Below are 115,343 nucleotides of genomic sequence, written 5' to 3' on the forward strand. Positions count from 1 at the left end.
TGTCGGCCGAAGCGGGCTGAGCCGCGGAAAAGTTGCTCACGATCCCGCGAAATCCGTGCTCACGATCGTCTGAAATCTCTGCTCACGATCCCCTGAAATCCGTGCTCACGATCCCGCGAAACATGCAAACTGCGAGTAGTCCCGATAGTGCCGCTCATGCCGGCGCCGCCGGAGTGATCGTCAGAGAGAAGGCGCGGTTTGGGTCGAAATCGGCGGTGCCCTTGGTTTGAGGGAACGGCACAGCTTCAGGTCCCACCACCGGAACGTAGCCCGTGCCGAGTGCGACCGTGACTTGTGCGGGCCGCGTCACCTGCACGAACCGTGAGCGCATGGCCTCAGGTGCGTTGAACACAAAGCTCTCAATGCGCAGAGCTCTTGCGATGCGCTCGGTGACAAAAGCTCCCAGGCTGGCTCCCGTCACCTTCTCGATGACAGCCCCGAGCACATCAGCGGCCAGCGAGTATTCCCACCCTGTACCAGGCTGATAGCCAAGCGGAACAGAGGAGAGACGCTGCATCGCTTCGGCCGTGGTTACCTCGCCCTGGCCCGTCGGTCACGCGCGCTTCGCGGCATGCATTAACGAGCCGCGGATTATTAATGAAGTTATAGGAGAATCCGGTCGTATGGGTCAGCAGTTCGCGAATTGTCGGCGGCCTGCAGGCCCCTCAGTGCCGTCAGCACCGCGCACCTGCAACTTGGCGAACTCGGGCAGGAGACGACTGACCGGATAGTCCAAGCCGATCCTAGGACTGCGCGGGCGCCGAGCGGGTCTATTCCCGAGCGCAGTTCATGGCTTCACCGCCCAACTCCCCCGGGAAAAGCCGGACAGAACTCGCTCTCAAGCCGCTTGCGTTGCTGCGGGTTGGTGAGTTTGGCAGTTGGTCGGACAAACCCGGGCGCAGGCGCCGCAACCGATACAAGCGCCTTGATCATTCATCACCATAATCTTTTTCTCGATCTCATCGTCTTCGTCGTCGTCGAGATCGACAAGATCGCCCTCCTCGTTGACGCCCTTCAACGCCATGACGTCGCGACCGCAGATCTTGAAACAGCGGCCACAGCCGATGCACTTCTTGGCATCAATTGAGATCAGGTACTCCGGTGTCCAGTTGCGGCCGTCGCGCGTTGCAAATGACATGATCGGGTTCCCTTTAGGCTCTTTCCAACGCCTTGAGGTCCTCGCGCTTGCGCTCGAGTTCGGCAAAGGCATCGTGCGCCTTCTGCGCCACCGCCATGATTGAGGTCCAGTTAACGGGCAATTCCTCCGACAGATCGTGCAGATCCATCTTTGCCTGCGTCGCCTTGGCCGAGAGCTTTTTTATTTCTGCTTTTACGATTTCAAGATCGCTCATGAGCTGCCCTCAATAGTTCGCCACGTCGGGAAATTTCCGGATCATCTTGATGCCGCCTTCGATGTATTTGTCACCTTCGGCAGCGAGTTTTGCGAGATTGTCGAAGCCAAAGCGATGTACATCGCGCAGCTGTTTATTTACCACGATCAGACGACCGCCGATCAACACCATGCGGCCAAAGCCTTCATGGTGCATCTTCAGCATGGGCTGGATCATTACTCCCGTCGCTTTCTCGATCGAGAGCGCGACCGCATTGAAAAACAGCTCCAGCCGCCAAACCACATCCGGATCGGGATCGCCAACGATCGGCAGCGCGCGCCGCTTTTCCCTGTCCAGAATATAGGGTTCGATCAGATCGAGATCGCTCTTGCCGTCCCAGCCGCCATGAATGTCCTGGGCACGCCAAATCTTGACCAGTTCGTTCACAAATGGAGCATCGAGCGTGCTTCCAGCTTGCACGATATCTGCAGCCTCAGTCATGGCTGTCCTCTTCCTCGAAATCGAGCGTACGCTGCTGGTCTTTTGCCAGTGCCTTGCGCAGCCAGGGCGGCGGCGTACCTTTGAGCACGCGCTCGAGCTTCTCAACGAGCGCCAGGATGCTCTCGGGCTGCCCTACCTTGATGGGATGTATATTGTTGGCCACCACGCGCGCGGCACCGGAGCCGCCGATAGCAGCGACGTAGAGGATGGCGCAATCCTTGATCGCCTCGATCTTGGGCGCAAGCTTGTCCTCGTTGCCGTCCTCCTTGAGATCGCCATCGAACTGGACCGCCTTCAGGAATACATGCCCGCGCGGCCCAACATCATAGATGGCGATGTTCTTGGCCCAGCCAAAATGCGCATCGACGCGCCTCAAGTCCTGGGTAGCAAATGCGACCTTCATGCAATCGACCTCTCTGCTGGGTCGATCAAGCTGAGGCCGAGCGGCCTAAAGGGCGGACTCGAGGTCCGCCAGCTGTCGGGCGTCGGCTGATGATTTTCCTCGCGATCGGCGATCACGAGATTGGCGATATTGAAGATCAGATCGCGCGTGCCGCGATAGCCGACCTTTAGCTGGTGTCCCGCGCCGATGCGATCGAACATCGGAAAGCCCGCGCGATAAAATGGAATCTTCAGCCGCGCCGCCGCTTGGCGGCCATGCGAATGCGTAATCAGCAGATCGCTCCCCCTCGTCCTAGCAAGCTCTTCCAGATCCTCGAGATCGCCGATGAGCACCTCCCTGGTCTCGATTCGCTCCAGCACCGGAGACTGCGTGGTCGTCACGGCCGCGGTGACCTGCGCACCCATCTCGTGCAGCATGCTGGACAGGTCGAACAAGAGGTCTGGCTCGGCACCGATCGCAAGCTTGCGCCCGCCAATATGGAAATGCGCGTCCAGCATCGCGTCTGCCAGCTGCCCGCGCTGGCGGCGATATTTTGCTGGCACAGGGCGGCCGCTGATCTCGCTCACGAAAGTAATGAATTCATCGTTGGGGGTGAGGCCGCAGAGCCGCTCGAACAGGCGAAACGGCACCCCGGTTTTGGCCTGCATGGCTTCTGCCGCCCGCCGCATCTGCGCACCAATGGCAATCGTCCAGCTGGACCGGCCCATGCTCGCGACTTCGTCAACCCCGATGCCGCCAATGCTCGTCGGCGCAAACACGTCCGGGATATGCCCGTCCAGCGATCCCGCAAGGTCAGGCAGGAAGAATGGCTTCAGACCGAAATCCTCCAGGATGGTTCTCAGTTCGTCGAGGTCACCTGGCGTCAGATGACATCCCGGGAGAACATTCACCCGCGCGGGATCGCGCTCTGCCTTGGCCGGCGGCGCCTCCGTCAGCAGCTCGACGAGGCGTGCCACCGTCTTTTCCCAGCCGTCCTGGAAGGCATCCTTGAAATCAGGCGTCGAGACAAAGATCAAAGGAAAATTGGCGAGCTGCGGATGCTGCTCGCGGATCAGCTTGATATAGGCCTCGACATCATCGCCGTTGGTTTCGGTCACCCCGGTCGAGCAGATCCCGATGATCTCCGGCTTGGCGCGATTATAGATGTTGAGGATAGCCTGCTCGACATTTTCATAACCGCCGAGCACGGTGGTCACCTCGCTCATCGCAGTCGTCTGCAGCGGCACCGCCTCCTTGAAATGCCGCACGAACAGCGTGAGCCCAAAGGATGTGCAACCCTGCGAGCCGTGCAAGAGCGGCATCGCCCCACGCAGGCCCATGAAGGCGAATGCGCCGCCAATCGGCTGACTGACCTTGAGCGGATTGACCGCGCACGCCTTCTTCGGCGTGGTAACAATGGCCATGACTTGTCCTATTCCGCGGCCCGCAGCATGGCAGGCGGCGAGGAAACCGGGATGGTGGCTAGGACGTCTTCGATGCGCCTCTTACAGCAGCCACCGAACGCGTCGGTGTGCTGGCGGACTGCCTCGACGCTGGTCAGGCCATGCGAGCGGATCGCATCCTCGAGAGTGCCGAGATCGACTTCCTTACAGAAGCAAACCTTTTTCGCGCGCCGCATCGTCTGCGGATCGGCGGCGATCTCGGCAGCCTGCCCCCCCATCTGCGTGATCGTCTCGGTCTGCCGGCCCTTGACCATCTTGTCCCACGGCACCGGCCGACGCAGCTGCTCCCAAATCGGGTTGAACAGCGCCTTGTCAATCTCCTCGACCAGCTTCACTATACCGACATAACCCATGTAGGCGTGGCAGCGCTCCTGGTTGACGTCGAGCCAGGGCATCGCTGCCTTAAGCGCAACAAATTGCGATTTGCCGCCCGAGAGCATGATGTCCGCTTTCGCGTTGGTCAGCATTTTGTATATCTCGCGCGGCGTCATGTCCTCAATCATATGGGCATCCTGCCCCATCAGCTCCTTGATGCGCTCCTTGTCCTGTTGGGTAGATTTCTTGACGCTGGTGCCGACCAGCTCGAGCCCCGCCTCCTGCAGCGCCGCGACCACGGACCATGACTTGACGCCGCCGGTGATCAGTAACGCCCTCTTCCCGGCAAGGCGCGGCTTGTACGGCTCGATCGCGGCCCAGGCCCGGGCCTCCTCCCGCGCGATCACCGTCTCGGTGCGCCCGATCAGTTCGGAAGGCGCGCCGCGTTCGACCAACAGCCGCGCGATCTCGCGTAGCGAACGGCTGGAATCCTGGATGCCGTAGAACGATCCCTCGAAGAACGGGATGCCGTACCGCTCCTCCATCTTGCGCGCAACATTGATCATCGCCTTCGAACACACCATCATGGCAGCGCGCGCCCGGTGCGAAGAGGCAACTTCGCGATATTTGCCATCGCCGGAGATACAGGAGAGGATGCGGATGCCGAGCTCCTCAAGCAGCGGCTTGATCTGCCAGAGTTCGCCGGAAAGATTGTATTCGCCGATCAGGTTGACGTCGTAGGGTGTGGTGTGGTCCGGCTCTTGCGTGCCGATGACATGCTCGAGCAAGGCCTCCCCGGCTAGCTTGTTGCCGAGATTCTTGGAGCCAACGAAGCCCGGAGAATTGACGGGAATGATCGGTTTGCGCAGCTTTTGCGAAGCCGCCTTGCAGACGGCATTGATGTCGTCGCCGATCATGGCGGGGACGCAGGTCTGATAAACGAATATGGCAGGCGGGTCGTACTTGTTGATGATCTCCTTGATTGCTTTGTAGAGACGCTGCTCGCCCCCAAATACGATATCGGTTTCGCTCATGTCAGTGGTGAAGCCGGTGCGCCAGATGCTGGCATCGGAGGATGCCGCACCGCGGTTGTCCCAGGAGTTCCCCTCACAGGCGATCGGACCGTGCACCAGATGGGCGACATCGGTAAAAGGCTGCAGCGCGATCTTTGCACCGTCGAAGGCGCAGCCGCCCGCGGCGCCGCCCGGCTGTAGCTGCTTGTTGCAGCCCTTCTTGCGCTCGGCAAGCGACTTACTGGCGTTCTTGGCGCAGCCCGGCTCATTAAAGATCTCTTGGATCCTGGCCGATAGCGAACTCATCCGTCTCTCCTCTGAACAGAGCTTGTGCGCAAGGATCAGCCCGTCTGCGACCATCGCCGATATGAGCGGCGATGGCCCGCATGGCGTCGTCATTAGCGAATGATGTCGAAGCTATAGTCGGTCTTGCCGAGAACGTTGGTTTTCTTATCGATCTCATCGAAGATCTTATCGAGGATCTTCACGAGCACGTTCATGCCGCCATGATAGCCCCACACCGGAGAGCGGTGATGGTGATGCCGATCAAAGATCGGAAAACCGATGCGGATCAGCGGCGTGCCGGTGTCCCGCTCAAGATACTTGCCATACGTGTTGCCAATCAGGAAGTCGACCGGCTCGGTGAACAAGAGCGATCGCATATGCCAGAGGTCTCGCCCCGGATAGGCATGGCAGTTCTGTCCAAACGGCGAACTCGCAAATAGCGTCTGCATTTTTGCCTCCCAATCCTTGTTGCCGTTCGTCGACAGCACATGGATCGGCTCAGCACCAAGCTCGAGCAGGAAGGCAGCCAACCCGTAGCAGAGGTCTGGATCGCCATAGATTGCGAATTTCTTGCCATGGACGTGCGCACTGGAGTCAGCCATCGCGTCCACCAAGCGACCGCGCTCTCGCGCCAGTTCCTCGGGGATATCCTTGCCAGTGATGCGCGACAGCGCCATGAGGAACTCATCGGTCGCGGAGACGCCGACCGGATAGTTGAAAGCTACGATCTCATGGCCATGATCTGCAATGAACGGCAGCGTCTTCTCCGTACACCACTGTTGCATGGAGATCGTTGCCTTGGCGTGAACTGCCTTCGCGGCATCTTCCAGCGTGGTGCCGCCGTCATACATCCGGAACTCGCCGTCGGTTGGTGTATCAAATACATCGGAATTGTCGGCAAGAACGGTGTACTGGATTCCCATCAACTCAAAGATGCGCTTGATCTCGCGGATATTGCCGACGGTGTAGCCATCAAAGCCGCCGATAAAGTTGATCTTCTCGTTGGGGACCCGCTCAAGCTTCGGCGTTGTTCCGGCCTTGCCGTCCCAGAAATGCTCCAGGATGCCCTTGAGCGCATTATCATAGCCGGTGACGTGGCTGCCTACGAAGGCGGGCGTGTGCGCGAACGGCACATCGAAATCCGCTGGAACCGAGCCTTTTTCCTTGGACGTTTTGATGAAGGCGTTAAGGTCGTCTCCGATCACCTCCGCCATGCAGGTAGTGGAGACCGCGATCATCTTGGGCTTGTAGATGTTGTAGCTGTTGGCGAGCCCATCGATCATGTTGTTCAGCCCGCCGAATACGGCAGCGTCCTCCGTCATCGACGAGGAGACGCAGGAGCTTGGTTCCTTGAAGTGCCGCGACAGATGGCTGCGGTAGTAGGCCACGCAGCCTTGAGAGCCGTGCACGAAGGGCAGCGTGCCCTCGAAGCCAACGGAGGCGAACACCGCGCCGAGCGGCTGACAGGCCTTGGCTGGGTTTATCGTCAGTGCTTCCCGCGCAAAATTTTTCTCGCGATATTCCGGCGTCTTCGCCCATTCCGTGATGCGTTCGACCTCCGCCGGATCGCGGGGATTCTCGAACATATTCTTCTTATTGGCCAGCATCTGCTGGTATTCCGATCCGCGGAACAGCTCGAAGTGATCGAGCACGTGTTCTGCACTCTGCGCCATAGGTGAGATCCTTTCAAAAATCGTCATCAATATCAGCTCCTGCCCTCAGGCAGAGAGCGGGTCACTTGCGTTATTCGGCAGCTAACAGTTTCGTCTTTTGGATATCCTTCCAGGGCGCCTTGGTCTTCTTCCAGATCGGCGAGTTGATCGCCATGTCCATGTCGCGCGCGAAGATCGCAAATCCATCATAGCCATGATACGGACCCGAATAGTCCCAGGAGTGCATCTGGCGGAACGGCACGCCCATCTTCTGGAAGACATATTTCTCCTTGATCCCCGAGCCGACCAGGTCAGGCTGGACCTTCTCGACGAAACGTTCGAACTCGTAGCCGGTGACGTCGTCGTAGATCAACGTGCCATCCTTGACGTAGTGCTGGGCAGTGCGCTGATAGTCGTCATTGTGGCCGAACTCATAGCCGGTGCCGACGACCTCCATGCCGAGATCTTCATAGGCGCCGATCACGTGGCGCGGACGCAGTCCGCCAACGAACAGCATCACGCTCTTGCCTTCCAGGCGTGGGCGATACTTTGCGACCACCGCGTCGACCAGCGGCTGATATTTTGCAATCACCCGCTCGGCACCCTCCTTGATCTTGTCGTCGAAAAAGCCGGCGATCTTGCGCAGCGACTCGACGATCTTGGAGGGCCCGAAGAAGTTGTATTCGCACCATGGAATCCCAAACTTCTCCTCCATGTGGCGTGAGATGTAGTTCATCGAGCGGTAGCAATGCAGCACATTAAGCTTCGCCTTCGGAGTTGCCTCGAGCTCGGCCAGAGAACCGTCGCCGGACCACTGCGCGATTACGCGCAGGCCCATTTCTTCCAGCAGGATTCGGGATGACCAGGCGTCGCCGCCGATATTGTAGTCGCCGATGATCGCGACATCGTAGGGGGTCGGCTCAAACGCCGCCTTGCCCTCGGGCGAGACCTTGTCGAACACCCAGTCGCGCACCGCGTCGTTGGCAATATGGTGGCCGAGCGACTGCGACACGCCCCGAAAGCCCTCGCAGCGGACCGGCACGATAGTCTTGCCGCCATATTCCTTCGACTTCGCCCTGGAGACCGCCTCGATGTCGTCACCGATCAGGCCGATCGGGCATTCCGACTGGATGGTGATGCCGTTGTTGAGCGGGAACAGCTCCTGAATCTCGTCAATGATTTTGACGAGCTTCTTGTCGCCGCCGAACACGATATCCTTTTCCTGGAAATCGGAGGTGAATTGCAAGGTCACGAAACTATCGATTCCTGTGGTACCAACGTAATAGTTACGCCGCGAGCCCCACGAGTACTGTCCACAGCCGACCGGGCCGTGGCTAATATGTATCATGTCCTTGATCGGGCCCCAGACCACACCCTTGGAACCCGCGTAGGCGCAACCGCGGATCGTCATCACGCCAGGGATCGATTTGAGATTGGATTTGACTCCGCAGTCCGACTTGCCGGCCTCGTGAACATTGAGGTGCTTGGCGCGCCGTTTCGCCGTCTTCTCCGGATAGACCTTCAGCACCTCCTCAATCAGCTCTTTGTTGCGGGCTTTGATTTCCGCGATGCTCTGGGTCGTGGCGAGACTCATGCTGATATCCTTCAGAAGGTTTCCTGTTGCGTTGACGGCTCTCGACCAAGAGTTTGCAACGACCATGCCAGCCGCGGCGTGAACACAAAAATCCACGTAGTTGGAAGTAGATAGCCACACTCGGGCGGCTGACCGGACTGTTGTTGCAAATCCGACATCGAACGTATCCGCAGATCTGCTCGTTTGATCCTGTTCGAAACAAAACAAGCCGCTGGCACGCATGGATTTGCACCCGCGCATTTTCCACACAAACCCGCGAGAATATTGCGGTGCTTGCCGGGATCTGCTGCCAGAAGCGATCTAACGAAGCGACCCAGCTACAAGGCTGCGCAGCCAATCTGGCTCACGCATCATCGCGAAGCCTGACCGGTGCACACCTCGCCCGCGATGTGCCTTGCGCGTGGCCTCGCCGCCATCCTGATTGCAATGCTATTGGGTCGACCAGCCAGGGAGATCGTCGCGGCCGACGCACGGGGGCTTGTTCGAGCGCCTGAGCATCTCAAGCCACTGCGCCCGAATGATTTTCAGTTCCATGGTCTTCGTGTGTAGCCGAGGCCGAAGCTGCCTCAGCTGATACGCGTTGACGCAGCTAAACCTGTTCCTCGACTCTGCCGAAAGACCCACCCTGTGCTCGAGAGGTACCGTCTCGTGAGCGCGAATGATGACGAAGGCGGCGTGCGCCATGAACACTCAAGCGGGTATAGTCGAGATCATGAAGAGAGCGCCAGCTCTGCCGCACATCGCCGCGTCGCCCGGGATAGAGCAGCGGTTCGCCGGTATGCTGTCGCATGCGTCGTCTTAATCAGCGTCAAGGAGCGGACGCACTCGCCCGCGGAGACGTCCTGCGATAAAAGGTGCTCGCATAGCAGCGACAATTCGCGTATACACGACCCGCCTCACGGTCCCGGGCCCGCTCCTGCCCTCATGAGAACAGCTTGTGCGCCTTGACAAGGGCACCCGCCAGCGCATCGATCTCTTCATAGGTGTTGTAGAGGGCGAACGAAGCGCGGCACGTTGCTGGCAGGCCGAACCGCTCGAGCAGCGGCATCGCGCAATGGGTCCCGGCGCGCACCGCCACGCCTGCACGATCGATGACGGTGGCAAAATCGTGCGCATGCGCGACTTTCATATCGAAAGAGATGATTGCGCCCTTCTCAGCCGCCGTTCCGATAATGCGTAAGGAATTGATGCCGCGCAGCTTCTCCTGCGCATAAGCAAGCAGTGCGCTCTCGTGCTTGTGGATCTGTGGCTTGCCTATTGAATTGATATAGTCCACGGCCGCGCCCAGACCGATCGCCTCGACGAACGGGGGAGTGCCGGCCTCGAACCGGTGTGGTGGATCACCATATGTGACACCGTCGCGCGAGACCGCGCGGATCATCTCGCCGCCACCGGTGAACGGCGGCATCGACGCCAGATGCGCGTATTTGCCGTAAAGCACGCCGATACCGGTCGGCCCATAAAGTTTGTGGCCGGTCATCACGTAAAAATCACAATCAATGTCGCGGACATCAACATCCAGATGGACGCAGCCTTGCGAGCCGTCGACCAACACCTCGATGCCGCGTGCATGCGCGATCCTTACGATCTCCTTCACCGGCAGTACGGTGCCGAGCGCGTTGGACATCTGTGTGATCGCAACCATTTTGGTGCCCTCGGTCAGAAGCCGCTCGAACTCATCGAGGAGAAAATTGCCCTCGTCGTCCACTGGTGCCCATTTGATGACGACGCCCTGGCGTTCCCTTAGAAAATGCCAGGGCACGATGTTGGCGTGGTGCTCCATGATCGAGAGAACAATTTCATCCCCAGGTGAGATGCGCTCGCGGCCGAATGTCTGGGCGACCAGATTGATCGCCTCGGTAGCGCTACGAGTGAAGACAATCTCTTCGGTGCGGCGCGCGTTGAGGAACTGCGCCACTTTGGTGCGGGCGTCCTCATAGGCCTTGGTCGCGGCGTTAGCCAGATAGTGCAGACCGCGATGCACGTTGGCATATTCGGACGTGTAAGCCTGCATCATACGATCGAGCACCGCGTTTGGCTTCTGCGCCGAGGCGGCATTATCGAGATAGACCAGCGGCTTGCCATAGACCTGCACCGCCAGCGCTGGAAAGTCCTCGCGCACCCGCGCGACATCGTAAGCGCCGTTCGCGACCGCCGGATGCGTGCTCATCCCCTCGCCCCCAGCCAGCGCTCGGCCTGTAATATCGCGAATTCTCGTAACGTCCGGTCGGCGATTTCCTCGATAGCTTCGCCGAGGAACGCCTGGATCAAGAGCGCCTGTGCCTCCTTCTCGGAAAGGCCGCGTGCGCGTAGATAGAACAGCAGAGCCTCATCCAGTGCGCCGGATGCCGCGCCATGGCCGCAGGTGACATCGTCGGCACAGATGTCCAGCTCCGGCTTATTGTCGGCTTCAGCCTCGTCGGACAGCAAAAGCGCACGCGTCATCATCCTGCCGTCCGTCTTCTGTGCATCAGGACGCACGATGATGCGGCCTTGGAATACCGAGTGGCCGCGGTCGTCGACGGCCGCGCGGAAATTCGCCCGGCTCGTGCAATGCGGCACAACATGGTCGACGATCAAGGTCGTGTCACCATGCTGTTTGTCCCTCACCAGGTTGATGCCGTTCGCGGAGAGCTCGGAGCCCTCGCCAGCCAATGTGATGAATGCCTGGTATCGGCTCACGGCGCCACCACAGTTCATGCTGAACAATTTGAGTTTCGCGCTCGCCTCGAGCACGAAAAATCCGGAGGAAATGTTGGTGGCGTCCGCCCCGCCCACCATGACGTGCAGATGGTCAAGATTGGCCGCCTCGCCAACCGAGACGATCACCGCATCATTGGCCTGATGGTTGCGGGCGCCTTCGACCGCTACAAAACTTTCAACCACGGCCGCCTGCACGCCCTTGCCAAGCCTCAGATGCGAGCGAGTGAAGCTTGATGCCGACGAGGTGGTTGCGACATGGACGATTTGAATCGGTCGGCACAATTCAGTTCCGTCGGTGACCGTGATGACCACGCCGTCGGTCACCATCGCGGCATTGAGCGAGATCACTGCGTCTGTCGTCGTGGTCAGCAGCAGGTCGCCTCGCCCCTCGTTAGCTGGATCGTCCAGAACTTCGCGCAGTGTGCGTACGTTGACGCTCTGGCCCAGCTCGGCGATGTCGGAGAGATTGGGCGAGAATACGCCATCGACGAGCACTAGCTTCGCTGCGCCCTCGACCGCTCTCTTCTCGACGGCAGCTTGCGCGACTGCAGCCCTTGCCCGCGCGAGCGCAGCCGCATCCGGTTGCGGCGCGAGCGGTAGAACGTGGTGCATTAGCACGCGCAGGTCGGTGTATTTCCATTCCTCGATCCGCCGGTGCGGTAGGCCGGCGCGCTTGTAAGCCTCGAATGCCCTCGCGCGGATATCGGCAACGGAGCCTGCGCCAGGTAGCCGTCCGTTGGCCTTGACGAACACATTGCTTACCGCACGTCCGGAATCGGTTTTTGATAGAACCAGGTTCATCGAAACTCGTTGCGCCTCTAGGCCGCGTGCTCAAACTGCGCGTAGCCGGAGCCCTCGAGCTCCAGCGCCAGCTCCTTGCCGCCAGTCTTCACCACCGAGCCCTTGGCCATCACATGCACGAAATCCGGCACGATGTAGTTGAGCAGCCGCTGGTAGTGGGTGATCACGACCATGGCGCGCTCGGGCGAGCGCAACGCATTGACGCCGTCGGCCGCGATCCTCAGCGCGTCGATGTCGAGGCCGGAGTCCATTTCGTCGAGGATGCAGAGGCTCGGCTCGAACAGCGCCATCTGCAGGATCTCGTTGCGCTTCTTCTCGCCGCCGGAAAAGCCGACATTGACGCCGCGCTTGAGCATGTCCTGCGGAATGTTGAGCGACTTGGAGACCTCGCGGACCTTCTTCAGGAAGTCCGGCGTCGAATATTCGCTCTCGCCCCGCGCCTTACGCTGCGCGTTCAGCGCGGTGCGCAGGAAGTTCATGGTGGCGACGCCGGGGATTTCGACCGGATACTGAAATGCCAGGAACACGCCCTTGGCGGCGCGCTCGTCCGGCGCCATCTCCAAGAGGTCTTCGCCGCGGAACAGGATCTGTCCGCCCGTGACCTCATAGCCGGGCTTGCCGGCGATGACGTGCGAGAGCGTCGATTTGCCGGAGCCGTTCGGCCCCATGATCGCGTGGACCTCGCCGGGATTAACAGTCAGCGACAGCCCGTGGAGGATTTCGCGATCCTCGACACGGACCTGCAGGTCTTTCACTTCAAGCAGTGCCATTACAGTTTTCCTAGATGTCATCCCGAGGCGCCAGTACGGCAGGCCCGCCAGGGATGAGGATTATCCAACCGAACCTTCGAGCGAGATCGAGATCAGCTTCTGCGCCTCGACCGCGAACTCCATCGGCAGCTGCTGCAGCACGTCCTTGACGAAGCCGTTGACCACCAGGCCGACCGCTTCCTCCTGGCTCAGCCCGCGCTGCACGCAGTAGAACAGCACGTCCTCGGAGATTTTCGAGGTCGTCGCCTCGTGCTCGAACGTCGCCGACGAGTTCTTCGCCTCGACATAGGGCACGGTGTGCGCGCCGCATTTGTCGCCGATCAAAAGCGAGTCGCAGGCGGTGTAGTTGCGCGCGCCGGTGGCCTTGCGGTGCGCGGTGACGAGGCCGCGATAGGTGTTTTGCGACTTGCCGGCGGCGATGCCCTTGGAGATGATCCGGCTCGAGGTGTTCTTGCCGAGATGGATCATCTTGGTGCCGCTATCGACCTGCTGGTAACCGTTCGAGATCGCGATCGAGTAGAACTCGCCGCGCGAATGATCGCCGCGCAGGATGCAGCTCGGATATTTCCAGGTGATCGCGGAGCCGGTCTCGACCTGGGTCCAGGAGATCTTCGAATTGGCGCCGCGGCATTCGCCGCGCTTGGTGACGAAGTTGTAGATGCCGCCCTTGCCTTCCGAGTTGCCAGGATACCAGTTCTGCACCGTCGAATATTTGATCTCGGCATCATCGAGCGCGACCAGCTCGACCACGGCAGCGTGCAATTGATTCTCGTCGCGCTGCGGCGCGGTGCAACCTTCGAGGTAGCTCACATACGAGCCCTTGTCGGCGATGATCAGCGTGCGCTCGAACTGGCCGGTGTTGCGCTCGTTGATGCGGAAATAGGTCGACAATTCCATCGGACAGCGCACGCCCGGCGGCACGTAGACGAACGAGCCGTCGGAGAACACCGCCGAGTTCAGGGTGGCGAAGAAGTTGTCTGACGTCGGCACCACGCTGCCGAGATACTTGCGCACCAGCTCGGGATGCTCACGGATCGCTTCCGAGATCGGCATGAAGATCACGCCGGCCTTCTTCAATTCCTTCTGGAAGGTGGTCGCAACCGACACCGAATCGAAGACGGCGTCGACCGCGATCCTGCGCTGCTCCGACGGCTCTCCGCCCGGAGGCGGCTCGACGCCCTCGAGGATCGCGACTTCGCGCAAGGGAATGCCGAGCTTCTCGTAGGTCTTGAGAATCTCCGGATCGATCTCGTCGATCGACGACAGCGTCTTCTTCGGCTTCGGCGCCGCGTAATAGTAGAGGTCCTGGTAGTCGATCTTAGGGTAGTTGACGCGCGCCCAGGTCGGCTCGGTCATGGTCAGCCAGCGGCGATACGCCTCCAGGCGCCATTCCAGCATCCAGGCTGGCTCGCTCTTTTTCTCTGAGATGAAGCGGACGATATCTTCCGAAAGCCCTTTGGGGGCCTTTTCGGATTCGATGAGCGTCTCGAACCCATATCGATATTGGTCGACGTCGATCCGTCGGACACGGTCGACCGTCTCCTGTACAGCTACCATTGGCCACTCCGCCGCTCGCGCAAGGACGGCTCCGGCAACGCCCAACGACCGCCGCAGCGCGCCCCCTTCTCTGCATGGGCGATCGCGCAAGTTACATGCAGCTCGGGCCCAGCGAGGCCGCCATTCAGAAACACCGACACCTTGCTGCGCGAGGAGGACCCGTTCATTGGTCGCTCCTTTATGCCTGCACGCACGTGTCCGGCACCGGGCAGATAACGGCGCATTGCGGCGTGTCGCAATGGCCCTCGCAATGGGTGCACTTCTTCGGATCAATTACATACATGTCGTTTTTATAGCTGATTGCCGCATTGGGGCATTCGGACACACATGCGCCGCAGACGGTGCACTGGGAGGCGATTATCTTATAAGCCATCAACTCCGACTCCTTGGCAGGCGATGCGCGACGGCTTTCCTTCAAGGCTCGTGCCAAACGTCGCGCCTTGATTTATCTCAGCTATTTTTCATCTCGCGCCTGTCCTAGGCCGGACAGCGTGTCGCGATCGCGACACTCGCGCTCACAGCCGCTTGACCTGGCGGCACTTCAACGCCGAGCCGGTTTGGCGCGGCTCGCCGAACGGGCGAGCCGCCTTCCTTCACCCGGCCCAACTTTCCCATGACCATGATGACGCGGCCACGGTGGTCCTCTTCTGCTCCCAAGGGCTCCGTCGCTCATCCGGACTCGGCCGCAACTTGTACATCGAGCTAGCCTGTGCGGTGACCCGCTCGGCCGGGTCGCAACGGCGGAGCTTCGGCGACAGCTGAACGATCGGCAGCTGCCGTAGGGGCGTCTCGTCCGATCCGCATCTCCGCCGTATCGCCTAAAGACGCTGGGGAACGGCAGCCGGCAAGGTCGGCCGGCCCTGAGCGATCGCAGGTTTCTGGGCGAGCGTCGCGGTCCGCCGCTCGCGATTGTCAAGCTCGCGCCGTTGCGGCGGTAAGTCATCCGCACGTCCATCGCAAGCTATCGAAGCTCAATTCACGGCCGGCACCGCCATTGAAATTCTCCCAAGAGTTCGGCCTTGAGCAGACGGGATGCCCCTGCGCCTCTCGCGTATGGGTCGCAGCGGGATGGGCACGACCGTTAATGCGACAGTCGAGATCTGCGCGAAACTCGGTTTCGCGCCACCACCTCTGGGGATTGCGGTTGCTGCGTCAATGGCAGTACGGCGACTGATAGTCTCGCCGACGCGCGGAACTCCTGCTCCTGTAGGACCAGAGGAACGCTCTGCAGGGATGACGAAGATCTCACCGATCGTCGAGCAGCAACGTTGCCTTATCGGCCAGCTCGAACGATTGGCTGCGCGAGTTCAGCGCTCCGGTGAAGAGCTCTTCACAGGGCGGATAATTCCAGTCCCAGCACCGTCTCAGGCAGCGCTGCGCAGGTCTCCTCATAACACGTCCCTCGCCGCGCGGCGACAGCTCGTGTGCGCTTTGGCGACTAGCTCTTGCACATCTCGGAACCACCACGCACCAATACGATCGCGTCGGACTGTTGCCGATTATGCCTTTGAGCTGCACCTTCTTGCGGTCGCGGGTGGGTTCAGCTGACAGCCACTTGTGGCCAATAGCTCTCCACGATCAATGGCTCAGCGGTCGCGCACAACCAGGCGGCGCAGCTTCATGGTTTCGCGCATCAGATTGGCTATCATAGGTACAGGGCGACAATCGGAACTGATGGCCGAAATGGCGCGCGGTCGTCCAGTACCCCATCAATACTTGGCGTGCCGCCAAGCTCTACATCATTGCCATTCGAGCAATGATGGACGGCACGCGTGGATCTTTGGAAGTGCCGAGGAGGCCAGCTCCACCAACGCGGATAGCGCCCGATTTTACGCAATGTCGCGTTCGCAACAGATTGGCGGATTTGACACGGGCCTACGGTTGCTCTCGGACGGAAAGCGCGTGCTGCACACTTCAGCCCGTTCCGGCGGCAATCTATGGGATCGTCGGTCTGGCTATTGGCCCGGCTCTTGCTCCAGCTGATTGCAACCGTGGAGCGGGAAGTACTTTGTCGATAGGGGCACCACAACGACACTTCGATTGGTAGTTCGAATGTCTTCACGAATGGATCACCGAAAAGAACTTTTTTCCATCATTCTCGGCACCAACGAGATAGCGTCCGCCATAGCTGTGCAGCTTGCACGCGGCGGCAACTGCGCGGTGCTCTCGTATGATCCCGATCCGCCTGTGATCCGGCGCAAGATGGCGTTTCATGACGCGCTGTTTGCCGGCAGCGCGCAGATAGAAGATGTCGTCGGTGAACGCGTCGATGATGTCATGCAGGTGCTTAAAGCGGTTCGCGGCAACTGCAGCAGGCGAGGACAGGTCCTTGTCTCCTGGCTGGGTCTTCTCGACCTGCTGCCGATCTGTCAGATCGATGTGCTGATCGATGCGCGTCTGCAGAAGCGCCGGATCACGCCCGATCTACGCCGGCTGGCTCCGTGGACAATAGGTTTAGGTCCAGGCTTTTCCGCAACCTCGAACTGCCATGTCGCAGTCGAAACCCGGCCAGCCAGGATAGGCCTCGTCGAGGGGGACGGGTGGACCGATGCTGCTGACGGCATTGCGAGCCGACTTGGTGATCTCGGCGCGGAACGCTTTGTTTACTCAAGCTTCGCCGGCCATTGGCGAACGCCGGTCGAAATCGGCACGCCCGTCTACAAAGACCTCGTACTCGGCCATCTCTCGGGCTTGCCAGTGTTGGCCTCGCGGGACGGTGTGCTGCGCGGCATCGTGCGTAACGGAAGCGATGTTCATGCCGGCGTCAAGCTCTTGGAGATCGATCCGCGCGGCCGGTTGGCACAATGGACTGGCATCGACAGCCGCGGCAGCGCAATCGCTACGGCCACACTGGCTGCGATCCGCCGAGGTACGGCGGAACTTGTCGGACCGGACAAGTCGCACAGGAAGAATTGTCACCATGCACACGCTGCCCAGCGTGACGGCTCGTAAGCTGGATCTTTGATCCGAAACACGGTCGGCGAGGAACGAGCATCGACCTAGGACCTGCGTCGCCCCCGTTTCTGTACTCAACTATGGCGGAAAGCAGCGGGAGACGTTTGAATTCCTCGATCGTCGTCCTGATCATATCATTCGCCACAACCGAGCAGAATTCGAGCGAATGTTATCGGCCAGCTGGTCGCAGTACCTGGCGAGTGGCACTACGTTGCGCCCATCGAGCCGTAGCGATGCCTTCCAACTGTCACATGACCTTATCATATTTCTTCTATTCGTTGGGGGAGGCCCCCAACCCGACTGCCACACTCACTGGACGGAAGGGCCATCGGTGCCGGGTTCCATTTTTTCGGAAACACTGGCCGGGTAAGTGGGAGCCGGCACGAACAGATTCTATTTTGTGGAGTAGCATCATGATGCCTGCAAAATCCTCGCAAAATAAAGTGCGTGCTGAGCTGAGAGGTGTTTTGGAGAATGCTGTCCGGATGGTGCCCGAAGGGAGGCGGTCCTCTTCGTTGAAGGCATGCCTTGCCGAGAAGGTCTTGACTCTGGCCGCAGGGGGTGAATCGGATCCAGCTATCTTGGCAGGTGTCGCGGTGCGGACAGTGCAGGAATCATGTCGCAGCTGCTACGGATGTGAAGGGTGGTGGTGACCGACGTGCGACATCTTGCGTATCGCCCGGGCGCTTCAACTGCTACGCTCGCAGGGCATCATCCATCGAAAGCTTGATCCCGGTCGATCGTCGGTTGGTCGCGGCGATGGACCCACACCCGCACCGCCGTATAGGTGCAGAGCGTATAACGCATAGAAAGAGGATGCCTCGCGCAGACGCTCCTCCTCCCTCGCCGTGCCCACCTGGTGGAGCTCTCCCAACAACCGGCGCCTTTGAGGGATGCATGGTTTTGTCAGCTTGCTGAAAGCTGAATCTCCTACATGAGCCCAGAGGTTCGCATCACTCGCGTCTCAAACTTGCGGGCTTCTTTGCTGCTTGCGCCAGATCTGAGCTGGACTGTGTAGATCTGCAGAAGATTTCGAATGGAAGAGCGGTATGGACGGCTCGGACTTCGATCCTCGCCAAATGAACCCATCACTTTCAAAATTGGCCCCACGCGAGCGAAGCTGAGGTATGAAACGATGTCGTCTGGCGCCATGTGGTCAGGTCGCGTCAACGGGGATTCGCCCGCACTCGAACGCGCAGACCCGGATTGAGCCGTTCGTAGTCGATTTCACCGTTGAGCTGTTGGGTGAGGAGCTGGACGATCCGCGAACCCAAACCGCCGGGATCGGCTGTTGCAGAAAGGCCGGTGCCAGTGTCGGTGACCAACAACTCAACTCCCTCTCCGCGCGAGAACGCAACAACGATGGGCCCGGCGCGTCGCCGGGAAATGCATATTTCAGCGAGTTTGTGACGAGTTCGTTCGCGATGATGCCTATGGCGAGCGCGTGATCATTGCGAAGGTACACGTCCTCGTCCTCACATATCACCTGGAAGGCGACCGGCCCGGATGGAGCCAGGGACTGGAAGACCTTCTCGACCACGTCGGTCAGAAAAAAGCGCATGTTGACCGAGCGCGAGTCCTGCTTGAGGGAGAGATGATCGTAAACCTCCGCCATGACCTGCAGCCTGCGTGCGGTTGCCTCTAGAGCGTGTTGTTTTTTAGCGGAATCGGGATTCCCAATTGGAGGAATTTCTGATTCAAACTCCATGCTGGGGCTGGGGGCCAGCATGGATGACGCGACCCTATTCGGAAGACATCCGCGAACTGGCGCTTAAGCGCGCTGATGCAGGCGAGACCGTTCGCTCGATTGCAGCGGCGCTTCAGATCAGTCCATCCTGTGTGACGAAGTGGAAGAACCTGAGGCGAGAGACCGGAGGCCTTTCGCCCGGCAAGATCGGTGGTCACAAGAAGCCGGTCCTGTCCGGCGCCAACGCCGACTGGCTGCGCAAGCGCCTTCGCTCGGGACCGTTCACCTTGCGGAAGCTGACGCGGGAACTGGCTGAGCGTGGCATCAAGACAGACGTGCGGGCGGTGTGGGCTTTTGTTCATGCTGAGGGGCTGAGCTTCAAAAAAAACCATCCATCCGGCCGAACAGGATCGCCCCGATATCGCTGGTAAACGGGCGCGCTGGAAGGCCCATCAAGGCAAGATTGACGCCTCGCGCCTGGTCTTCATCGATGAGACCTGGATCAAAACCAACATGGCGCCGCTACGCGGCTGGGGCCCGCGCGGACAACGGCTCCAGGCATCAGCGCCTTTCGGCCATTGGAAGACCATGACCTTCATCGCCGCGCTGCGCCACGATCGGATCAACGCACCCTGCATCATCGACGGCCCTATCAATGGCCAACTCTTCACCCTCTATGTCGAGAAGATATTGGCGCCCACCCTGGCAAAGGGCGAGGTCGTCATTCTCGACAATCTCGGCAGTCACAAAGGCAAGCTCGCCCGCAACGCCATCCGCGCTAGGGGCGCGCATATGCTCTTCCTGCCGCCCTACAGCCCCGCCCTCAATCCGATCGAACAGGTCTTCGCCAAACTCAAACACCTGACGCGCGCCGCGGAGCCCCGCGATGTCGAGGCAACCTGGCGAAAGGTCGGAGAACTCCTCGATCTCTTCTCACCCGAGGAGTGCGCCAACCATCTCAAAAACTCAGGATATGTTGCCGTATAAAAACATCACGCTCTAGCGCCGCCGCAACGTCCGGCCCACCATGCCTTGCCTCGAGCCGGATCATCCCGCCGAGGATCGTAAGGTTGTTCTTCGTCCGGTGCGCCGTCTCCTGCAGCAGCAAGGTCTTGGTTTTGTCCGCCAGCATCACGCGGCTGAGCTCGGCGCGCTGGAATTCGGCGATCGTGGCGGTCCCCGCAGCCGTGATCGCGAAAAGAACATTCGCGGCGAGGTAATTGAGGGCGAACCCGCCCCCGTAGCTAAGGTACGCGCCCACGCTGACGGCGATGAAGGCCGCGAATATTCCCGAACCGCGATCGAAGATGAGGCCAGAGAGAAACACGCCGGGCAGCAGCAGGAAGTATCCTGGCACTCCGGTCTGCATTTGGAGCGCCATCTGCAGCACGGCGCACACCACCATGATGCACGCGGAGATGCAGTACCGGACCAAGCTTGGAAGCCGGTGTTCCAGCAACAGCGAGTACAGGCTGTTCATAGAATTGAAACCGCCCGCAGTGATAGCCGTTCCTGCCGTTCATACGGCAATTCGGGCCCCAGGAGAAGTGGTGGCCCCGCTGAAACAGGCTAATGACGCCGCGAAATCAGATGCGTGAGGGACTTATCGGGACGGCCTGCCCGCGTCGGGTCACCCCAGGAGCTCGCCTCGGGTGCTGTTGACAAGTGCTCGCACGTGCACGCAGTGACACCACGCCACGTCGTCAGCCTCCGAATACTCCGCTCGAGCAGCGTCCAGCCCATGCTGTACGTTCGTGGGGGCGCGCGGGCACCGGACTCGAATCTGGCGCTACAACCCCAAGCATCCACCCACCCGCGGCTTGCCGAACGGCCGTCTGTAGCTTTGTGCCGCCTCTTCCCGGACGGGATCACTTCGCAGGTGATCAAGAGCCGGCCTGTTACACCTCGCACCCGCCCGAAGGCGCCGGACTAATTGCCTTCAGAAAAACTCTTGTATCCGTTCAGCCGGTCCGGCTCACTGGAACCTCTTGGGTGGAGGCCAGCGAATGCAGAGACCAACCGACTTGCTCTTAAACGCGATTCGTTGCTTCAGAGACGGCATAGAGAACGCTGGCTAGTTCAGCACTGTCACGAATTTTCGTACCCTGACCTGCTCGGAGACACAAGACGAAATCCCGGCGCACGCGGTCAGCGGGCCCGGGGTTTGCGCCGGCATCCTGGGTCTGGAGTGGGATCAGATGCCAGGCGCACCGTAGGTTCACCGCGAATGGTACGCGAGCGGCGCGGCGCAACATCAACAACTACTGTTGAGACGCGATGAGGCGTGCGCGGCCCAGCATGCCTTCTCGTGACTAACATCAGAGATGATCCGACTGTATAGCTCGGAAGCCGCTCAGATTACTCGCGTTCCGGCCAAAATCCCGCTCGCTGCACCAGACTTTTCCTCCTTCATCGGATGCCGGCGCACCGAACGATTGCGCAAATCGGAATTTCGCCGGAGCGCGTCTCCCCTTCATGCAGGCGCCGAGCCGTCTCTTGTACTCCGATGCAGCGATAAACCACAACCCTGCCGATCCAAGAGGCCGCGAACGCGTTTGCGCGCCGGACCACATGCAAACAAACCCCGACCACGATTCGCCCGTCGGCGGCATCAGGAGCCGCCGACCTCCGACAAGGCGATCAATCCAGTGCCTGGACGGATGGGTTGCGCCCGCGAACACGGTGACAACGTCATGCTCGCCATCTCGATGGCTCGGCGGTCGAGCGAGACAACATTGAGATGGGGTTTGGCACGCAGGTTCTCTCGGCTTGGCATGCCAGTATGGAATCGATCACAACCGCCGTCACGCAACCCGCGGATCGATGATCTCAGCCAGTACCGCCGTTAATATCCGCTCCCTAACCGACTTGAAGCACGCGTTCAGCACGCGCGATGTTGAGGGGCTCAAATTTTGCACGGCCAGAAGCTCAGCTGGCCATTTTTGAGATTCTGGGCCGCATCCATCGTCACCGGAACGCTGTCATAGAGTTGTGGGGTCTGCGTCTGGGGTGAGGAACGCCAAGCGTTGGTGTACGTCCGAGATGACGCGCCTCGGCTCTCCCGGACGAATTGCTCACGCGGTACAGAAGCAAACGTGGATCAGGTGCAGATTACGCGAGATCGGCGCCTTCTCTCGCAGGTATTCGGCATACCCACCGGCGAGCGGCTGCAACGTCTCATTCGTCGGGCTCTCCTCTCGTGACGCTGACGATGCACACCGAGCTCGCCTGCGCGGACAAACATGAAGAATTTTCGTAAGGCGTCCTCATCTGCCCAGATGAGGCGAACAATGGTTGTGATCGAACGGCCATCCGCCTGGATCCGGGCGAAGCGGCCGGTCGTACCACCCGCAGATGTGGTAACCGCGATTATGGCCGAGAGCTTACGTGTGCCCGAGCTCGACTACGACATGATGCGACAGCGGATACCGCGTACGCTTTAAACTAGAGCTCGAGCAAGTGATGATACGCTGGGATCAAGCTTGGATCTGGCCGCCTCTTGGAAGCGCTGAACGAGGAGATGTTGAGACGTTCGACGAGCAAATGATGGCAGATATTCCCTTGGACGGCGGAACGGTCATCGACATCGCTCACGAGCTCGGGGACCTCGTCAGCGCGATGCGTGCGCACATGGCCGGAAAATCTTGAGCACGTATTTCGGTCAGGGCCTGAACCAGGGTTTGGCGAACCTGGAGCAGGATCGCAGGCCAGTTCGGGTAAATATAACGCCGACAGGCCCGTCGTACGTCAGTCGGTAGGACGTTGGCCCCCCTTCCAGATCTATTCTTTTGTGGAGTCATGTGTGACGTGTGCAGTGGAGCCGAAGAGTAGGCACGTCATCAACGTTGAGTACTCGGCTCCAAGACCAGAGGCGCTCCCCCGACAGACATGGGTCCTTCTGATTTAGGAGAGCGCCCCACTCTCTTAACTGGCTTCGTGCCGGGATGTGGCGAGGAAGGAGCGGTTGGCAGAGCAGCCGTCGGAACAGGAGGTGTCGCAGGGGCATTTTGTGCCGCTTCAATTCTTGAGGTCAGCACTGCAATTTGATCCGAGATTCGCTTCAAGTCGGCCTGCTGCACGTCCAGCCCGCGGCTCAGCTCCATGAGCTCGGTGCTTGTTTTCTGCAGTTCCGACTGCATATCCGAAAGCGTCGCCCTATCCTCGGCTGATAAACCTAGTGTCTGAGCAGCTTCGTTCGGGGCCGGTACTTCGAGAACCATGCCGAGAGTGGTCCAGAGATAGGCACCTGCACCGCACAGGCCGATGACCAGTACCGCCAAACCAAAAAGCAAGGGAGCACGTCTTGACGATCTGTGTAGCACAGATGGCAACTCAGAAATGGCCGCTTGTTCAACTGCATTCATAATTCCTCGCCCCCCACTCCGCTCACCCTCCATCATGGCTTTCCTCGTTGAGGGCAAAACAGACGATCGTCAAGGCCTGCCCAGAACCGAGACGTCAACACCTTCTTGCCAGCGATGTTGTCCCCATCGTTTCCTCAGCTAGCACCGTGAGGTGATCCGAGTGCCTCCGAAGCATGTGATTGATGTTTCTGATCCGCCTTTTAGGTCGTTTGTTTTCTCCGATCGGCAAGACAATTCCACTCGCTCACTTCTATTTGCATCCCATATGCATCGTTAAGGAATGCGCAGCAGACGAGTGTCCGCATGCCTACAACCAACAGCTCAGAACTGGACGGTTTGTACGAAATTGGTGCACCAACAACACAGTTTCCGGTCGAGGCCGTTACAGCCTTGTCGCGCAGAGCACTTCGTGATGAGTTGATCGCTTGTACGGTCTAACTTTCTCACACCCATACCGCGAGCCAACAAGTTCCCCTCCACAACTCTGCAATACAATTGGTGATCACCAAGGCCGCGGAGCGATAATCTTGCTGAAGTTCTGCATTGTCATCGCCGCCGCTCAGCCGAGCTTCGCAGATGGCTGAAAGCATTTGTCGAGCAACCTCGCCGCGACAAAGCACAAAAAGATTCGGGCTCGAAGTAGAATTTTATTGAGGGCTCTCCAACGCCCCTGGAATTCCAGGCTTATCAATGGGCATGTCTCTGCAACTAGAGCTGACGTGGCGGGATTATCGAACATAACGCTCTTACAAAGGAGCTTTCTGCTGGCACCAAAGCAGACACGAATATCCGCTCACTCCAGCTCCTGATTGCCTTCTGCGCCTGGCCATTTCGGAGACGGCAGCAGCTTACCCGCTCGACTTGAGCGCCGTTCCATTTTGAGCAACGCGCTTCGCGGAAGCCTGACCAGCGGAACGAGGCAAAGGTACGAAACTCGACAAGCCTCCACCCAGCTGTCGAAGCGGGAGCCTCAGCTACTTGATCGTACCAGATGACCTGCCACTGCGCATTGCCTCCAGATGGAGTTAGAGTCCGGCCCGGAGAAGGACGGACAGATGAAGCGATCAAGGTTCACGGAAGAACAGATTATCTTGATATTGAAGGAGCATGAGGCTGGGGCGAAGACGGCGTACCTGGCTCGCAGGCATGGGATCTCTGAAGCGAACGATCTACAATTGGAAAGCAAAATTCGGCGGCATGGACGTTTCCGAGGCGAAGCGGCTGAGAGCCTTGGAAGAGGAGAACGCGAAGCTGAAGAAGCTCCTGGCCGAGCAGATGCTCGATGCGGCCGCGCTTCGCGAGTTGCTTTTCCCGCCGCCAAGCGCGCTGCGGTCGCGCATCTGCAGGCCGTCATGAGCCTGTCGGAACGGCGGGCCTGCTCGATCGTGGGCGCGGACCGGACGACGATCCGTTATCGCTCCAGCCGCCCTCCGGACACGGTTCTGCGTGGCCGGTTGCGCGATCTTGCCAACGAGCGGCGGCGGTTCGGCTACCGCCGGCTGTTCGTCCTGCTGCGGCGGGAGGGCGAGCCATCGGGCATCAACCGGATCTACCGGCTTTATCGCGAGGAAGGGCTCGCCGTCCGCAAGCGGCGGGCCCGCCGCAAGGCCGTGGGGACGCGGGCTCCGATCCTGGTCGAGGCCAAGCCCGACGCGCGCTGGTCGCTGGACTTCGTTCATGATCAGTTTGCCACGGACGGCGCTTCCGGATCCTCAACATCGTCGACGACGTCACCAAGGAATGCCTGGGCGCCATTCCGGATACCTCGATCTCAGGACGGCGCGTGGCCCGCGAACTGACGGCAATGGTCGGGCGAGGCGGCAAGCCAGAAATGATCATGTCCGATCATGGCACCGAGTTCACCTGCAACGCCATGCTGGCCTGGAGCAAGGACACCGTCATCGATTGGCACTTTATCGCGCCGGGAAAGCCGATGCAGAACGGCTTCATCGAGAGTTCTTAACGGCCGGATGCGCGATGAACTGCTCAACGAGCCGCTGTTCTGCGATCTGGATCATGCCCGCGCCAAGATCGCCAACTGGGTCGCCGACTACAATATCCGGCGGCCTCGCTCGTCGCTCAAATACCTGACCCCCGCGGCCTATGCCGCCCACCTCGCCGCAACGGACGATCGGCTACGCAACCCCGACCAGCTCCGCCGATCGTCCGTTGCTCCACCCGCGCCACTTGGCGTACAAAAACCCGAGACTCTAACCGCGGCTGGATGAAAATTCAGCGGCAGGTCAATAGTGGCCGAAACCACGAAGAGCAGTTGCATACGTCTGTTTCCCGGGAGTGCTGGGAAGTCTTTGATGAGGGCTGCGTCGTCGGGATAAAGATTAAGGACAGCGCGGCCCACAATCGGCGCCGCTCCGTTCGCCGACTGGGAGGCCTTGAGATGAGCCAGTGCCGCCCGGGCGTATGGGGTACCACCCTTATCCAAAAACTCCTCGACATCATTGTCCAACGATTGTCGTAAAGCCGAGCAGCAATGCCCGGCTTCTTCTTTTCGAAGAGCCAACGATCCAAGGTGAGAAGTTGACCTACCCGTGCCTTGGCGGTGAGCTCGGCAGCCCCACGCTTGATGAGGGTCTTCTCAAGCCCCAAAATGAGGGGCGCATCCTCGGAATAGACGGGCGGTTGCTGCGACCTATCAAGACCCCGGTTGATTGAGCCGGCTGCAGCGCCGAGGGTCGCAACATCGCCCCACCGCCTCCGCCATGCGATGCCGGGATGTATTCGTGCCCGCTCCCCTGCAGGATGGGCTGCGCCTCCCATGGGCGATGCGCCAAGTTGTGAGGCGCGCTCCTCGTAGTGACCGCAGCCGAGCCGGGACGTGCCGGAACAGTTGGTGCCTCGGCGGCATTTCTTTGCCTGACTCGTCAGCTTCTCGAAAGCCGTCCCATCCAAAGATAGAACCTGAATCACCTATGCTTGGTAGGAAAAGAATGATTATCGATCCACCGAATACCGCAGAAGACCCCATTCTCGCTTACGATCTCCTGCGGCAGCAACAGCAGGCGCAGGAACAGCAGGGCGACCTGAGCGCACAAACCAGCTCACCAGGATTCGCGTCCGCGGATCAACCGAATTTTGAGCAGCAGCTATGCGAGTTGCGGCCAATCCATCAAACATCAGATTCAGCTGCCGCTTTGACACATTCCGAGATTGGCTCCTCCTCGGCTCTGACCGCCGGCAATGAGAGCGCGCGCGCTATCCACGAAAGCGAGCGGTGCCCAGCCGCATCCTTTGTCAGGGGACGCGCCGAACTTGCCGCATCGCTGGCCGGAGCGAACCTTGGGGCGCTCAGGAACGAGATCAAGCTGGCTGAGCAGCGAACAACGCAGTGGCCAAGAACGACCGGATCTGCCGCTGGCAGTATTGATACAGACCGCATTTTCAACGACACGGTGGCATCATCGTATCTGCCGCTACACCGTTTTCAGAACGAGGACATCGATTGCGAGCCGCTCCTAGACAACGAGGTGAGTGCCATCGCGCACGTGCGTTCCTTAGCGGATTTGCGCGCTCACGCTAGCCCGCATGTTTCTAAGGCTGCTATCTGCTCGGACGACGAAAGGGAGGACGAAATTGATATGGCGCGCCTCGCTGCATGGCATACCAAAGGCGTTACAGAGAGTGCTTTTGTGTCACTGTGCGAGGAACCCTCGCGACTGCTTTATTCAAATGACCACACCGAGCATGGCGCGAAGGCAATTGCAGGGAACGCTAAGAAGTTACACACCTACACGGTACCGAGTATCACCGCTTGGCCGATCAAAAAAATCAACGGTATTTTAGAGCGCGGGCGTGCTCCTGGAGATGAGCAATTGCGAGTTTGGTTGAGGGGAATACCGACCGAGGAGACCGAGGTCTTGTTTCTGGGCGGCAACCTAGCCGACTATCGGACAGCCAGCGTAGATAATCCGAACACGGCTGACGCAGTGCAAGATAGTCCGCCCGTCAAGAAAGCAAGGGTCAGCTCCGATGCGCCCGAGATGATACGGCATCATCGGGGCCAAACTTGATCGCACCTTGATGCGTCATTCAGGCGTTCGCGTCACGGCTCATTAATCCAAATCCGCATTTCGCCTTCGCCGCGGTTAGGAATGAATGTCAGCCGCTGCGGTTGCAGCTGTCCCGCTACCTTGTCGTACTGATAAAGGGCCCCTTCTTCAGAACGCGTGTGTTGCACACCGGACCCCATCAGCCTGCAGCAAATCTTGGCGCTAAAGAGACCAGTGCCTTCGATAAGCGAAAATCGGCTTTCTGCAGGAAACCAAACGTTGTGTAACTCGCTCCCGCTGTCGGCTTCTTCCAGACAATAAATCAAAGGGCCACGCTGGACAGCCACCTTGCCCGCCAAATTGCGAAGTCGCGGATGACCGTATACGCGGCGTACTTGGATCGGCAGCGATAGTTTGACGCGATCTCCCTGCCACCACGTACGGTGAATGTGCAAATAGCCCTTGCGCGACTCGCAATGACAGGTTCGCCGTTCAGGGTCGCCTCCGGCGCGCTGCACCATTCCGGCAGGCGCAAGGCGAGCGTGTGGGCGATTGGCTGTGCAGATTCCACGGCAATTTCCACCTCGCCAAGGATAGTTGCCGCTCATGAGCAACCGCGGCTTATACCTGCCCACCAATAATGCTGCGCTATTGCCAATGTAGAGACTGATATAGAGCGCGTCGGAGCATGACGTATAGATGTAATGACAATTGATGCGAAAAGGCGTGCGATGTTCGGCGGGCAGCACGCGCAGGCAAACCAGCGTTGCCGCACCGGCCTGACATGATTGTAGATGCCATTGGACCGCTGCGTTTTGGGATGAACTTCGAGCGGGTTAACATAGAAATAGTGACGCCCATCGAAGGCAATACCGCCCAGAATCGTATTATAGAGCGCGCGCTCCATCACGTCGGCATAGCGACTTTCCAGCTCCATCTCCAGCATTCGGCGCGCGAACATCATCAGCCCAATCGACGCGCAACTTTCCGCGTACGCGGTATGCTTTGCCATAGCCGCAGGCAAGCCTGGCGTTGCTGCTCGTTCTGACGCAGGCGCGCCAGATGAGCGACCGCAGTCATGAGGTATACAAAACGCACCGCATGCCCGGTTGCAGTCCGCTGTCCCGAAATTGGTAGGTGCGCCTGGCTGTAGGATTTATTTTCGCTATCCAGGGCGTGCCAGATGATTTGATGTGGCAGGATTGCCGGCGTTTCTCGTATTCAACGTCATAGAAGTGCGGCACTGTGCCGCGTTGCTCCACGAAATAATTGGCTAGCGTCAGATATCGCTGCTCCTGCGTACTTCGTAGAGGCGCGTCAATGCAAGTTCAATTTCTGGATGGCCATCATACCGTGTAGCTGATCGCGCCCTGGCGCCGAAAACTGTGCCGAGGTGGTCAGCAAGTCTGCAAACGACCTCCAGCAGCCGTCGTTTTCCAGTAACCAGAAAGAAGGCGATGCCAGCTTCAATCAAGTGGCCGGCACAGTAAAGCTCATAGCATTCAGCTAGATTGCTCCAGCGCTCCTGAGGCGCCTTTAGCATGAAATTGGTATTGAGATAGCCGTCGCCGGATTGGGCGGCCGCAATCTGTTCAATCAGCTCGTCGGCGGCTTTCTCCAGGTCCGGATTGCGTATCTGGCAGAGCGACCAAGCAAACACTTCTAGCCATTTGCGACATCACTGTCCTGAAAAACCGTGCCGCAGAATTCCCCCTTCGCACGTCCGGCGGCAATACGGAAGTTTTCTACCGCGTGGCTCGGTATCGCTTCGGGATTGCGGTCGTTTAGGGTATCCCACTGATAGGGAATCGCTACTTCCCTCACCAATTGCTGGCATTTCCCAATCAGCGGATCCTGTAGGTCATGAAGATTGATTTCGGCCACGTCCCACTGCTTCATCTCGTCGCGTGGAGGCGAACGGGCGCCTAGCTCAGGCAAGGCCAGCTCGCCATGATCGCGTTGTTGAGGTTTGGGCTTCGAAATTGGCTGCTGCGCAATCGTATTCTCCACGCGAATATTGAAGCGCTAGAAATGGAACGGCTGCCCCCTATGCCGCTCGACGGCGTAAGGCTCAGAAAGGGCTGGTCAAACCGAGCTTCTTTCCAATCTCCTACCGCTGAAATGTCATGCGACGATCACGCTGGAATTTGTGGGATCACAAGCGCCAGGCCCGCCTAAGCCTCGCCGTCAAGCCAGTCGATCTTGCTCTTCAGGAATCGAAAGCCCAGCACCTCGAAGGCGGCCCGCTCCCTGTTGTCCCGCCCGTAACCATGTCCGCCCGCCGCCGGCTCGTAGAAATAGGCCTCGTAGCCCATCGTCTGGAGCTTCGCGACCATCTTGCGCGCGTGTCCGGGATGAACACGATCGTCCCGCCGGGTCGTGGCGATCAGGATCGGCGGGTATTTTTGGCCAGGCTTGGCGGCATGGTACGCGGAATAGGTCTTGAGCCACTCCCAGTGCTCGAGCTTATCCGGGTCCCCATATTCTGCAATCCAGCTTGCCCCCGCCAGAAGCTTGGTGTAGCGGCGCATGTCGATCAGCGGGATCGTGCAGTAGCGCGCCGAAGCGTTCCGGATAGCGCGTCAGCATGTTGGTGATGAGGATGCCGCCGTTCGATCCGCCCTGGGCCGCGATCCGCTTCGGCTCCGTCACGCCACGACGCACGAGATCGGCGGCAACGGCAGCGAAGTCGTCGTGCGAGAATTTCTTCCCCCCGAGCCGGCCGGCATCGTGCCAGCGCGTACCGAACTCGCCGCCGCCGCGTAGATTCGCCTGGACCGTGGTGCCGCCGCGCTCGAGCCAAAGCTTGCCAAGCGCTGAATTGTAGGACGGTCTCACCGAGATTCCAAAGCCGCCGTAGCCGCTCATATGGACCGGCGCATCGCCCGTCTCGTCGGCCGGGCCGGTCTGTACATAAGGGATGCGCTCGCCATCAATCGAAATGGCCTCGTGTTGAGTGACCACCAGCCCACCCGCGGTGAAGATCTTCGGCGCTTGCTTGAGCACGGTCGGACTGCCGACGTTATTCTGGATCAGCATAAGCGAAGCTGGCGTGAGCGGATCCTGGCTATCGACGAGCAGGTCGCCGTTGCTTTCGGATGGATCGCCATCAAGAGGCCAGACGTGGACGACCCCTATGTCGGGAAGCCCGCGCAGTTGCGCACGGCTCCACCCTTTATCGGATGGCGAGCAGATCTCGAAGAACGGCCGCAGTTCGTTGAGAATGGAAAGCACAAGCTTGTCGGCACTCCAAAAGAGCCCCTGCAGCGCGCAACGTGGGCCCGGTTCGAAAAGAACCTCGAACTGACGGTTGCCTTGAAGGAAAGCGGCCAAAGAGATAACGAGCACCGTATCCGCGGCATAGGTCTGCCCCGCCACGGACCAAGATTCGCGCGGTCTGATGGCAAGCCAGTCGCGATGGAGGAGGATCCGGATGTTGCTTGGCAGATTGATCTTCGTCGTAGCACCGGATTTATCGCCGAGCCAGTTGGCAAAATTGAAGGCGTCCACCTGATCGACGAACCACATCCGTGGCGGCACGACGGTATGGTCGACATTGCAGCCGGCTCCGACATGATCGGCTACGATCTCAAAGATCACTGGCGCTTGATCCGCCTGCGTACCGCGCCGCCATAGCCTCACTGTACGCGCATAGCCGGAGGTCGTCGCCATGCCCTGCCCATGAGAGCTCGAGAGCACCAGCGTATCGGGATCGAGCCATTCAACCGCGCTCTTGGCTTCTGGCAAGACGAAGCCGTCGCGGACGAAGGTCTTCGCGTCGGTATCGAACTCACGCAACATGACGGCATCACTGCCGCCGCGCGATAGGCTCAAAATCGTCCGTCTATGATTCCCGGCCAGTGAGACCATGGCCTTCAGAAGCCAGTCTTCGCCTTCGCTGACGGCGAGTTGATCGATGTCGAGCAGAACTTCCCATGACGGCGTCGGCGTGCGAAATTCTTCCAGAGTGGTTCGTCGCAAGAGGCCGCGTGGATTGTTGGCGTCTTTCCACAGATTGTAGAGATGGCCGCCGCTCCGGCTGATGTAGGGGATATTGTCCGGTCGATCATAAATCGAGGTCAGCACGTCGCGATCCCGCTCGAATGCCGCGCCGCCAAACACCTGCAGCGTCTTGCCATTCTGCCGCTCGACAAATTTCAGCGCCCGCGCGCTTTCGATCTGTTCCAACCACAGGTAGGGATCATCGTCTGGAGCGGAAAGCGTCGGCTTTGCTGCCCGGGACTTTGTCGCTTTTGCTTTGAGCACCCTTCACTCCACCGCCGCCATTGAGGCACCCGATACGGCATCGCATCTAAGACGCTTTTATACGTTGCATCGCAGTTCCCTGCTGTGGCCGCCGTTGATGGGGATTCCCATGTATCGGTCAATTGCATCAATTGCTGAAGTTGGTAGTTGACCCGCGCGCGCTCTGGCGATCTGGGCCGCGACCCAGACCCCTCAAGCCTCCGACCCCAAGCCTCCGGCGACAATTTCATCTTCGATGCGAGCTCGTCTATCCCGTTGCCTAGCGGAACAATTTACGCGGCGACCTGGGCGACAACAACAACATCGATGCTAGCGCTGCTGCCAAGGGTCAACCTGGACCGACTTCCGACGCCAAATGCTGGTCAGCTCCGGGCTAATCGGGTCGGGGCGCAATCATCAAATCCAACAATGCAGAAGCGGACCGCAGTATGCATGTCACGTGTCATGGCGGTGTTGAATGGAAATCTACTTGGCTGCGGCACCGACGTTCAGCTTTCGACCAATACGGAACCACAAAGGCCTGCTGTCGGCTCTCCCTGGTGAGACCAGCTCACGGGCGGGTGCCGGTTTCAAATAACGCAACTACAAGAACTTGCCGTATCCGCAGCAGCGTGGAGCCCATGCGGTCGCTGCGGACGGGCAAGTTTAGCAGTCGGATGCGCAGGGCTCGACATGTCGTGCTATCGGTGGAGGGTTCTCTGTAATGTACGCTCCGCCTTTTCTAAACAAAGTGGGTCACTGCTACGGCTTCGTCTTTACGGGAAGAAACTGTCTGACAACTCGGCCGAATGATCAGACCGCTGTTGTGGTCACTAAGACAGGATGGAGCAACTTTGCACTGGATGCCGCCTTGGCTGAAGAGAATCTCGCGCATCGCGACAGTTCAGCGAGTTCGGGAACCTATACCGCGCATCTTATACCCGGGATCTATGCCAGCGTAGGACTGACATACATCAGCGAGCCGACGAGCATACACACGTCCAATCGTGCATGCTCTGAATTTTCTCCTGTTTACGCTGGTATTTTTAAGGCTCAAGTCGCTAGTCTGTGTACCTATGCCTTGTACTCAAATTTCTGTAGCGATCGGGGCGAAGTGTGAGGCAAGCTATGAGATATCGGGCGTCGGATCATGCGCTACGGACTGACAAAGTTCGAATGGAGTGTCAGCGAACCACTTGTTTCTAATGCCGTGGAGGCCGCAAGCCTCTCGAGAACCGCCGTATTCTCAACGGCATCTTTGGCTGTTGCACACCGGCGGTCCTTGGCGCGACTTGCCTGAGCGATAGGGGCGTACGCAACGGCTACAGTCGCGTCAAACCGTGGCGCAAGGCCGATATCGGCCGATGGATGCCGTTTTCAACGGTTCACGATGGCAAGGTGCACATGATCGACGGTTCGATTGTACGCGTCGATCAGCAAGCCTCCGGAGCCAAAGAACAGTGGAGATCGTTGTATGGGCCGCGTCGCCACCAATATTCACGCGCCGGTGACGCGAAGGCGCCCGGTCCGTCTCCCGATCGCCCTGTGAGATCGACGACACCACCGAAGCCCTGCTCGATGGTCTTAAGCGGCGCGCCGTTGTCATTGCCGACAAGGCTACGATGCGGAGCTCGTTCGTAGCCACGTGAGCTCTAGACGCCATTCCCAATATGGCCAACCGCCCAACTGGATCCCGCCTGGAAGCAGTTCCTCTTTCGGCAGCGCAACTAAGTCGAACGCTCTTCAATGTTCTGAACCAATTCCACCGACTTGCAAGCCGATATGACAAGCTCGGCGCTACCTTCTTTCATCCTCGCCGTCGGGCGAATCTGGCTGCGATCATTGAGACCACGCGCCGGGGGAACGATCCCGGCGGGGCAACGCGAAAGGGCTCGCTGGTGCCCGAGCAGCAAATTAGATTTTGGACGATCGGCAACATTCGGCACGTTCCTAGTTCCTAGCGGTCTCCCACCTTGTCAATCGAAGTGCCGGCCTAGCCGGGCCCTGCCGGTCCTGCGCGCACTGGGATATGGGTTCTAAAACGGCTTTGACGGGCCGCCTCGATCCGCCAGCTTCTCAACGAAAGCTATTCTTTCGGCGTCATAAAGGCTCGAAAGCGCAGAAGCCGTTAGGCGTGAACAACTGAGATCGGTCGCTCAACTATATTGAAATATTCTTTCTTCGCACAACCTATAGGCGTTAAAAATCAATCCGAGTGGAATTAAACCCGGTTAAAAACGATAGTATAGTTTCTCCAGATCCTTCTCATAGGATATAATTGCGTGTAATCTGTAGTAACAAGGTCGGACGTTCAGTCGCCCAGTTTGTTTTTGGTGGCCATTGCCTGGCGCTGGTCACGCTAACTTCCTGGTATTTTCACGTCGCGACGGCGTTCGCCTATTTGGTAGTGGTCTCGGCGTCTTCGCTATGGGCAGCCTCATCGCATCTGCCATGCTATCTATCTCGTCCATTGCTGCTTTGGCCTACTTCTTTACACCCCCTGTCTATCTTGCGTTCGATGCTCCGCACTATCTTCCGGTGGTTGCGATCCTCCTTGTCGCCTCGCTTGCCGCAGTTTACCTGATCGAAAAGGTCCGCCTGGCTAGGGAGGCTACGCTTGACGCCGCAGCCAAGCTCCGCCGCAGCGAGGCTGACTTGGAACACCGGGAGAAACGATGGCGCGAGATCTTCGAGCATAACCCGGTCATGTACTTCATGGTCGATGCGGCCGGAACAGTCCTGAACGTGAACTCGTTGGGTGCAACACAGCTCGGCTATTCGCCCTCGGAGCTTATCGGACATTCCGTACTGAAGGTCTTTCTGGAAGAAGATCGTGCGCTTGTTGGCCAATGCCTCCGCCTGTGCACTGAAATTGTCGGCCAATCGCACACTTGGGAAATCCAGAAGATCAGGAAAGATGGCTCGGTGCTGTGGGTGCGCGAAAACGCCAAAGCCACGCGGTGGGCGGACGACCAGCTCATTGTTCTCGTCGCCTGCGAAGATATCACCGACCGAAAGCGAACGGAAACCGCCCTACGGCGAAGCGAAGCCCATTTGGCTCAGGCGCAGGAATTGAGTCGAACTGGCAGCTTCGGTTGGAGCGTCGCTACTGGCGAGGTCATTTGGTCAAAGGAGACCTTTCGTATCTTCGAATACGATCCGGCGACCAAACCGACCCCGCGACTCGTGCTTGACCGAACCCATCCAGAGGATCGGGCCGCCGTGCAACAGACCATCGATCGGGCGTTGCGAGAAGAAGTGGATTTCGAGCACGAATACCGCCTGCTGCTGCCGGATGGCTCGGTGAAGCACCTCCACGCCGTGGCACGAGCCACTAGAACCGCTTCTGGCGATACCGAGTTTGTCGGGGCAGTGACGGACATTACAGCTGCAAAGCAGGCAGAACAGCAGCTTCGCCGTAGCGAAGCCTATCTGGCCGAAGCCCAGCGTCTCAGTCACACGGGCAGCTGGTCCTGGGACGTCCACCGGGTCGAATTTGTGTATCGCTCCGCCGAAGTCGATCGTCTGTTTGGCTTCGATCCAGAAGAGGCTGTGTCGATAGAGACCATCCGGTCGCGTATCCATCCAGATGACTTGCCGCGGCTTCAGGAAGTGCCGTGCCGGGTTATCGAAGAGAAGGGAGGCCACTTCGAATATGATTTCCGTATCCTTCTTCCAGAAGGCGCGATAAGGCGCATACATTCCGTTGCGCACGCCGTGGTCAGCAGCGATGGCAACTTTACCGAGCTCATCGGAACGCATATGGATGTCACCGAGCAATACGCAGCTAGGGAACGGCTCGAAAAGGCTCTTGCTGACTTGCGCGAAAGTGAGCAGCGCTTTCGCGACTACGCTGAAACGGCCTCCGACTGGCTCTGGGAGACCGGGCCGGACCACCGGGTCACGCGCTTTTCGGAGCACACCAGCACAGCAGGCATTCTGGCCACGGGGGTCGTCGGGCTGCTTCGCTGCGAAATTGCGGGCGACGTCGACGCGGAACCTGAGAAGTGGCGGCAGCATCAGGCGACACTCGAGGCGCGGCTTCCATTTCGCGATTTCATCTATCGCACCGTGACCCGGACCGGATCTTCAATTTACGTCCGGACCAGTGGCAAGCCATTCTTCGACGCTGACGGCAATTTCCTCGGCTATCGTGGCGTCAGCACTGACATCACCCCAACCATCCGCGCAGATCAGGCTGAACGAGAACTGCGGAAGGCACAGGCGGAGCTCGCGCACGTGACGCGAGTGACGACGCTGGGCGAGATGACAACGTCCATTGCCCACGAGATAAATCAGCCGCTGGCCGCCATCGTCGCCAATGGCGAAGCCTGTCTGGGTTGGCTTGATCGGGACACTCCTGATCTTTCCGAGGCACGCTGTTCAGTGGAGTGGATAATCGAGGACGCCATCCGGGCAAGCGAGGTGATACGGCGCATTCGCGCCCTAGCCAAGAAAAGCGACATCGAGATGGTGCCGCTCAATATCAATGACATCGTCCACGAGGTTATCGCGCTTGTGACACGCGAGCTGGTCAGCCAACGGGTGTCGCTGCGAACCGAGTTGGCGCCGGCCCTCCCCATGATCCTGGGTGACCGGGTCCAACTGCAACAGGTCATAATCAATCTGGTGATGAACGGGATTGAGGCCATGCAACCAGTCAGAGACCGGCCGCGGGAACTGGTGATCCGGTCATCCCAGGACGAAATGGGAGGCGTGCACCTCGCTGTGACTGATTGCGGCGTCGGGATCACCGGTGACGACGCCGACCGGGTGTTCAACCCGTTTTTCACCACCAAATCAACCGGCCTTGGAATGGGCCTTTCGATTTGCCGCTCAATCCTGGAGGCACATGGAGGGAGTCTATCGATTGCGCGCAACCAGGAACCCGGCGCGACGTTTCAGTTCGTCCTGCCGGTGCATAAGGAGGTCGTATCATGACCGGGCGCTCTCAGTCATCTCGCCGAGGCCCGCAGGCGGAGAAGCCGGCCGGAAGTGCGCTCGTCTTCGTGATCGACGACGACGTCTCGATGCGTCGTTCGCTCGCCAATCTTTTTCGATCGGTCGGTTTGGACGTTATTGCGTTCGGATCGGCGCAGGAAATGCTGCAAGCCAGCCTTCCGGATGTAGCCAGCTGCCTGGTCCTTGACGTCAGGCTGCCGGGATTGAGCGGCCTCGAGCTGCAGACTGAGCTCGCCAAGTTGAACCTTCGCATTCCGATCATTTTCATCACCGGTCATGGCGACATTCCCATGACCGTCAAGGCCATGAAGGGCGGAGCGGTCGATTTTCTCACCAAGCCGTTTCGCGATCAGGAGCTGCTTGACGCTGTGGTCGCCGCCACCGAACGGGATCGCAAAAGGCGGGAGGTTGAGAAGGCGGTTGCCAGCCTGCAGTCCTCGTTTGAGACCTTAAGCCCACGCGAACAGGCCGTGATGAAACTGGTCACTGCTGGCCTGATGAACAAACAAATAGCCGCGGAGCTCGGGCTGGCCGAAATTACCATCAAGATCTACCGCGGACAGGTAATGAAGAAAATGGGCGCACGGTCGCTGGCCGATCTAATCAGAATGGCTGAGCCCCTGGGAATTCGTCCCAACCGGCCGGAACAAGCCTAAGTATGACTATGCAAATTCATCTCTTAAGACCACCCTTGACCCAGCCGACTATGCTTCGGCAATCGCCTTTGCTGCGTTAGGAGGGGTCGTTTTGTTCACGCCTTCGCTCATTTCTGTGGTCGATGACGACGGCTCCGTCCGTGCTGCCATAAATAACCTTTTGAAATCCCGCGGCTACATCGTCCATACATTTGCATCCGCCGAGGAGTTCTTGCGCTCGCCACACCTGAATGATACTTCGTGTGTGATTGCGGACGTGCAGATGTCGGCTATGAGCGGCTTGGACCTGCTGACACATATGCGGGCCGAAGGTTGCGATGCACCATTCATTTTCATAACTGCCTTTCCCGATGATCGCGTTCGCGCCCGAGCGCTGAGCGCGGGAGCGATTTGCTTCCTGGCCAAGCCATTCGCAGGACAGCACTTGATCAGGTGCCTACATACCGCACTGGATAAGCCTCGCGGCGGAGCAAACGCGTAAGACGATGCGCGCAAATCTGCTCAGTTCGGTGCTGATCTATGGGCCGAACCGCGCGCTTCGCAACACCACAACATCGATCAACCTCGGCCTCGCTCGCAATACCCTGACCTCAGTCTCAACTGGTCGTGGGCCACCCCAGAGGCGGCCTATATCGCAGGCATTGCTAATAGCAGCGATGGTCTAGGCACGCGCTCCTGTTCGCGGTGAACGTTTGACTCTGTGAAGGCGCGCTTCATCATGGTGCTTGGCCCGGATTGCTGACTATAACCATTCAACTGGGCCGGCTGATGGAGTGCGTGTAGCATTCGCCTGGAATAGTCACATCAAGGCGAGATCGGATGTCTTGTGCGTTTACGCGGGTCCGTCGTGAGTTGAGCCAGATTGTCGGTAGGCAGCGCCTGCCCCACCGCGGCAATGGGAGCTCTGCTCCGCTTTATCGTAACACCGCTCCAGCAGCACCACGCCTACGCGTTTTTCAAATTCCGCTACCTGCCGTAATGCTGCATCTCGTACTGGGCCGCGCGGTAGCCGCCTTGCGGACACTAGGATGCTGATTAGCAGTCCGAGCAGCTCCTCAACAGTAGCCGTGTCATTCGCCTGTTGAAGCCCGTCATTCATGCGAGCAATCTCCTCCATTGCTTTCAACCTTCCGGAACGGGCGATCGCAATGCCCCAATCCCACCAGGGTAGATCATCGAATAGATCTCGTGTGCTGTCCCGGAAACTTGTTGACAACGTGGCGCGAGTTTGAGAACGCAATCCCCAGTAGCCGTCCACACGAACGAGCGTGACTTTGCAGAGTGGATGCCGCTAAAGCGGCCGATCTTTTGATGAGAGGTGGTGGAATCGGACACTCCCCGCCTGATTGCCCGCCGACCGATGAGCAAGGTGACGCGTTCGACCCGGTAGCACGATGAGGCCGAAGTTACCCTGAAGTGAATGTGCCGAGGCAGTGGGCGTCGGCTGGCTCACGTTCACGGTCCAGCGTCAGCGCCGCAGAAAGCGAGGTGCGACCGTGTTATGGTCGTGAGCTGCGCTGCGTTCGTCGCTGGAAATCGTCAGCATCGCCTCAGGCCGCTCGGTGCGCATCGGGTAGTCCTTCGATCAGGATAGCCAAACCTCCTGCAATAATCATGCTACGAACTTGCGAGACAGAAACCTAGCACCTCGTGGGTTACGGTTCGCTTCGTCGATTGACCCGCGACAAACGTCGACCGCAATGTTCCTGTGAGTCGGTTTCGATTATTCGCAGATGGCTGCAAACCATGCACCGGCGGTATTATCGACCAGAAACCCGTTGGCTCGATCTGGACCGTCGCACGCGTTCGGCGGCGCAGCCGAATGCCCATGTCCCCCTTGGTATTTTGTTGCCGGTCTTGCCGCGATTGGCGGCAGCTCGGTCATGACGCGAGCCCAATGCTGCGGCCGCCAAGCCCAATTGAGCGTACGCCGCATACTTGCTCACGGGGGAACAGGCCACCCAATCAGAAACATCGCTGCGGAGGATGAGCCGTCGAAGTATCGCCGGGACCAGCTTGGGCATGACAGCTGGCACCTATTCGAGTTCTGTGCGCGATGGCCCGGGAACTCGGTGATGTGCCTTGCTTCACGAGAGAAAGCACGCGCAGCGGCCGGGGATGCGTTTCGATCGACGCTGCCGGTGTCACACTTCCGACCTCTTTGTCTTGAACCCGACGTGCCTGATGATGAAATCGGAAACTCATGTGTTGATCGCCGTCTCGCGTGCTGGAGCCGAGCGGACACATGACGATGTGCGACCTGAGCCGTGGTCCCGACCTAGACGTAGGCTCTGCTTCTTGGCGCCAGGCTGCGGCTTGCCCGAGGCCGTCCAGACGACTTATCGACCAATCCGGTCAAGGCCGCTCGGATTTTCCCCGCTCGTTGAGCGCTCCTGCCGGTCGGTAACCATTCCAGGCTCAATTTCCGCGACTGGCACGGTGCTTGCTGGAGGATCACTCGTCGAGCGCTAGGTCTGCCTATGAAGCCCGGTCACGCCACCTTCGCTCTGCCGCGAGTTTGCCTTGCGAGAAGAGCGCACCAACGGTGCGGATTTCGATAATTCCCAATCTAGCGTTCACCAGTTCTTGGGGCAGCTGAATAGCTTCGTCCGGCAAAGACGGCAAAGTTGGAGAGTATGGCCATGAGTGAGGCGGCTTTGATCGACGTCATTCCGAGTGCCCACGTGATCAAACGCGCAGCGCGCATCGGCGCCGAAGTCAAAAATCTCAAGCTTTCGGGCGACTTGCCGGGCCGGACGATCGCTGCAATCAACCGCTTGCTGCTCGAGCACAAGGTGATCTTTTTCCGTGACCAAGATCATCTCGACGATGCCGAGCAGGAGCGGTTTGCTGTCCGTTTCGGGAAACTGGTGCCACATCCGATGCTCGGTGTTAGCAAAGAAACGACATCGCTTCTGGAGCTTGACTCCGCGCGCGGCGGTGGCCGGGCCGATGTGTGGCACGCCGATGGGACCTTCGCCGATGCCTATCCCAAGATTTTGGTGCTGCGAGCCGTTGTGATCCCGCCATTTGGTGGCGATACGATATGGTCGAACACGGCGGCCGCTTATCTCGACCTGCCGCCACCGCTGCAACGGATTGCTGACGAGCTCTGGGCCGTTCACAGCAACGTCTTCGACTACGCCGGAATGGCCCGTGTCCGCGAGGTCGACAAGAAGCATTTTAACGAGGTCTTCACTAAAACGATCTTCGAGACTGAGCATCCTGTGGTACGTGTCCACCCCGAGACCAGGGAGCGGACGCTAGTGCTTGGCGCTTTGATGCAGCGTTTCATTGGCATCCCCAAATATGACGGCCAAAAGCTGTTTGATATATTCCAGTCTCATGTCACCGCGCCTGAGAACACCGTGCGCTGGAATTGGAGGAAGGGCGATATCGCGATCTGGGACAACCGCGCCACGCACCACTATGCAGTCAATGATTATGGCGACCAGCACCGCGTCGTTCGTCGCGCGACCGTCGATGGCGACGTGCCCGTCAGCGTTGATGGCCGGCGCAGTGTGACGCGCGTCAAAGCCACTAAGCAGCCGCCTATGAAGATCACCTAGCGCGTTGGTAAATTAATAGATCGGGCGGTTGCCGACTATGGTTTCATACGCGCGCTCGTTGCTTGTGGTAGTTCAGTCAGACGGCCCGCGCGGGTCTGACGAGGATCTGGTTTCCGCGAGCCGTATCTGACGATTCACTGGCTCAGTTAGCGATCGCGCTTGCCCCACCAAACGGGAGATTCGCTATGCAGCACGGCTGAGCCACTTGCCCTGTGGAGAGGACCTCCCGTCTTAGAGAGCCTAATCAGCGTGACTCCCGACCTTTACACCTTTACAAGCCGATTGGCTCTGTTCTGGGGGGCGGACCGGAGAGCAAGTGCGCAATCAAGCAAACGAATGCAAGCAGGAGCAGTACTTACGCCGTGCTGTGGCCCGTTCTGCCACGGCGACATTGACAGGCCGAAAGTCAGCGGCCAAAGGCCTGATATTACGCTAACATGCTCAGGCGCGATCGCTGACCGCGTCGTTTCCGATTGTGCAAGGCGTGCCGAGAGCGGCCACAACCATCCACGCGAAATGTCGTCGATTCCGGCCAACTGCCCACATAGAAGCTCTGTTCGAACTTACGACCTCCATTGTGATGGTCTTCCACCTAGGCTCCGGCGCGTCGTGCTCGCGGTTTGCCGGCTTCGCGATGAAGTGTCCGGCATCATACAGCGGGGCTGCTCCTCCAGCTGGGTGCTAGCGGTTGCTCGCTACGATATCTCTCTGCCCACTCTTGCGTGCAGATACCCACCCGCGATTAAAGCGTGATGGCATTAGGTTCGATAACCTGAATTTTCGAGATAGTTCGCGCATTCTTCAGAGGTGAATGCTGGCAAGGCTTCACCGATGGCGGTGCAGACGGTATCGACAGTTCGGGCGGCCGCCTTTCGGAGCAGATGTTTGAGCTTGGCAAAGACCTGTTCGATCGGTTCAGGTCGGGCGAGTATTTCGGCAGGAAGAACAGTTTGGCGCCGGCAGAGCAAATGAGCTGGCGCACGACCTTGCCCTTGTGGCTGCCGAGATTGTCCATGACCACGATATCGCCGGGGCGAAGGGTGGGCAGGAGAACTTTCTCGACATAGGTCCGAAAGCTCGCGCCATCGATCGGTCCTTCGATGAACAATGGCGCATCGATCCGGTCATGGCGCAAGGCCGCCAGGAAGGTCATGGTCTTCCAGCGGCCATGTGGAACCTTGGCGGGGAGTCTGCGCCCGCGCGGCGCCCATCCCCGCAGGGGAGCCATGTCGGTCCTGGTCCAGGTCTCGTCGATGAAGACCAGCCGTTCAGCTTCGACGCGATCTTGATACTTTGTCAACTGGGCTCGCCGCCGTGCCACGTCGGGACGATCGCGTTCGCCAGCCACCACGCTTTTTTTTTGAAGCTGAGCTTCTCGGCGTGCACGAAGTCCCACACCGAGTGGTAGTCGACCTTCAGGCCGCGCCCGGCAAGCTCGGCAACGAGCCCACGTATGGTGAAATCGCCGTCCTTGATCCGTTGCGACAGCCAGACCGCGTGGTCTCCCGAAACCGCTTTCGGCTTGTGACCGCCCATCTGGCCCGGAGCAACGCTGCCGGTCTCATCGACCCGCTGCATCCAACCGATTGCCGTGCTGATCGCAACCCCAAACTGCTTGGCCGCCTGATTGCGGGACATCCCGCCCTCGATCGCGGCCACCACGCGCTTGCGAAGATCCAGAGAGTAAGGCTTGCCCATCCATGCTGGCCTCCTGCCCAGCCAGCATGGTGAATCAGAAACTCACTGATTTGGGAATCCCAAATCGATTCAACTTAACCCCATCCCGCTTTAGGTACTCCATCAGTATGTTCTATTTGACACGTCCGCGCGCTCAACTCGATGTCGTAAGTACTTTCGATGCAGTGGCCCCACTCGGACTCTAGGTAACATTCACCTCGCGTCAGGAGCACAGCGGACACCAAAAGCAGCTTGATCCGCAGTGCATCCGCCTATGAGTGCACGCTTTGGCCTTGAGGGCTTAGAAGAATATCGACGTAGACACCAACAAATTCAGCGCATGTCCCGTTTCGCGCGTGTGTGTAATGCTCGTCGGGTTGTTGATATATGCCAGTCCTACGCTTGCATATATCCCGGGTGCCAGATGCGCGGTATAGGTTCCCAGGATCGCTGTGCTGTCGCGATGGACGAGATTCCCTTCAGCCAATGCAGCATCCACTGCATAGTTGCTCCAGACGGTGTTAGTGGCGACAATAGCAATCTGATCAGTTGGTCGGCTGTCAAACAGCCCCTTCGCATAAAGACGAAGTTCGTAATATTGACTGACTCTGTTTAGGTCAGGCGGGGCGTACATGACAGAGAACCCGCCATAGATACCACGATACGCCGAGCCCTTGAGAGCAGACTGCCAGAGTTGCCTGTCTGCAGCGACGTAGTAGGTGCTGTTCGCATTAACTCTGGGTTGCTGCGGGTACTGCAAGTTCTTGTAGCTGCTGTTATTGAAACCGGCGCCCGCCCGCAACCAGGTCTCGGGTACGCCCGGAGCAGCTTTGTTTTTGTAGCCGATTTCATCAACCAAAAGAATGCCGGCGTTGGCCGTTCTCCAGTTTAGGCCGGTTGGATTTTCAGTTATCTCCGCCTGTTGACCGTCTGGACTGAGTGAGCGCTGGATTGAGACCTTATTGTATAGGCGATCATCAAAATTGAACTTCACGTTCATAGCAGGCGTGGGCGCGGCATTGTTGCTCATGCCTGCTTGATACAAGATATTTGACGAGGGAGCCAAAACGCTTGCTCCTGCACTCCCTCCGACCAATGTGCCTCCGAACTCATTTACATTTCTGAGATAACCCATCTTGAGTTCGAGTGTACTGTCGAAAAACGTCTGGTAGTAGGCAATTGTGTTGAGTCCGAATCTATCTGGCCCCCCGGGTTTCCATGTCCAATATTGCTGCTGTGCTCCTACGATGATCTGACCATCGGGAATGCCAAAACGGCTGAGATCGTAGGTCACAATCATGAAATTTACGGTGCTGAATGTAGGATTTTGGCCCATATATCGTTGATTGGCGATGCTGGTTCTCGCTGCATTTGGGAATTGATTGTCTACAAGGCTGTTTACTGTCCCGCCAACATAACCGATCCCCACGTCTGCCAGCGCGGATCTAGTGCCGCCTTGATCCTGATCTATCGTATCCGCGGGACCAGGTATATTGAGCCACATACCTTTTTCGCGGAGCTTCTCGAACTTTGCGGATGGGTCGATCTCATTTTGAGTTCTGGTCTTAACGAGTTCATCCGCACTGTAGCGCTTTGTGGTAGACAAACTGGCACTTTGTGCTAGCGCCGAGCCATCGACGAGAAGCGTTGCTGGTTTGAGGCGGCGTCTCCGGAATTTCCTGGCTAGATCAGAGTCCCTTTGAAGCCTTGTTTTAGCAACCTCATCCGGAATTTCGTTTCTTGGATTAGGCACGTTAGCAGTTTGTGTGAACGCCGGACTACCGACGAGACTCGCTGCTAGGGAGAGTGCGATAGGAACTCCTCTTTGCTTCGTAGTTGATCGAAAGTTGAAAACCGGTGCCGCAGCCGAGTATATCTGAATTGATGCAGCCACGACAAAGCAACCATACATAACGAACTCCGCTCCTATTGCTAACCTTGAATGGGGTTGCGCTCCGGCCTCATTGACCCAGAGCTCAGCCGCAGCTTTTTGTGTTTAAAGGCGGCCGAGCAAGATGGCCCTAGTCAGAAGGAAGGGTAGGCTCCCACGCCAGCCAGGACGCGTCACTCCACGGAGCTTGGTTGGCATCGTGGTAGCGAGAGACGGACGACCGATAGGCGCGAAGCCCAAAGAGACCTTTGAAGCCTCCGCGCTCGCCGATCGCGCCAGAAAGTGCATTCATGGGTTTTCATACGAAAGGCGAGATCGCGGTTGGACCAGATTTGATAGCGGTAGGCGATGCATTAGCACCTCCATAACGCGATGGTAGCGCTGGCAAATCCATGTAACGCCCCGAAAGTTCTGTGCGTCAAGTTCAGCAAAATTGATCATGGGGTCCGGCCAAGCCATCCCCTCGGAGCCGCCGTCGCTCGCTCGCCCCAGGCGCAGCGCTGGCGAGCGACGGCGGCGGAGAGGGGTGGCCCATCCCCTTGGTGGGCCTGAGCATCGTCAGGCCGCCCGGCGTAGTGTCTCCTTCTTGTGCTCCTTCAAGAGATCCATGTTCAGATAGCGATGGTCCTCGAGCCAGGCCTCGTGGCGCTCGACGGTCAGCGCCCGCACCAGCCTGAGGCAGCTCTCGGCATTGGGGAAGATTCGCACCACGTAGGTGCGCCGCCGGATCTCCTCGTTGAGGCGCTCCAGCATGTTGGTCGACTTCATGTGCTTGCGGTGCACCAGCGGCAGACGGAAGTAGGCGAGCGTCTCCTCGATGTTGTCCTCCACCCAACCGGTGAGCTTGGGGTATTTGCCGCCCCATTTGGCAAGCCATGCCGCCAGATCGCGCCGCACCTCGCCAAGATCGCGTCGGTCGTACATCCAGCGGAGCTCGAGCAGGCAATCGTCGTCGACCTTGCGCGGCACATAATCGAGCGCATTGCGCAGGAAGTGCACATAACAGCGCTGCCAGAACACGCCGGCGAGGACTTCGGCGATCGCCTTCTTCAAGCCGGGATGATCGTCGGAGACGACAAACTCAACGCCATGCAGGCCGCGCGCCTTCAACGCTTCCAAAAACTCCTTCCAGCTCGACCGGCTCTCCCGGTTGGCAAGCTCGACCGCGAGCACCTGACGCCGGCCTTCCCAGTCGACGCCGATCGCGATCAGCACCGCCTGGCTCGCAATGATGCCGTCCTCGCGCACCCGCTCATAGCGCGCATCCAGGATCAGATAGGGGAATGGTTCCTTGAGCTTGCGCTCGCAAAACGCCTTCAGCGACGCATCCAGCCGTTTGTTGATGGCGCTGATCGCCGAGGCCGAGAACGCATGCCCCACAAGTTCTTCGGTGACTTGCTTGACCTTCCGCGTCGAGACGCCTTGCACGTACATCTCGGCCAAGGCCGCTACCAGCGCCTTCTCCGAGCGCTGGTAGCGCTCGAACAGCTCGGTCGAGAACCGCCCCTGACGGTCCTGCGGCACCTTCAGCTCGATCTTGCCGACCCGGGTGATCAGCGAGCGGGGATAGTAGCCGGAGCGATAGCCAAGCCGTCCCTCGCTGCGCTCGCCTTTCTCCGCACCCAGCGTCTCCGTCATCTCGGCTTCGAGAATTTCCTGCACCGCACCCTGGATCAGCGGCTTCAGGAACTCCTTGTCCGACCTCAACAACTCTTTGACTGCAGAGACGTCCGTCCTAATCTTCGTCACGGTCATGGCGGGTCCAAGCTCCTCTATGAGCGGTGATCTTCGCAATCACCGGACTTACCATGACCGCTCCAGCCTCTCAGGCTTTTGCAGAACCTTCCGCACACTACCGCCCCGAATTGCTTAACGTTCGACCCGTGCGATATTCATTGGCCACCGATTGCCATGTGTGCTCATCACGACCAACTGCTAAGGTTGGTGGTTGACTGGGCGCAGGCGCAGGCCGTCCCCTGTGGATACGCGGATTGTTCACTATCCCGCGCAGCGCGAGACTGTCCCGCCATCAAAACGAACTCTGGCGAAGCTGGCATCGTTCGGTGGAAATCGGGCGTCCGTCACTCGTGAGCGCTGCAGCCACTCAGCCTTGTGTAACCGCCCACCCTCTCGGCGGAAGCGCACGCGCGGAGCGGTGACGCTTTTGGATCCGCTGTGCTAATAGGGTAAGCGGTCTAGATAAGCGTCGAATGCGGCAGCAACAGCGCGCGTGACGAACCGGTGCTCCTGCCTCACCCGGATCAAACCCTTCTTGATTTCCACTATCCCGTCGTTGGCGAGCATCGCCAAGCGTTCAGCTGAATGGAGGAAAGGCATCCCGCTAAACCCGTGGGCGGCAGAGATTGCCGGCACGTCGGCCTCCAAATCGCACATCAGCCGCTCGATAATTGCGGCTCGCACGCGGTCTTCATCGGTGAGACGGTAACCTTTCGACGTCGCCAGGCGACCAGCTCTGATATCTCGGCTATAGGAGCCCGTTGCGACTTCGTTCTGGACGTAACCCTCGCCGAGACGGCCGATGGCCGACGGTCCGAAGCCGATCAGAGTTTTGCAGGTATCGGCGGAGTAACCCAGCGAGTTACGCCGCAGACGGCCGGTTTTCTGCGCCAGCGCGAGCTCGTCGTCTGGCAAGGCGAAATGGTCGAGCCCGATTGGACTGTAGCCAGCAGCGACCAGCGTATCGGCCACGGCCGCCGCCTGTTCGGCACGGACCACGTTGTCCGGCAGCGCCGCCTCATCGATTAGGCGCTGACGTTTCATGTAGGAAGGAACGTGCGCGTAGCCAAAAACCGCCAGCCGGTCCGGGCGCATGGCCACCGCTGCCGTCGCGCTTTCGACGCAGGACCGCACCGTCTGATGAGGAAGACCGAAGATGAGGTCGAGGTTGATGCGGCTTATTCCGTGCTCGCGTAGATTTTCCACGGCAGCGGTCGTCTGCGACTCACTCTGGAACCTGTTGATCGCTTTTTGAACATTAGGATCGAAGCTCTGCACGCCGAGGCTGGCGCGGTTCACGCCCGCTGCTCCTAAGAATTCGGCCATCTCGACCGTGAACGTGCGGGGATCAATCTCAACGGCGAGCGTAGCCGGTTTCCTAAACGCGAAGCGGCGACGCAGGAGTTCCATCAGTGCCAGGAACTCCGCTGGCTCGATCACGGTCGGCGTTCCGCCGCCGAAGTGCACGTCGCTTACGGGCAATCCTTGCGGCACTCGGTCCGCGACCAAACGAATCTCCTCACGCAACACCGACAAATAGTTGAGGATCGGCACATGCCGGCGAGTGATAGTCGTAGGGAAGCCGCAGTACCAGCAGACCGACCGGCAGAACGGAATGTGGAAATACAGCGATACGGATTCCTCAGCCGGCAGGCACCTCAGCCATTTCTCACAATCGGTGGGGCCAATCGCCATGGAGAACTCCGGTACAGTTGGATAGATGGTGTACCAAGGCAGGCGCGCATCGCAGTACTTTTGCAGGATTGAGGTCTGCAACGGTAATTGTCCCATGCTTATACCAGAAGCAGCCTAACGGCTGCGCTCTCCTGTGTCTTTGTGCTATGTCAATCGCTGCACTTCACGCGCGAAATCTGCGTCCCGTCGATGTTGATGTGAGCGAGGAGATGGTCACTCCCTGACATTGATTTTGATATTTCCCAGGGGGGAAGAATTTATCACATGAGTGATGTTGAAGCGCGAGTGATGTCAACGATTGAGCTGCGCCTCGTTCCGCTCGAGCGCGGTCCTGAACAAAACAGCAAAACTGCGCTTCTGCTTAACAGATCCTTGGCAATTGTTCGCCCGACAGCCAATCGACAACTCGCCGTCCGCCAACGCTGGTCGACATCTGCACAAACTGATGATCGTCGGTTACGGCCTCGCCGATATCAGCCGCATCGCACCCGAGTGGATGCGCCTTCATGGCTGCAAGCACGGCACCGGCCATGTCCGAGGCCACGATGGCAACGAGCTTGCCCTCGTTGGCGACATGGAGAGGATCAAGCCCAAGGAGTTCGCAGGCGGCCGCAACCGCCGACTTCACCGGGATGGCGTCTTCCTGCAGATGGAACCCGAGGCCGGATTGATGCGCTATCTCATTGAGCATCGCGGCAAGGCCGCCGCGCGTGGGGTCACGCATCACCCGGATGCCGCTGCCGCCGGCCCCAACCATAACAGCCACGAGATCATGCAGCGCTGCGGAATCCGAAACGAGCTCTGTCTCGAAAGCGAGATTTTGGCGCCTCGACATGATCGCCACACCATGGTCACCTAGACTTCCGGAGACCAGCACGCGGTCGCCGACTCTCACCTTCTCAGCGGAGAGATCGAGCCCGTCGGTCAAAACGCCGACCCCGGTCGTCGAGATGAACAGCCCATCCGCCTTGCCACGCTCGACGACTTTGGTGTCCCCCGTGATGATGTAAACGCCGGCTTCGCGCGCCGCTTCTCCCATGGAATCCGCGATCATCTTCAGATCCATCAAGCGGAAGCCCTCCTCTATGATGAAACCCGCCGACAGATACAGCGGGCGCGCGCCGGCCATTGCCACATCGTTGATAGTGCCGTGCACCGCGAGCGATCCGATATTGCCGCCGGGAAAGAACAGCGGCGACACCACATAGCCGTCGGTCGTCATCACCATCCTGCCCACGGCTTCAAAGGCCGCCTGATCGTTGCCGCGGGCGAGCCATTGATTGCCGAAGGCTTCGTGAAACAGGCCGGAAATCAGGTGTGCCATGGCGCGCCCCCCGGAGCCGTGGGACAGATCGACACACCCGTTCTTGATGTCGAGCTTGCGCTGATGGGCATTCGCTCTCATAGCGCCCGCCTCAATTGATAATCGCGAAGTCGGCCATACGTCCAATGCGCGGCACAGGCGCCTTCCGATGACACCATGCAGGATCCTATAGGGGTTTCCGGCGCGCAGACGGTTCCGAACAGCTTGCAGTCGACTGGCCTCTTCACGCCACGCAGGATGGCCCCGCACTCGCACGCCGGATTGTCGGCAACACGCACTTCATGCATCGCGAAACGCAGCTCGGCGTCGAATTGAGCGTAAGCCTGCTTTAGCTTCAATCCGCTGTAGGGTACGCGACCGAGTCCGCGCCACTCGAACTGCTCACGCAGCTCGAATATATTCGATATCTCTTGCTTGGCGCGCCGATTGCCTTCGCGCGTCACGGCACGGCTGTATTGGTTTTCCACCTTATGTTGGCCTTCGTTCACCTGCCGCACCAGCATAAGGATCGCCTGCATCACATCGAGCGGTTCAAATCCCGCGATCACGATCGGCCTGCCGAATTCTTTGGCGACGAACTCGTAAGGCTCCGTGCCAATGATGGTACTGACATGTGCAGGCCCGACGAAGCCTTCGATTTCGACGCGTCCGATATTGCGATTATCGCGCCCCAATAGAATGCTGTGCATCGCCGCGGGAGTCAGCACGTGATTGCAAAACACGCTGAAGTTCTTCAGCCGCTTCTTCTCGGCGAGGCGGATCATCACCGCCGTCGGTGGCGTCGTGGTCTCAAATCCAATGGCAAAAAACACCACCTCCCGACTTGGCGTCTCTTCGGCGATCCGGCTCGCATCAAGCGCCGAGTAGACCATCCGAATGTCGGCCCCGAGCGCCTTGGCGCGAAGCAGGCATTGTCCTTGTGAGCCGGGCACCCGCATCAGGTCGCCGTAGACACAGAGAGTGACGTCCCGCCGCTCAGCGAGCCTGATAGCCATGTCGATCCGGCTGGCGGGGAGAACACAGACCGGGCAACCCGGCCCGTGGATCATGCGGACGCTGAAAGGCAGTATATCCTCGAGACCATAGCGGGCGATTGCATGCGTGTGTCCGCCGCAGAATTCCATGAACCGATAGGCCATTTGCTGGTCGGCTTCGGCGCTAATCGCACGCGCGAGCCCACGTGCGATGGTCTTGTCGCGAAATTCGTCGGCATATTTCATGACTGGAGCTCCTGCCCCGCGTTGCTTAGCTGCTGCAGAAGCTCCACCGTGCGCTTGGCTTCCTCCGGGTCGATTCTGGCCAGGGCGTAGCCAACATGGACAAGGACGTAGTCCCCTACCGCGAGATCGTCGACCAGCACGATCGATATCTCCTTGCTGACGCCCTCGACCGAGACGATGGCCATGTCATCGGGCAGAATTTTCGCGACCTCAGCTGGCACCGAGAGACACATATCAGGCCGGTCCTTCTAGGGCTGACGGAGCTTCAGCAATGTGCAGAGCGGCGATCCAGGCTTGTCCGAGGCTCAAGCCACCGTCATTGGGCGGAGCCTGCCGTGGCAGCAGCGGCGTGAGGCCGGCTGCAATGCAGCCGCGCTGGATTTCGTCGGCGAGCACCGCATTCAGGAAGCAGCCGCCGCTCAGAACGACGCTGCCAACGCCGGTTGTCCGCGCCGCGCGCGCGACCCAGTCAACGCAGGCAGCTGCAAACGTTCCATGAAACAGCCCGGCTCCCTCCGTTGCGCCGATGTTGTCTGCAATCAAACGCGCAAACAGCGGACGAAAGGACAGCACGCCGCTATCGATCATCCATCCCGCTTTGAGCACCGCAGTCCGCCGCACACGCGCCTCGAGCTTCATCGCCGCTTCGCCCTCATAGCTCTGCAAAGTCGCGACCCCCAACAACGCCGCCGCGGCGTCGAATAGCCGGCCGGCGCTGGTCGTGGTCGCCCCGCCGGCCTGATTGAGCAATAGCGACAGACGCTCGGCATGCGGCTGTGCTGCAAAACGCCGCCTGATTTCGTTTCCCCGCCCCAGCAACTGAAATATTGCGCTCGCCATCCGCCAGGGCTCACGGGCTGCACGATCTCCGCCAGGCATTGGCACGGGCGCGAGATGCCCCATGCGTCGAAAGCTGGCGCCTTCACACAACAATAGCTCCCCGCCCCAGTTGCCGCCGTCGGACCCATAGCCATAGCCGTCAAGCACAAGACCAAGCGTCGGGCCAGCAAGCCCATGCTCCGCGATGACGGCGGCAGCGTGCGCGTGGTGATGCTGGACAGCGACTAGCGCGCGGCCGCTTGCCTCCGCAAAGCGGGTGGCAGCCATGTCGGGATGCAGGTCATGGGCGATGACGACAGGATCGACGTCGAGGATCGACATGAGGTGCCAGATTGTCTCGTCGAAGAAGCGGATGCCCTCGGCCGTATCGAGATCGCCGATGTGCTGAGACACGAAAGCCTCACTGCCGCGCGTGACCGTGACGGTCGATTTCAGCGCGCCGCCAACGGCGAGCACGGGCGGCACAGATCTCGCCAACCGGATCGGTTCAGGGACATAGCCGCGGGCGCGACGAATGAATTGACGCTGCCCCGCCACTACCGCCAGCACGGAATCATCGGCGCGCGTCAGGATATCGCGATCATGGCTCACAATGAGATCGGCGATGTCCCCGAGCCGCCGCAGCGCCTCGGCATTGTCGATCGGGAGGGGTTCGCCGCCCGGATTGGCACTGGTGCTGACAATGACCGCACCTTCCCTCCCAAGCCATGCACCCGCGGAACAGAGCCTGTGGAAGATGAGGTGATGGAGCGGGGCCATTGGCAGCATGACTCCCACGCGCGACAGGCCAGGCGCTACGGCGGGCGCTAGATTGTTGCGCGAACGCAAGAGAACGATCGGCCGAGCGACGGATTCGAGCAGTGCGAGCTCGTCAACACTCGCCTCCGCAATCTCGCTGACCTGCTCTGCTAGACGAATCATGACCGCGAACGGCTTCTGGTCGCGCTGCTTGTTCCTGCGCAATCGCTGCACGGCGTGTTGGTTGCGAGCGTCGCAAAGCAACTGGTAGCCGCCAACTCCTTTTATGCCGACGATTTGGCCGCTGGCGATTGCCGCGGCAATGTCGTTGACACCATGACTGAGCCGAGGACCACATGCCGGGCACGCAATCGCTTCAGCGTGAAACCTCCGGCTCGCCGGATCGGCATATTCGCTCGCGCAGGCCGCACACATTGCAAACTCCCTCATTGCGGTGTTGCGGCGATCGTAGGGAAGCCGTTCGGCGACAGTGTAGCGTGGGCCGCAATGGGAGCAGTTGATGAAGGGATAAAGGTAATAGCGGCTGTTCGGGTCGAACAACTCGTCGAGACATTGCTGGCATGTCGTGGTATCGGCGGCGATCCGCGTCGACACCCTTCCACTTTCGCTGGCGCGGATCGAAAAGTCTTTCGCCCCAAGCGCGCCGATTTCCTGAACGGACATGTGCTCGATGCGCGCCAGCGGAGGACTTTCGAGCGGCAAAGCGGTCATAAACTCGGACGTCCGGTCGCCCTCGATCTCGATTATTACGCCATCGGGATCGTTCGCGACGAACCCGGTCAACCCGTAGCGCGTAGCGAGACCATAAACATACGGACGAAAGCCGACGCCCTGCACGGCGCCACCGACGCGCACGCGCAGCCGCGTTCGATCGCGGATTATGGCATCGCCGCTCGCGCTCATCGCATCGCGTCCTCGACTGAATGCCTGTGATGCGCTCCCTGCTCCCGGATCCAAGCGTAGAGCGCGGCAAAGCCATCGCCTGTACGCGCCGAAATGGTCAGCACCTCGATCTTCGGATTTATGCGTCTCGCATACTCGATGGTCTTGGCCAAATCGAACTCGAGAATCGGCGCCAGATCAATCTTGTTGATCAGCATCAGCGACGATGCGGCGAACATATCCGGATATTTGAGCGGCTTGTCTTCACCCTCGGCGGTCGAAAACACCACGATCTTACACGCCTCGCCAAGATCGAACCCCGCGGGACAGACCAGATTCCCGACATTCTCGATGAAGAGAATACCCCCGCTGAGCGGCGGCAAGCGGTGAAAGGCCTGGGCGACCATCGCCGCATCGAGATGGCAGGCCTTCCCCGTATTGATCTGGATTGCGGGCGCGCCGGTCGCGCGAATGCGATAGGCATCGTTCGACGTCTGCTGGTCGCCCTCGATGACCCCAACCGGCCGCCTCCGCCTGAGCTCGGACACAGCGCGGACGAGCAGCGAGGTTTTGCCGGCGCCTGGACCGGAAACAAGATTAAACACGAGTAGGTCATCGGCCAGAAAGCGGGCGCGGTTTTCGGACGCGATTCTGTTGTTTTTGTAGAGGATGTCGCGCTCGATCTGAATGAGCCGCTCGTTGCTCATGCCCGCCACCTTCAAGCCGGCCGAATCGGCCCCGCAATCCACAAGCGCCCCTCCGCCATGAGCATGCGCGTTATTGTCTGTAACATGATAATGGCCGTCATGACGGAGGTGAGCATGATGCACATCCTTGCCACTATGCACATGATCATGCTGGTGACCGTACTGATCATACGGAGGATCATGCTGATGGTCATCGGCTTGCGCACCTTGCCTGTGGACGTGTTCGATCGACGCCGTTCCTCCGCTGCAGCCACATAAGGTACACATCAGTCGACCTCCAGCTCTTTCACTCGCATCTCTTCGCCCGCTCTCACCTGCAGCTGATAGCTGCCGCAGCAGGGGCACGCCCAATAGCGCTGGGCAATCTCAACGCTCCTTGAACAGGCCATGCACCAGGCAGCGCCAGGCAATTCGACGATCTCGAGAGCCGCGCCATCGGCGATGGTCCCCGCGACAACGGCCGGAAAGCAGAACTTCATCGCTTCGGGAGCGACATGGCTCAACGCTCCGATCTCCACAAACACGGTCCTTACCTTGGAAAATGATCGCCAGCGCGCCTCCTCCTCGACGATCTCGATGATGGCCTCACAAAGCGCAATTTCATGCATCGCCAACGTCGCGAAAATTGAGTGTGAAACCGACGCAAGGCTCGAACGACGCGATCATCGCCCGAACCGCTCCCCGTCCCTGTTGTCTCGCCGTCAGTACCGCGCCCTCAAGGCTGCGGACAACCGGTCCGCGCGCATGGAAATTCCACTCAGTCGGGGCGAGAAGTTCGAAGCGCGACATCTGGCCCTGGCGATCAAGCTCGACCGCGTGGTAAAGACGTCCCCTGGCGCATTCGACTGCGGCCGCACCACGGCCCCGCCCGAGCCTGTAGCTTTCGACAATCCCATTCTCAGCTGGTTCAACATAAGCACTGGCCTGGAGCCAAGCGCACTCTCGGGCGATTTCCGCGATCCTCGCCTTCAGCCGCTCGGCCGGGCCCCATCGGACTGGCGAGAGCTGATCACGCATCATTTGACGCGCCCACGCACCTGTCTCGGGAATACGGCCCTCCAGGTCAGGGCGATGGCAAAATTCTGCGCCATCCGCGAGCAGCCGTTCAATGACGTCGCAGTCGTCGGCGACGGACAGAAACGAGTGCTGCATCTGCACTAGGTTCAACGTGTTGTCTTCCTCGAGAGCCGCGATGCGACGCGCGAGTGGGCTAGCGAGCGTCGGCGCGCCGTCTTCGTCGGATATGCCAAGCGCTGCCAGCGCGCCCGCAACCCGTGCTGTTGCCCCGCGTCGAACCTGGCCGGCGCTGGGCTCTGTGCTGCCAAAAAGCATCGATACCCCATCCATCAGGGCACGGATCGCTGCGGCACTGGTGGTATCGAGCGCGAAGTGGCCGACAAGCAGGCTCCGCAGCAATTCCGCAAGCCGCTCTGCAACGATCAAGGCGATACGATGCTGCCGTGTCGCAATGCTGATCTCCTCGCCGCGGGCTGCCTCGCTCGCAGACAGGAATGCCACCTGGTGCGCGGCGGCACACAACGAGAAGATTCGAGGTAGCATGTTGAGCAATGACGCGGGCGGCCTGCCGGCGAACAGCCGCGACAATGGCGGCCGCGCCCGCGGCAGAATTTCGATCGCGGCAATTACGTTGCCAGCAAGCCGTACGGTAACATCGATCTGATTGCGTGCAGCGAGGCTCATGCGCGAAGCTCGGTCAGTACACCCAGCAGAAAATGCCGGCGGTCGATCGAACTGAGGTGTGGCGCATCGCGGTCATGTGATGCCGCGCGGTTGGGCGGAGACATCAGCGCCGCGAGCGCTAGTTCGGCGGTCGCGCGAGCGGACACCATATCCTCGAACTCAAGCATGGGCGAGAACAGTGAGTAGCTTCTCGAAGCGCATCATTCGAAGTAGGCTTTGATGATTTCTTGAAGGCGTTCGGCGGAATCCCACAAATCCTCCTCGGCAGCGAGCGCAACGGTCGGCACGCCCCCGACCTCCAGCGTATCCAGAATGATCGTGTCCATGACATTGAAGAACTGCACGGACCAGACGTTCCGGATGCCTGTTGCAAGCACTCGGCAGGTCCCATAACCGCGTGAGATGAGCTGGATCGGCCCGTTGCCGACGCTTTGCTGCAGAAATGCCAGGTCGACCGGGCTCATCGGCAGCAGGGTGAAATTAATGATCTGCGAGCGCATACCCGGTCGCCAGGTCAGCGCCCGCTCGCGGATTTCCGCGAGCACTGGCAGCACGTTCATTGCGCCGTCTGGGGCCGCGCCGATTAGGAGATCGCTCAACGTGAGGTCGTTAGCGGCGCGCCGCACGATCTGCGGGATCGCGCCCACCTCGACATATTCGTGTACGGCGTCCGTCTCGATACGCACACGCCAGATTCCCGCAAGTGCCGATTCCTGGATTTGCGCCACAGAGCCACACGGCGACGCAACGACGCCGACGATCTCGCCTTCCCCAAGCACGTCCGCGATCAGCTTACGCTCGAGATCGGTGAGATTGCCGAGCCTAAACAGCCGCGTCGGCACCTCGCGCCGCTGGCCGGCAGCGGCAGCGGCGACGGAGGACAACAGCGCGATGGCCTTCGGACAGTTCCTTACGAGCTCAACGCCATTGAGCGAAGCGGGTTTTGCGACCGCACCTGCGGCCGTCAGCGAGCTATGGACGAGACTTTCCTCGATCATCGGAAAAACGCTCACCGGCTGCTCAGCGCTGTCGGGCGCCCCCACCCAAAAACCTGTTTCGTGATACGACGTTCCATTGTGTGCTAGGGGGCTGACGCTTTGAGGACGGACGTGCCATTGGTTCGCGAGCGGCCAATGAGCTTCGACATGCGATCGACATCGATCTGCTGATCTCGGCATTCAAGCCAAGCGTCTCGCGCTGGCGGGAAGGGTCGGCGCCTCGGCTGGACGCTCACGCCGAACCGCCGGTCCAGCTCGCCTTCAGCGTCGCGCACGATCACCGCTCCGACCAGGCGCCCGTGAAGTGTTTCGATCAGTTCAGGAAGCAAGATTGGGCTGCCGATCGCCTGGGGGCAAGGTGCGGAACTGCCGTCCGACAACAGCACCACGACGAGCCTCCCTTGGGCATCGGCCGCAGCCAAACCGATAGCGGCGTTTGCGGTCCCTAGCTCAGACGGACGCAGCCGCGTCAGATCACGTTTCTCTGGCTGGAACTCCATCAGCCGCCTCTCTGATTGTCGATGGTTCTGCTGGACGAGATATTAGCAAGGCATGTGCCAATCGTTGTCCTTCGCATCGCGTTCGCGCTCGGATCAGCAGTGCAACGCCAATTGACTTATTACGCGCAACGCTTTTCGGCAGGAAATTTGGTTTGCGTGGACGCATGGGCAATGGCAATACCCGCAAGCAGCATCAGGCTAACGCAGATGGTCGGGCAGTTGCGGCTCGGGACCGATCAAGTCCGCAAAGAAGCGGCCGCAATCGTGATCATTGAGGGCCGCATTAACGCCGTCGAGCGCGTCCGCGATCAGCCGCGCTTCGTCATCATCCAAGAGGCGCACCGCGGTATCGATATGGACAAGAACTTTGGCGCCGACCGGCGGCTCGGACAGCAGCATCACTGAGACGCGCCGCTGTTCATTGCCATACTCGCAAAGAGCCGACATGCCGTCGGTCTCAACAATGGTCATTGGCAAGCCAAGGCACATGGTAATCCGCGAGCCGCTAAATTGGTCGCCCCCTCGCCTCATAGTTCGCATGATCTATATCATTCGCGAGCAGGCGCTCCCGCTCCGGCAGCGGCACGGTCCGCTGTTTTGCCGGAGAACCCCAGTGCGCCAGCAATTTGCAAGCAAGTTCGATCGCAGGTGCAATCTGAGTACGCACCGGAGCGGTCAGCGGCCCGCCCCAATCCTCCAGATCAAGCGGCTGACAGCCGATCAGAGCCAGCTCTCGCGGGCAGCGGCCAAGCAGGTCGGCCGCACTTAGGACCTCCTGGAAACCGGTCTGATGCAGGCTCATCTTTTTGGCGCCGGTGAATTTCGGCACCTCGTCATCTCGCACGAGCTTCAAATGCCCGGGCGCGAGTCCATAATCGATGGCATCGAACACGATCAGGCAATCGGCCTCCTCGAGAAAATTCACAAGGTAGAGCCCCTGCGTGCCGCCGTCGAGGATTGTGACGTTATTAGGCACGGCATAATGGTGATGGAACTGCTCCACTGCTCGCACGCCGAACCCCTCATCGGCCCAGAGGATATTGCCGATGCCGAGCACCAGGATTCGCTTCGTGTTCTCCGGAGTTAGGATCTGCATCGCCCATCAGTCGCGGAACTCGCGCTGGCCCGAAATCATGGAGGAGATGATGCTCTGGCGGGACACGATGTCTTCGCGAACGGCCGTATAGATGTGGACGAGCGCGAACGTCACGATGACCCACAGACCGAGATGATGCCAGGTGTGGACGTCCTGGCTGTTCGGCCAAATCGAAAACGCCCAGCCGAACAGCTCGTATTGCCAGCTGTCGTTTCCGGCTCCCTGCGCGTACAGTGCAACGCCGGTGACGATCATAGACGAAATCGTCAGCGTAAACATGAAGAACATCGTGAGCTGGGCTAGCGGATTATGTCCGACGCGTTCCTTAGGCTTGGCCGCAATGAGAGCGTACCAGCGGATCTCATGCCATATCCCGCCCCAATAGCTCTTCCGCCAGAGCGGCACGTAGAAAATCTGCTTGGCGGCCGGGTTGCCTATGAACGCCCAATACATGCGCAAGAGAAAGCCGAGCGTGAGCACATACCCTGCGGAGAAATGCGCAAAGCGGATATAGCCGAACAGGAAATTGTCGCTCGCCTGTCCCGGCATGGTCGGTATTCCTGTGCCGATGAAATAACCGGTGAGAGCCAAAACCAGGATAGCGGCAGCATTGATCCAATGCCACAGCCGCACTGGAGCCTCATAGACGTAGACGACGTCACGCTCGACACTGCGGCCGGTGCTTACCGCGTTGGGGGCTACAGCGGCGGCTAGCGCTCGCGGTGATTTGTCTTGCAACGCCACCTCCCTACCGGACCTTGACCGTTGCCAGTTCCTGGCCATCCGGTCCCATCACGTGGGTCGCGCAGGCAAGGCATGGATCAAAGGAATGGATCGTGCGCAGGATTTCAAGCGGCTTCTCCGGATCAGCCATCGGCGTATCCATCAGCGAGGCCTCAAATGCACCGATGTTGCCGTTGGGATCACGCGGGGAGCCATTCCACGTCGTTGGCACGACGCACTGGTAGTTGTCGATCTTGGCCTCCTTGATCTTGATCCAGTGCGCGAGCGCACCACGCGGCGCCTCGGTGAAACCGTAGCCTTTGGCTTGCTTCGGCCAGCTCTCCGGCTTCCATCTATCGACGTTGGCGGTAGCGGTATCACCCGCCTTGATTTGCGCCATAAGCTTATGCTGGAAATAGCGCATCTGGTGCGCGGCCCACTGGCATTCGAGCGCGCGCGCCGCGGTGCGGCCTAGCGTTGAGAAGAGCGCAGCAAAGGGAAGGTCGACTGTCTTCAGCAGCTGGTCCGCCGGCTCCTTGAACTCCGCTTTGCCTTGTGCGTAACCTACGATGCATCGCGCCAGCGGCCCCACCTCTACGGCGTTGCCGCGCCAGCGCGGCGTCTTGATCCAGGAGTATTTTCCGCCTTCGTCGAGTTCCTTGATGTTGGTCCTTGTGCCTTTGACCTTGGGCCCGAGCTGGAAGTTCGGCTCGGTCACACCATCCCAGGGATGCAGTCCCCTGGTTTCGTCGGGATATTTGTACCAGGAATGGCCGACGAACTCCTGGATCTGTTCGGGATCGCCGTGATCGATCGGCAGCACTTCCCTGAGATTGCCATTGAGGATCACGCCGTGTGGCAGCTTCAGGCTTTTTGCGGAATAGTCATTGGCGTTCTCGGGAATGTCGCCATAGGACATCACGCTCTTGCCCGACAAACCGCCCCCATAGAGCCAGTCCTTGTAGAACGAACTAATCGCGACAACGTCGGGTAGATAAACCTGCTCGACGAATTCGATCGAGCGGTCGATGATCGAGGACACTAGGTTGAGCCGCTCCATGTTCACGGCGCCCACCGCACCGGTGCCGTCGACGTTGATGGCACAGGCCACGCCACCAACCAGCCAGTTCGGATGCGGGTTCTTGCCGCCATAGACGGCGTGAATCTTAACGACGTCCTTCTGGAAGTCGAGCGCTTCCAGATAATGCGCCACGGCCATCAAGTTCGCTTCCGGAGGAAGCTTGTAGGCTGGATGCCCCCAATAGCCATTCCTGAACGGGCCGAGCTGCCCTGATTCCATGAACTTGGTGAGCCTGATCTGCAGATGCTTGAAATAGCCTGGAGATGACAGTGGCCACGACGAGATCGACTGCGCCAACGCAGAGGTCGCCTTGGGATCGGCGTTGAGGGCGGAAATCATGTCCACCCAATCCAGCGCGTGCAGATGATAGAAGTGCACAATATGATCGTGCACCTGCAGGCAGAGCTGCATGATATTGCGGATCGAATTGGCATTATCCGGAATGGTGATGCCCAGCGCGTTCTCCACCGCGCGGACCGAGGTGAGCGCATGGGTGCCGGTGCAGACGCCGCAAATCCGCCCGGTGAACGCCCAAGCATCACGAGGATCGCGTCCACGCAGGATCGTCTCGATGCCGCGCCACATAGTCCCGGACGAGACCGCGTTGCGGATCACATTGTTGGAATCGAGATTGACCTCAACGCGGAGGTGGCCCTCGACCCGGGTCAGGGGATCGACGACAATGCGTTTGCCTGAATCATCGAGCTTGAATCCATTGGGTGTCTGGGTGCCCATCATTGGTCTCCCCTGAATGCGGTTATTCTTCTTGAGCTGGACGAACTGGTTTACGGCTCAGCCGCTTTGCGGCCGTGAGCGCCGCATGCGCGGCAATGGCTAGGCCGACTGCGCCAGCAGCGGCCATACCGACCTGATCAGCGTTCTTCTCGACCCCGAACTGTTTGATAGCCGAGAGTCGATCGTAAACTGAGCACTTGTCCCAGAACCCGTCTTCGGAACAGCCCAAGCAGCCGTGCCCGGATTGGATCGGGAAGGAGACGCCGCCGTTCCACCGAACGGCCGAACAGGCATTATAGGTGGTCGGCCCCTTGCAGCCCATCTTGTAGAGGCAATAGCCCTTGCGCGCGGACTCGTCATCCCACTCCTCGACAAACTGGCCGGCGTCGAAGTGAGGACGCCGATAGCACTTGTCGTGGATACGCTGGGAATAGAACATCTTCGGACGCCCTTGGCGGTCGAGCTCGGGAAGCTTTCCGAACGTAGTGATGAAGGTCAGCAGGGCCGTCATGACCTCGGCGATGGGCGGGCAGCCGGGCACCTTAATGATCGTTTTGTTTGTGATCACCTTGTCTATCGGCGTCGCGCGAGTCGGGTTCGGCTTAGCAGCCTGCACGCATCCCCACGACGCACAAGTGCCCCAAGCGATGATCGCCATGGCATCTTCCGCCATCGCCGTGAGCTTTTCGACGAACGGCTTGCCACCAACAATGCAGAACATGCCGCCTTCGTTCACCGGCGGATTGCCCTCAACGGCAAGCACATACTGGCCTTTGTACTTGGTGCGCGTCTCCTCGAGAATGGCTTCGGCCTGATGTCCTGCCGCCGCCATGATTGGATCGTCATAATCCAGCGAGATCATCGACAGCACTACGTCCTTGACGAGCGGATGGGCCGAGCGGATGAAGCTTTCAGAGCAGCAGGTGCATTCGAGCCCATGCATCCAGATCACGGGAACACGCGGTTTGGTCTCCAGTGCGTTCGCAATATCGCTTGCAGCGAGCGGACTGAGCCCTAGGCTCATTGCTGTCAAACTGCAGAACTTGTGGAAACTGCGACGCGTGATGCCCTGGCGTCTGATCACGCCGTAAAACGTTTCCATTGTCCCACCCACCGGCCCTTCCATACAGTCTGTTCTCGGCTACGACGAGTTGCTGACGTTCGGATAGCAAGAAGCACGCCAACACCAGAGCTGGGACACATGAAAGGTACCAAGGGCGTCTGCAGACGCCGAGCGCTTGAAGAGGGAGGAGACACGATGAAGTGGAACGAATTCAATCAGAAGCGGCAAGTAAGCTTTTCGCTGCAGCTCGGTGACTATGCGATCAGTAAGCCGCACACATCACGCAGCGCAGAACGAACATATGATGCGCTGGCAGCCGCAACGTCTGCATCACCACGTCGCTGCTCCATAATCTCAAAGGCTAACCCTGACCTCGTTTGGGCATCGCTAGGTCTTTACTCGTGGGTCTCGTTCGGCCCTTCCGCGGAGCTGCGCTTCTCCTTTCCCCTCGGAGCCAGACTGATTTCTCCAGGCTCAGAATCTCGTTGATTGTGTGAGCTGGCTCATCCCCGCCGGCAGCCGCTTGTCGTAGACGATCACTTCATATCCGCGCAACATCCCTTAGTTGCGGCGAACGTATCCAACGGCCTCATCAAAGTCTTTGAGACCGCACTTGGATTTTTGTCATGTCGAGTCGTATTCGCTTCAATCCTAGAGCAACGACCATTCACAAAGGATCCTCCTCCTAAGCCTCGCCGTTGAAGGTAGGATCGACCCGCATCCGCTTCAGCTCTGCGAGGTCCTCGCCAACAAGCTTCAATCCACCCGTAGCAACGAGCTTGGAACCAGTATGCGCATCTAGGACGTCTCCGCCAGACGTGATGTATACGTCTCCAGTATTTCGTAAATGATCCGCCACGCTCCTTCCGGGCCACACACATCACCCCCTCCGATGCGCTTCTAGGCAGATGCCACACATCGTCAGCGTCCCTTGACTCAAACCGACGAAGCATCACTTGGTCCTGAGACATCGAACGCCACCTTTGGATCCGTCTCGGATGCCTGCGCCTTTCGGCATTATTACATTTTTCACCTAGCCAAATACCGTCGGCGATGGACGCGCCGCCGTTAGCAGCCGCTGTGAAAGGACAGCCTCAAGACTTTCCGAAGCCTCAACTCCGATAGTTGGACGACCCGGTTCAACCGTGTATTTCAAAGCCGTAGTACGATGCAGGCGGGTAAACTGTTCCAGCGCACAAATACATGTAGCGCGCAGCCTTCGGATTTCACCACCACAGCGTTCGATGACGGGCGAAATGGTTGCAAACCTAGGAAAGTCCGCTTTCCCTTCCAGCCAACTTGGCGTGGGCTCCGTGTCGCTTTTGTCTGGTGACAAGCAGCGGAACACCTCGTGAATGCCTCCCTGCGGATAGTATTCGGACAACCGGTACAAATCCCTATAAAATTGCGGCTTCTGTTGAAAGAGTTCTTCGCCGACCAGGAGCACCGAGACCGCCACGATACGGGCAGAAAACCGACCGCTTGGGCCAAGCCTATTCTTGTAAGGGTTTTTCCCGTAAAACACACGAAATTGGCCGAATAGATCGGGCGACATATGTTCAAAAAATCGGGTCAGAAAATAGTGCGCTGCCTCAAGGCGCTCCAAGCATAGCGCGAGACATTGATGAGCGTCTGCGCGAGCCGCATCACGCAATTCAAGTAGAGCGGCGATTGCCAATTTTAGCTCGCTCTCGATGAGTTGATGACCCAAGCAAAAGTCTCGCTCCTCGACCCCGGCAGGGCCGAGGCAATATACGCGAGGATCGCTTTGCAGTGGGTTCGTCAGGATCGCATCTTCATAGGAGAGGACCTCAATGCTAGGCCGCCGCTGGCAGCTTAAGCGGGCGAGACGGCTCAGCGCCTCTCCCACCGTCAACTCCGCCTGCACGGCATCAAGGCGGGCAAACGCCGACATCTGATAAGCACAATTGACGAGATACTGGACGTCTGTCTTAGGGACGGCGAAGTCGGGATCCGGCAGGTTCAGCAGCTGTCCATCATAGTCAGCCGATGCAATCATCGCATTAATGCTCCGTCCAAGAGCCTTGACTGCTTCATCTGGCCGTTCACTGCATTTGATCTCAGCAATGCAGTGCGGCAATTGATCGGTCACAAAATTGCTAACAAGCCCAAGCGGGCGTCTCCGTTGCCCACGATCGAAGCTACCGGAGAGATGAGAAAATGTCTGCAGAGCCCGATAGCGCGGCTGTTCCGAAGAAGGCGCGCTGCGCGCCCTATCAATTCCTTGTTGATCGTTACTGAAGCGGACCATTTCGAACAGCGAGCTGCATTACTTGCCAATCCATGCAGATCAGATCCCACCTCGCGGTGCGCTCGGTGGGACGGGCGGAACGAACACAGACCGTCGAGGAGAGGCAGGTGTCTTGGCCAGTGGGAATATTCTTTGCGAAACCAGAGACCGCACTCCACATTACAGAGATTAAGGCGCTGATTTGCTTGAATCGAGCAAGTCTCATTTAGACTCCTGCGCGCCGACGACTGTGCATCCCATGGTCATACGAATCCTTTTCCGTGTCCCAGCAATCGACATGCCACCAAGTACGTTCGTGGGCCATGCTGGGAGATTGAAAACCATGTGCTTTGCGCCGTATGAAGGGAATATTTGCGCCATAACGTCGGCTCCCGGACATACGCGTTCTCAACCGGACACGGCCGCGAGCGACAACCCGGAGCATCGAGTGACCCCGGTCGTCTCTCGACAAGCCCAATTCTAAGCTGATTGGACAATATTCCAGTTACTCTTGGACGGGAGCCAACCACCGAACCTTTGAGCCCAAGCCCTACGTCTCCTATGCCGTGGCATACGGCACCAATCGCCTGACTTGCCAACGCGTGCTGGTGAACGAGCATTTGGGGGCACAAGCGCACCATACGATGGACTTTCCGGAACCCCATGGCAGTTCGCGAACGTGGTCTTTGGACAGCAGGCCGCGCTTAAATGCATGTGTCCTCGGCGATTCGCGAAGTCAGCGGCCAAGTCGAGATCGAGCGGCGTACAAAAGGGTTCGAAGGGATAGGTCGTGATAGCGGGAGTAGATTGGCGCTTGTCGCATTTGTGACACCACAGAGCCTTGTCCGATTGAAGACACGTCCCAATTATTCGCTGTTTGAGGCTGATTCAGCACCTTACGTGTTAAGCACGTCTCTGGCACAGCGGTTGCTATTATGCAGCGATAGCGAGTGAGACCTGAGTGCAGTCAACGGCGTCACACTGGACTTCTCGCGGCCCGGCAAGCCGACTGACAATGCCTTCATCGAGGCCTTCAATGGTCGCTTCCGGGCCGAATGCCTCAACGCCCATTGGTTCCTATCCCTTGCGGACGCCCAGGAAAAGGTGGAGGATTAGCGCAGATAGTACAATGAAGAGCGCCCCCATGGGGCGATCGGCAATCGACCGCCGATTTTGCTGCAGAACCACTTGGCGCAACCAACCCGCCAACGTGATGAGAGGCGAAAAACTCTCGTTCTGAGTGGTCCAAACTTCGGTCTAGCAGCAAAAATACCGAGACTCTAACCGCCGTTGGATGAAAGCGGTAGCAGGTCAGGTCAATTATACTGCTGTCAGGGAAATGGGTGATGCGAGCGCAATGTGCGCACCGCCGAGGACGGTCACGCCGTTATGAGCATGCTAGCGAGCACGGCGAAACATGTCGGCAAGCATACGAACAACGTCGCAGGTGGAATAGGAATAGCGCCATAGAGCCATCTCAAAGTCCCGAATGTCAAAGTCCCGAAGGCTCGCTCGCGTCTCCTCAACGCAAGTTATGATCTCGTTCGCTAGGTCGGAAACACTACGTCCAATGCTACAACTTCACGCTACGTGCGATTCAAGTCTGTTTTGAGGGTCATGCGCACAAAATGTACGAACTCTGCGCTGACCCCTCTGGTCTTCATTTTGTCCTGTAGACATCCGCATGACTTTCGTATTTGAAATCTGAGCTTCAGGTGGCCCTCAGTTTCACCCATGCGCCTCAACTCAGGGCATCATCAGCACGGATATCGTTGCCGAGCCTTTAGAAAGAAAGATGAAGAAGCACTCTCACGACGAGATCTTGTTCAAGCTTGCCCGAGCAAACGAGCTTGCCCGTGCGGGCAATTCTCAGGTGGAGATTTGCAAAGCACTGGGCGTCAGTGTCATGACCCTTCATCGTTGGCGGAAAATGCCCTTGCATCAGAGTGATGCAACGCTCGCTCAATGTCGCACACCTGAGAATAGCATGTCAGCCGAGGCGCGAACAATCGATGACATGCGGGGTGTGTTAGAGGACCTTACGCTTGAAAACCAACGCTTTCGGAAGATCGTTGCGGATCTCTTGTTGGAGAAGACGAGGCTGGAAGAAGCTTTAGCTGCAGCCGTCCGGGCTTGATCGGGCGCGCGTCTGAAATTCTGCCACCTCTGCGGCCATGGAAGCCTCGACGGCTAGTATTCTTTTTGGTCCGTTACGGTAACGATACGCTGATCGGAATGAAGGTCGAACTCTTCTGGATCGTTGTGCTAGCAACGACCAGCTTGGCTCTCACATTGTACGGCGCCGGGGCCTCAGCGCTGGAGAGTAATACTGTCGGACTTTGGAATAATGGATCCCATGAGTTTGCCAGGACCGATCGCAATTGCGGAGAGCTCCACCTGACGCGCTGTGTTTCACCCAGTAGCAGACGGCATTGGCTACCGGACTTGAGGAACTCGAATTCGCCAACTAGGTTTTCGATGTGACGAAACACCAACTGGGCTAAGCGCGGTTCAATTTAGCCCCGCTGCCTCCAGCAGGTTCTGCCGCTGTGATCTACAACGCGAATGGTCGCTTTAACGGTGACTCGCCTAATTGTAGTTTTCTCACCCAGCGCTCATGCGCGCTTGAAGCGTGGTCTGAGGAATCGTTTTGTCGAAAACATGATGCCAAGGTCTTGCTCGAAGTCTCCGGAGATCTCCCGACCTCTTGCGTTTTCTGCACCGCCGACGCATATACGTAGTGCGGTAGCGCGATGCGCTATCGCTGCCCTCCTTAGGCGTTTCCTCCCTAGAGCGTTTCACGTTTTGATGGAAGCATATCCTGCGTTGGCGAAGTAGTTGCTGCATTCGGTAGGCTGCATCGAGGTGACGAGGTCGCCGATGTGTCGCCAAATGTCTTCGAGGGTGCGCTTCTGCGCGATGCGCATCCAGTGCTTGATCTTGGCGAAGGTCTGTTCGATCGGATTGAGGTCGGGTGAGTAAGGCGGCAGATACCAGAGTCTGGCGCCGGCGCCGCGGATGATGCGGCGCAGAGCAGCCGACTTGTGGCTGCCGAGATTGTCCATGATCACGATGTCGCCCGGCTTGAGAACTGGAACGAGCTGCTGTTCGACATAAGCCCGGAAGCATTCGCCGTTGATCGGCCCGTCGAAGACGCAGGGAGCGACGAGGCTGTCAGAGCGCAAGGCGCCGAGAAGGGTCAGCGTCCGCCAATGGCCGTGGGGTGCAAAGCCTCGCACCCGTTCGCCCTTCGGCCCCCATCCGCGCAACGGGGCCATGCTGGTCTTGATCCAGGTCTCATCGATGAAGACCAGGCGCTGAGGATCGAGGCTCGCCTGCCACGACTGCCAGCGACGGCGCCGGCGCGCGACGTCCGCGCGGGCCTGCTCAAGGGCGAACAGCGTTTTTTTTGAACCGCAGGCCTTCGCGCCGCAGGAACGTCCAGACTGCATTGTGCGAGACCTCGACCCCACGGGCAGCAAGTTCATCCTTCAGCTTGTGCAGCGTCAGATGCGGCGTTTGGCTGATCCGCTCCTTGATGAAGGCGCGATGCGGTTCCAGCACCGGCTTGCGGTATCCGCCGATCTTGCCGGGCGCCACTGAACCAGTCGCACGATAGCGCTGTGACCACTTCACCACCGAGGACACCGCCACGCCAAATCGCGTAGCAACCGCCCGGCAGCTCTCGCCCCCATTCACAGCTGCAACAACACGTTCACGCAGATCGTTGGAAAGTGGTCGGCTCATCGGATGCTGGCCCCCAGACCCAGCCAACATCTTGAATCACAAACCGCCCCGCAGGGGAATCCCTAACGATTCAACCTAGCCATGAACCGCTCTAGACTTAGGCCGCTTGTTCACTACAAGCGGCCTCTTTTCTCGTTCGCCGCTGTGGCGACACCCCGGCTATTCCGGTGGTTGCGCAACTCCATATTGTCAAACGCCATCCGGAACTGCCCCCTTTGCGTCATGAAGAACTGCCCCCACCATCTGGGTTATGATCTCGGTTGAAGGTTGTTTCCGCCGGTGACGGGCCGGAGGGAGGCGGAGCCGACCGGAGGGCCGTCACCGGCGGGCGGCGGCTGGATGAGGCCGCTCTTGCGCTTGGCGCGGAGCCGGTAACTGTCGCCGCGGATCGTCAGCACGTGGCTGTGGTGCAAAAGCCGGTCGACGATCGCGGTGGCGACCACGGGATCGGCGAACACGGTGCCCCATTCGGCAACACTGCGGTTTGAGGTAATCAGCATGGCGCCGGTTTCGTAGCGCCGGCTGACCAGTTGGAAGAACAGATGTGCCGCGTCAGGTTCCAGCGGCAGGTAGCCGAGCTCGTCGACGATCAGTAGCTTTGGCTTCGACAGCGCGAGCAGTTTCTCGTCCAGGCGTCGCTCGCCGTGCGCCTTGGCGAGGCCAGCGACCAGCGTCGTCGCCGTGGTGAACTGCACCGTATACCCGGCCAGGATTGCCTCTCCCCCGAGTGCAATGGATAGGTGCGTCTTGCCGACGCCCGGCGGGCCAAGCAGCAGCACGTTCTCTCCGTTGGCGATCCAACGTGACGCGGCAAGATCACGGATCTGCTTCGGATCGATGGACGGCTGCGCCTCGAAGTCGAAGCCAGCAAGCTCCTTCACGGCCGGGAAGTGTGCGAGCTTCAGCGCCATCTCGATACGGCGATGATCCTTGCGTGCGATCTCGCGTTCGCACAGCAGGATCAGCGTCTCACGTGCCGACAGGTTTGCGCGCGCCGCTTCGTCGAGCAGGCTGTCGAGCTGATCGCGGATGCCGGAGAGCTGCAATCGCGCCAGCATGGCATCGAGCGGATCGGTTGTTGCTTCAATGAGCTTCTTTGCCCGCACCATCAGAAGCTTTCTCCGATCACGGCTTCGTATTCGGCAAGAGGACGTAGCAGCGACGGCGGTGGAGATGGCGCCAGCACCGCCGCCGCGATCTCCGCCCGGCGGACCGCGCCATTGCGCCCGGCAACACCATCGAGATGAGCGGAGTCGACGATCCGCAGCCGGCGCCCGTCCGATTGCTTGTGGACCGCAACCTGGTGCAATCCATGGCGGATCCGCACTTCGCCGGCCGCGATCGTCACCGCCACGCGCTCGCCAATAAGGCGCCACGGCACCGAGTAGCTGTTCGTGTCGATCTCGACGGCGCAATCATTGCCGACGACGCGGGTCAGTTCACGCAAGGATCCGAACGACGGCTGCCCGCCGAGCGGTTTCAACCGATGTATCTCGTCACGCGCGAAGCGGATGATCGGCGCCTCGCCGGTCGTGCCGTGGATACGAACGTTCGCAACCTCACGCTCCCACCTGTCGAGATGCGCCTCGAATGCTTCCCAGCTTGGGAAGGAATGCCCCGCGATCGCGTTCTTCTTCACGTATCCGACGCCGTTCTGCCTTCGTGCGGGCCCGATATGGCGCGCACGCGCGAGGACGGAAGCCCCAATGTTTTGCGAAGGCAATCAGCTTGTCGTTAAACTGAACCGATCGGCTCACTGCGTCGTGGCGCACCACGAGCGCCCGGGGATTGTCCATCAGCACTTCCTCCGGCACGCCGCCGAAGGTTGTGAATGCGCTCTCGAGCCCGGCGAACCAGTGCTCCTGCCTCTCGGCCCGGAACGCACGCACATGGAGCCGTCGCGAGTGTCCGAGCGTTGCTACAAAAACAAATGCCTTGATCTTCGCCCCTCCGATATCGACCAAACGCTCCCCGAAGTCGATCTGCAGCTGCCGGCCCGGCGGTGTCTCAAACCGCATCGTCGCCAGCGCCTCCGCCTCCGCCTTCAGCGCCTGGCGATAGGGCTGCACGGCGCGTTGCAGCGTTCGCCGGCTGACCGCCACGCCTTTTTCGGCCAAAAGGTCCTGGCGCACCACGTCGGAATTGCCGCGATGCCGAATGAGCCAATCCTCAAGACCGTCGAGACGCTTCGGCCGCTCAGGCGACTTGAACGGCTTCACCCCGCCCGCCGCCACGTAGTTCTTTACCGTGTGATGGCTGCAGCCCAGCTGCTGCGCAATCCGCTTCAGACCCCACCCGCACGCTCTCAGGCGCAACATCTCCGCCACGTCATCCGGCGTCTTCATCACTTGCCCCCGTGGATCACTCCACGGAGAGCCTTCAGTGATTCGTTCCTGCTTCATTCACTCTCTCCTCAGCTATCCGAGGAGGGGCAATTCCTCGTGACGCTGAGGGGGCAGTTTTCCATGGCGCGCGACATCCATATCACCGTCGTTTTCCCTCACGGCCAGGCTACGGGCTGATCCGGTCGCGCCTCGCCACGTAACTTTTCCAGTCGAGGTTCCGCAACGAAATCTCGGAAACACTTGCGCGTACATCTCGCCGTCGCTTGTCACGCCATCCTCGCACCCCACTTTGATGCAAGCTGCAAAGCAAAACTTGGAAGACGTCGCTCTCCAGCGGTTTGCCGATGTCGCACACGTCTCAGGTCCGGCCTATGACAACTCTGTCCGTGCCTGTCACGGTATGACGTACCCAGACGCTTGTCCGTTTGTTGGAAACCGGCCAGCTCGACCGCGAGGCTTTCGAGAGGCCCAGCGAGGCGGGCGGCTTTGCGAGCTCAGCTCGCGAGCCAGAGCCGCTTCGTGATCAACGTCGATATGGGTGGCGCTCCTAGCAGACCCAGTGGGATGGCATGTTGTCCTGCCGTTGTCGTTGGGGACGAGCGAACCTGCGCCCCAGAGCGCTAGGATAGGCGCTTTAAAATATAGCTATCCATGATCCAGCCGTGCTTGACCCGGGCTTTCTGTCGCGCGGCGATGATGCTTGACCCGATCTCTGCAAGGGCCCCCGCCATGGTGATCTCCTGGGGCATGCCGAGATACGCGCCCCACCAGATATGTAATCCGGCCGGGTCAAGACATTGGAACGCGGCGCCGCCATCGAGCATGACGACCACGCTATCCACACCGGATGGCCAACCACCTTGACGCAGCCGCCGACCGGTGGTGACGAGAAAAGGCTCCCCAACGTCATTCAGCGGCAGTGAATGCGCTGCGCAGAGCGCCTGGATTGACGTGATGCCCGGGACGACCTCAATGACCGGCAACGGATCGAGTCTTCGAGCGATCCGCAAGCTCGAGTCGTATAGCAACGGATCGCCCCAGATTAGCAGCGCAACTCGTCCATCAGGACCGAGATGGTCCGCAATCGCCTGCGACCAGGTCGCAGCGACGAGGTCGTGCCATTCGTCCACTCCCGTGCGGTAGTCCTCCTGCCCCGTGTCACGCACGGGCAGATCGAACTCGACAATGCGCGTGCGCTCGTTCGTCAGCGCCTTCGCGCACACGTTCCGGCGCAGGTCGGCGAGATCGGACTTCGCCGTGCCCTTGCGCGGAATCAGCACAAGGTTGGCGGCGTTGATGGCGCGGATCGCAGCGAGTGTAAGCTGCTCTGGATCGCCGCAACCGATACCTATCAGGGAGAGTGTCAGCATCAGATTCTACGCAAGGGGCGGCCCGACTTGCCACCGCCTTGAGTCACGTTGAGGCGGCATTGTGAAGGCGATGGGTAACCACGCCATCGGCCGTCGCACCTCGCAGGATCTTCGCCAGGGCCAGCACGGCGAGATCGGCCAGCGGTTCGATCACGATGACCAGCACATAGGAGGCGGCGAATGACGCAATAGCGATGAGATTCTCGGCCCCAAAGCCTGCGCCGTACAGCGCCCAGAACGCGACCCACCCCACGATTCCGGATTGATAGGCGGTCGAAAGCGCCAGCGCCTGGCGATATTGCAAATCAACGTAAGTGGTGTTGCCCGGAATGATGCGGCCGGCCAGCATGCGGATCGCAAACAGGGGCACCAGGAGCGTCGTCACATTCATGCCAAACTGGGGCAAGTCTGTCGGCACGAAGAACAGCCCCTGTAGCAGCAGCCCAAGCGCCAGACCGAACGCGGCCGGCGCTGCGCCGAACAGGAGAAAGAGCGTCGAGCCAAGAATGAAATGTACCTCCGAGATCTCGACGCGGAAATGCGGCAGGAGCTCGAAGAACGAGAAGACCAAGACCGTTGCCGCGGCGCTGCGCACCGCCAGCGATATAATCCCCTGCTCGCGCACGGTTTCAGCGGCTAGCTTGATGGCGTAGCCCGCGGCGACGGCACTGGTCGCATAGCTCAACACGAGCTTGGCGCCCGTAACGATTCCTGGTTCGATATGCATGATCTGCGTCCCTTCTGCCGTCACATCCGACGGCTTTGGCGCCAAGGCTGCAAGGCCGTCCTCATCGCTCCTGGTTCGAAGGGTCTCCGGCCGCCCCCGACCTCACGGCCCAGTCGCGGATCGGAGCCCTTACCCGCTTAGTTGAGGCGGCCGGAGCTTCGACTATGCTCCGGCGCTTTTCGCCGCTGTGTGCACTTTTCGCCCAGGACACGTCAAGGGTCTCGCATTGGCGAGCGATGACGTATCGCTGATGTTGACCGCCAGCCACAAAAAGGAATCCGCCTCATTGCGGTCCGAACTTGCGCCCAATGCACCATCATTCGCCGTCTCCTTCCGCTATCGCAGCCGCCGCCGTTCGATCCTGCGAAATAGCCCGTCTCGAAACAAGGCGGGCGCCACGGCCCGCCACGGCCAACGCCACCGCTTCGGCGATCGAACCGGTGCCAAACTTCGCCTTGATGAATTCGGATTGTGTGGATGTGGCAATCCCGGCCACTAACTCCACCGGCCTGGCTATGATCGGCACGTTAAGTTCTCGCGCGAGCAATTTGAGCGAGACCGTTTCAGCTTTGTCGCTGACCGTTGCAACCGCTGCCAGACCGTCGGGACCGCCAGCGGTGGCGAGCGCTTCGCGCAGTGCAGCCACCGTGACGTTCCGCTTGAATCCCAGACCTGCGACCTTCATTTCACTGCAGTCCATTGCACGAAGGCACCCGCACCAGGGTCGGCGGTGTAGCTGACGGTGGGGTCTTGGGCTGCGGGTTCGCTCGGGCCGCCAACTGAGTGAGCCTCCACAACTGTGAGTCGCCCCAGCCGCGGCTTGTAAAGCAAGCTGCCAGATGGCGGATCGCTTTGACTGATTACGCGGGAATCGCGGCCGAGCGGCTCTCCGCTGTGCGCCGCCGTTGCCAGCCGCGCTGTCACGTCGGGCAGAACGCGAGTTGCAAGCGCCCGGCATTGCGACGAGGATTCGAACGGTTCGAATACAGCCAATGCCATGGGGAGAACGCTCGCGCCGCCGGAAGAAATGATGACAACGCGGCGTCGTTTTGATGCCAATCGCAAGACATCACCGATGCATGCAACTCCACACGATCGTACGCTGGCTGCAGCGTCAATAATTCCCGCAGGTGCACGCGTGCAACGTATGGCGCCTAGCCCACAATGTCGGCCCCGGCGGAGATTTCCGGCCTGACCCGCGCCTCCTTGCTTGGCCCAAAGTCCCGCGACGCTCAAGCTGATGGACATTCGATGACCTCCATCCGGCGTCCTTGCCCATGGACGAGCACGATCGCGAAATAGGGACACTCGGCCTCATCCATGTGCTTCAGCCGCGCGACGCGCTCGCCTGACGTAGTGCCACGTTCGATCAGCCATGCCTCGTCGAGGCGGCCAGCGGCGCAAAGGGCGCGTCGCACCTTCTTCAGATTGCGCCCGGTCTTCATAATGACGAGCGCATCGGAATTGCGCGCGCGTCGCTCGAGTTCATCCTCCGGTAGTGTGCCCATCAGCACCGTCATCACATCGTCGCCAAGCGCGATCGGCAGACCAACCGAATTCCAGCAGCCCGTCATGCCGGGAACGCCTGCGATCACCTCGATCTCGACTCGCCCCTCTAAGCGCGCGTGGAGGTGCATGAAGGAGCCGTAGAAATAGGGGTCGCCCTCGCAGAGCACGACGATATCAACTGCGCGCGTAAGACGCGCAAGACGCTCCGCCCACTCGTGGTAAAAGGTCGAGAGCAGTCGAGCATATTCGGGACTGTCGAAAGGAAGCTCGGTGGTGACCGGATATTCCATCGGATACTCGCAGACATCCTCTGCCAACAGCCCATCAACGATGCGTCGTGCCTGGCCGGGCCGTCCCCTCTTCCGGAAATAGGCGACATGCTTGGCGCCGCGAACCTCGCGATAGGCACGCACGGTCATCAGATTTGGGTCGCCTGGCCCAAGGCCGCAACAGATGATGCGCCCCATAGCTATTCGCTCCGGCTCGCCAACGCATTCACAGCGGCAACCGTGATCGCCGAGCCGCCAAGGCGTCCCTCGACCGTCAGCGCTGGCGCGGGCGGATCGGCAATCAAAGCGGCCTTGGCTTCGGCCGCGCCGACAAAGCCGACTGGGCAACCGATGATCGCTGCAGGTCTCGGAAAGTTGCGATCTTCCAGCATGTTAAGCAGGTGAAACAACGCGGTCGGCGCGTTGCCGATGGCGACGATCGCCCCATCCAGATGCGGCCGCCAGAGCTCAAGCGCTGCGGCCGAGCGGGTGTTGCCCATAGATTGGGCGAGCGTGGAGACCGCAGGATCGTCGAGCGTGCAGATGATGGCGTTCCCGGCCGGCAGGCGCGCGCGCGTGATCCCCTCTGACACCATGCGTGCGTCGCAGAGAATGGCCGCTCCGTTCTGCAGCGCGGCCCGTCCGATGCGCACCATGCCAGGCGTGAACCGGATATGCGCTTCGAGACCCACCATGCCAGCTGCATGAATCATCCGCACGACCACCCCGTTCTCGTCGGCCGAGAAGCGCTCGAGGTTCGCCTCGGCGCGGATGGCGGCGAAGGACTGACGGTAGATCGCTGCCGGGTTGGTTTCATAGACGTGCGGCATTAACGCTCTCGAGTTAGAACGGAATGATCTGTGATCATATGACCGGCGCTCAGCCCACGTAAGGTTGGCGCATCGTGGGTCGAGCCGCCGCGGACGAGATCAAATCCCTCCGTGGTCGCAACAAGCGTAAGCGCGGCAGGCGGCGAATGGGCACAGCCTTTGGCACAGCCGGAAACGTGAAGCCTTTCGCCCGCGGTGATATGCGGCGCCAGTGCCGCGGCGAGTGCGCGCGTATCGGCATGCGCCGCGCCGCAGGCGGGCGCGCCACTGCAGGCGACCACGCGCAAGATCGGATCGGCGGCTTGCGTGATCAACCCTTCGCATTGGGGCATTTCGCGCAGCCCTTCCGCCAGGATCATCCGCCACGGCGTCATTCGCAGCCCTTGCGCGCATCCGGCAAGGTGGGCGAGTGCAGCATGTGTTAACTGCCCGAAAGCCGCACCGAACATCGCGCCTTGCGGATAAAGTCCTGGACGCGGCGCCGCGGTCCTGCAAGCCGGCTCGAGCTGGCCACGGAACGCGGGCGGCAGGTCTGCGCCAGCCCGGATATGCGCTGCCATCCGCCCTCGCCCGCTCTTGGCCCCGCCGGAGTTGACGAACCACTCGGCAAGCGCGAGCGCAACCTTCACGGCTTCACCCGGCGCGACGGGACAACCATGCTCCACGCCATCAGCGCGGACGATCAGCTCTCCGGCGATGCCGCGCTCGATGCGGATATCGGCGGAGGCGCCGGCCAGTGCACGCTGTGTCCCGCAATCAACGGCGAAGCCGAATTTGGTCGGCAAGCTCGCCGGCCCGATCACAAGCCTCTGTTCAAGATCTGCAGCCAGAACACAGCTATCGTCGCTTGCGCTCCGGAAGGGCGTGACAAGGACGTTGCGCCGCGCTTCCGACCCCGGATCGGGATCGAGCAAGTGGAGCCGCGAAAGTTCCTCGATCACCAACTGATGACCTTCTTCGCTGACCCCCCTGATTTGCAGGTTTGCCCGGTTGGTCAGATCAATCAAGCCATTGCCGTAACGCTCGGCCAGCGCAGCGATCCCTGCCGCCTGCTTCGCATCGAGCCTACCACCATGCGGCCGGATGCGAACCAAGAGTCCATCCCCTGAGCACATCGGCCGCAAGGCGCCGGGGCACCAACCCTTGATCACAACGGCGCTCATGAGGCCTCACGCAGCGCGGCCGCTACCGAATTGCGCCACGGGCTCCAGAGCGAAACTTCTTCATGCAAGCGGGTGAGCCAGGCTTCGATTACCCCCCACGCTGTCGGATTCTCGCGCGCCATCAAGGTTGCCACCTTGTCCTCGACAACCATGCGGCTGATCCGGGTGCGGGGGGTCGAGCTGACAAATACGGGCGAGCGCTTGCCCGCCGAATATCTCCTGCCGGCTGCGCCATGGCAGCATATCAAACGGCGCCGCCACGGAGGCCGTACTGACGGCAACAACATCCGCGCATTTGTGTCCGACAGGCGTCCGTAGAGGCAGGGCCAGCGTGCCGCTGCGCTCGGCGCAATCGAGCAGCCCTGACTGCAGATGGACAGAGTCTCGATCGGCTTGAGGTTGACGCCTTCCGCTACGCCAGTCTTGAAGATAGCGCTGTGCAGATACGCGCCTGGCGCGGCTTCACGCCCAGTTAAGGTTTGGTCCGGAGGGCAGGTGATACAGAAATGAAGCGTTATGGTCATCGCCCCTTCTCAAAAAATATGGCGGGGGCGATGAGGTGCACGAACCAGTGACGCACGGGCTCGCTCCCTGTCGCGGAACACCCCGTCCGCCGGTGGTCAGTCGGTGCATTGGCAGGTCTCCCGGCTTGCGGAGCAGGTTTTCCCTTCGATCTTCGCCTTCCCGAGCCGTAAGGGGGCCAGTGGCAATTGAAGATCTCTCCGGTCACGGTCGCGGGGGCGGCTGCACTCAGGCTCAAGCTTACTAACCAGAACCTGTCGCATTCCCTCTTCGCCTGTCGTAGGACAGGAACCAATACCGCCCCACCATTTGCCTAAGCGTACAACTTGTCAACCCAAGGAACGGGTACATGACGTCCGAACGTGGTGCTGCTGCGGAATAAACGGTGATCTCCGAAACCTAGATGCCCGCCATGTAGCTGCCAAAAGCGACGAGATAGGACATCATCCTCCAACCGGCACCGGCAAGGGAATGCCTTTTTCGGTCTTCGGCTTGCGTCACGCGGTACATCGCGGGAAGCAACTAATACGATGGGCCGTTCTGATTTGGCGATCGGAGTGCGCGAGGACGCCACCAATCCAATCCGACCTCTTGCTCAAGGAGTTGATTTCGCTATCGATCGCGAGCCATCGGGGAAGCGCCCTGGCACCGGTTGCGACGAGCCTTGATCCGGCGCGCCAAGCGCACCACGCCTGGCCGGCGGATGGAGCAGCGGCCTAGCGCTGCTGCAGATGCAAGGGGTCCTCGCATACTCGTTACAAAAAAAGCCCGGCCCCCTTTTCGGCGGCCGGGTGGGAAGTCAGTCTCGGAGGAGCGACGCTGCTACTCATCGCACCAGCTTCCGTCGGCAGAGGGAGGGTACCGACGGTTCATTTACGGCGAGGGCATTCGCCGCTAAATTTGACCGCGGGAAGGCTAATATCCGCTCCAAATGAACGTCGGGTTCGCTTCCTGGTGCTCGATCGAAAACAACCAAGGAATTCGGCCCAAACGCTCGTCTGCAACAGCTCGATAACGGCTCAGTTTTCCCTTTTGCAGTCTTAGTCGTTCCTTAAAGATCATGCTTCTGCGATGAAGCTCGCGAAAACGATGTTGGTCAATCCTCATCCGCCAACTGATCCTGATCCAGCACAGAAACGACGTCGAGTGTCTATGCCATTTGCACCAGACTACTAGGGACTTCTGCATCTTCCACATGGGTTTGACTTAGACAACGTTCGATCCTGTTGGCCACCTTGCAGAAGCATTCGAGACCTGCAATCGCCTCTTCCGATGGCGGAATATTGATAACCATCTTGATACCGCCGAATGTTATTCTCCAAACCTGTGTTCTTGCTATGCGGCATTCCGCAAAATTGGTGAAATCGATTGTTTCAATGGGACGCATCGACACTATTGATGCATAAAGAGATGCGCTTAGCGGACCTTAAATCCGGATCGCGTCGCTCGCGCCGGACGCCCTGATGACGGAATGTAAGTTCCGGCTAAATAGCAGTTCTATTCTATCAAGAGTCGCGGTGGCCGACCTTTTTACCTAGCCTGGGCCACTTCCCCGCCAGGCTCCTGTTGCTTTCAGCGCGAAGAGCGGACGTTAATTGCGGGTCAGCTCGCACGCCACGGCAATCTCAATTGCGTTCATCCGCTAAAACACCCGCTGGGGGGGCCGACTGCTGGTGCGAAGGCTTGCCAGAGACGCAGCTCGCAAACAGCGAGGGCACGGCTCATAAGCTCATAATGGCGCGGATTGTTTGATGACCAGCACAGTCTCACTGCGCAACGTGCTCATTGTGGCGCCATTCTCATTGCTAGAATATCGAGCCGCCGCACCACGGGCCGGCTAGACGCACGTCATCGTCATTTGCAAGATGATTTTTGGCATCGACACTGGACGATCACCGGTGCCGATCTGCTCGCAACACTCAGGATGCAGCCCGACGCACCTCTTGCGCCCGTGTTGCAGAGTGCGTCAGGTATTCTAGATCGCCATTCAAACAGATCGTCGAGGAAACCACCGATTGTGTATGGGAAAGCCTGTTTGATCATCAGGCGGAGTCAGCCAAGCTTATGGTGTGGCGTTCCCCACCCAAGTATGGGCACCAGCGTATCGTGGAGCGCTCGTTCAATCCACGGGTCGATCCATCGGGACAAGTCATGCAGGAACTATATTGGGCTTGGACATTCCTTTTCGCCCCGACAACGTTGCCGATTTGGAGCTGAAAGCTGCTGATCCCTTCGGCACCCGTTCGACACCCACTTACGGAACGTACGTTGTTGAAAACATGCTCATCCCTCCCTGCATATCGCATTTAGATGAGCCGCAGCTACGTGTGCGACATCCGGGCCGCGGCTCGACCTGCATCGATAGAAGCCGATCCGTGGTCTCCGGGCGCCACCCCAATTTCATCACTGAAATCGTCGTTCGCAACTCAACGAACTCGGCCTATCTGCAACACGTATCCATATTCCGCGTTTGAGCTTTGTTCGATCGGCCATGGACGGCCCGTGCTCACCTCATCGACATCTTTGATGTTAGCGTTTGGAAATATTCACGCGAAGAGCTCTCGACAGGGCTTGAATCGTACGCAGCGTCAAGTTGTACGATCTGAAAGTAGGCGACGACAGCTCTCCAGTCGCGACAACGCTTTCTAACGAGCAACGAGGATTGCGAATGACCAAAGACTTAGGCCCACGCTACGCCACTCCCGTGATCGCGGGCGTCGGATACTCGCGGCGCCTACGTCAGTGTCTAGGCGATCGTCTAAACGAATCCGCAAAGATCGGCCCGAAGCGCGTAGGCCAACGTAAGTAGATTGCCTGACCTGCGTTTGCGACGTGAGACGGTCGATACGCAGTACGGTGCACGACGCGCCTCGCACCCCAGCTACCACGAATTTGTAGCGCCTCGGCCCTAAGCACCCGCCGGCTCTGCAGCAATGCCCCAGAGCGGATGGATATACTTACAATGGAGGATAATGTGGCAAAGCAGCACCGCTCTCTGCTGACACCTGGTCCAATGTCGCTGTCCTCGGCGGTTAAGGCCCAGATGCAGTTCGACCTTGCATCTCGTGATGTTGAGTTCAAGGAATTGACGGCCCGCATGAGGCGGCTGGTGCTTAATCTTTCGGGAAATGCCGAACACTATTCGGTAGTACCTATTCAGGGTGGCGGCTCGTTTGGAATGGAAGCCGCTCTCTCCTCTTTCGTCTCGCATGCCGACAAACCGCTCGTTTGCATAAACGGTATCTATGGCGAGCGCATTCTCAAGATTCTGCGGCTGTGGGGGGTTCCTGCGGTGAAGCTTGTCAAGCGCGCCACCGAGCCGTTGGACCCAGAGGAGGTTGCCGAATGTCTGAGCCAAGATCAAGCGATCACGCACGTATGTTTTGTTCATTGCGAGACCACGACCGGGATTCTCAATCCGCTCGAGGCGATCGTAGAGAGTGCCGGGCGGCGGGGCGTCAAGACCATCGTCGACGGGATGAGTTCTTTCGGAGGCATTAAGATCAATCTAAGCCGTGGCGGACCAGACGTCCTGGTTACGTCGAGCAACAAGTGCATAGAAGGTCCGCCGGGAGTCGCTTTTGTCATCGCTTCTCGCGAGCTGCTTGAGAATGCGGGTCACGCACCAAGATCATTTGTGCTCGACGTCCGAGATCAATGGCTTTCGTTCGAACGCACCGGTGAATGGCGCTCTACTCCTCCCACGCATATTGTTCAGGCCGCCACAAAAGCACTGGAGATTCTGGGCGACGAAGGCATTGATTGCAGGCGCCGCCGGTATGAGAAGATAAGGGACAATATCATAAGAGAACTCGAAGGCGTGGTGCCGCCCCTTCTCTCGGCACACTTGCAGTCGCCAATCTGCGTCGCGTTCACTGCACCTCCTGGGATTTCGGATCAGGCGGCTTTTGATGGGCTATATAGCTTTTTGGCAGCCCATAATCTTTACGTCTATTCGAAGCTACATCTTCCTACCCGGAGCTTTCGCATTGGCTGTATCGGAGAAATCCAATCAAGCTGGATCGAGCAGCTGGGGTGCGCTCTTCGCACATTTTTCCGATCTGGCGGCAACAACCTTCCGGGACGAGTGTCAGCTCGAGAGACATCTGGCACTTGTACAGACAGATCGCGCTCGCTCGCTACGAGCTCGCGGCACCCATTTGCCACTGAAACCGCCGTTCTGCACGCAGGATACCGTCGCGATCCCACAACGAAGGCTGTGGCGGTGCCGATCTATCAGAATACGGCGTATGAACTTGACGGCGATCTAAACCATATTGCTGACGTCTACAACGTAAAGGCTGACGGCTTTACCTATACCCGAATTATTAATCCCACTACCCGTGCGCTCGAAAGACGGTATGCCGCGGTTGATATGGGAAGAGATTCGCTCGCTGTTGCATCGGGTCAGGCAGCGACGTTCCTTGCGATCGCGAACTTGTCGAGTGGCGAGGTGGGGGACAATGTCGTCGCCTCTCCTTACCTGTATGGCAATACGTGGAATCTACTCCACAACACGTTAAGACGCCTTGGTATTGGCGTTAGGACGGCAGACCCTCGAACGCCGGAAAGTTTCGAAGCTGCGATTGATGACCGCACAATTTGCCTGTTCGGGGAGGTGATCTCGAATCCCTGCCTGGTTCCCCTTCCTGTTAAGCGGCTGGCAGAGATTGGCAAAAAGCACGGCATTCCCTTAGTCGTTGACAACACGACGACGCCACTGGTGTGCCGGCCGTCAGCTCTTGGCGCCGCGATTACGACGTACTCCGCGACCAAATACATTTGTGGCCATGGCACAACGCTAGGCGGACTAATCGTTGACAACGGTGAGTTCGATTACCGAGAAAGCTCCCGCTTTCCATTGTTCAACAATCCTGACGACGCGCACGGTGGCATCGTCTGGCGCGACGCGCTGCGGGACATCGACGATCTTGGACAGAGCGAGTTTCTGCTAAAAGCTCGAATGACTTGGTTGCGGGACACTGGCGGGGCCATCGCTCCCTTTGCAAGCTTTCAACTCATTCAAGGGCTTGAAACACTGCATCTGCGCATGAGGCAGCACTGCGCAAACGCCGAAGTCGTCGCCGAGTTTCTTCAAAAACATCCAAAAGTGCACCGGGTCTTCTACCCGGGCCTCTTTGAAGGAGCTGATCGGGAAATCATCGATCAAACGCTCGATACGGGCTACGGATACGGCGCCATGGTGATGTTTGAGGTGGAGAATGAACAAGCAGGTCGTAAGTTCATCCAAAACGTCGACTTGATGTACCATGTTTCAAATGTGGGGGATGCGCGCACGCTGGTGACGCATCCTGTCTCAACTACTCACACCACCGTCCCACGGGAGAAGCGTGAAGCCGCCGGCATATTCGGTGGCTCGATCCGGCTTTGCGTCGGCATCGAAGATATTAACGACATCATCAACGACTTGGACAAAGCGCTTTCGGCAATCTGACACCTGAAAGGCTATCAGAAAGGGCTTCCCATGAAACAGGCAGATGCGTGGAAACTGAGGTCGTCTCGCTTCGAGACGGTGCAGTTCAGCCGCGAGATCAACAGACAGCTGTCCAACCTAAAACCCGATAACGTGACCGGAGCCGCATATATCGCGAAAGATTATGCAGTGATTGCAGCTTGCGTGCTCGCGACGATGTATGTGTCGTGGTGGCTATATCCGCTCGCTGTTCTATTGATCGGCGCCCACCAGCGTGGATTGACAACAATCTCTCACGATGCCGCTCACCGTACTCTCGCCAAGAACACCACATGGAACTACGTCTTGGGGATTCTGTTCGCGGCCTATCCCCTATTCCAACGTCACTGGGCATACCGGATTTCCCACGTCTACCTGCATCATCCGTATCTCGGCGACCCGGAGAAAGACCCCGATCTTAAGTTCTTCCTGGCGAGCGGTGTTTACGACGTCCAACCTCCGCGTCGATACGCCTTTAACGTCATATGGAAGCCGATCTTGGGTGGAGCGACAGTCGCGTATCTCAAGTATCTTTGGCAGAATCGCTTTTCGATAACTGACATCGAGGACCAGAAAACGAGCCGTGCGGGCATACTTGTCGACAGGTATGGGATTTATCTTTTCTGGCTCGCGATCCTGGTCGGATCATATTCTGTTGGGCTCGTCCACATTGTCGTCCTGTTTTGGATTGTGCCCTATCTCACCACGTTTCAGGTCCTCGGCTGGTTTATTGAGATCGCCGAACACTCACCCATGTGCGAGATGGAGACCAAGAACGTTTACCTCACTCGGAACAGAAAAGGTAACTTTCTCGAGCGAAGGATCTTTGGGCTGAACTTGGACGAATACCACCTTGAGCACCATCTTTCGCCCGGTATCCCTTTCTGGCTCTTGCACAAAGCTCAAAAGATTCGAATGCAAGATCCGGAGTACGCGCGGGTCGCGTCAACTTGGGGCGGGCTTTTCGTCAAAGGCCCTCGAGGCCAACCGAGCGTAATGGCTCAGCTGATGGAACGCAATCGACAACAGTATGAGCAGTCCCTGGCCAGCGCGAGCACGAGGGAGCAATTAGCTTGATATCGGAACGGGCAGGATCGATCCAAGGCGTGGTTGGCGTCACCTCAAATCGTCTCTTGGTTGATGGTGTGCACCGCGACTGGTTGCGGCGCAAATACGTGCAAGCCCTGGTTCGTTACTCGGGAGTAGCATGTGTGATATTGCCGACCATCGATGCTAACGACATAGAAGCCGACCGCGATCTGCCGATTATGCGCAAGCTGGACGGCTTGGTATTGACCGGTGATGAATCCAATATTGATCCCGCCATCTTGGGCTCGACTGCTCCCTGTACGTTGACGAGCCAGCAAGAAGTTGAAGTTGGCGTACGTGACCGTCCGCGTGACAGGCTGTCCGCTGCCGCGATTGAGAGGGCTATCGCCCTCCGAATGCCAATATTGGGTATTTGCCGCGGCCTTCAGGAGCTTAATGTCTATCTAGGAGGCACGCTCCACCCGTCCCTTTCGGAGTGGAAGCCCGAAAGTGGAGAGATGCATGCTGAGAAAGGTAACCTTCCAAGGGATCGTCAGTACGATGTGACGCACAGCGTGACGATATGTTCTAACGGCGTGCTCTTTCCAATTGCAGGTGCGCTCGAAGCGCAAGTTAACTCTTTGCACAACCAAGGCATAGCGAAGCTCGCCACTGCGCTGAAGGCCGAGGCGTGGGCGTCCGACGGCCTCGTCGAAGCTGCTTCGATAATTAACGCGCCGACGCTCCAGATCGGCGTGCAGTGGCACCCCGAATGGCACGTCTCAACAGATCCCCTGAGCAAGCACATCTTTAGAGCGTTTGGAGAGGCTTGCGCTGCGTACCGCCGCCGAAATGAACGACAGGACGTATTGTGAGATGCAATCGAAACGCGGTCCTCAGGAGTCGAAGGGACACCCTCTCGGAATGGATTCGAGAACAACCATCTCGCTTTGCCGTCTTTCGCCCAGGGCGCAAAAGCAGAGCGGACAACCGGTGAATCGCTTCGCCGCAGGAGTTCTCTTCGTCACTCTCTATGTCATCGTGAGCGCGGCAGGTGAGGTTTATGCCGCGTCGTATTTTCAGGGGGCAGAAATATGTAACACTCTCCTGCTGTCCTTTGCTCTGGTATGCATAACGTTCAACTTCTTGGGTCGTCGTGCAGGCGGACCGTCAAGAGCGACGAGATCATCGCTCATGGCCTTCGTCGCGCTCAATCTTGTTACAGCTTTTAGTTGGGTTGGGCTATTTGTCGGACTGAAATATGCAGAACCCGCTATCGTCGTCACGTTCATGGTGGCAGTGGGCCCCTCTGCGACAGTGTGGTTGAACGCACTGATCAGAAAACACGGGCTTCCCCCGATCTCAGACATTGCCGTGAGCGCTTTGGTTGCGATTATTGGGAGCTACATGGTTTGGATTTCGGCAAGCGGCAACGCCGGAATCGAGTGGGGGCCTCGATCATCCTTCGGTATCTTCTTGGCAATCATAGCCGGTCTATCGCTTGCGCTTACCAATGTTCTTGTGAAGTTGCTCTTCGACCATGGATTCTCCGGTCGAAAAGTGCTGGCTCATCGCTTCTACGGAACGATCCTCCTGCTGCTGATTTTGAGTGATCATTCCTCCATCGTCCTCGAGATCTCGCAGAGTTGGTCTGCGATCACCATCGTTGCCCTATCGACGATTGTCGTTCCGCTGCTCTTGATACAGGAGGGCATTCGCCGCGTAGAGCCATTCACAGTGAATATGGTTCTGTCGACGAGTCCGATCACTACGTATCTGTTCCAGTACTTCGATTCTCGAATAGTGCCTTCCTCATATACGTTGTTTGGAAACGTCCTCATAACGGCTGTCGCCGTTTGCAACATCTACTTCCAGTATCGGAGATCCGCATGAACGAACGGCATTGTGTAATAGTCGACGCATTCTCAACCGGCCGATACCTGCCGGAAGAATTCAATCGCTACGGGATCAAGACTGTGCACGTATTGTCGGCTGCGCAGATCCCACCGTTTTACCGTCCGCATTTCAACGCTGACCTATATCATGAAGTAATTCGGCCGCGCGAGTGCATGGCTGGCGGGGAGCTCGTTGAATATCATCTAGAGGCTCTCCGAGGCAAAGAGTTGGAGTTCGTTGCTGCCGGATGTGAGACTGGCGTCGAGCTGTCTGACTCGTTATCTGAACGGCTGGGCTTGCCTTCGAACGGGACTAAGCTATCAGCTGCAAGACGTGACAAATCGATCATGTCTGACGCCTTGACGTCTGCAGGCGTGCGATCCATCAGACAAGTGGTCTCTAATCGTGCAGAAGATTTCACGAGTTGGACGCTCCAAGAGGGGTTTGGCGAGATCGTGATCAAGCCGCTGAACAGCACAGGTACGGAGGATGTATTCTTTTGCTCGACCGATGGCGATATTCAGCGAGCTGTAAGCGCAATCGTCGGAAAGACAAATCGCGCTGGAGCGTTGAATCGTTTTGCTCTTGGGCAAGAAAAAATAAATGGTCAGCAATACACCGTAAACACCATCTCCATTGACGGGGAAACGTTCGTCACGGAGGTATGGACCTATCACACCGTTCCCATCCAGGGCGCAGGGTCGGTCTGCTCGCTCGAGCGGTTGCTAGATGGCACGGATCCCGTCGTGAAAGAGCTGTCCGGCTACTTGATTGGTGCGTTGCAGGCGCTTGAGATAGTAAACGGGCCTGCTCATGCCGAGATCATCGTCGACGATAATGGCCCGGTTCTGGTTGACCTTGGCGCCAGACTTCAAGGGACAATGTCAGGAAGAGCGCGGACGATGGCATTGGGCCACAACCACATGACGCTCACCGCGTGGCGCTACGCAGATCCGATTGGCTTTGTTGAGCACATGAGGCAACGCGGACCGTACAGGCGGAAGGCTCACGCCTTGTGCGTATCGCTTATATCCGATGTAAGCGGCGTCGTTGCCGGTTATGCAGGGCTCGAAACGATCCGCAAGCTTCCAAGCTTCGCGGATGCAATTGCATTCGTTCCGATAGGCCAAGATCTGGTTCCGACGACCGACTTAGCGTCAACACCAGGAATCGTATATCTCGTAAATAACGATCTGCCGCAGCTTGAAGATGACTATCGTAAGTTGCGAGCAATGCGGATGGATGAAGTATTCGAGTTGACGAACCAAGGTCACGATTAATGCCAAGCGAAATCGAGGTGCGTGGCGCGAATGGCGCCCGCGCGGTGGCGATCGGAGTGTGCGACTTTGATGGCGTCCTTCGCGGGAAGCACGTGATGGCTGAAGATATCCCGCATGGAGACAGGACAGTGAGGTTCTCTGAGGCTGTGCTCGCCTGGGATTGTTCGGACCGAGTGATTCCGGTCAGTTTTACCCAGAAGCCGCCATCAGTATTCGGAGACGCCCAACTGCGTATTCTATCGGGCACCGGCCGTCCCCTATCTATTGGCCATGATCAGTATGTCTATCTCGCTGAGTTTGCGGGTGCCCATGAGAGCATCTGCCCACGTGGTGTCCTCCGTAAGGTCCTACGAAGGGCTGCCGACCACGGATACAGTTGCACTGCAGGCTTTGAGTTTGAGTTTACGCTTTTCAAGGAGAGTCCCGAGACAATAGATAACAAGTCTTTTGATCAATGGTCTCCTTTGACGCGTGGCCCCTTCGGGTATTCACTAACGCGAGCCGTCACAAACAAAGAGCTGTTTGATGAGATCCTCGTGCTTTGTGAGAACGCTAGATTACCTCTCAGCGGGCTTCACTTTGAAACGGGACCCGGCGTCATTGAAGCTTCGCTTTCTCATTGCGATGCTCTAGATGCTGCGGATCGAGCAGTCATATTCAAGTCGATGATAAAATCTTGGGCGCAGACGCGAGGCATGATGGCCACGTTTATGGCCAAGGTTTGTGAGAACTGGCCGGGTCAGTCGGGACATATTCACATCTCAGTGTCAGTCGGTGGTCGAAATGCGTTTTACGACAGCGACTCTAGCCACAACATCTCGAAAACCATGAAACAATTCGTTGGCGGACAACTGGAATACATGAAGGACTTTTGTGTACTCGCTGCACCCAACGTGAATAGCTATAAAAGACTAGTGCCCGGCTATTGGGCTCCAATTTGCCCAAGCTGGGGGATAGATAATCGCTCCTGTGCAGTGCGGGTTATTCCGGGAGACCCGGCTGCACACCACCTTGAATACAGACTGACTGGCGCAGATGTGAATCCTTATCTCGCGCTATCGTGTGCCATCGGCTCGGGCGTGCTGGGCATTGAAGAGAATGCCGCTGTAGCACCACCAGTTGTTGGTGACGCAAGCGAGCAAAAACACCCTTTGTTCGAGCGGCTTCCGAAAGATTTGTCAGAGGCGACAAGCCGGTTCGCGCAATCTCCAAAAGCTATCGACCTTTTTGGAGACGAGTTTGTTGAGGCCTTTTCTTGCTCTCGCCGCTGGGAGTGGGAAGCTATTCAACACCGAGTCACCGACTTTGAACGCCGGCGGTACTTCGAGATCATTTAGCGTAAGCGGCATGTACGCCAGTCGAGCCCTTCGGATGACGGTTCGAACTGCAGATCATGCTGTCTCGTCATGCTGGTCGCCTCCGATAGCCGGAGCGACCGTCGACGGTAGTCACGTGCACGCTATTGCTCCGGCGAGGATCGCCTTGTGTAGCTCGTTGGCCGTTGTGGCTGCGCAGAGCCCTTGCCGCATGCCGCCGTTTGTATGGTGCTTTCGGCGGCTTGAAGAATTCCTGATAGACGGTCGCATAGATCGCCTGGAGCTCGGCATCCGCCGAAACGGCAATTGGCGACCAAAGGCGGCCATCGCCGATGGCATTTCAATCTTGTTACGCGCCGCAGACCCGCTTATCGGTCGTTCTTTGATGCTAGTACGCAGGACCGGGGCACCGGCCCGAGAAGCGCGCATTGCGGGGTGTCGAACTGGCCTTCGCACCGCTGCCACTGGCCTTGCTGAAGTAGCCTCTGGCGCGCCACAGCTGGTGTCGGCGAACGACCTCAACAATCCGGTCCCTTGGTGCAGATGAAGCGGAATCCGCTAGCCATCCTATTTGAATCTCATAAAGCCAATCCGGTTAGCGCTTCGGAGCGAGGATATGAAGCCCGACATCTCCTGATGCTTCGTACGCTTCTCCAATTCACAAAGCAGCCGGTAAAACCGGCAATTTAGGTCGGATGTTTTCGCAAGGAGGCAGCAGGAAGCGGCGCTGGTGACCATAGCCGAGATTTCATTCAACCCGGCTTAGCTTCAGGTCGAGTCAACGTCGATCCCCTCACCAGTGCCGTTCTTCTTCGCGATCAGCTCATGCACGGCCCGACGCCCCGCTTCTGTAAGACCGGCAAGTGTTTGGTTGCCGCTCCTGGCGGATTCAAGTATCCTCCCGGCAACTACTTTCCTTGTCTCATGCTCTGGTAGTCCAATCGGCAAGAATCGGCATGCCCTTTCTAGGGCCAAATCCATTGCAGCCAGAGTTTTCTTACTAAAACCCTCGCTAATCACTGCTCTTTCCTATATCGGCACCAACCCGGCTATGTCCTAGCTTTCGCTGCCGCCATTTCCGGTACAATCACACACGTTAAGGAGTCCTGAAGTCTTTCGCGGCCTTTGCTCCAAGAATCGACTACCCGGAGGGAGCTGCCTGGGAGCAGCCAGCCGTTGTACTGACGGAGTTTTCTCAGCAAGGCGTCGCGAAGATCATCGAGCGGCAGGAGCTGCGCCTGAGCGCAGCGGCCTCCCTAACGTATTTCGGCAAGCCGTTCAAATGCCGGCCGAATTGGGTCTTGTAATCTGAGCCATTGGTCTCTAAAGCTGGCGCGTAAGCTTGGTTCCTAGCGACAAGTCGGGCTTGCTCGGGCTCGATGCTACAGCACTTATTCAGGAAGAAGTCCCGGTTGCCGAGCGCGGCTTTAGCATACTTAGCGCAATCCGCAAGCCCTGGACCTGGAAGAAACACCCCCCTCCGTCCTCGGCAGATACTTGGGCTACTATGTGGACTCACCTGAGGACATGAACGCCGCAAATCGGCGCGGGACGACGCGCGGGGTGATTGAGATCATCTCGCCGATGAACTACGCTACACCTGCGGGCATTTTGTATCAGCTCCAACCGCTCCCTGAACGATCAGAATGGACGACGCTTGCGCGCTCCTGGTGCCGCCTGGCGCGAGCCCGGTGATTGATCCCCAGCCCAAGCAAGAAGAGCTGCCAAAATCACGAAGATCGAAATCACGGCGGCAGAAACCAAGAGCGCATCGGTGCGCTTAACGGCCTCCATAGGACCGTTCAAAGAGGCATCTTTGACCTTGATCAAACGAGGACAAAAGAACCCAACCTAACGCGCTTCAATCTACAATCCCTGACAATGTTTCGGCGCGGGGGACATCTAATAGGACAACGCTACCGGCAAAGATTTGAATCACACCATTGCGTTCGAACTTTGAGAAGGTACGGCTTACTGTCTCAACCGTGAGCCCCAGATGATCCGCTATGTCCAGCCGTCTCATCGGAAGGGGAAGAATTTCTCCACCACGGCCAATTCCACTCAATCGGTCGCGCCAGCCGATCAGAAAGCTAGCTACCTTCTCCTCGGCGGAGCGCCGTCCGAGCGACACCATATGTTCTTGTGCCCGGGCCAACTCGCGGCCCGCCATTTCGATGATACGGCAGAGCAGGCGCGGACGATTCTCGGCGAATGTGGCAAACGACTCCTTGGAGAACTGGCACAGCGCGACCCGGCCAATCGCGTCAGCGGAGAACTCGTGCTGCGGAACGCTGGAGAGCCCAAGAAAATCGCCCGGCAATGCGAAACCTAAGATCTGGCGCCTGCTGTCCGGCAACAGCTTGTACTGGCGTAGAGTACCCTCGTGCACATTAAAGAACGACGTTGCAATGTTTGCCTGTGCGAACACGGTAGCCTCGGATTCCAAACATACATGGCGCGTCAGCTGCGCCAATTCGTGCAACTCGGTCGTGTCGAGCGCTCCGCAGATGGCAAAGCTCCTCACCGTGCACTCATGACACGATCGACAATGTGCTCCTTCCCCCAACTCCGAAATCTTCACACATCCCTCCGCGGCCCGCGTGCAGGCGCGTTATGGGTGCGTTCCCGCGGGTGGATGCAGTGTAGCGTCCGTCGGGATGAGGTGTCGTTGATGTAGATCAATCACCGGAGACAGCCTGAGCCTATGCGTTATGCGACCCGGTGGAGGTCTTTGAGGGCGAGCTCGAGCTTGCCAGTGAGATCCACGGCACCTCCATCGGAGCGCTGCACATCTTTTGCGCGCCCCCGCTGTTGCAGGTGTCGGGCCTGCAGCAGCATCAGGTGATGGATGTTCACCCACTCGTGCCAGTGGTTAGCATCAGTGTCGAGGGTCGACGAAGTCCGCAGCGGGCTCCCGACCTATTGAACAGAGCAGTATCGCCACGAAGAACCTCCTCCCTAAAGGCAATTCTTACACCTCGCTGGTACCACACGGCGATACGGCTGGAGCCTGCGGGCAAGAGCCGGCTCGCCATGCGGGCCGGAACGGTGAAAGGTTGAGCTCAGTCAAATCCCTTCCGGAGGGCTTTATGGATGTGAGGATGGCTCGCCCGGACCGCTGCGTCGTATGAGGCGGGAACCAATCTTCCCAACTTTCTACGATCAACCGATCACGACCTTTTCGGTTCGACTACGTCCGGACTTGCGGTCTACACCGATTTCATAACTGACGCGGTCGCCTTGCTTGGGCGCTACACCAGGAGCCAAGCTGCTCACGTGAAAGAATAGGTCTTCGCCGCCGGCGTCAGGCGCTATGAAGCCGTAACCCCTATCTTCCTTAAACAGCTTCACCTTGCCTTTGGGCATGTTGTTCTCTCCGAATCACGTAAGTTAACGGCACATCAGATCATTAAACTCGACATACCTGGTCGTCTCAAGTGATTTGCGGAATTGGCATTGGCGTTGGTGCGCCAGTTCCGCCCCCTTCCGTCGGCAGATCAGTCGAACGATGGTAGGGCGCACACCGAACAGCGGCCGTGCTGTTCACCCGTGCAAAGGGCCGCAACAGCTTTGGAAACGTATGACGACCAGGACGCTCCCGCTACGGATGTTTCTTTGCTAGCGGTTTGATCAGCAATAAGATCTGGTTCTTTGGGATTGGGACCTTCTGCCCAATTTGCCCAATCCCGAGTTCGTGGCGGTCAGACATGCCCACCTGGACGGGACGCTAGCTACGGAAGCTCGCGGCGAGAGCCGTGATCGCAGCGCGATGCACCTGGCGATCCCTCGCGACGCCTTTCGACAACGGCACATGGCGATCGGCGCAGCGATCTTCACGCGAACGGTGCCCTGTCACGGCCAACCGAGGAAGATCGTCCCGCCCGCGATACGAGGCTAGATGGCGCCCTCCGGCTTGATTTCAGTTAGCCAAGCAAGTGGGTACGAATCCTCCGGGATGCGCGTCGATATAACAGGGCTCCTCCTTCAAAGCGGGGTGCATTTTGGCGCAGAAATGCATGCGTGCTCCCTATAAAAAAGCCGCGATGGGACATTGCCCCGGGATCAGGACGCCGCCCGCAATTCACGAGCAGCGGCGACCATATTAATGAGCGCGGGACACACCTCCTCCCATCGGCGGGTTTTCAGGCCGCAATCGGGATTGACCCAGAGCTGCGCATCTGAAAGGTGATGCCGCGCTAGCGCAATGAGATTTTTCATCTCGGCCGCATCCGGCACGCGCGGCGAGTGGATGTCGTAAACCCCCGGTCCGATTTCATTAGGATATTTGTAGCTTTTGAAGGCGTCCAGTAGTTGCATCTTTGACCGCGACGTCTCGATCGAGATGACGTCGGCGTCCAGCGCCGCGATCGCATCAATGATGTCGTTGAACTCGGAATAACACATATGGGTGTGGATCTGGGTCTCGTCGGCCACGCCCGATGAGCAAATGCGGAAGCTGTCTACGGCCCAGCCGAGGTAGGTCTTCCATTGTGACTTACGCAGCGGCAATCCTTCTCGAAGCGCGGCCTCGTCAATCTGGATCATCATCGCGCCAGACTTCTCGAGGTCGATCACTTCATCGCGGATCGCTAGCGCGATCTGACGGCAAGCTTCGCTCCGCGGAATATCATCGCGGACGAACGACCAGTTCAGGATTGTCACCGGTCCTGTCAAGATCGCCTTCAGTGGCTTCTTGGTCAGCGACTGCGCGTGGCCCCACCACCGCAGGGTCATCGGCTTCCTCCGAGAGACGTCGCCAAACAGGATGGGTGGCCGGACGTAGCGCGAGCCATAGGACTGAACCCAACCATGCTTAGCGAAGGCGAAGCCGGACAGCTGCTCGCCGAAATACTGCACCATGTCATTGCGCTCGAACTCGCCATGCACGAGAACGTCAAGACCGATGTCTTCCTGCCAGCGCACCGCGCGTGCCGTCTCCTCCATGAGAAACTGCTCGTATTGTGCATCGCTCATCGTTCCCCGTGCATGAGCGGCGCGGGCATTGCGCACTTCTGCCGTCTGGGGGAATGATCCGATCGTTGTTGTGGGAAATGTTGGCAATCCGAACCGCGCGCGCTGAACCTCGGCGCGCCGGGCGAAAGCGCTGCGGCGTCGCCCGCTGCTCTCATCAATTGCAGCCATTCGCTTGGCGACCTTCGCATTGTGAGCGTTGGGCGATGTTTCACGCGCGACAGCCGCGCCTTCCCAGTCCGCAAGTACATCCGCGGCGTCCTCCCGGCCCAGAGCCAGCACGCGCCCGAGCGTTGAGAGCTCTCCGATCTTCTGGACGGAGAATGCAAGCCACTTTTTGACGTTCGGATCGAGGTCGGTCTCGAGTTCGAGGTCGATCGGGATATGAGGCAGCGAGCATGACGGTGCAATCTGCACGCGATCGCTGCCGAGCTTTGCGATGGCAGGTTCGAGCCGGTCAAGCACCGCTGGAAGGTTCGAACGCCAGACATTGCGGCCATCGACTACGCCGAGAGAGATGACAAGATCCTGTCGAGCGGCGGCGACAATCGCGTTCAACTGCTCCGGGGCGCGGACCAGGTCGATGTGAAGGCCCGCGACCGGCAACCTCAAAGCGGTTTCCAGATCCTCGCCAATCGTTCCGAAATAGGTAACGAGCACGATCTTGAGATCGGGAACTTGCTTGGCCAGGTGGGCGTAGGTCCGGCGCAACGCGTCGCGTGTAGCATCATCGAGGTCCAGAACAAGACATGGCTCGTCCAGTTGAACCCAGTCGGCGCCGCTTAGGGCCAGTTCGCGGAGAACGTCGACATAGACCGGCAGCAGGCTATCAAGCAGCAACAGTGGGTCGAATGCCGGATCAGCGCTCTTGCCGAGCTTCAGAAAGGTGACCGGACCAACCAGCACTGGACGCGTCTGGTGGCCCAGGCTTTTCGCCTCTTTATACTCCTCGATCGGCTTACGAGAGGAAAGCATGAAGATCTGGTGTTCATGAAATTCCGGCACCATGTAGTGATGGTTGGTGTCGAACCATTTGGTCATCTCCTGTGCTGCCGCGCCCTGCTCGGCGTGAGCGCAGTTGGCATTATGGTCGTCGCGCTGTGCGCCGCGGGCCATCGCAAAGTAGGTCTCGAGCGAAACAGGGCCCGCGGACCAACCATAAATTTCCGGAATGGCACCGACCATCACGCTGGTATCGAGCACATGGTCATAAAGCGAGAAGTCATTTGAAGGAACAACGGTTGCGCCTAGCGATTTCTGCCGCGCCCAGTTAGCGACGCGAAGCGCAGCCGCAGTCTCAAGAAGCTGCGTTTCGTTAGACTTACCGGCCCAATAGCTCTCGAGCGCGAGTTTCAGTTCGCGGCGCGGGCCGATGCGCGGCGTGCCGAGAGTAGCAACCGGAATCGAGAGAAGAGACATAGCTTTAACCCCATGTTGGGGCAAAGGCTGTGGCGGACGCGTGCAGAAAAAGCCACCGCGGCGGCAACTGCTTGGCGCACCACCGGGACACCCCGCCCGTGGACGAATATGCTGTCGGGGCAGGTCTCCTGGCTCGCGGGTCGTCGCTACTGTCCGGCCTTCCCGAAGTCGCGTGGCTTCAGTGACTTGTATTGGACAGCGGCTCGCCGCCTACAGTTGCGGGGGCAGCGCCGGCATCACACCGGCTTCCCTCTTAGCTCCGGATCAATCCGGAGCACCTCGACAGATCCGATTATCTGCAAGAGGACCGTTCCGTCAACTATCGAAAATCACCCGTGCGGCGTTCCCCCGCTTGTGGGAAACAGAGGCAACTAGCGCCTTCTCATCGTGCGGCCGATCGCCCCATTGAGTTCCGCGCGTCGGCGTTCGATCTTCAATCTTGTGGATGCCGCCGTCGCGGGATCGCTGCTCCGGAATTGCTCGTACTCCTTACAAAGCGCCCCCGGATGCAGATTGCGGCGCAACGACAAAGTTTCTCCTTGGATTCAGACGAGATTGGCCGTGCGAGGACGAAAGCGATCCTTGCGGTGGGGAAGCAACACTGCCGTCATCTCGCGACGCTCTGGGCATCGCGGACGCCAGTTATGCCGATCCTAAGCCACCGCACAACCTTGGTCGATCTCGGGCGCTCAATTTTCTCCAGCAGCGAAGTTGCGTCCCTGAAGCAATCTGCCGATGACCTGGTGGTAAAACCACCCGTTCAGACTGCTACATCGCCTTCCAGGCTCTTGCCTGAAAGCTATAGCGCCGATCTCGTCGCCCTCACGGCGGACTGTTCACTCCGTCGTCTCCGGATTTTGAACGGTCGCACTGCGTATCGGTCAATTGACGTTCCGGCTGCACAACCAAGGGGCACCGTGACCTCACCAATTGGGCTGGGGCACTGCGTGCAACTGATGATCTTTGCACAAAAGATGCGATACATACGCAAAAATCACCGCCAAACGGCGCAAGAAGTCGCTTATCCGATCATTTGTTCGCGCGTATAGACCACCACGAAGTATCTCCCCACATTGATCTATGTGCTCACAAGCTTGGAGTCTCGGTGAGTAGTCGATCCACTCATCTCGATGCTCCTTCAGCGGCCCCTTGGGGCGTTTCCTCCCTCTGACTTGGCCGCGCGTAACGTTCGCGCGGCCTTTTTTCTGCATCCAGCAAGACACGCCGATTGAGTTGCAGGATTCAAGGTTTCAACGCGCAAACGCATGGAGCGGATTCTCACACAGACACTACGTCATTCGCCCATTCTCGGTCACCTATCCAATTTTTCGATCTGATTTCAAAGAAGAAGGGCTCCAGGGCCGGCGATTGACAACCGCTCCTCGTCTAGGGTGAGCGGTTCTAGAACGTATCATCAAGCGGACTCCAGAGCGCTGCTCATGCGTAATCATCGAGTGTCCACCGCACACGACCTATCGCAACGAACGGAGTTGAAGTAACATAGAACAGTGGGGGCCCAGTACGCGCGTTGAACGCGCTTCTGGCACCTGCCGACGTCGCGCCAACCGTATCGCGGTCGCAGGAATGTTGCATCACGACAATGCGTATTCGCTGCTTGCTGACGTCATGCCCATGGCCGAGCGCCATTTTCACCACTTCAACACTGAGTGAGCCACAATCGCAGCAGAAGACCTATACGGCGACCATCGAGGCCGTGGAGATAAGCGCCGTCACCGCCCCGACCTTTCATCTCACATTGAAGCGCGTGTTGCGTGAGCGATGCCAATCGGCGATCTTGGCCCAGATCATGGTTTGAAATCCTTAGGGACAAACGAGTCTTTGAAGGCCGCCTGCAGCGTGTTTGCCGTGAGGGGAGAAAGCCAAGGCAATCGCCCCAACCAACGCACGCGCCCGATTTCGCAAATTGCCCTCTCAGGCTCGAGATTTCGTTCGCCAATGAATGCAATTCCGAGAATGCGGATCTGGCGCTTTCGCAGAGCCTCTATCGACAGCAGTGCGTGATTGATGGTGCCAAGTCGCGTGCTTGCGCAGAGCACGACGGGAAGCTGCCAGCGCTCGAAGACGTCGATAAAAAGTATGTCGCCACTCAGGGGGACCACGAGCCCGCCGGCGCCCTCGATCACGAGCGGGCGCTCCCTGCTGTCCGGCACATCAATCCCATCGACATCGATGCGAACTCCGTCTATTTGGGCGGAATAATGGGGCGAAGCGGGCGTTCGAAGGCGATAAAGCTCCGGCACGATCCGATCGGGTGAGAGACTGCCCAGCCGCGCGACGAGCTCGCTATCGGTCTGTCCTTCGAGGCCGGCCTGAATTGGTTTCCAATAGTTCGCGCCGAGGAGATTTGCGAGGCCTGCGGAAATGACTGATTTCCCAATTCCGGTATCTGTGCCCGTTACCACGATCGGCTCAGTCATCGCGATTCGCCGCACGTCTCTTCGATCAACGCATCAAGCATTTCGGATACATCATCTTCGGTGACGTTAAGCTGAGTGAAATTCGCAACGTGCCGTGCCCGCCGGCATGGTTGGCGGCCGGATTCCGCGAATGTCGAAGCCCCGCGCCTGCATCGCCGATGCGAGCCGCATCGCGCGCGCATTGTCGCCGACAATGTACGGAACGATTTGTGAATTCGAAGGACTCGAACGGCCGCGCACGGCTATCTCCCGATGCGTGAACGCGACCAGCTGAGCCAGACGCTGCTGACGTTTGGGTTCCTCTCCCAGGATCAAGAGTGCCTCGCGCACGGCGACAGCCGTCAACGGTGACGGTAAATGGACGACAGCGATTGACCATGAAGTCGCGCAGCACGCCTGTGGCAGTGACGAGCGCGCCGGCAGCGCCTAGCGCTTTCCCGCAGGTGTGGACCATCAAGAGATTTTCTCGCCCCTCATAAGCGCGGTGAGCCCCCGTCCCTGCTCGCCATAAACGCCTGTCGCATGAGCCTCATTCACGATCAGGAATGCTTCGCATCGCTCCGCGAGCGCGACCAGCTCCCTCAGCGGCGCAAGATCGCCATCCATGCTGTAGAGACTCTCGGCCACGATCCAGACGCGCCCCGTTCCGCCAGTCACGAATGGTGTCTTCGACCGACTAGGGATCGTTATGGGCGCTGATCCGAAAGTCAGCCCGGCCGGCTCGCGCACCTTCATGAATACTCGCATGCACGAGCGAATCGAGCACTAGCAAATCGCCCCGCTGCGGCAGCGTTGTCAGGACAGCAAAGTTTGCGACATAACCGCCGCCAAAAAAAGAGCGCCGTCTCCGCCCCAAAGAACCTGGCAGCCTCTGCTTCGAGACGTTCGTGCTCCTCGCAATTGCCGCGCAGAAGCCGCGACCCGCCGGCGCCGATCGGTGTCCCGGCCTCAAGCGCGGCTAAGACAGCCTTCTTCATCCGCGGCGCGCTCGCCAGCGCCAGATAATCGTTCGACACGAAATCGATCCGCGCGCGTGGCTTGAGGCCGCGCAGCCGGTCGTCTTGTTTCGGAGCGTGCAAGGCCGCGACATAGCCGGCAATCTTGGCCGCGTTGTTCATGCTTCACTCCGAAGATCGAGCCATCGCGCACAATTCATTCTCCGCTGAAGGACAAGAGCTCCAATGTTGGTGTCGCAGCTTTCAATCCGGCGGGATGCGATTTTCTCGGTCAACCAGCACAACGCGGGGTTTAAAGATTTTAGCTTCCGCCTCATCAAACGAGGCATATGCAACGATCGTAATTTTGTCTCCGGTCATTGCAAGTCGCGCGGCCGCACCGTTCAAGTCTATCGTGCCCGACCAGCGGGGCGCTTCGATGACATAGGTGTGGCGAAGCGCGCTCCGGTTTCGATGTTGTAGATTTGGACGCGTTCGTTGATCAGGAAACCTGCCGCGTCCAGCAGCGCACGATCGATTAATATCGAGCCCTCAGAGTGCAAATCGGCTTCGGTGACAGAGGCACGATCGATTCTGCCTTTCATCAAAGTAACCTGCATTTCTCACCTAAGCTGGAGTTGCGCGGAACGCGCTCGCTGCGCTGTTGACCTACGCAAGGTGCGGACGTGATGCCGAGCCGGGCCAAGGCCCTTGACTGCGCGATCATGTCGCAGACCTGATCGATATCGCGGTCTGTCGGATTGCACCAGTGGGGTCATAAAGAAGCTGGGTTGCGCCGGCGCCGTTGGCGCGCTGCGCGGCGGCGAACACATCGGCGCGATACGCCAGGCGGCTGGCTTTCAGCCAAGTGTCGTAATGCGTGCTCTGCGAGCAGTAGCCCCGGCCTTCCCGAGAGGCGCCGGCCTTGATGCTGAATAGGCTTGCGGTGTCGACGTGGTTTAGATCGAAGTTGTCGCGACGAACGCTCTGCGCCTGACACATCAGGTCAGCAAACAACATGCCATAGAGCGCTTCGGCCTTCACGCGGGTCCAGTCACTGCGGACCGGCGCGCTCTTGCCGCTGTCATTCCGTTCGACTCTCACACCAGCAACCATAAGACTTGCTCCCGCACCCTCGAACCGATCATAGATATCCTTGGCGATTATCGATAATAGCTGACGCGATGCTAGTTGACCGCTCAAGGAGATGATCTTGGGGAAGCTCCGAGCGGCTGCAGGATTGTCGCCGCCCTGCTGGCGCTCACGAGAAAATGTAAAGCCCTCTCAACGCCTAAAGACCGCGAAAACTCGCCAGAGATTGGAGAAATTCTGCAACGTTAGGGGCTCTCTTACGATTTCGACGCCGAGTCATCGCACATATTCGGCCGCTCGCCTGAATGACGACATTCGAATGCTCATTTACGTCGATTGCGCGGCGCGTTGCGGAGTCAATCGCTGAGCGCATTGTCAGCGACGCCTGCGGCCAGACGCCCCACTCCGGCAGGATATCGCGCGGGAATTTAACTCCAGCTACGTTCCCGTGCGCGAGGCCTTTCGGCAACTTCAGGCCCAACATCTTGTCGTCGCGTGTGCGCGGTGCCCCGCTTGATACCAGTTCCCGTGAACGAGATCGCCGAGATGCGCGCCGCGCCCGAAGTGGTCGCGTTGCGCCAATGCTCACCGCTACCCATTTGGCACGGATCGACCTCGCCGTGATTGACCGAGACTGCGCCCCCAGACCATTCAGGAGTTTGAAATAGCCGACCGCGCCTTTCACCACGCGCTGGCGGCGCCCTGCGCGTTGCCGCGCCTGCTGGCGAGCCTCGACGCACTACAGCGTGCAAATTCACGCCTCGCGTTCGCAATGGCGCGAAGTAGCGGCTGGCGACCGCGGCCCAATCAGGATCACCGCCTGATTCTGCAAGCCGTGCCGCGCGCAACATCGATCAAGTCTGCAGTCTGCTGGCGCGCCACATTCAAACGATAGAGCGCCTTGCCCTTCCCGCGTCCTGACCACGAATGAGATCTGGCAAGATCCCGTTGCAGAGGGCGGGCGAAGCGCAAGAGCGTCAAGCCACCGACCATCTTGCCGGGCGATTCAGCGCAGCTGCAGCATTGCAGCGGGCTCGATCGCAAGCTAGTTATGCGAAGTTCTTGCGACATGAGCTTACGGCTATCCATGATTCGTCACATCGTCTTGTTCACCGCCACAGATCAGGCCCACATCGACCAGATCATCGAGCGCCTATCGGTTCTCACCACAATCCCGCATGCGCGCCGGCTCGAGATTGCGCGCAATCGCAAGACCGACCAGCTCGGCAACGAGATCGACGTGGTGGTCTATGGTGAGTTCGAGAGCGAGACGGAGCTCGCAGCGTACAAAGCGCACGCTCTCTACGAGGAATCGATCAGGCGGGTCCGCCCGCTCCGGGAGTTGCGGTTCGCGGCCGACTACAATGTATCCGCAGATGTGCGGTTCACCTCGACGGCAGCGATAAGCCAAGTGAGTGGGCAGTTCGGGTCAACTGGCGGGGGTTAGCATTGGCTATCGGTCTCAAGAGCTTGCAGGTCCCAGACGAGCGTCGCTCGCATCGGCGTAGGCTTCGCAATCGGAGCGCGTCTGACCAGCACGCTAGTTGTCGGTGACTGAAAAGCCGATGCATGTCCGCGAACTGCAATGGATTGAGCCTGTCACAGCGATACACTGTCTCGCGCATCGACCGCACCTGACGTTTCTCGATAGCGCGGCACGGCATGAATTGCTTGGCCGTTATTCCTATCTGACCTGCGAGCCATTCAGCACCTATATGGTCGCGGACGGACAGGCGAGTTGCAATGGAGAGGCTCTCGCGGGCGATCCGTGGCGAGCTCTTCGCCGCCTGCTTGCCAAGTACCGGGAAGAGCCTCGTCCCGATCTGCCGCCCTTCCAGGGAGGTGCAGCCGGCTTTCTGGCTTACGATCTGAACAGGACGCTGGAGCGACTGTCCGCGCCAGCAGTGCCCGGTCAGGGGCTGCCGCAATCCATTTTGCATTTCTATGACGTGGTCGTCAGCTTCGACCACCGTGACGACAGATGCTGGATCGTCTCGACCGGATGGCCGGAGCAGGATCCCGGGCGACGACGCGCGCGCACGCCGGCGGGCCGATGAGTTTGCCGCGCGGCTCGCCGCCCCCAAGACGCCGCGGAACGGCTCGCCCGGCCGAGCGGGCGCATGGCAGTCGAACTTCACCCCTGAGGGCTACATGGCGGCGGTGCAACGCGTCATCGACCTCATTCTGGCGGGCGACATCTTCCAAGCCAACCTTGCGCAGCGCTTCAGCGCCCGCCTGCCGAGCTCATTTGATCCGCTCACCTTCTACTGCCGGCTGCGGTCATTGAACCCGGCCCCGTTTGCGGCCCTGCTGCGCTACGGCGGGCTGACCATTGCCTCGAGTTCGCCGGAACGATTCCTCAAGCTTGACGGACGGCAGGTCGAAACGCGCCCCATCAAGGGCACGATCGCGCGGTCCCCTGATTTGAGGGACGACCGGTGCCGCGCTGAACTCCTCCTCGCGTCCGAAAAGGACCGTGCCGAGAACACCATGATCGTCGACCTCCTGCGCAACGATCTGTCACGCGTTTGCACGCCACAGTCGGTTGAGGTTCCAGCACTTTGTGCCCTGGAATCCTATGCCTCCGTGCACCACCTCGTCTCGACCGTGACGGGTGAACTTGCAGGAGATGAAGACGCCGTCACCCTGTTGCGCGCGTGCTTTCCCGGCGGCTCCATCACCGGGGCACCGAAGGTGCGCGCGATGGAAATCATCGCAGAGATCGAGCGGGTGGCGCGAGAGATCTATTGCGGGGCGATCAGCTTTATCGGCTTCAACGGGCACATGGACACGAACATTGCGATCCGGACGGTCACATTCGACGATGACTTGGCTGTGTTTCTTGCAGGGAGCGGGATCACGGCGATGTCGGACCCAGGGGCCGAATATGAGGAGACGCTCGCCAAGGCGCAACGAATCTTCGATGCGTTTCGTGCTGACACATCTGGTGCGTTTTGATTGTCATCATCGACAACTACGATTCTTTTGTCTTCAACATTGCCCGCTATTTCCGCAAGCTGGGCGCAGCGACGGCAGTGATCCGGAACGATGCCGTTAGCGTCAGCGATCTTGCCGGCCTCAAGCCGCGCGCCGTGGTGATCTCCCCGGTCCCGGCCCCCCCTTCACGCCGGCATATCGATAGCCGTCGTCCACGAACTGTCAGGTCACGTCCCAATTCTCGGGATCTGCCTTGGACACCAGTGCATTGGGAGCGCGTTCGGTGGACGCGTGGCGCGTGCACGTCGTCCGATGCACGGCCGCTCGTCATACGTCACCCATGACGGCCGCGGACTGTTCGAGGACCTTTCGTCCCCACTTTGCGTTGGCCGCTACCATTCTCTTGTTGTTGACCTCGACGGCTCATGCGCACCGCAACTCGCAGTGACAGCGCGTTCGGACGAAGGCGACATCATGGCCCTCGCCCATCACTCTCACCCGACCTATGGCGTGCAGTTCCGCCCGGAATCGATCCTCACTCAACAAGGGCACGTGCTGCTGATGAACTTCTTGCGAATAGCTGAGACTTGTCGATCGTGAGGTTTTGGGGCGAAGGGACCATGACGAAGGCCGGCTATCCTTTTGTCGTGAAAGAGCTCAAGCGCGCTCAGCCGCTCGTTCAAGCGCGCGAGGTCTTCCGCGGCGAACCGACCGATGCCAGTACGGGGCCATTCGTGCTGCGGGACAGTGAAGGCAAGGTCCATGCGACCGGGGCCATGCGCGCCATCAGCAGGTTCGAGTACGAGTATGTGCTTTTCGGGCCCAAGGGGCCGATCAAGCTCAACCTGCCAAAGAAGGCGAACATCGGCGGCATCGCCAGTGACCGTCTGCTCGTGACGCTCAAGGAAGACTGGACGCCGTCCGGCGACAGTCGCTTTGCGGCCGGTTCGATGATCTCGTATGACCTGGACGAATGGAAACAGGATCCGCTCAGCGCCAGGCCGTCGCTCGTCTTCCAGCCGGCGCCTCGGCAGGCGCTCGGCGGCTTCGCGGCTACGAAGAGCCTGTTGATCCTGAGGATCCTTGACAATGTTCAGGGCAAGGCGTTCGTCTACAAGTACGATCAGGGCGCCTGGCGGGCCACGCCGATCCCGCTCCCGGAGAATGCGAGCGTCAGCCTGCAGGCCGCTTCCGATGAAACCGAGGAGGTGATGTTTGCTGTCTCCAACTATCTCACGCCGACGTCGCTCTACTGCTTCGACGCCGCAAGCCAACGCCTCGAGCTACTGAAGACGGCACCTCCGCAGTTCGACGCGTCCAGGCATATCGTGGAGCAGTTCGAGGCAACTTCGCGCGACGGCACCCGGATTCCCTACTTTCTGGTGCGGCCCAGGAATGCGAAGCTTGACGGGGCGACCCCAACCCTTCTCCATGGCTATGGCGGGTTTCAGATGCCGCTCCTGCCGTCCTATGCGGGGGTTATGGGGCGGCTCTGGCTCGAGCAGGGCAATGCATATGTCGTCGCGAACCTGCGCGGCGGTGGCGAGTTCGGGCCGCAATGGCACGAGGCCGCCCAGGCGGCAACGAAGCAGCGAACATGGGATGATTTCATCGCCGTTGCAGAGGACCTGATCCGCCGGAAGGTCACCCCTCCGCGGCGGCTGGCGGCGGCTGGGGGTGGTCGGCGGCAGCCAAGGCGGCCTATTGGTGGGGACCGCAATCACCCAGCGACCCGACCTCTTCAACGCAGCGATCGTGCAGGTGCCGCTGTCCGACATGCTTCGGTTCACCAAGCTGGGCGCCGGCGCCTCCTGGACCGGCGAATACGGCGATCCCGCCATTCCCGAGCAGCGCGAGTGGCTCCAGGCCTACTCGCCCTATCAGAAGCTGGTCCCGGACAGGAACTACCCGGTTCCCTTCATCCTCACGTCCACCAAGGACGAGCGTGCATCCGGCGCATGGCCGCAAGGCAGCCGCCTGGCTCGCTGCGCTGGGCCAGCCCTATTTCTACTATGAGAATATCGATGGGGGACACAGCGCCGCCGCCAATCTCACCGAACATGCACGCCGCATGGCACTCGAGTACACGTATGCATTCGGACGGCTTGTGGATTGAGTGAGGTCGAGGAGCGGATTCGCTAAATCGACGGTGCAGGCGGCAGCCGATCAACATCAGCCGTTTGGTCGCCAAGAGCTCGAGCGCGCCGCGGCGGCGCGCCAGGGTCGTTGGAACGGAACGCCAGCCAGGTTGATCGTGTGCATTTCCGTTATGCGGACAGAATACCAGATCCATTCAACTTGAGCTCGCTCTAACCTCGCGCTCGGCGCGCCCCGCTTGTCTCTGCGGTCGCCCAGGGCCGCCGTTATGTGCGGTAAAGAACGTGTACAGCAAGCAAAGATCGATCAGGATCGTCGCCGCCATCACGCCATAGGCCCACGGGCTCCGCATCAGCGCGAGCTCAATTAGCACCCGTGATAGGCCGAAGCCCACGACCCAGGCATCAAAACTCATGCAGATGCGGCGGAAGATCTCCGGATCAAGCCGGCGGATGACATAAGATCCCAGCGGAATGCCAAGCACGACACTGGGAACAAAGACATAAAGCAGGCTGCCGCTTTCGGAAATGAACAGGCCGAGCTTATAATAGATGAACGCGGTTACGCTCGATTCCGCCACGCGAACCAGGGCTAGGCCGGCGCGAAATTCGTTTTTGACCAGGCCCTGGTTGTTGAACAGCATCGCCAAAGGCGGGCCTGAGATGGTCGTCACCGAGTAGAGGATGCCCAGCATCGACCCGAATGGCAGGCCGATTAGCCAGCTTGCCTCGATCGGGCGGCGCCAACCGGCGGCTTGCAGCAGGATCAGGGGCAGAATGATCGTATAGGTCGCGAATTTAATCCAGCCCGGCTGCAGCGAGGCCAGCGCATAGCCGCCGATCGCAATGCCTGGCAAGAGCCCTAGCAAGATGGGAAACACCCGTTTCCAAACCGCCGGCACGCTCTTCAGATTGATGCAAAGGACGTAGAGGTTGACGAAGACCTCGATGATGACGATGGCGGGGTTGAGAATGCGATTGGTGTAGAAAACCAGCGCAAGGGGTACAGTGAGTGACGAAAAGCCGTAGCCGATGGCTCCATTTACAAGGGCCGCAAAAAACGTTGTTGCGGCCAGAAAAAACATAGCGGTATCAAAGGCAGGCATTCAACTTCCAACTCCGAAGAGCGTCGGATCGCGCGTCAGCGGGACCAGACCAACATTGGCCACAGGCTTGCGGCAGATTCAGATCATTCGCCTAGCACCTCCGGCTCCATTCATAGTGGCAGCGCTCAAGTGCAAAGGTTCGCCAGTTGCTCCCATTACAGACTTCAGTGTATAATGGAAGCCGTGCTGTATTTTCCACTATCTAAAACCACGGCCACTCAGGCAGACGTGCCTCTATTTCTTTCGAATGTCGATCAACGGTCTTCGTATGGTGATCTAAAGGCTGATCTTCCTGAGCTTCTCCATCTCCGTCGTTTGCATGAAATTCGGCGATGCCATTTTTGATCGCTGACCGCGATTTTGATTAGAGGCACCTTCAAGATAGGCGCCAATGTTTTTCTCTAAAGCGAGCAATCGGCCGGGCGCCGCTGGAAGCAGCAGAGCTCAGCCCTCGGGGCACAGCCGAAGAAAACGTAACGAGTTAGCGCCGTCGTAGCAGCCAATGTCCAAAATCACTGCATGTGGCTTCTGCAGGAACGAAACAATGTGCTGATGGATCTCTAAGGCGAAAGTGGGCTCATGTGTTTCCATTCAACTTTGTCCCTCGTGCCTCCATAGCACGCAACAGCCTATCCAGTGAGCTTAAGGTTTCGCCGACCCACCGATTGTCAAATGATCCAGCTTCGACGTCGAAAGTAGACAATTCAACGGGTAGCTCAACTCTACAGAGGTAAACAGGTGATATAGAACCGGCTGCAAAACCTATACCAAGGTTTGTCTACAGACCGCGCTGTATGAGCCAGGTGAGACTCGGCCATGCTCCTTTCGGAAGGAGCGCATGCCGGCGACAATCGTGATGACGGAGCCGCTCACCAGGAAGTAGCCGGCCCACTGCGGCTGATCTTTCGGCGCAGACGATCGGCACCGTCGCGGGTAGCGCGCTTACCGACCTTCGAACGCGGACAACCTGAATGCGCAGATCTGCCAGAAAGAAGACTTGGGGGACCGACCGTCCTGATGATGATGATCTCCTCGCGCCGGAACTGATCTATCACTGGCCCGGCTCTTGGGGCGCCTGAGCATCGGCAAGCCCGGTATCGACGGGCAATCCGACTTGGGACAAGACCGAGCGGGCGATCTTCACCTCGTTCTTCATCGGAGTCTCGAGGACCGTCGAGGCGGTCGCTGCAATGAAGGTGATCGGAATGACCAACGACACCGGTACCCGCGACCGTGTCATTCGTCTGCAAGTGAAATTGGAGCACGTCACCGCGCAGCCCTCCGACGCACAAACCAAGGTCAACGCGATGCATGATCTTCTAATGCAAGCGCGCGGCGTGAGGTGGATGATCCTTCCGGCAATGGCGGGTTTCCTCGCTTCCTTCATCACGAAGTACCTGCACCTGCCGCTCTCGAAGTGAGCCGGTACCATTACGTTCCAAACCGCTTTGCGGTGGGAGAGAGCCGGTTAAGGCCATTCCCCGGGCTTCGCGCGTACGTCCTTTTTGCCGTACGGCAATCTGCTGCTCATGTTGGGCGCAGAAAAACCTGATCCTCATGGCCTGGCGGCCCTAAGGTGGCCGTGTAGTTCACGCCCTTGAGAGGAAAATTTGTCTCCGGCTGGGAGGCGCTCGGCAGCAGCTTGTGCAAGCGCATTCCTTGCATGAAGTCTTCCGACGCCCATTGGGGGCCGTGCTGGAAGCCCAGGGGAAGGTACATTGACAGAGCCGGCAGCGGACCCGGCTCGTAATCCGGCTGATCTAGCGGGCCTGAGCTAGATGCAACTCCCAACGGCGCGGGTTCATCATTCAGCAGTCGCCAAAGCTCGTTTGGAGGGGACTGCCATGAATTTAGAGCCGAGTCCTCTGGATCGGCGGGGACTGGCGACGGTATGGATTGATCATCAAGCAATCGCCGAAGCTCCCCTGGAGAGAACTGCTCTAGATTGAAAGTAAACTCTTCTGGATCGACGGAGAACGACGGGCCAGGGTGATCGTCCCGTCCGCCGTGAAGCTCGTCAAGCAACTCCTTTTCCAGCCGTTCAAGTTCCCCTGAAGCGAGGGAGACTGCCGACGGAGTGGATTGACCATCCGGATGATCTAGCACTCGCCGAAGCTCCGCCTCACGAATTTGCTCTGGATCGAAGGCGACTTGGACGAAAGCCAACGGAGCGGATTGGTTATCCCGCTGTCCCTGGATGTGGTTGCAAGGGACTCCTGACGCCTGGGCAACCTGAAGGCCGGCCTGCTGACGGACCTCTCGAACGTAATCCAACGCGCGAACTATATACGCACCACGCGGGAATGAGTTCTTTACGTAGTCGCGCAACTGATTGTCATTGAGCCAAGCGATCGATCGACCTTCAGAGCCGAGGTTATTCGCCAGTCTCGCAAGGGTGTTGGCACACGCGTACCCGGAGCGCAGGTCCACTTCCCCTCTCACATAGGCAGTGCAAATCGCCGTCTCGATGAGGCTCCGATCTTGGCCAGATAGACGCGGATATAAGTTACAAATGTCATCGGGCAGGAACCGATCCTCGGGAATCGCGGCACGGGCTTGGCCCGCCTCGGCCAAGTGCTGGTCAAAGCCCTCTTGCCCGGCATGGCCCGCTTGCGGCTCTTCTGAGACGGCGCGCGGCACCTGCGGCCAAGATATTACATTGGATCGATCAAAATTGTACGGGTCCACGCTAGCCTCATGTCTAAGAAATCAATTGAGCTGGTCCTACTATGGATAAGCTTTCAAGAAGCTGACGAGGCCGTCGCTCGTGAAGCAATCCATCGCCACATTTGCAAAAACGAGACTGCGTCGCGGCTCTCAATGGTTGCAGGGCATTTTGTATTTCATGACGCGTCGTCGTCGCGCCGAACAAAGCCTTCTGGCAGCTTCGGGGCGACGACTCCGTGTCATTCTTGCGCTTTTGGCCGTGGAAGTCCGCGCCGTCGTCGTCATCGCTGCCGTCCTTGGGGCGGAAGCTCTTCTGGGAGGCCCAAGCCTCAATCAACGTCCCATCCACCGAAAAGTGCTCGTCTGACAACAGCGGCTTGACCTGAGGATGGCTCAAGAGCCTGGTCATGAACTTCGTAAACACCTCGCCGTTCTGCAGCCGCTCACGGTTCTTCGTAAGCTGGTCGGGTTCCAGACCGGATCGTCCGGCGACAATCCCACAAACCAGCGGTACAGGAGATTGTAGTCCAATTGCTCCATGAGCTGTCGTTCCGACCGAATGCCGTAGAACACCTGCAGCAGCAACGCGCTCAGCAATTGTTCCGGCGGGATCAAGGGGCGCCCTTCGCTCGAATAGAGCTTCCCAAAGCTGCGGTTCAACTCGCTCAGCACATCACGGACCAGCGCCCGAATCTTCCTCAGCGGATGGTTCAACGGCACCCGCGCTTCGGGCGAGATGTACGAAAACAGTCGACCCTGATCCACAAATGCGCCCCGCATGCGAGCACCCTCTGATTCGCGATAAAAAATTGAATCAGTAAATTCTCGCTACCGCGAGGGGTTTTTCAGCAGACTGCTAGTCCTCGAACGAAGCCCTCGAAAGCAGTCAGCCGGCTTGCATCCACGCTTGACGTCCGCGCAATCTGAGCCGACGAAATTGGCGGTGGCGAAAAGACGCGCGTTTGATGAGCTCGGCAATCCTGACGGTACATCATGGCGCCTGTTTTAGGCTGCGCCTTGGCTGCCCCTCGTATTTGTAGGCGAACTGCTTAGGCATCGGGCCTTTATTGCGGTCCTGCCGCCCAGTCTGCTCCCATGCATGGGCCAGGATGCCTACCGCCCGTGACAAGCAGAAAATGCCACGGGCTAGGGGTGCAGCAAAGGCCAGTTCCCCGTAGATCACTGCGGTGGCTCCATCGATGTTCAGCGGGATGAGCTTGCCTTTGCGCTCGCGCATAACGCGCTCGATCGCGCGCGCTGCGCTGGCGTAGCGACCGCCGACGGCACCTTCACTGATCGCAGCATCGACTAGCGCGAGCAGCGGTTCAGCGCGCGGGTCGACGGGATGGAAGCGGTGACCGAAGCCTGGCAGATATTTGCCGTGCTCAGCGGTGAAATGGTCGATCGCCCCAGCGGCAGCGTCATCGAGGTCCTTCGTCTCGCTCCATCGCAGGACCTCGTCATAGAGTTCAATCGCCTGCTCCCCCGCTCCGCCATGCACACCGTCGAGCGTGTTGATCGCGGATGCAATCGCGCCGTTCAGCGGCAGCCCGCAACTCACGGCCATCTGCGCGATAGCGATGGACGGTGCATGGGGGCCATGATCCACCGATGCAATCAGCGCAGCCTCCAAGAGCCGCTCCTGTGCCGCTGTGGGTAGCTCGCCACGCAGCATCAACCAGATCATCGCGGGGAAAGAAATATGACCAATCAATTCCTCGATCGTGTATCCGCGATAGGCGATCCGCCCGGGGGCGATGTCGCATATGGAGGTCCGCCACCAATGGGCGGCCTGCTCTCGCAGCTCCGTTTCGCTCATCCTGTTTTCAATCCCGCTGCGCGCAACTGCCTGGCTGTCACGCTGCTCCATCTGTCGCCGGGCGGACCCGCGGAAAATGAGCTCCCTCTTGATGAAGCGTTCCGGCGGCACCGCTTGCGATAAGGTGGTCAATTTCCGAATCGGAATAACCGAGCCGAGCCAGCCATCGCTCCGTGTCGGCACCGAGCGATGGAGGAAGCGCGGGGGCGAGAAACGCCTCATCCAGCCGAAAACCAGGACGCGTAATGCGTAGTGGCGGTTCGCCAGCCCCATCGCGCGGCAGCGTCTCGACAAATCCGCGCTCCAGGAGCTGGGCCTCCCGCAAAATTTGCGGGACGGTCAGCACGCACCCGGCAGGGACGCCGGCGGCATTCAACAGCGCCTCCCACTCCTCCGCAGGCCTACAGCTCAACGCCGCGTTCACTTCAAAGTTAAGCGCTCCGCGGTTCAGTTTACGTGCTTCCCGTTTCGCAAAGCGCGGATCCGTCTTCAAATCCGGCCGGCCGATCAGATCGCAAAGCGTCCGGTACTGCTTCTGCTCATTGGCGGCGATATTCAGCGGGCCGGTCGCGGTGCAGAAGGTGCCGGAGGGTGCGGCCGTGAAATTTTCGTTCCCCATCGGCCGCGGCTCGACTCCGCCGTTCAGGTGATTGGAAACCACCCATCCCATAGCCGAGATGGTCGCCTCGAGCAGCGATACGTCGATGAAGCGGCCCCTGCCCGTTTGCTGCTGCTCGACGAGCGCCGCGGCGATGGCAAAGGCGGCCGTTAGCCCGGCGAGGGTATCGGAGATCGGGAAGCCAGCCCGCAGCGGAGCCGTCGCTGCATCACCGGTAAGACTCATCGCGCCGGAAAGGCCCTGGACGATCTGGTCGTAGGCCGGGCGGGCGGACCAAGGACCGTTTTGCCCAAAGCCTGAGATTGCGCAATAGACGAGGCGCGGATTGCGCCTGCACAACGCGTCGAAACCGAGACCAAGCCGCTCCATGACATTGGGCCGAAAGTTTTCGACAAGGACGTCGGCCTCGGACACCAACCTGAGAAACGCTTCGCTTCCCGCTTCAGACTTCAGATTGAGAGCCACCGACTGCTTACCGGCGTTGACGCTGACGAAGGAGAGGCCCTGAAGGCGCTCTGCCCTTTCCGGATCGGCGCCAAGGCGCCGCGCGAGATCGCCTCCATTGGGGTTTTCGACCTTGATAACCTCCGCGCCGAGGCGCGAGAGATGGTAACAGCAGAATGGGCCTGCCAATACGATCGACAGGTCGAGGACACGGATGCCGGTGAGCGGCAGGGACATCTGACGAAGCCTCACTTGGTGCCATCTTCGGCGCCTGTCGTTGTTAGTTCAACTGCTGGGCCGCGCAGCCAGCGAAGCGATCGGTGATGTTTTGCTGAGCTCGACATTACCGCGGTGATCCTGGTGTAGAAACCGCTCAACACAGCAGGGGTACCTTGGGCGGTTGCGCGTCCATTAGCCTGGCCTGGGAAAACGGCGCCTTGGACGCTTTCAGTTTCTCGATGTTGACTTCACGGTCAGTTTTGTACCCGGCCGGGATCACGCCACGAACTGCTCCGTTGATAGAGAGTTGGCCCAGCGGTGGCTCTTCATCAGGGCATTGACAATGCGCTGCGCCGTTTCGGGAGTTTTGTCGATGAAGATGGCAGCAGGTAGGGACAGGCGCCAGATGGATCCCGCCCTTGGCGCCTACGACGGTGCCCGCATCGAACAGCGAATCGGCCCCAATCCTTCTGGAGAGCAGGGCCGCAATGCAACCGAAATAGACTTGCGCGCCCACTTTTTTGGGGTCGAGCGCAACCACCTCCGGCGCATCGCTCCCGACGGCGATGATGTTGACCTCGCGCCGGCCCAATCCCAACATCTTGATGCAATGGCGCGCCATTCTGCCCGTCCAGGAAGCAGGAGCCGTGATGCCAAGCTTCGGGCCGTCTAGGTCGGAGCCGCTCTTCATACTGGCATATTGACGACGAGATCGCCGCCCACCTCCGAGAAGAATGGTGAGTATGTGGTGCTCCAGGAAGACGCACGAGATTGCGTGCACTGGATCAGGTGATCATAGAAGCCCGACACCATGCGGCGAGCTAGCAATCAGTCTCAGCGGATCATCACCTCGCGCAAGTCAACGGCCAGCCTTGGCTACCCCTTCCACTATTTCACGTCTCGGAACTCGTTCCGTCACGTGCAAATCGATATTCTTGCTTGGAAGAAGAGTCAATCTATTCTGGCTTACAGAACCGGCTTGACGTTTCTAAAATGGATTTTACCCGCCAGATCTGGTAGTTGTTCTACAGAGCAGAACCGGAGCAGAAATGAGCAAGACAGGAGTTGACGCGGTCAGCAGAGCGCTCGCAATCCTGAAAAGCTTCAACGCGGAGCGTACTGCGATGACACTGACGCAGATCGCGGAGACGGCGGACCTCTACAAGAGCACAGTGCTGCGACTGGCCTCTTCGCTGGAGGCTGACGGCTTTCTCGTCCGCGGCGCGGACCGGTTGTTTCGACCAGGACCGGAGTTGTGGCGTCTTGGGGCGCTTTATCAGCGCGGCCTTGATCTTGGCGAAGTCATCCGGCCATCGCTTCGTCGACTGGTTGAGGCAACGGGGGAAACTGCATCCTTTTATGTTGCAGATAACGACGAACGTATCTGTCTTTACCGCGTCAATTCTCCACGTTCAGTTCGACATCATCTCGAAGAAGGTCAGCGATTGCCCATTGATCGCGGCGCCGCTGGGCGAATTCTCACTGCATACCGCGAGCTAGCTAACGCCGAAGGGAATAAAATCCGCGACCGAGGCTTTTATGTCTCGATCGGAGAGCGGGACCCGGAGGTCGCCGCGGCGGCCGTGCCGTTGATTGACGTACACGGCGAATTGAGGGGCGCCCTTTCAGTGTCAACGATCAGGACTCGCTTCAATGCCGATGCCCGCAAGGCGGCGATCGATGCTCTTAAATCGGAAGCCAAGGCGTTAGCGGAATTGCTGCCCGCGAGCCAACGCTAACCAGTGAGGACGTTCGCTTTGTGCCGTTTGCGAAGAATTCGACGCGGCTGCGGGGTGGCAAGGTGGTGGCGCATGATGACGCAATGAGCCTAGTTCCCCCACTCTTCAGAGGTCAGAGCAACCGCGTTAAACGATTGAGTCCAGTAATGACGGACGCGAGCGACATTCACATCCGGTTCGATGCGCCCGCGGTGCTTCGCAAATGGCCCTCCATAAACAATGAGCGTCGTGCAGACAGAAGCACCTATCTCCTGGCGGAAGGCACGCTGGACGACTGCATAGGAGAGTTTATGACCAAGCCTGAGGCCACACGTCATCTTTACCAAATCCACACCGCGCCACAGCCTCCGCTCATACCGGACGTCCTATCAGCCGATCACATCACCGAACTCGCCAGATTGCGAAGTTTTCTCTGATCGGGATGTCGTTGCGGCGCCTGTGGCTGGCTGAAGGTCGGCCTCAAAGGCAGTAAGTCTCAGATCAAGAAAACAGGTCCGCTTCCCTCCCTTCCGCGACAAGGGCACGCTGTGCTCGGCATCGCTCAAAAGGCTGCTCGGCGATAACGGCGAGCTCTCGGAGCGACTGGGCCGATGTATACACTCGATGGTTATCCGGTTTGCCGAGGTGCGGTCCAACGGTCCGCAGATCAACGTGCGTGTGGAACACACTCTCTCCGTGCTATGCGCGCGCCTGCAACGTTCGCGCAATCAGTTGCTAGGACAGGCTGATGCACGACGTAAGATGTGACTGCTTCACATATTCGGAGCGAAACTCCTTCCTAACCTGCCGGTGCACACGTCCTGAAAGGGCGTCTTCTATCCTCTTTTAGGGGAATGCAGTTTCGTCCTGGCCCATCAGGGCGAAACTTTGAGCTAGCCGAAGCAACAAAGGCGGCAGGCTGGCACGCGTTCAGCAAAGTTGGTCACGCAAACAGATGACGCGCAACGCCGCTCACCTGAAAATGATCTCTGTGTCCTCGTCCGATCTCGCTGGCCCACAATCATTCTCGGCGCGTTGAGCTGTCCCATGATGCGTGAAGCTTGCTTGGTTTTCAGTGGAGAGACGAACGAAGCTATGATTGAATGAATTGACGCAACCGCTTTCTTCCGTGCCATTTGTTTTCATCTTGCAGCCAACCTCGTGTCGAGAACGAAATTCACAACGTCGGATGTCAGGCGCGCGCTGTTCCGAAAACACGCCCCGTTAGCTAGACGAGACCGCCGAGTTGATCCCGTCGTCGCGGCGGAGAAGCATGAACAGCGAAGCCTGGGAGGGATCGATGGCGATGACGGATGAGCGCCGCCAAAAAAGGAACCTAATTCCGTTAAAAAAGGCGCTGGAGCGGGGCGGTTTCGGCCGGACCAAGGCCTACAAGCTGATCAAGAAGGGAAAGATCATCGCCTACAAAATGGAGGGGCAGACCATGATCGATGCTGATTCCATCGATGCTTATCATATGTCGCTCCCTCGCATTGAGCCGAGGACATGAAGAAGAGGGTCTAGTTACTTGCGTACGTTTGAAGGCTTGCCTTGATCGGCACAATCCTTTTTGAACCGGCAAAGCTATCGACCCGGTCAGCCCAATGCTGCATCAGCTTGGTGCGCGAGCCGATCAGGGCCAGCGGTCCGTGCCGTTTGTAGATCGCCTTTACCGTGTCACTTTCGAGATGCGCAAGTTGCAACTCGATGACGTCGCCATCCCAGGCCTTGGCTTCCTTGATCTCTTCATGGTGACAAAGCGTCGAGAACGTGGTGCGGAAGCCATGGGCGCAATGTTCGGTCTTGGTGTCGATGCCGAGCGTACGTAGCCGACAACAAAGCGCTCTACCGGACAACGGCGCATCTTCGACACAAGCGAAGACGTAGCGCCGATTGCCGGTAATTTTCCGCACGCGGCGCAGGATAGCGAGCGCTTGTCGCGACAACGGCACGACATGATCCCAGCCGGTCTTCATCTTGGCCGCAGGAATAGTCCACCGCTCGGTATCCCAGTCGACTTCTGACCATTCCATGTTGTTGATCATGCCGGGGCGCGGGACGGTCAGCGCATTCAGCCGAAGAGCATCACCGAGCGGGTCGCCCGATCTGGCCTTCGCCCATACCGGCATGATCAGGCTGAAAAGGCGAACCACGTCCTGCGGATCAGTGACGCCGGGCCGCGGCGTCGAAATGTTGATAGTCAGCTGCTTCTTGCAGGAACGGAATGGATTGTAGCCATCGCCTTCGAGGTCAGCGTAGTCGCAGACTTGCGAACCGATGCTGTGAACTCGGTCACGGGTCTCTAACCTGCCTTCAGCCTGCATGGCCCGAAAGAAAGCCAGAACATCGGGGCGCTTGATGTCTTTCCGACACAGCTTGCCGAAGCGACTCTTCAAATAGCCAGCCCATCGTTCGAGCAGCGCGATGGTTTCAGAACTACGTACTGTGACAAGTCGACCGCGCTTGATCTTCTCGGTTTTCTTCTCTGCGAGCCACTCATCGATCCAGACGCCGAAAGGGCGTTCGGCGGCCTGACGATGTCTTTCGAATTGCTTTTCGATGGAGGGATCAAGTGGTGGATCTTGTGCGAGCAGCGCCTTCGCGGCGTCGCGCTTCTGACGTGCAGTGAAGAGGGAGACGGTGCCGTCGGTACCATCGCCGTAAGGTCCGATGGAGTAGGTCTTCTGTCGGCCGTGAAAGCGATATGCCATCTGCCAGAGCTTGGAGGCAGCCTTGCCCGGTCTGTTCAGGTCGGGCTTGACGAAGAGATAAAGACCACCGCCAGTCACGTCAGAAATCTTGGTGGCCCTCCAACCGCCGTTCTGGAATCTCGGTTTGGCGGCACGACAGTCCACGTCGGTCCTGATCTGCTCGGCCTTCGCGTGCGGGCTAACCTGATTGCTTGCCATCTACTTCGGTTCTCGCGTCTCGGAAGGTCGGAATTGTGCCGCTAGGTTTGTTCTTCCGACACCAACAAAAATACCAACAAAATCTGCGGCTGGACGCGAATGAGAACAAACGGTGCCGAACGGGAATGTAGACAAAAACCCCTCGTCTTCAAGGGTTTCTGCGCGTGTGCGAACACCATCGAGCATCTTAGGACATGTTCGAACAGTGTTCTGTCTTGCGTCCGAGGTAATCGAAACGTCTTACGTGCGAGGTAATCGAAAAGCGTCGCGGATCGGATCATCTTCTGGGGGCACGAGGAGATGACCATGAGACCCGACCCGAGCCCCTTCCCGTCCGCCGCCGACATCGTTGTGTGGCTGCTCAATCTGGCGACGTCGCTGATCGCGCGTTCGCTGCAGCTGCCGGAGCCGCTGGTCTACTCGACCGGCGTCTACGTCGCCGCGCAGGTGCAGGCCGCCGAGACCAGGGCGGCGAAGCGGCTGTGTCCGTTGCGTCTCATGCGTCAGCTCCGTCGGCTGTTCCGCTGAACCATCAATCAGGCTGCAAACCAAAGGAGACCTGTCATGATCCACTCGTCCCAATTCCTGCGCCGCGCGCTGCTCGCCGATGCCGTCTTCAGCGGCGTTTCGGCCGTTGGCCTCACCCTCGGCGCCGGTGCGTTTGCCTCGCTGTTCAATCTGCCCGAGGTGCTATTGCAGGAAACCGGGCTGTTCCTGATCGCCTACGCCGCGCTGGTCGGCTGGCTCGGCGCGCGGCCATCGGTACCCAGACCGCTGGTGGTGATC

The 115,343-nt window shown here is 59.0% G+C and carries 87 protein-coding genes, 11 pseudogenes and 2 riboswitches (1 of these 100 running past the window's edge); of the genes and pseudogenes, 31 read left to right on the forward strand and 67 right to left on the reverse strand.

Features of this window, described 5'->3' with window-relative positions:
* Positions 1–154: 154 nt before the first annotated feature.
* The 14 genes from I6F35_RS21685 to I6F35_RS21750 all read right to left on the reverse strand — a co-directional run bounded on the left by I6F35_RS21685 (position 155) and on the right by I6F35_RS21750 (position 14,740).
* Complete coding sequence (locus I6F35_RS21685) at positions 155–517, reverse strand: serine hydrolase domain-containing protein (RefSeq protein WP_225119710.1); 363 nt, start codon at positions 515–517, stop codon at positions 155–157.
* Between the two features lie 321 nt (positions 518–838).
* Positions 839–1,138 (reverse strand): ferredoxin III, nif-specific, encoded by a 300-nt coding sequence (fdxB, locus tag I6F35_RS21690; RefSeq protein WP_225119711.1) that lies wholly within the window; start codon positions 1,136–1,138, stop codon positions 839–841.
* 13 nt (positions 1,139–1,151) lie between these two features.
* On the reverse strand, positions 1,152–1,352 hold the full coding sequence (locus I6F35_RS21695; protein ID WP_208829873.1) for a CCE_0567 family metalloprotein: 201 nt from the start codon (positions 1,350–1,352) through the stop codon (positions 1,152–1,154).
* A 9-nt stretch (positions 1,353–1,361) separates the two neighbouring features.
* The gene (locus tag I6F35_RS21700) at positions 1,362–1,832 is read right to left on the reverse strand and encodes a NifX-associated nitrogen fixation protein (RefSeq protein ID WP_225119712.1); all 471 of its coding nucleotides are present in this window, start codon (positions 1,830–1,832) and stop codon (positions 1,362–1,364) included.
* Positions 1,825–2,235 (reverse strand): nitrogen fixation protein NifX, encoded by a 411-nt coding sequence (nifX, locus tag I6F35_RS21705; RefSeq protein WP_225119713.1) that lies wholly within the window; start codon positions 2,233–2,235, stop codon positions 1,825–1,827. The genes I6F35_RS21700 and nifX overlap by 8 nt, the downstream gene beginning before the upstream one ends.
* Positions 2,232–3,638, reverse strand: coding sequence for a nitrogenase iron-molybdenum cofactor biosynthesis protein NifN (gene nifN / locus I6F35_RS21710; protein WP_225119714.1), 1,407 nt, complete (start codon positions 3,636–3,638; stop codon positions 2,232–2,234). The genes nifX and nifN overlap by 4 nt, the downstream gene beginning before the upstream one ends.
* A gap of 8 nt (positions 3,639–3,646) precedes the next feature.
* Complete coding sequence (gene nifE, locus I6F35_RS21715; protein WP_225119715.1) at positions 3,647–5,311, reverse strand: nitrogenase iron-molybdenum cofactor biosynthesis protein NifE; 1,665 nt, start codon at positions 5,309–5,311, stop codon at positions 3,647–3,649.
* A 92-nt stretch (positions 5,312–5,403) separates the two neighbouring features.
* Positions 5,404–6,963: a nitrogenase molybdenum-iron protein subunit beta gene (nifK, locus tag I6F35_RS21720; protein ID WP_225119716.1), complete on the reverse strand. Its 1,560-nt coding sequence runs from the start codon at positions 6,961–6,963 to the stop codon at positions 5,404–5,406.
* A 70-nt stretch (positions 6,964–7,033) separates the two neighbouring features.
* Positions 7,034–8,536 carry a nitrogenase molybdenum-iron protein alpha chain gene (gene nifD, locus I6F35_RS21725; protein ID WP_225119717.1) on the reverse strand — a complete coding sequence of 501 codons (1,503 nt, stop codon included), beginning with the start codon at positions 8,534–8,536 and terminating at the stop codon, positions 7,034–7,036.
* Between the two features lie 922 nt (positions 8,537–9,458).
* Complete coding sequence (locus I6F35_RS21730; protein ID WP_225119718.1) at positions 9,459–10,706, reverse strand: cysteine desulfurase; 1,248 nt, start codon at positions 10,704–10,706, stop codon at positions 9,459–9,461.
* Positions 10,703–12,040, reverse strand: coding sequence for a Fe-S cluster assembly protein SufD (sufD, locus tag I6F35_RS21735; protein WP_225119719.1), 1,338 nt, complete (start codon positions 12,038–12,040; stop codon positions 10,703–10,705). The genes I6F35_RS21730 and sufD overlap by 4 nt, the downstream gene beginning before the upstream one ends.
* Before the next feature lie 17 nt (positions 12,041–12,057).
* Complete coding sequence (gene sufC / locus I6F35_RS21740; protein ID WP_208829882.1) at positions 12,058–12,810, reverse strand: Fe-S cluster assembly ATPase SufC; 753 nt, start codon at positions 12,808–12,810, stop codon at positions 12,058–12,060.
* A 60-nt stretch (positions 12,811–12,870) separates the two neighbouring features.
* On the reverse strand, positions 12,871–14,367 hold the full coding sequence (sufB, locus tag I6F35_RS21745) for a Fe-S cluster assembly protein SufB (RefSeq protein WP_225119720.1): 1,497 nt from the start codon (positions 14,365–14,367) through the stop codon (positions 12,871–12,873).
* Between the two features lie 178 nt (positions 14,368–14,545).
* Positions 14,546–14,740 (reverse strand): 4Fe-4S binding protein, encoded by a 195-nt coding sequence (locus tag I6F35_RS21750; RefSeq protein ID WP_225119721.1) that lies wholly within the window; start codon positions 14,738–14,740, stop codon positions 14,546–14,548.
* A 1,691-nt stretch (positions 14,741–16,431) separates the two neighbouring features.
* On the opposite strand from I6F35_RS21750, the gene I6F35_RS21755 reads away from it, so the two are divergent.
* Entirely contained in the window at positions 16,432–17,319 is an 888-nt protein-coding gene (locus I6F35_RS21755) for a xanthine dehydrogenase (RefSeq protein ID WP_225119722.1), read from the forward strand.
* A 1,159-nt stretch (positions 17,320–18,478) separates the two neighbouring features.
* Here I6F35_RS21755 and I6F35_RS21760 read toward each other — a convergent pair.
* Positions 18,479–19,051, reverse strand: a complete 573-nt coding sequence (locus I6F35_RS21760; RefSeq protein ID WP_346283188.1) for a sensor histidine kinase — start codon at positions 19,049–19,051, stop codon at positions 18,479–18,481.
* A 2-nt stretch (positions 19,052–19,053) separates the two neighbouring features.
* Here I6F35_RS21760 and I6F35_RS21765 point away from each other — a divergent pair.
* A protein-coding gene (locus I6F35_RS21765) for an IS630 family transposase (protein ID WP_225119815.1) occupies positions 19,054–19,996 on the forward strand; the annotation gives its coding sequence in 2 pieces (ribosomal slippage) (positions 19,054–19,389 and positions 19,391–19,996; 942 coding nt in all).
* Here the strand turns inward: I6F35_RS21765 and I6F35_RS21770 are convergent.
* A complete protein-coding gene (locus tag I6F35_RS21770) occupies positions 19,968–20,489 on the reverse strand; it encodes a sensor histidine kinase (protein WP_225119724.1) in 522 nt (173 codons plus the stop codon). The genes I6F35_RS21765 and I6F35_RS21770 overlap by 29 nt on opposite strands.
* 1,982 nt (positions 20,490–22,471) lie before the next feature.
* On the opposite strand from I6F35_RS21770, the gene I6F35_RS21775 reads away from it, so the two are divergent.
* Positions 22,472–22,657, forward strand: coding sequence for a hypothetical protein (locus I6F35_RS21775; RefSeq protein WP_225119725.1), 186 nt, complete (start codon positions 22,472–22,474; stop codon positions 22,655–22,657).
* 191 nt (positions 22,658–22,848) lie between these two features.
* Here I6F35_RS21775 and I6F35_RS21780 read toward each other — a convergent pair whose 3' ends face one another.
* Complete coding sequence (locus I6F35_RS21780; protein ID WP_225119726.1) at positions 22,849–23,373, reverse strand: hypothetical protein; 525 nt, start codon at positions 23,371–23,373, stop codon at positions 22,849–22,851.
* Between the two features lie 1,055 nt (positions 23,374–24,428).
* On the opposite strand from I6F35_RS21780, the pseudogene I6F35_RS21785 reads away from it, so the two are divergent.
* Positions 24,429–25,601, forward strand: a pseudogene (locus tag I6F35_RS21785) (IS3 family transposase).
* Between the two features lie 720 nt (positions 25,602–26,321).
* A complete protein-coding gene (locus I6F35_RS21790; protein ID WP_225119727.1) occupies positions 26,322–27,401 on the forward strand; it encodes a hypothetical protein in 1,080 nt (359 codons plus the stop codon).
* Positions 27,402–27,433: 32 nt separating this feature from the next.
* On the opposite strand, the gene I6F35_RS40540 is transcribed toward I6F35_RS21790, so the two are convergent.
* The 5 genes and pseudogenes from I6F35_RS40540 to I6F35_RS21805 form a co-directional block, all read right to left on the reverse strand.
* Positions 27,434–27,901 carry a hypothetical protein gene (locus tag I6F35_RS40540; RefSeq protein ID WP_346283189.1) on the reverse strand — a complete coding sequence of 156 codons (468 nt, stop codon included), beginning with the start codon at positions 27,899–27,901 and terminating at the stop codon, positions 27,434–27,436.
* 83 nt (positions 27,902–27,984) lie between these two features.
* Complete coding sequence (locus I6F35_RS40545) at positions 27,985–28,392, reverse strand: beta-L-arabinofuranosidase domain-containing protein (protein WP_346283190.1); 408 nt, start codon at positions 28,390–28,392, stop codon at positions 27,985–27,987.
* Between the two features lie 267 nt (positions 28,393–28,659).
* Positions 28,660–29,040: a beta-L-arabinofuranosidase domain-containing protein gene (locus I6F35_RS40220; RefSeq protein WP_346283191.1), complete on the reverse strand. Its 381-nt coding sequence runs from the start codon at positions 29,038–29,040 to the stop codon at positions 28,660–28,662.
* Positions 29,041–29,042: 2 nt separating this feature from the next.
* Positions 29,043–29,390 (reverse strand): hypothetical protein, encoded by a 348-nt coding sequence (locus tag I6F35_RS21800; protein ID WP_225119728.1) that lies wholly within the window; start codon positions 29,388–29,390, stop codon positions 29,043–29,045.
* A 164-nt stretch (positions 29,391–29,554) separates the two neighbouring features.
* Positions 29,555–31,646 (reverse strand): annotated as a pseudogene (locus I6F35_RS21805) (prolyl oligopeptidase family serine peptidase).
* Between the two features lie 2,323 nt (positions 31,647–33,969).
* Here I6F35_RS21805 and I6F35_RS21810 point away from each other — a divergent pair.
* The 4 genes and pseudogenes from I6F35_RS21810 to I6F35_RS21825 all read left to right on the forward strand — a co-directional run bounded on the left by I6F35_RS21810 (position 33,970) and on the right by I6F35_RS21825 (position 40,812).
* A pseudogene (locus I6F35_RS21810) lies at positions 33,970–36,566 on the forward strand (PAS domain S-box protein).
* Positions 36,563–37,243 (forward strand): response regulator transcription factor, encoded by a 681-nt coding sequence (locus I6F35_RS21815; protein ID WP_225119730.1) that lies wholly within the window; start codon positions 36,563–36,565, stop codon positions 37,241–37,243. Before I6F35_RS21810 ends, I6F35_RS21815 begins: the two are co-directional and overlap by 4 nt.
* 91 nt (positions 37,244–37,334) lie before the next feature.
* A complete protein-coding gene (locus I6F35_RS21820; RefSeq protein ID WP_225119731.1) occupies positions 37,335–37,724 on the forward strand; it encodes a response regulator in 390 nt (129 codons plus the stop codon).
* A gap of 2,161 nt (positions 37,725–39,885) precedes the next feature.
* A complete protein-coding gene (locus tag I6F35_RS21825) occupies positions 39,886–40,812 on the forward strand; it encodes a TauD/TfdA family dioxygenase (RefSeq protein ID WP_225119732.1) in 927 nt (308 codons plus the stop codon).
* 758 nt (positions 40,813–41,570) lie between these two features.
* Here the strand turns inward: I6F35_RS21825 and I6F35_RS21830 are convergent.
* The 20 genes and pseudogenes from I6F35_RS21830 to I6F35_RS21925 form a co-directional block, all read right to left on the reverse strand.
* Positions 41,571–42,510: pseudogene (locus tag I6F35_RS21830) on the reverse strand (IS630 family transposase).
* 280 nt (positions 42,511–42,790) lie between these two features.
* Positions 42,791–44,383, reverse strand: coding sequence for a carbohydrate porin (locus tag I6F35_RS21835; RefSeq protein ID WP_225119733.1), 1,593 nt, complete (start codon positions 44,381–44,383; stop codon positions 42,791–42,793).
* A 555-nt stretch (positions 44,384–44,938) separates the two neighbouring features.
* The gene (locus I6F35_RS21840) at positions 44,939–46,135 is read right to left on the reverse strand and encodes an IS256 family transposase (protein WP_225119734.1); all 1,197 of its coding nucleotides are present in this window, start codon (positions 46,133–46,135) and stop codon (positions 44,939–44,941) included.
* 423 nt (positions 46,136–46,558) lie between these two features.
* Entirely contained in the window at positions 46,559–47,893 is a 1,335-nt protein-coding gene (gene hemN / locus I6F35_RS21845) for an oxygen-independent coproporphyrinogen III oxidase (RefSeq protein WP_225119735.1), read from the reverse strand.
* A 280-nt stretch (positions 47,894–48,173) separates the two neighbouring features.
* Positions 48,174–49,217, reverse strand: a complete 1,044-nt coding sequence (gene hypE / locus I6F35_RS21850) for a hydrogenase expression/formation protein HypE (protein ID WP_225119816.1) — start codon at positions 49,215–49,217, stop codon at positions 48,174–48,176.
* The gene (gene hypD, locus I6F35_RS21855; protein WP_208829533.1) at positions 49,214–50,356 is read right to left on the reverse strand and encodes a hydrogenase formation protein HypD; all 1,143 of its coding nucleotides are present in this window, start codon (positions 50,354–50,356) and stop codon (positions 49,214–49,216) included. Before hypD ends, hypE begins: the two co-directional genes overlap by 4 nt.
* On the reverse strand, positions 50,353–50,589 hold the full coding sequence (locus tag I6F35_RS21860) for a HypC/HybG/HupF family hydrogenase formation chaperone (RefSeq protein WP_225119736.1): 237 nt from the start codon (positions 50,587–50,589) through the stop codon (positions 50,353–50,355). Before I6F35_RS21860 ends, hypD begins: the two co-directional genes overlap by 4 nt.
* Before the next feature lies 1 nt (position 50,590).
* Positions 50,591–52,858, reverse strand: a complete 2,268-nt coding sequence (gene hypF, locus I6F35_RS21865; RefSeq protein ID WP_225119737.1) for a carbamoyltransferase HypF — start codon at positions 52,856–52,858, stop codon at positions 50,591–50,593.
* Entirely contained in the window at positions 52,855–53,811 is a 957-nt protein-coding gene (hypB, locus tag I6F35_RS21870; RefSeq protein WP_225119817.1) for a hydrogenase nickel incorporation protein HypB, read from the reverse strand. Before hypB ends, hypF begins: the two co-directional genes overlap by 4 nt.
* Positions 53,811–54,152, reverse strand: coding sequence for a hydrogenase maturation nickel metallochaperone HypA (gene hypA / locus I6F35_RS21875; protein ID WP_225119738.1), 342 nt, complete (start codon positions 54,150–54,152; stop codon positions 53,811–53,813). The genes hypB and hypA overlap by 1 nt, the downstream gene beginning before the upstream one ends.
* Positions 54,145–55,245: a hypothetical protein gene (locus I6F35_RS21880; RefSeq protein WP_225119739.1), complete on the reverse strand. Its 1,101-nt coding sequence runs from the start codon at positions 55,243–55,245 to the stop codon at positions 54,145–54,147. The genes hypA and I6F35_RS21880 overlap by 8 nt, the downstream gene beginning before the upstream one ends.
* Positions 55,242–55,424: a [NiFe]-hydrogenase assembly chaperone HybE gene (hybE, locus tag I6F35_RS21885; protein ID WP_225119818.1), complete on the reverse strand. Its 183-nt coding sequence runs from the start codon at positions 55,422–55,424 to the stop codon at positions 55,242–55,244. Before hybE ends, I6F35_RS21880 begins: the two co-directional genes overlap by 4 nt.
* Positions 55,425–55,445: 21 nt before the next feature.
* Positions 55,446–56,243, reverse strand: a complete 798-nt coding sequence (locus tag I6F35_RS21890) for a hydrogenase expression/formation protein (RefSeq protein WP_225119819.1) — start codon at positions 56,241–56,243, stop codon at positions 55,446–55,448.
* Between the two features lie 83 nt (positions 56,244–56,326).
* Positions 56,327–56,743 carry a hydrogenase accessory protein gene (locus I6F35_RS21895; RefSeq protein WP_225119740.1) on the reverse strand — a complete coding sequence of 139 codons (417 nt, stop codon included), beginning with the start codon at positions 56,741–56,743 and terminating at the stop codon, positions 56,327–56,329.
* Positions 56,744–56,941: 198 nt separating this feature from the next.
* Positions 56,942–57,232: a HypC/HybG/HupF family hydrogenase formation chaperone gene (locus tag I6F35_RS21900; protein WP_225119820.1), complete on the reverse strand. Its 291-nt coding sequence runs from the start codon at positions 57,230–57,232 to the stop codon at positions 56,942–56,944.
* A gap of 16 nt (positions 57,233–57,248) precedes the next feature.
* On the reverse strand, positions 57,249–57,839 hold the full coding sequence (locus tag I6F35_RS21905; protein WP_225119741.1) for a HyaD/HybD family hydrogenase maturation endopeptidase: 591 nt from the start codon (positions 57,837–57,839) through the stop codon (positions 57,249–57,251).
* 6 nt (positions 57,840–57,845) lie between these two features.
* Positions 57,846–58,577, reverse strand: a complete 732-nt coding sequence (gene cybH / locus I6F35_RS21910; protein ID WP_225119742.1) for a Ni/Fe-hydrogenase, b-type cytochrome subunit — start codon at positions 58,575–58,577, stop codon at positions 57,846–57,848.
* Between the two features lie 10 nt (positions 58,578–58,587).
* Complete coding sequence (locus I6F35_RS21915; protein ID WP_225119743.1) at positions 58,588–60,378, reverse strand: nickel-dependent hydrogenase large subunit; 1,791 nt, start codon at positions 60,376–60,378, stop codon at positions 58,588–58,590.
* Positions 60,379–60,400: 22 nt separating this feature from the next.
* Positions 60,401–61,492, reverse strand: coding sequence for a hydrogenase small subunit (locus I6F35_RS21920; RefSeq protein ID WP_346283192.1), 1,092 nt, complete (start codon positions 61,490–61,492; stop codon positions 60,401–60,403).
* A 982-nt stretch (positions 61,493–62,474) separates the two neighbouring features.
* On the reverse strand, positions 62,475–63,713 hold the full coding sequence (locus I6F35_RS21925) for a hypothetical protein (protein WP_225119745.1): 1,239 nt from the start codon (positions 63,711–63,713) through the stop codon (positions 62,475–62,477).
* 948 nt (positions 63,714–64,661) lie between these two features.
* Between I6F35_RS21925 and I6F35_RS21930 the strand changes: the two are divergent.
* Positions 64,662–64,906 (forward strand): annotated as a pseudogene (locus I6F35_RS21930) (transposase); the annotation flags it as partial.
* 581 nt (positions 64,907–65,487) lie between these two features.
* Positions 65,488–65,829, forward strand: a complete 342-nt coding sequence (locus tag I6F35_RS21935) for a helix-turn-helix domain-containing protein (protein ID WP_225119746.1) — start codon at positions 65,488–65,490, stop codon at positions 65,827–65,829.
* Between the two features lie 661 nt (positions 65,830–66,490).
* On the opposite strand, the gene I6F35_RS21940 is transcribed toward I6F35_RS21935, so the two are convergent.
* The 11 genes from I6F35_RS21940 to I6F35_RS21990 all read right to left on the reverse strand — a co-directional run bounded on the left by I6F35_RS21940 (position 66,491) and on the right by I6F35_RS21990 (position 76,176).
* A protein-coding gene (locus I6F35_RS21940) for an IS630 family transposase (protein ID WP_225119747.1) occupies positions 66,491–67,439 on the reverse strand; the annotation gives its coding sequence in 2 pieces (ribosomal slippage) (positions 66,491–67,102 and positions 67,104–67,439; 948 coding nt in all).
* A 248-nt stretch (positions 67,440–67,687) separates the two neighbouring features.
* A complete protein-coding gene (gene istB, locus I6F35_RS21945; RefSeq protein WP_225119748.1) occupies positions 67,688–68,548 on the reverse strand; it encodes an IS21-like element helper ATPase IstB in 861 nt (286 codons plus the stop codon).
* The gene (locus I6F35_RS21950; RefSeq protein WP_225119749.1) at positions 68,548–69,078 is read right to left on the reverse strand and encodes a hypothetical protein; all 531 of its coding nucleotides are present in this window, start codon (positions 69,076–69,078) and stop codon (positions 68,548–68,550) included. The genes istB and I6F35_RS21950 overlap by 1 nt, the downstream gene beginning before the upstream one ends.
* Entirely contained in the window at positions 68,999–69,841 is an 843-nt protein-coding gene (gene istA / locus I6F35_RS21955) for an IS21 family transposase (RefSeq protein ID WP_225119750.1), read from the reverse strand. Before istA ends, I6F35_RS21950 begins: the two co-directional genes overlap by 80 nt.
* A 563-nt stretch (positions 69,842–70,404) precedes the next feature.
* Positions 70,405–71,154, reverse strand: coding sequence for a precorrin-6A synthase (deacetylating) (gene cobF, locus I6F35_RS21960; protein ID WP_225119751.1), 750 nt, complete (start codon positions 71,152–71,154; stop codon positions 70,405–70,407).
* A gap of 43 nt (positions 71,155–71,197) precedes the next feature.
* Positions 71,198–71,881 (reverse strand): energy-coupling factor ABC transporter permease, encoded by a 684-nt coding sequence (locus I6F35_RS21965; RefSeq protein ID WP_225119752.1) that lies wholly within the window; start codon positions 71,879–71,881, stop codon positions 71,198–71,200.
* A gap of 316 nt (positions 71,882–72,197) precedes the next feature.
* Positions 72,198–72,566, reverse strand: a complete 369-nt coding sequence (locus tag I6F35_RS21970; protein WP_225119753.1) for a cobalamin biosynthesis protein — start codon at positions 72,564–72,566, stop codon at positions 72,198–72,200.
* A 547-nt stretch (positions 72,567–73,113) separates the two neighbouring features.
* Positions 73,114–73,857: a precorrin-2 C(20)-methyltransferase gene (locus I6F35_RS21975; RefSeq protein WP_225119754.1), complete on the reverse strand. Its 744-nt coding sequence runs from the start codon at positions 73,855–73,857 to the stop codon at positions 73,114–73,116.
* Between the two features lie 2 nt (positions 73,858–73,859).
* Positions 73,860–74,489 (reverse strand): precorrin-8X methylmutase, encoded by a 630-nt coding sequence (locus tag I6F35_RS21980; protein ID WP_225119755.1) that lies wholly within the window; start codon positions 74,487–74,489, stop codon positions 73,860–73,862.
* Complete coding sequence (gene cobG, locus I6F35_RS21985) at positions 74,489–75,652, reverse strand: precorrin-3B synthase (RefSeq protein ID WP_225119756.1); 1,164 nt, start codon at positions 75,650–75,652, stop codon at positions 74,489–74,491. Before cobG ends, I6F35_RS21980 begins: the two co-directional genes overlap by 1 nt.
* Entirely contained in the window at positions 75,649–76,176 is a 528-nt protein-coding gene (locus I6F35_RS21990) for a DUF1636 family protein (RefSeq protein WP_225119757.1), read from the reverse strand. Before I6F35_RS21990 ends, cobG begins: the two co-directional genes overlap by 4 nt.
* Positions 76,177–76,268: 92 nt before the next feature.
* Positions 76,269–76,485: riboswitch (cobalamin riboswitch) on the reverse strand.
* A gap of 1,860 nt (positions 76,486–78,345) precedes the next feature.
* Here I6F35_RS21990 and I6F35_RS21995 point away from each other — a divergent pair.
* The 7 genes from I6F35_RS21995 to I6F35_RS22025 all read left to right on the forward strand — a co-directional run bounded on the left by I6F35_RS21995 (position 78,346) and on the right by I6F35_RS22025 (position 87,189).
* A complete protein-coding gene (locus I6F35_RS21995) occupies positions 78,346–78,648 on the forward strand; it encodes a hypothetical protein (protein ID WP_225119758.1) in 303 nt (100 codons plus the stop codon).
* 488 nt (positions 78,649–79,136) lie between these two features.
* Entirely contained in the window at positions 79,137–81,629 is a 2,493-nt protein-coding gene (locus tag I6F35_RS22000; protein ID WP_225119759.1) for a 2-aminoethylphosphonate--pyruvate transaminase, read from the forward strand.
* A gap of 30 nt (positions 81,630–81,659) precedes the next feature.
* Complete coding sequence (locus I6F35_RS22005) at positions 81,660–82,724, forward strand: fatty acid desaturase family protein (RefSeq protein ID WP_225119760.1); 1,065 nt, start codon at positions 81,660–81,662, stop codon at positions 82,722–82,724.
* 29 nt (positions 82,725–82,753) lie between these two features.
* Positions 82,754–83,551 (forward strand): gamma-glutamyl-gamma-aminobutyrate hydrolase family protein, encoded by a 798-nt coding sequence (locus I6F35_RS22010; protein ID WP_225119761.1) that lies wholly within the window; start codon positions 82,754–82,756, stop codon positions 83,549–83,551.
* A 49-nt stretch (positions 83,552–83,600) separates the two neighbouring features.
* Positions 83,601–84,569, forward strand: a complete 969-nt coding sequence (locus I6F35_RS22015; RefSeq protein WP_225119762.1) for a DMT family transporter — start codon at positions 83,601–83,603, stop codon at positions 84,567–84,569.
* On the forward strand, positions 84,566–85,852 hold the full coding sequence (locus I6F35_RS22020) for an ATP-grasp domain-containing protein (RefSeq protein ID WP_225119763.1): 1,287 nt from the start codon (positions 84,566–84,568) through the stop codon (positions 85,850–85,852). The genes I6F35_RS22015 and I6F35_RS22020 overlap by 4 nt, the downstream gene beginning before the upstream one ends.
* 95 nt (positions 85,853–85,947) lie before the next feature.
* Entirely contained in the window at positions 85,948–87,189 is a 1,242-nt protein-coding gene (locus tag I6F35_RS22025) for a glutamine synthetase (RefSeq protein WP_225119764.1), read from the forward strand.
* Positions 87,190–89,029: 1,840 nt separating this feature from the next.
* Here the strand turns inward: I6F35_RS22025 and I6F35_RS22030 are convergent.
* The 7 genes and pseudogenes from I6F35_RS22030 to I6F35_RS22060 form a co-directional block, all read right to left on the reverse strand.
* On the reverse strand, positions 89,030–89,692 hold the full coding sequence (locus I6F35_RS22030) for a helix-turn-helix domain-containing protein (protein WP_225119765.1): 663 nt from the start codon (positions 89,690–89,692) through the stop codon (positions 89,030–89,032).
* 638 nt (positions 89,693–90,330) lie between these two features.
* Positions 90,331–90,534 (reverse strand): cold shock domain-containing protein, encoded by a 204-nt coding sequence (locus tag I6F35_RS22035; RefSeq protein ID WP_225119766.1) that lies wholly within the window; start codon positions 90,532–90,534, stop codon positions 90,331–90,333.
* A gap of 696 nt (positions 90,535–91,230) precedes the next feature.
* Positions 91,231–93,558 (reverse strand): 5-methyltetrahydropteroyltriglutamate--homocysteine S-methyltransferase, encoded by a 2,328-nt coding sequence (gene metE / locus I6F35_RS22040; protein ID WP_225119767.1) that lies wholly within the window; start codon positions 93,556–93,558, stop codon positions 91,231–91,233.
* 100 nt (positions 93,559–93,658) lie between these two features.
* Positions 93,659–93,855: riboswitch (cobalamin riboswitch) on the reverse strand.
* Positions 93,856–95,363: 1,508 nt separating this feature from the next.
* A complete protein-coding gene (bioD, locus tag I6F35_RS22045; RefSeq protein WP_225119768.1) occupies positions 95,364–95,996 on the reverse strand; it encodes a dethiobiotin synthase in 633 nt (210 codons plus the stop codon).
* Positions 95,993–97,114: pseudogene (locus I6F35_RS22050) on the reverse strand (8-amino-7-oxononanoate synthase). The gene bioD and the pseudogene I6F35_RS22050 overlap by 4 nt, the downstream one beginning before the upstream one ends.
* A gap of 81 nt (positions 97,115–97,195) precedes the next feature.
* Positions 97,196–97,551: pseudogene (gene panD / locus I6F35_RS22055) on the reverse strand (aspartate 1-decarboxylase).
* A gap of 103 nt (positions 97,552–97,654) precedes the next feature.
* On the reverse strand, positions 97,655–98,047 hold the full coding sequence (locus tag I6F35_RS22060; RefSeq protein ID WP_225119769.1) for a hypothetical protein: 393 nt from the start codon (positions 98,045–98,047) through the stop codon (positions 97,655–97,657).
* 667 nt (positions 98,048–98,714) lie between these two features.
* Between I6F35_RS22060 and I6F35_RS22070 the strand changes: the two genes are divergently transcribed.
* From I6F35_RS22070 to I6F35_RS40230, 6 genes and pseudogenes are all read left to right on the forward strand, one after another.
* The gene (locus I6F35_RS22070; protein WP_249792670.1) at positions 98,715–98,918 is read left to right on the forward strand and encodes a hypothetical protein; all 204 of its coding nucleotides are present in this window, start codon (positions 98,715–98,717) and stop codon (positions 98,916–98,918) included.
* A gap of 192 nt (positions 98,919–99,110) precedes the next feature.
* Positions 99,111–99,470, forward strand: a complete 360-nt coding sequence (locus I6F35_RS22075; protein ID WP_225119770.1) for a Dabb family protein — start codon at positions 99,111–99,113, stop codon at positions 99,468–99,470.
* A gap of 118 nt (positions 99,471–99,588) precedes the next feature.
* Positions 99,589–100,981 (forward strand): annotated as a pseudogene (gene pabB / locus I6F35_RS22080) (aminodeoxychorismate synthase component I).
* A pseudogene (locus I6F35_RS22085) lies at positions 100,978–101,560 on the forward strand (aminodeoxychorismate/anthranilate synthase component II). Before pabB ends, I6F35_RS22085 begins: the two co-directional pseudogenes overlap by 4 nt.
* A gap of 350 nt (positions 101,561–101,910) precedes the next feature.
* Positions 101,911–102,555: pseudogene (locus I6F35_RS40225) on the forward strand (S9 family peptidase); the annotation flags it as partial.
* A 112-nt stretch (positions 102,556–102,667) separates the two neighbouring features.
* Complete coding sequence (locus I6F35_RS40230; RefSeq protein ID WP_346283193.1) at positions 102,668–102,976, forward strand: prolyl oligopeptidase family serine peptidase; 309 nt, start codon at positions 102,668–102,670, stop codon at positions 102,974–102,976.
* A gap of 277 nt (positions 102,977–103,253) precedes the next feature.
* On the opposite strand, the gene I6F35_RS22095 is transcribed toward I6F35_RS40230, so the two are convergent.
* Positions 103,254–104,162, reverse strand: a complete 909-nt coding sequence (locus I6F35_RS22095; RefSeq protein WP_225119771.1) for a sulfite exporter TauE/SafE family protein — start codon at positions 104,160–104,162, stop codon at positions 103,254–103,256.
* Between the two features lie 1,205 nt (positions 104,163–105,367).
* On the opposite strand from I6F35_RS22095, the gene I6F35_RS22100 reads away from it, so the two are divergent.
* On the forward strand, positions 105,368–105,583 hold the full coding sequence (locus I6F35_RS22100; protein WP_208829570.1) for a hypothetical protein: 216 nt from the start codon (positions 105,368–105,370) through the stop codon (positions 105,581–105,583).
* A 106-nt stretch (positions 105,584–105,689) separates the two neighbouring features.
* On the opposite strand, the gene I6F35_RS22105 is transcribed toward I6F35_RS22100, so the two are convergent.
* Entirely contained in the window at positions 105,690–106,850 is a 1,161-nt protein-coding gene (locus I6F35_RS22105; protein ID WP_225119772.1) for a hypothetical protein, read from the reverse strand.
* A 79-nt stretch (positions 106,851–106,929) separates the two neighbouring features.
* On the opposite strand from I6F35_RS22105, the gene I6F35_RS22110 reads away from it, so the two are divergent.
* Positions 106,930–107,196 (forward strand): hypothetical protein, encoded by a 267-nt coding sequence (locus I6F35_RS22110; RefSeq protein WP_225119827.1) that lies wholly within the window; start codon positions 106,930–106,932, stop codon positions 107,194–107,196.
* Here the strand turns inward: I6F35_RS22110 and I6F35_RS22115 are convergent.
* The 4 genes and pseudogenes from I6F35_RS22115 to I6F35_RS22130 form a co-directional block, all read right to left on the reverse strand.
* Positions 107,101–107,609: pseudogene (locus I6F35_RS22115) on the reverse strand (transposase); the annotation flags it as partial. The gene I6F35_RS22110 and the pseudogene I6F35_RS22115 overlap by 96 nt on opposite strands.
* Before the next feature lie 211 nt (positions 107,610–107,820).
* On the reverse strand, positions 107,821–108,648 hold the full coding sequence (locus tag I6F35_RS22120; RefSeq protein ID WP_225119823.1) for a citryl-CoA lyase: 828 nt from the start codon (positions 108,646–108,648) through the stop codon (positions 107,821–107,823).
* A 37-nt stretch (positions 108,649–108,685) separates the two neighbouring features.
* Entirely contained in the window at positions 108,686–109,948 is a 1,263-nt protein-coding gene (locus I6F35_RS22125; RefSeq protein WP_208829192.1) for a CoA transferase, read from the reverse strand.
* 136 nt (positions 109,949–110,084) lie between these two features.
* A complete protein-coding gene (locus tag I6F35_RS22130; RefSeq protein ID WP_225119773.1) occupies positions 110,085–110,552 on the reverse strand; it encodes a hypothetical protein in 468 nt (155 codons plus the stop codon).
* Positions 110,553–110,979: 427 nt separating this feature from the next.
* On the opposite strand from I6F35_RS22130, the gene I6F35_RS22135 reads away from it, so the two are divergent.
* From I6F35_RS22135 to I6F35_RS22145, 3 genes are all read left to right on the forward strand, one after another.
* Positions 110,980–111,669: an IclR family transcriptional regulator gene (locus tag I6F35_RS22135; protein ID WP_225119774.1), complete on the forward strand. Its 690-nt coding sequence runs from the start codon at positions 110,980–110,982 to the stop codon at positions 111,667–111,669.
* A 146-nt stretch (positions 111,670–111,815) separates the two neighbouring features.
* A complete protein-coding gene (locus tag I6F35_RS22140) occupies positions 111,816–112,085 on the forward strand; it encodes a hypothetical protein (RefSeq protein ID WP_208829189.1) in 270 nt (89 codons plus the stop codon).
* A gap of 836 nt (positions 112,086–112,921) precedes the next feature.
* Positions 112,922–113,158, forward strand: coding sequence for a helix-turn-helix domain-containing protein (locus I6F35_RS22145; RefSeq protein ID WP_225119775.1), 237 nt, complete (start codon positions 112,922–112,924; stop codon positions 113,156–113,158).
* A 10-nt stretch (positions 113,159–113,168) separates the two neighbouring features.
* Here the strand turns inward: I6F35_RS22145 and I6F35_RS22150 are convergent, their stop codons facing one another.
* The gene (locus I6F35_RS22150) at positions 113,169–114,557 is read right to left on the reverse strand and encodes a tyrosine-type recombinase/integrase (RefSeq protein ID WP_225119776.1); all 1,389 of its coding nucleotides are present in this window, start codon (positions 114,555–114,557) and stop codon (positions 113,169–113,171) included.
* Positions 114,558–114,863: 306 nt separating this feature from the next.
* Here I6F35_RS22150 and I6F35_RS22155 point away from each other — a divergent pair, with 306 nt between their 5' ends.
* Together I6F35_RS22155 and I6F35_RS22160 are read left to right on the forward strand one after the other, a co-directional pair.
* A complete protein-coding gene (locus I6F35_RS22155; RefSeq protein ID WP_225119777.1) occupies positions 114,864–115,085 on the forward strand; it encodes a hypothetical protein in 222 nt (73 codons plus the stop codon).
* Between the two features lie 36 nt (positions 115,086–115,121).
* Positions 115,122–115,343: the 5' portion of a hypothetical protein gene (locus tag I6F35_RS22160; protein ID WP_225119778.1), read on the forward strand. It continues 177 nt past the right edge of the window; 222 of the gene's 399 nt are visible here — the first part of the coding sequence; the start codon lies at positions 115,122–115,124; its stop codon lies beyond the right edge, outside the window.

The organism is Bradyrhizobium sp. BRP22, assembly GCF_020194175.1.
Taxonomy (GTDB): domain Bacteria; phylum Pseudomonadota; class Alphaproteobacteria; order Rhizobiales; family Xanthobacteraceae; genus Bradyrhizobium.

Bases quoted from the DNA above. Each gene is read 5' to 3' on its own strand.
- I6F35_RS21685 (WP_225119710.1), bottom strand. From the start codon at position 517: ATGCAGCGTCTCTCCTCTGTTCCGCTTGGCTATCAGCCTGGTACAGGG.
- fdxB (WP_225119711.1), bottom strand. From the start codon at position 1,138: ATGTCATTTGCAACGCGCGACGGCCGCAACTGGACACCGGAGTACCTG.
- I6F35_RS21695 (WP_208829873.1), bottom strand. From the start codon at position 1,352: ATGAGCGATCTTGAAATCGTAAAAGCAGAAATAAAAAAGCTCTCGGCC.
- I6F35_RS21700 (WP_225119712.1), bottom strand. From the start codon at position 1,832: ATGACTGAGGCTGCAGATATCGTGCAAGCTGGAAGCACGCTCGATGCT.
- nifX (WP_225119713.1), bottom strand. From the start codon at position 2,235: ATGAAGGTCGCATTTGCTACCCAGGACTTGAGGCGCGTCGATGCGCAT.
- nifN (WP_225119714.1), bottom strand. From the start codon at position 3,638: ATGGCCATTGTTACCACGCCGAAGAAGGCGTGCGCGGTCAATCCGCTC.
- nifE (WP_225119715.1), bottom strand. From the start codon at position 5,311: ATGAGTTCGCTATCGGCCAGGATCCAAGAGATCTTTAATGAGCCGGGC.
- nifK (WP_225119716.1), bottom strand. From the start codon at position 6,963: ATGGCGCAGAGTGCAGAACACGTGCTCGATCACTTCGAGCTGTTCCGC.
- nifD (WP_225119717.1), bottom strand. From the start codon at position 8,536: ATGAGTCTCGCCACGACCCAGAGCATCGCGGAAATCAAAGCCCGCAAC.
- I6F35_RS21730 (WP_225119718.1), bottom strand. From the start codon at position 10,706: ATGAGCACGCATCCGGCGGTCGCGAACGGCGCTTACGATGTCGCGCGG.
- sufD (WP_225119719.1), bottom strand. From the start codon at position 12,040: ATGAACCTGGTTCTATCAAAAACCGATTCCGGACGTGCGGTAAGCAAT.
- sufC (WP_208829882.1), bottom strand. From the start codon at position 12,810: ATGGCACTGCTTGAAGTGAAAGACCTGCAGGTCCGTGTCGAGGATCGC.
- sufB (WP_225119720.1), bottom strand. From the start codon at position 14,367: ATGGTAGCTGTACAGGAGACGGTCGACCGTGTCCGACGGATCGACGTC.
- I6F35_RS21750 (WP_225119721.1), bottom strand. From the start codon at position 14,740: ATGGCTTATAAGATAATCGCCTCCCAGTGCACCGTCTGCGGCGCATGT.
- I6F35_RS21755 (WP_225119722.1), top strand. From the start codon at position 16,432: ATGGATCACCGAAAAGAACTTTTTTCCATCATTCTCGGCACCAACGAG.
- I6F35_RS21760 (WP_346283188.1), bottom strand. From the start codon at position 19,051: ATGCTGGCCCCCAGCCCCAGCATGGAGTTTGAATCAGAAATTCCTCCA.
- I6F35_RS21770 (WP_225119724.1), bottom strand. From the start codon at position 20,489: ATGAACAGCCTGTACTCGCTGTTGCTGGAACACCGGCTTCCAAGCTTG.
- I6F35_RS21775 (WP_225119725.1), top strand. From the start codon at position 22,472: ATGATACGCTGGGATCAAGCTTGGATCTGGCCGCCTCTTGGAAGCGCT.
- I6F35_RS21780 (WP_225119726.1), bottom strand. From the start codon at position 23,373: ATGAATGCAGTTGAACAAGCGGCCATTTCTGAGTTGCCATCTGTGCTA.
- I6F35_RS21790 (WP_225119727.1), top strand. From the start codon at position 26,322: ATGATTATCGATCCACCGAATACCGCAGAAGACCCCATTCTCGCTTAC.
- I6F35_RS40540 (WP_346283189.1), bottom strand. From the start codon at position 27,901: ATGGTGCAGCGCGCCGGAGGCGACCCTGAACGGCGAACCTGTCATTGC.
- I6F35_RS40545 (WP_346283190.1), bottom strand. From the start codon at position 28,392: ATGGCAAAGCATACCGCGTACGCGGAAAGTTGCGCGTCGATTGGGCTG.
- I6F35_RS21815 (WP_225119730.1), top strand. From the start codon at position 36,563: ATGACCGGGCGCTCTCAGTCATCTCGCCGAGGCCCGCAGGCGGAGAAG.
- I6F35_RS21825 (WP_225119732.1), top strand. From the start codon at position 39,886: ATGAGTGAGGCGGCTTTGATCGACGTCATTCCGAGTGCCCACGTGATC.
- I6F35_RS21840 (WP_225119734.1), bottom strand. From the start codon at position 46,135: ATGACCGTGACGAAGATTAGGACGGACGTCTCTGCAGTCAAAGAGTTG.
- hypE (WP_225119816.1), bottom strand. From the start codon at position 49,217: ATGAGAGCGAATGCCCATCAGCGCAAGCTCGACATCAAGAACGGGTGT.
- hypD (WP_208829533.1), bottom strand. From the start codon at position 50,356: ATGAAATATGCCGACGAATTTCGCGACAAGACCATCGCACGTGGGCTC.
- I6F35_RS21860 (WP_225119736.1), bottom strand. From the start codon at position 50,589: ATGTGTCTCTCGGTGCCAGCTGAGGTCGCGAAAATTCTGCCCGATGAC.
- hypF (WP_225119737.1), bottom strand. From the start codon at position 52,858: ATGAGCGCGAGCGGCGATGCCATAATCCGCGATCGAACGCGGCTGCGC.
- hypB (WP_225119817.1), bottom strand. From the start codon at position 53,811: ATGTGTACCTTATGTGGCTGCAGCGGAGGAACGGCGTCGATCGAACAC.
- hypA (WP_225119738.1), bottom strand. From the start codon at position 54,152: ATGCATGAAATTGCGCTTTGTGAGGCCATCATCGAGATCGTCGAGGAG.
- I6F35_RS21880 (WP_225119739.1), bottom strand. From the start codon at position 55,245: ATGAGCCTCGCTGCACGCAATCAGATCGATGTTACCGTACGGCTTGCT.
- I6F35_RS21890 (WP_225119819.1), bottom strand. From the start codon at position 56,243: ATGATCGAGGAAAGTCTCGTCCATAGCTCGCTGACGGCCGCAGGTGCG.
- I6F35_RS21895 (WP_225119740.1), bottom strand. From the start codon at position 56,743: ATGGAGTTCCAGCCAGAGAAACGTGATCTGACGCGGCTGCGTCCGTCT.
- I6F35_RS21900 (WP_225119820.1), bottom strand. From the start codon at position 57,232: ATGTGCCTTGGCTTGCCAATGACCATTGTTGAGACCGACGGCATGTCG.
- I6F35_RS21905 (WP_225119741.1), bottom strand. From the start codon at position 57,839: ATGCAGATCCTAACTCCGGAGAACACGAAGCGAATCCTGGTGCTCGGC.
- I6F35_RS21915 (WP_225119743.1), bottom strand. From the start codon at position 60,378: ATGGGCACCCAGACACCCAATGGATTCAAGCTCGATGATTCAGGCAAA.
- I6F35_RS21925 (WP_225119745.1), bottom strand. From the start codon at position 63,713: ATGGTCCGCTTCAGTAACGATCAACAAGGAATTGATAGGGCGCGCAGC.
- I6F35_RS21935 (WP_225119746.1), top strand. From the start codon at position 65,488: ATGAAGAAGCACTCTCACGACGAGATCTTGTTCAAGCTTGCCCGAGCA.
- istB (WP_225119748.1), bottom strand. From the start codon at position 68,548: ATGGTGCGGGCAAAGAAGCTCATTGAAGCAACAACCGATCCGCTCGAT.
- istA (WP_225119750.1), bottom strand. From the start codon at position 69,841: ATGAAGCAGGAACGAATCACTGAAGGCTCTCCGTGGAGTGATCCACGG.
- cobF (WP_225119751.1), bottom strand. From the start codon at position 71,154: ATGCTGACACTCTCCCTGATAGGTATCGGTTGCGGCGATCCAGAGCAG.
- I6F35_RS21965 (WP_225119752.1), bottom strand. From the start codon at position 71,881: ATGCATATCGAACCAGGAATCGTTACGGGCGCCAAGCTCGTGTTGAGC.
- I6F35_RS21970 (WP_225119753.1), bottom strand. From the start codon at position 72,566: ATGAAGGTCGCAGGTCTGGGATTCAAGCGGAACGTCACGGTGGCTGCA.
- I6F35_RS21975 (WP_225119754.1), bottom strand. From the start codon at position 73,857: ATGGGGCGCATCATCTGTTGCGGCCTTGGGCCAGGCGACCCAAATCTG.
- I6F35_RS21980 (WP_225119755.1), bottom strand. From the start codon at position 74,489: ATGCCGCACGTCTATGAAACCAACCCGGCAGCGATCTACCGTCAGTCC.
- cobG (WP_225119756.1), bottom strand. From the start codon at position 75,652: ATGAGCGCCGTTGTGATCAAGGGTTGGTGCCCCGGCGCCTTGCGGCCG.
- I6F35_RS21990 (WP_225119757.1), bottom strand. From the start codon at position 76,176: ATGACCATAACGCTTCATTTCTGTATCACCTGCCCTCCGGACCAAACC.
- I6F35_RS22000 (WP_225119759.1), top strand. From the start codon at position 79,137: ATGGAGGATAATGTGGCAAAGCAGCACCGCTCTCTGCTGACACCTGGT.
- I6F35_RS22005 (WP_225119760.1), top strand. From the start codon at position 81,660: ATGAAACAGGCAGATGCGTGGAAACTGAGGTCGTCTCGCTTCGAGACG.
- I6F35_RS22015 (WP_225119762.1), top strand. From the start codon at position 83,601: ATGGATTCGAGAACAACCATCTCGCTTTGCCGTCTTTCGCCCAGGGCG.
- I6F35_RS22020 (WP_225119763.1), top strand. From the start codon at position 84,566: ATGAACGAACGGCATTGTGTAATAGTCGACGCATTCTCAACCGGCCGA.
- I6F35_RS22025 (WP_225119764.1), top strand. From the start codon at position 85,948: ATGGCTGAAGATATCCCGCATGGAGACAGGACAGTGAGGTTCTCTGAG.
- I6F35_RS22035 (WP_225119766.1), bottom strand. From the start codon at position 90,534: ATGCCCAAAGGCAAGGTGAAGCTGTTTAAGGAAGATAGGGGTTACGGC.
- metE (WP_225119767.1), bottom strand. From the start codon at position 93,558: ATGTCTCTTCTCTCGATTCCGGTTGCTACTCTCGGCACGCCGCGCATC.
- bioD (WP_225119768.1), bottom strand. From the start codon at position 95,996: ATGACTGAGCCGATCGTGGTAACGGGCACAGATACCGGAATTGGGAAA.
- I6F35_RS22060 (WP_225119769.1), bottom strand. From the start codon at position 98,047: ATGGTTGCTGGTGTGAGAGTCGAACGGAATGACAGCGGCAAGAGCGCG.
- I6F35_RS22075 (WP_225119770.1), top strand. From the start codon at position 99,111: ATGATTCGTCACATCGTCTTGTTCACCGCCACAGATCAGGCCCACATC.
- I6F35_RS22095 (WP_225119771.1), bottom strand. From the start codon at position 104,162: ATGCCTGCCTTTGATACCGCTATGTTTTTTCTGGCCGCAACAACGTTT.
- I6F35_RS22100 (WP_208829570.1), top strand. From the start codon at position 105,368: ATGACCAACGACACCGGTACCCGCGACCGTGTCATTCGTCTGCAAGTG.
- I6F35_RS22120 (WP_225119823.1), bottom strand. From the start codon at position 108,648: ATGAGCGAAACGGAGCTGCGAGAGCAGGCCGCCCATTGGTGGCGGACC.
- I6F35_RS22125 (WP_208829192.1), bottom strand. From the start codon at position 109,948: ATGTCCCTGCCGCTCACCGGCATCCGTGTCCTCGACCTGTCGATCGTA.
- I6F35_RS22130 (WP_225119773.1), bottom strand. From the start codon at position 110,552: ATGGCGCGCCATTGCATCAAGATGTTGGGATTGGGCCGGCGCGAGGTC.
- I6F35_RS22135 (WP_225119774.1), top strand. From the start codon at position 110,980: ATGAGCAAGACAGGAGTTGACGCGGTCAGCAGAGCGCTCGCAATCCTG.
- I6F35_RS22140 (WP_208829189.1), top strand. From the start codon at position 111,816: ATGACGGACGCGAGCGACATTCACATCCGGTTCGATGCGCCCGCGGTG.
- I6F35_RS22145 (WP_225119775.1), top strand. From the start codon at position 112,922: ATGAACAGCGAAGCCTGGGAGGGATCGATGGCGATGACGGATGAGCGC.
- I6F35_RS22150 (WP_225119776.1), bottom strand. From the start codon at position 114,557: ATGGCAAGCAATCAGGTTAGCCCGCACGCGAAGGCCGAGCAGATCAGG.
- I6F35_RS22155 (WP_225119777.1), top strand. From the start codon at position 114,864: ATGAGACCCGACCCGAGCCCCTTCCCGTCCGCCGCCGACATCGTTGTG.